General features: G+C 62.2%; 104 protein-coding genes and 10 pseudogenes (1 of these 114 cut by a window edge). 45 read left to right on the plus strand and 69 right to left on the minus strand.

Features of this window, described 5'->3' with window-relative positions:
* Positions 1-207, plus strand: a 207-nt coding sequence (locus tag AB3X95_RS34865) for a hypothetical protein (RefSeq protein WP_368623653.1), incomplete at its 5' end; no start/stop codon positions are given.
* A 134-nt stretch (positions 208-341) separates the two neighbouring features.
* Here the strand turns inward: AB3X95_RS34865 and AB3X95_RS34870 are convergent.
* The 4 genes from AB3X95_RS34870 to AB3X95_RS34885 are packed head-to-tail and all read right to left on the minus strand — an operon-like array spanning position 342 to position 3,899.
* Entirely contained in the window at positions 342-773 is a 432-nt protein-coding gene (locus AB3X95_RS34870) for a nuclear transport factor 2 family protein (protein ID WP_176125555.1), read from the minus strand.
* Between the two features lie 36 nt (positions 774-809).
* A complete protein-coding gene (locus AB3X95_RS34875; protein ID WP_176125554.1) occupies positions 810-1,205 on the minus strand; it encodes a cytochrome c family protein in 396 nt (131 codons plus the stop codon).
* A gap of 13 nt (positions 1,206-1,218) precedes the next feature.
* Positions 1,219-2,952, minus strand: a complete 1,734-nt coding sequence (locus AB3X95_RS34880; protein ID WP_184227215.1) for an FAD-dependent oxidoreductase — start codon at positions 2,950-2,952, stop codon at positions 1,219-1,221.
* 47 nt (positions 2,953-2,999) lie between these two features.
* Positions 3,000-3,899, minus strand: a complete 900-nt coding sequence (locus tag AB3X95_RS34885) for a transporter (protein ID WP_254906101.1) — start codon at positions 3,897-3,899, stop codon at positions 3,000-3,002.
* A 357-nt stretch (positions 3,900-4,256) separates the two neighbouring features.
* Between AB3X95_RS34885 and AB3X95_RS34890 the strand changes: the two genes are divergently transcribed.
* Both AB3X95_RS34890 and AB3X95_RS34895 read left to right on the plus strand, forming a co-directional pair.
* Positions 4,257-5,114 (plus strand): helix-turn-helix domain-containing protein, encoded by an 858-nt coding sequence (locus AB3X95_RS34890; protein ID WP_368623654.1) that lies wholly within the window; start codon positions 4,257-4,259, stop codon positions 5,112-5,114.
* A 649-nt stretch (positions 5,115-5,763) separates the two neighbouring features.
* Positions 5,764-6,390, plus strand: coding sequence for a tyrosine-type recombinase/integrase (locus AB3X95_RS34895; protein WP_368623655.1), 627 nt, complete (start codon positions 5,764-5,766; stop codon positions 6,388-6,390).
* A gap of 220 nt (positions 6,391-6,610) precedes the next feature.
* Here the strand turns inward: AB3X95_RS34895 and AB3X95_RS34900 are convergent, their stop codons facing one another.
* The 4 genes from AB3X95_RS34900 to AB3X95_RS34915 form a co-directional block, all read right to left on the minus strand.
* A complete protein-coding gene (locus AB3X95_RS34900; RefSeq protein ID WP_254906100.1) occupies positions 6,611-6,949 on the minus strand; it encodes a hypothetical protein in 339 nt (112 codons plus the stop codon).
* Between the two features lie 359 nt (positions 6,950-7,308).
* Positions 7,309-8,643, minus strand: coding sequence for an alpha/beta fold hydrolase (locus AB3X95_RS34905; RefSeq protein ID WP_368623656.1), 1,335 nt, complete (start codon positions 8,641-8,643; stop codon positions 7,309-7,311).
* 230 nt (positions 8,644-8,873) lie between these two features.
* Positions 8,874-9,221 (minus strand): hypothetical protein, encoded by a 348-nt coding sequence (locus AB3X95_RS34910; protein ID WP_176125547.1) that lies wholly within the window; start codon positions 9,219-9,221, stop codon positions 8,874-8,876.
* Between the two features lie 378 nt (positions 9,222-9,599).
* Positions 9,600-9,800 (minus strand): DUF3562 domain-containing protein, encoded by a 201-nt coding sequence (locus tag AB3X95_RS34915; protein WP_176125546.1) that lies wholly within the window; start codon positions 9,798-9,800, stop codon positions 9,600-9,602.
* A gap of 205 nt (positions 9,801-10,005) precedes the next feature.
* Between AB3X95_RS34915 and AB3X95_RS34920 the strand changes: the two genes are divergently transcribed.
* Positions 10,006-10,161 (plus strand): hypothetical protein, encoded by a 156-nt coding sequence (locus AB3X95_RS34920; protein ID WP_368623657.1) that lies wholly within the window; start codon positions 10,006-10,008, stop codon positions 10,159-10,161.
* A gap of 23 nt (positions 10,162-10,184) precedes the next feature.
* Here the strand turns inward: AB3X95_RS34920 and AB3X95_RS34925 are convergent, their stop codons facing one another.
* On the minus strand, positions 10,185-10,634 hold the full coding sequence (locus tag AB3X95_RS34925; protein WP_176125545.1) for a hypothetical protein: 450 nt from the start codon (positions 10,632-10,634) through the stop codon (positions 10,185-10,187).
* 444 nt (positions 10,635-11,078) lie between these two features.
* A pseudogene (locus AB3X95_RS34930) lies at positions 11,079-12,190 on the minus strand (IS30 family transposase).
* A gap of 266 nt (positions 12,191-12,456) precedes the next feature.
* Here AB3X95_RS34930 and AB3X95_RS34935 point away from each other — a divergent pair.
* Positions 12,457-12,720 carry a hypothetical protein gene (locus tag AB3X95_RS34935; protein WP_176126716.1) on the plus strand — a complete coding sequence of 88 codons (264 nt, stop codon included), beginning with the start codon at positions 12,457-12,459 and terminating at the stop codon, positions 12,718-12,720.
* A gap of 533 nt (positions 12,721-13,253) precedes the next feature.
* On the opposite strand, the pseudogene AB3X95_RS34940 reads toward AB3X95_RS34935, so the two are convergent.
* Positions 13,254-13,688 (minus strand): annotated as a pseudogene (locus AB3X95_RS34940) (sodium:calcium antiporter); the annotation flags it as partial.
* Here AB3X95_RS34940 and AB3X95_RS34945 point away from each other — a divergent pair.
* Positions 13,686-13,881: pseudogene (locus AB3X95_RS34945) on the plus strand (cation transporter); the annotation flags it as partial. The pseudogenes AB3X95_RS34940 and AB3X95_RS34945 sit on opposite strands and share 3 nt — an antisense overlap.
* Before the next feature lie 336 nt (positions 13,882-14,217).
* Here AB3X95_RS34945 and AB3X95_RS34950 read toward each other — a convergent pair.
* Positions 14,218-14,534 (minus strand): annotated as a pseudogene (locus tag AB3X95_RS34950) (YnfA family protein).
* A gap of 143 nt (positions 14,535-14,677) precedes the next feature.
* Here AB3X95_RS34950 and AB3X95_RS34955 point away from each other — a divergent pair.
* The 3 genes from AB3X95_RS34955 to AB3X95_RS34965 are packed head-to-tail and all read left to right on the plus strand — an operon-like array spanning position 14,678 to position 16,460.
* A complete protein-coding gene (locus tag AB3X95_RS34955; RefSeq protein WP_176368928.1) occupies positions 14,678-14,953 on the plus strand; it encodes a metal/formaldehyde-sensitive transcriptional repressor in 276 nt (91 codons plus the stop codon).
* Positions 14,954-14,960: 7 nt separating this feature from the next.
* Positions 14,961-16,256 carry a CDF family Co(II)/Ni(II) efflux transporter DmeF gene (gene dmeF, locus AB3X95_RS34960; RefSeq protein ID WP_176368929.1) on the plus strand — a complete coding sequence of 432 codons (1,296 nt, stop codon included), beginning with the start codon at positions 14,961-14,963 and terminating at the stop codon, positions 16,254-16,256.
* 3 nt (positions 16,257-16,259) lie between these two features.
* Positions 16,260-16,460, plus strand: a complete 201-nt coding sequence (locus tag AB3X95_RS34965) for a DUF1289 domain-containing protein (RefSeq protein WP_176368930.1) — start codon at positions 16,260-16,262, stop codon at positions 16,458-16,460.
* Between the two features lie 247 nt (positions 16,461-16,707).
* Here AB3X95_RS34965 and AB3X95_RS34970 read toward each other — a convergent pair whose 3' ends face one another.
* The 3 genes from AB3X95_RS34970 to AB3X95_RS34980 all read right to left on the minus strand — a co-directional run bounded on the left by AB3X95_RS34970 (position 16,708) and on the right by AB3X95_RS34980 (position 19,438).
* Positions 16,708-17,400, minus strand: coding sequence for a protein mobD (locus AB3X95_RS34970; protein ID WP_368623658.1), 693 nt, complete (start codon positions 17,398-17,400; stop codon positions 16,708-16,710).
* A gap of 9 nt (positions 17,401-17,409) precedes the next feature.
* Entirely contained in the window at positions 17,410-17,871 is a 462-nt protein-coding gene (locus AB3X95_RS34975) for a hypothetical protein (RefSeq protein WP_176126737.1), read from the minus strand.
* 1,072 nt (positions 17,872-18,943) lie between these two features.
* Positions 18,944-19,438, minus strand: coding sequence for a VOC family protein (locus tag AB3X95_RS34980; RefSeq protein ID WP_254906058.1), 495 nt, complete (start codon positions 19,436-19,438; stop codon positions 18,944-18,946).
* Positions 19,439-19,598: 160 nt separating this feature from the next.
* Here AB3X95_RS34980 and AB3X95_RS34985 point away from each other — a divergent pair, with 160 nt between their 5' ends.
* Both AB3X95_RS34985 and AB3X95_RS34990 read left to right on the plus strand, forming a co-directional pair.
* Positions 19,599-19,982 carry an alcohol dehydrogenase catalytic domain-containing protein gene (locus tag AB3X95_RS34985; protein WP_368623659.1) on the plus strand — a complete coding sequence of 128 codons (384 nt, stop codon included), beginning with the start codon at positions 19,599-19,601 and terminating at the stop codon, positions 19,980-19,982.
* A gap of 9 nt (positions 19,983-19,991) precedes the next feature.
* Positions 19,992-20,648, plus strand: a complete 657-nt coding sequence (locus tag AB3X95_RS34990; RefSeq protein WP_368623704.1) for a zinc-binding dehydrogenase — start codon at positions 19,992-19,994, stop codon at positions 20,646-20,648.
* A 93-nt stretch (positions 20,649-20,741) separates the two neighbouring features.
* Here AB3X95_RS34990 and AB3X95_RS34995 read toward each other — a convergent pair whose 3' ends face one another.
* Both AB3X95_RS34995 and AB3X95_RS35000 read right to left on the minus strand, forming a co-directional pair.
* Positions 20,742-21,332 carry an MBL fold metallo-hydrolase gene (locus AB3X95_RS34995; RefSeq protein ID WP_176125018.1) on the minus strand — a complete coding sequence of 197 codons (591 nt, stop codon included), beginning with the start codon at positions 21,330-21,332 and terminating at the stop codon, positions 20,742-20,744.
* Between the two features lie 304 nt (positions 21,333-21,636).
* Positions 21,637-22,737, minus strand: coding sequence for a YeiH family protein (locus AB3X95_RS35000; protein WP_368623660.1), 1,101 nt, complete (start codon positions 22,735-22,737; stop codon positions 21,637-21,639).
* Between the two features lie 288 nt (positions 22,738-23,025).
* Here AB3X95_RS35000 and AB3X95_RS35005 point away from each other — a divergent pair, with 288 nt between their 5' ends.
* Positions 23,026-23,958 carry a LysR substrate-binding domain-containing protein gene (locus AB3X95_RS35005; RefSeq protein ID WP_368623705.1) on the plus strand — a complete coding sequence of 311 codons (933 nt, stop codon included), beginning with the start codon at positions 23,026-23,028 and terminating at the stop codon, positions 23,956-23,958.
* Positions 23,959-24,096: 138 nt separating this feature from the next.
* Here the strand turns inward: AB3X95_RS35005 and AB3X95_RS35010 are convergent, their stop codons facing one another.
* On the minus strand, positions 24,097-25,047 hold the full coding sequence (locus tag AB3X95_RS35010; protein WP_368623661.1) for a LysR family transcriptional regulator: 951 nt from the start codon (positions 25,045-25,047) through the stop codon (positions 24,097-24,099).
* Positions 25,048-25,102: 55 nt separating this feature from the next.
* Here AB3X95_RS35010 and AB3X95_RS35015 point away from each other — a divergent pair, with 55 nt between their 5' ends.
* From AB3X95_RS35015 to AB3X95_RS35060, 10 genes are all read left to right on the plus strand, one after another.
* Positions 25,103-25,897: an SDR family oxidoreductase gene (locus AB3X95_RS35015; RefSeq protein ID WP_221314138.1), complete on the plus strand. Its 795-nt coding sequence runs from the start codon at positions 25,103-25,105 to the stop codon at positions 25,895-25,897.
* An 85-nt stretch (positions 25,898-25,982) separates the two neighbouring features.
* Positions 25,983-26,885 (plus strand): LysR substrate-binding domain-containing protein, encoded by a 903-nt coding sequence (locus AB3X95_RS35020; protein ID WP_176369446.1) that lies wholly within the window; start codon positions 25,983-25,985, stop codon positions 26,883-26,885.
* 160 nt (positions 26,886-27,045) lie between these two features.
* The gene (locus tag AB3X95_RS35025) at positions 27,046-28,281 is read left to right on the plus strand and encodes a PLP-dependent aminotransferase family protein (protein WP_368623662.1); all 1,236 of its coding nucleotides are present in this window, start codon (positions 27,046-27,048) and stop codon (positions 28,279-28,281) included.
* Positions 28,278-28,502 (plus strand): DUF3311 domain-containing protein, encoded by a 225-nt coding sequence (locus tag AB3X95_RS35030; protein WP_176369444.1) that lies wholly within the window; start codon positions 28,278-28,280, stop codon positions 28,500-28,502. The genes AB3X95_RS35025 and AB3X95_RS35030 overlap by 4 nt, the downstream gene beginning before the upstream one ends.
* Positions 28,499-30,025 carry a monocarboxylate uptake permease MctP gene (gene mctP, locus AB3X95_RS35035; protein ID WP_184228394.1) on the plus strand — a complete coding sequence of 509 codons (1,527 nt, stop codon included), beginning with the start codon at positions 28,499-28,501 and terminating at the stop codon, positions 30,023-30,025. Before AB3X95_RS35030 ends, mctP begins: the two co-directional genes overlap by 4 nt.
* Positions 30,006-30,698, plus strand: coding sequence for a class I SAM-dependent methyltransferase (locus tag AB3X95_RS35040; protein ID WP_368623663.1), 693 nt, complete (start codon positions 30,006-30,008; stop codon positions 30,696-30,698). Before mctP ends, AB3X95_RS35040 begins: the two co-directional genes overlap by 20 nt.
* A 19-nt stretch (positions 30,699-30,717) precedes the next feature.
* Positions 30,718-31,584 carry an MBL fold metallo-hydrolase gene (locus AB3X95_RS35045; protein WP_176125009.1) on the plus strand — a complete coding sequence of 289 codons (867 nt, stop codon included), beginning with the start codon at positions 30,718-30,720 and terminating at the stop codon, positions 31,582-31,584.
* Positions 31,581-31,790, plus strand: a complete 210-nt coding sequence (locus tag AB3X95_RS35050) for a hypothetical protein (protein ID WP_176125008.1) — start codon at positions 31,581-31,583, stop codon at positions 31,788-31,790. The genes AB3X95_RS35045 and AB3X95_RS35050 overlap by 4 nt, the downstream gene beginning before the upstream one ends.
* Positions 31,791-32,125: 335 nt before the next feature.
* Positions 32,126-33,370, plus strand: a complete 1,245-nt coding sequence (locus AB3X95_RS35055; RefSeq protein ID WP_368623664.1) for a condensation domain-containing protein — start codon at positions 32,126-32,128, stop codon at positions 33,368-33,370.
* A 758-nt stretch (positions 33,371-34,128) separates the two neighbouring features.
* Positions 34,129-34,464 carry a hypothetical protein gene (locus tag AB3X95_RS35060; protein WP_368623665.1) on the plus strand — a complete coding sequence of 112 codons (336 nt, stop codon included), beginning with the start codon at positions 34,129-34,131 and terminating at the stop codon, positions 34,462-34,464.
* 185 nt (positions 34,465-34,649) lie between these two features.
* On the opposite strand, the gene AB3X95_RS35065 is transcribed toward AB3X95_RS35060, so the two are convergent.
* The 5 genes and pseudogenes from AB3X95_RS35065 to AB3X95_RS35085 all read right to left on the minus strand — a co-directional run bounded on the left by AB3X95_RS35065 (position 34,650) and on the right by AB3X95_RS35085 (position 38,186).
* Complete coding sequence (locus AB3X95_RS35065) at positions 34,650-35,819, minus strand: zinc-dependent alcohol dehydrogenase (RefSeq protein ID WP_368623666.1); 1,170 nt, start codon at positions 35,817-35,819, stop codon at positions 34,650-34,652.
* Positions 35,773-36,339, minus strand: a pseudogene (locus AB3X95_RS35070) (DUF3597 family protein); the annotation flags it as partial. The gene AB3X95_RS35065 and the pseudogene AB3X95_RS35070, both read right to left, overlap by 47 nt.
* 202 nt (positions 36,340-36,541) lie before the next feature.
* The gene (locus AB3X95_RS35075; protein ID WP_368623667.1) at positions 36,542-36,988 is read right to left on the minus strand and encodes a hypothetical protein; all 447 of its coding nucleotides are present in this window, start codon (positions 36,986-36,988) and stop codon (positions 36,542-36,544) included.
* A gap of 136 nt (positions 36,989-37,124) precedes the next feature.
* Positions 37,125-37,394 (minus strand): hypothetical protein, encoded by a 270-nt coding sequence (locus AB3X95_RS35080; RefSeq protein ID WP_368623668.1) that lies wholly within the window; start codon positions 37,392-37,394, stop codon positions 37,125-37,127.
* Positions 37,395-37,610: 216 nt separating this feature from the next.
* Entirely contained in the window at positions 37,611-38,186 is a 576-nt protein-coding gene (locus tag AB3X95_RS35085; RefSeq protein ID WP_368623669.1) for a hypothetical protein, read from the minus strand.
* A 264-nt stretch (positions 38,187-38,450) separates the two neighbouring features.
* Here AB3X95_RS35085 and AB3X95_RS35090 point away from each other — a divergent pair, with 264 nt between their 5' ends.
* Positions 38,451-39,158 carry a hypothetical protein gene (locus AB3X95_RS35090; protein WP_368623670.1) on the plus strand — a complete coding sequence of 236 codons (708 nt, stop codon included), beginning with the start codon at positions 38,451-38,453 and terminating at the stop codon, positions 39,156-39,158.
* A gap of 202 nt (positions 39,159-39,360) precedes the next feature.
* Positions 39,361-39,487: pseudogene (locus AB3X95_RS35095) on the plus strand (hypothetical protein).
* 455 nt (positions 39,488-39,942) lie between these two features.
* Here AB3X95_RS35095 and AB3X95_RS35100 read toward each other — a convergent pair.
* Together AB3X95_RS35100 and AB3X95_RS35105 are read right to left on the minus strand one after the other, a co-directional pair.
* Positions 39,943-40,179: a hypothetical protein gene (locus AB3X95_RS35100; RefSeq protein ID WP_368623671.1), complete on the minus strand. Its 237-nt coding sequence runs from the start codon at positions 40,177-40,179 to the stop codon at positions 39,943-39,945.
* Between the two features lie 68 nt (positions 40,180-40,247).
* Positions 40,248-40,655 (minus strand): hypothetical protein, encoded by a 408-nt coding sequence (locus AB3X95_RS35105; protein WP_368623672.1) that lies wholly within the window; start codon positions 40,653-40,655, stop codon positions 40,248-40,250.
* Positions 40,656-41,251: 596 nt separating this feature from the next.
* Here AB3X95_RS35105 and AB3X95_RS35110 point away from each other — a divergent pair.
* Complete coding sequence (locus AB3X95_RS35110) at positions 41,252-41,818, plus strand: hypothetical protein (protein WP_176124999.1); 567 nt, start codon at positions 41,252-41,254, stop codon at positions 41,816-41,818.
* 53 nt (positions 41,819-41,871) lie between these two features.
* On the opposite strand, the pseudogene AB3X95_RS35115 reads toward AB3X95_RS35110, so the two are convergent.
* A pseudogene (locus AB3X95_RS35115) lies at positions 41,872-42,598 on the minus strand (DDE-type integrase/transposase/recombinase); the annotation flags it as partial.
* Between the two features lie 381 nt (positions 42,599-42,979).
* On the opposite strand from AB3X95_RS35115, the pseudogene AB3X95_RS35120 reads away from it, so the two are divergent.
* A pseudogene (locus AB3X95_RS35120) lies at positions 42,980-43,078 on the plus strand (IS5/IS1182 family transposase); the annotation flags it as partial.
* Positions 43,079-43,131: 53 nt separating this feature from the next.
* On the opposite strand, the pseudogene AB3X95_RS35125 reads toward AB3X95_RS35120, so the two are convergent.
* From AB3X95_RS35125 to AB3X95_RS35175, 11 genes and pseudogenes are all read right to left on the minus strand, one after another.
* Positions 43,132-43,491 (minus strand): annotated as a pseudogene (locus tag AB3X95_RS35125) (porin); the annotation flags it as partial.
* Between the two features lie 163 nt (positions 43,492-43,654).
* A complete protein-coding gene (gene pcaC / locus AB3X95_RS35130) occupies positions 43,655-44,047 on the minus strand; it encodes a 4-carboxymuconolactone decarboxylase (RefSeq protein WP_368623673.1) in 393 nt (130 codons plus the stop codon).
* A 113-nt stretch (positions 44,048-44,160) separates the two neighbouring features.
* On the minus strand, positions 44,161-45,183 hold the full coding sequence (proX, locus tag AB3X95_RS35135; protein WP_368623674.1) for a glycine betaine/L-proline ABC transporter substrate-binding protein ProX: 1,023 nt from the start codon (positions 45,181-45,183) through the stop codon (positions 44,161-44,163).
* An 85-nt stretch (positions 45,184-45,268) separates the two neighbouring features.
* A complete protein-coding gene (locus AB3X95_RS35140; RefSeq protein ID WP_368623675.1) occupies positions 45,269-46,204 on the minus strand; it encodes an ABC transporter permease in 936 nt (311 codons plus the stop codon).
* A complete protein-coding gene (locus AB3X95_RS35145; protein ID WP_176369430.1) occupies positions 46,197-47,381 on the minus strand; it encodes a glycine betaine/L-proline ABC transporter ATP-binding protein in 1,185 nt (394 codons plus the stop codon). The genes AB3X95_RS35140 and AB3X95_RS35145 overlap by 8 nt, the downstream gene beginning before the upstream one ends.
* Complete coding sequence (locus AB3X95_RS35150) at positions 47,378-47,734, minus strand: NIPSNAP family protein (protein WP_368623676.1); 357 nt, start codon at positions 47,732-47,734, stop codon at positions 47,378-47,380. Before AB3X95_RS35150 ends, AB3X95_RS35145 begins: the two co-directional genes overlap by 4 nt.
* Positions 47,735-47,736: 2 nt before the next feature.
* Positions 47,737-48,576, minus strand: coding sequence for an alpha/beta fold hydrolase (locus AB3X95_RS35155; RefSeq protein WP_176369428.1), 840 nt, complete (start codon positions 48,574-48,576; stop codon positions 47,737-47,739).
* 19 nt (positions 48,577-48,595) lie between these two features.
* On the minus strand, positions 48,596-49,663 hold the full coding sequence (locus AB3X95_RS35160) for an LLM class flavin-dependent oxidoreductase (RefSeq protein ID WP_176106350.1): 1,068 nt from the start codon (positions 49,661-49,663) through the stop codon (positions 48,596-48,598).
* A 37-nt stretch (positions 49,664-49,700) separates the two neighbouring features.
* A complete protein-coding gene (locus tag AB3X95_RS35165; RefSeq protein ID WP_368623677.1) occupies positions 49,701-51,212 on the minus strand; it encodes an aldehyde dehydrogenase in 1,512 nt (503 codons plus the stop codon).
* A 16-nt stretch (positions 51,213-51,228) separates the two neighbouring features.
* Positions 51,229-52,209, minus strand: coding sequence for a flavin reductase (locus tag AB3X95_RS35170; protein WP_368623678.1), 981 nt, complete (start codon positions 52,207-52,209; stop codon positions 51,229-51,231).
* A 145-nt stretch (positions 52,210-52,354) separates the two neighbouring features.
* The gene (locus tag AB3X95_RS35175; protein WP_176124991.1) at positions 52,355-54,136 is read right to left on the minus strand and encodes a helix-turn-helix domain-containing protein; all 1,782 of its coding nucleotides are present in this window, start codon (positions 54,134-54,136) and stop codon (positions 52,355-52,357) included.
* A gap of 159 nt (positions 54,137-54,295) precedes the next feature.
* Here AB3X95_RS35175 and AB3X95_RS35180 point away from each other — a divergent pair, with 159 nt between their 5' ends.
* The 3 genes from AB3X95_RS35180 (at position 54,296) to AB3X95_RS35190 (ending at position 56,428) form a co-directional block, all read left to right on the plus strand.
* Positions 54,296-54,886, plus strand: a complete 591-nt coding sequence (locus AB3X95_RS35180; RefSeq protein ID WP_176106354.1) for an amino acid synthesis family protein — start codon at positions 54,296-54,298, stop codon at positions 54,884-54,886.
* 41 nt (positions 54,887-54,927) lie between these two features.
* The gene (locus AB3X95_RS35185) at positions 54,928-55,872 is read left to right on the plus strand and encodes a 2-hydroxyacid dehydrogenase (protein WP_368623679.1); all 945 of its coding nucleotides are present in this window, start codon (positions 54,928-54,930) and stop codon (positions 55,870-55,872) included.
* 76 nt (positions 55,873-55,948) lie between these two features.
* Positions 55,949-56,428 (plus strand): Lrp/AsnC family transcriptional regulator, encoded by a 480-nt coding sequence (locus tag AB3X95_RS35190; protein WP_176124988.1) that lies wholly within the window; start codon positions 55,949-55,951, stop codon positions 56,426-56,428.
* 334 nt (positions 56,429-56,762) lie between these two features.
* On the opposite strand, the gene AB3X95_RS35195 is transcribed toward AB3X95_RS35190, so the two are convergent.
* On the minus strand, positions 56,763-57,041 hold the full coding sequence (locus AB3X95_RS35195) for an HU family DNA-binding protein (protein ID WP_176124987.1): 279 nt from the start codon (positions 57,039-57,041) through the stop codon (positions 56,763-56,765).
* A gap of 594 nt (positions 57,042-57,635) precedes the next feature.
* On the opposite strand from AB3X95_RS35195, the gene AB3X95_RS35200 reads away from it, so the two are divergent.
* Positions 57,636-58,055, plus strand: coding sequence for a hypothetical protein (locus AB3X95_RS35200; RefSeq protein ID WP_368623680.1), 420 nt, complete (start codon positions 57,636-57,638; stop codon positions 58,053-58,055).
* 427 nt (positions 58,056-58,482) lie between these two features.
* Positions 58,483-58,764 (plus strand): hypothetical protein, encoded by a 282-nt coding sequence (locus AB3X95_RS35205; RefSeq protein WP_311733536.1) that lies wholly within the window; start codon positions 58,483-58,485, stop codon positions 58,762-58,764.
* A gap of 347 nt (positions 58,765-59,111) precedes the next feature.
* Here the strand turns inward: AB3X95_RS35205 and AB3X95_RS35210 are convergent.
* From AB3X95_RS35210 to guaB, 4 genes and pseudogenes are all read right to left on the minus strand, one after another.
* A pseudogene (locus AB3X95_RS35210) lies at positions 59,112-60,394 on the minus strand (tyrosine-type recombinase/integrase).
* 221 nt (positions 60,395-60,615) lie between these two features.
* The gene (gene guaA / locus AB3X95_RS35215; protein ID WP_176124986.1) at positions 60,616-62,199 is read right to left on the minus strand and encodes a glutamine-hydrolyzing GMP synthase; all 1,584 of its coding nucleotides are present in this window, start codon (positions 62,197-62,199) and stop codon (positions 60,616-60,618) included.
* A gap of 215 nt (positions 62,200-62,414) precedes the next feature.
* The gene (locus AB3X95_RS35220) at positions 62,415-63,134 is read right to left on the minus strand and encodes a hypothetical protein (protein ID WP_368623681.1); all 720 of its coding nucleotides are present in this window, start codon (positions 63,132-63,134) and stop codon (positions 62,415-62,417) included.
* Between the two features lie 6 nt (positions 63,135-63,140).
* Positions 63,141-64,601, minus strand: coding sequence for an IMP dehydrogenase (gene guaB / locus AB3X95_RS35225; RefSeq protein WP_176108305.1), 1,461 nt, complete (start codon positions 64,599-64,601; stop codon positions 63,141-63,143).
* Positions 64,602-64,897: 296 nt separating this feature from the next.
* On the opposite strand from guaB, the gene AB3X95_RS35230 reads away from it, so the two are divergent.
* Complete coding sequence (locus AB3X95_RS35230) at positions 64,898-65,884, plus strand: DMT family transporter (RefSeq protein WP_176368961.1); 987 nt, start codon at positions 64,898-64,900, stop codon at positions 65,882-65,884.
* 70 nt (positions 65,885-65,954) lie between these two features.
* On the opposite strand, the gene AB3X95_RS35235 is transcribed toward AB3X95_RS35230, so the two are convergent.
* Together AB3X95_RS35235 and AB3X95_RS35240 are read right to left on the minus strand one after the other, a co-directional pair.
* Complete coding sequence (locus AB3X95_RS35235; protein WP_368623682.1) at positions 65,955-66,287, minus strand: RnfH family protein; 333 nt, start codon at positions 66,285-66,287, stop codon at positions 65,955-65,957.
* Positions 66,284-66,721 (minus strand): type II toxin-antitoxin system RatA family toxin, encoded by a 438-nt coding sequence (locus tag AB3X95_RS35240; RefSeq protein WP_013089685.1) that lies wholly within the window; start codon positions 66,719-66,721, stop codon positions 66,284-66,286. Before AB3X95_RS35240 ends, AB3X95_RS35235 begins: the two co-directional genes overlap by 4 nt.
* A gap of 100 nt (positions 66,722-66,821) precedes the next feature.
* Between AB3X95_RS35240 and smpB the strand changes: the two genes are divergently transcribed.
* Complete coding sequence (gene smpB, locus AB3X95_RS35245; RefSeq protein ID WP_013089686.1) at positions 66,822-67,268, plus strand: SsrA-binding protein SmpB; 447 nt, start codon at positions 66,822-66,824, stop codon at positions 67,266-67,268.
* 102 nt (positions 67,269-67,370) lie between these two features.
* Here smpB and AB3X95_RS35250 read toward each other — a convergent pair whose 3' ends face one another.
* The 3 genes from AB3X95_RS35250 to ppsA form a co-directional block, all read right to left on the minus strand.
* On the minus strand, positions 67,371-68,318 hold the full coding sequence (locus AB3X95_RS35250; RefSeq protein ID WP_368623683.1) for an SPFH domain-containing protein: 948 nt from the start codon (positions 68,316-68,318) through the stop codon (positions 67,371-67,373).
* A gap of 147 nt (positions 68,319-68,465) precedes the next feature.
* Positions 68,466-68,921 (minus strand): NfeD family protein, encoded by a 456-nt coding sequence (locus AB3X95_RS35255; protein ID WP_176124981.1) that lies wholly within the window; start codon positions 68,919-68,921, stop codon positions 68,466-68,468.
* A gap of 117 nt (positions 68,922-69,038) precedes the next feature.
* Positions 69,039-71,441, minus strand: coding sequence for a phosphoenolpyruvate synthase (gene ppsA / locus AB3X95_RS35260; protein WP_176108300.1), 2,403 nt, complete (start codon positions 71,439-71,441; stop codon positions 69,039-69,041).
* A gap of 496 nt (positions 71,442-71,937) precedes the next feature.
* Here ppsA and AB3X95_RS35265 point away from each other — a divergent pair, with 496 nt between their 5' ends.
* The gene (locus AB3X95_RS35265) at positions 71,938-72,753 is read left to right on the plus strand and encodes a pyruvate, water dikinase regulatory protein (RefSeq protein ID WP_013089690.1); all 816 of its coding nucleotides are present in this window, start codon (positions 71,938-71,940) and stop codon (positions 72,751-72,753) included.
* Between the two features lie 57 nt (positions 72,754-72,810).
* Here the strand turns inward: AB3X95_RS35265 and AB3X95_RS35270 are convergent, their stop codons facing one another.
* The 16 genes from AB3X95_RS35270 to rpsB all read right to left on the minus strand — a co-directional run bounded on the left by AB3X95_RS35270 (position 72,811) and on the right by rpsB (position 89,090).
* Positions 72,811-73,599 carry a TrmH family RNA methyltransferase gene (locus AB3X95_RS35270; RefSeq protein WP_368623684.1) on the minus strand — a complete coding sequence of 263 codons (789 nt, stop codon included), beginning with the start codon at positions 73,597-73,599 and terminating at the stop codon, positions 72,811-72,813.
* A 105-nt stretch (positions 73,600-73,704) separates the two neighbouring features.
* Positions 73,705-74,454 (minus strand): ribonuclease HII, encoded by a 750-nt coding sequence (rnhB, locus tag AB3X95_RS35275; RefSeq protein WP_368623685.1) that lies wholly within the window; start codon positions 74,452-74,454, stop codon positions 73,705-73,707.
* A complete protein-coding gene (lpxB, locus tag AB3X95_RS35280) occupies positions 74,451-75,620 on the minus strand; it encodes a lipid-A-disaccharide synthase (protein WP_176368957.1) in 1,170 nt (389 codons plus the stop codon). The genes rnhB and lpxB overlap by 4 nt, the downstream gene beginning before the upstream one ends.
* Positions 75,621-75,623: 3 nt before the next feature.
* Positions 75,624-76,412 (minus strand): acyl-ACP--UDP-N-acetylglucosamine O-acyltransferase, encoded by a 789-nt coding sequence (gene lpxA, locus AB3X95_RS35285; RefSeq protein ID WP_176108295.1) that lies wholly within the window; start codon positions 76,410-76,412, stop codon positions 75,624-75,626.
* Between the two features lie 97 nt (positions 76,413-76,509).
* Entirely contained in the window at positions 76,510-76,974 is a 465-nt protein-coding gene (fabZ, locus tag AB3X95_RS35290; RefSeq protein WP_176108294.1) for a 3-hydroxyacyl-ACP dehydratase FabZ, read from the minus strand.
* A 185-nt stretch (positions 76,975-77,159) separates the two neighbouring features.
* Positions 77,160-78,272: a UDP-3-O-(3-hydroxymyristoyl)glucosamine N-acyltransferase gene (gene lpxD, locus AB3X95_RS35295; protein WP_176124976.1), complete on the minus strand. Its 1,113-nt coding sequence runs from the start codon at positions 78,270-78,272 to the stop codon at positions 77,160-77,162.
* Positions 78,273-78,375: 103 nt separating this feature from the next.
* On the minus strand, positions 78,376-78,897 hold the full coding sequence (locus AB3X95_RS35300; RefSeq protein ID WP_026225318.1) for an OmpH family outer membrane protein: 522 nt from the start codon (positions 78,895-78,897) through the stop codon (positions 78,376-78,378).
* 89 nt (positions 78,898-78,986) lie between these two features.
* Positions 78,987-81,299, minus strand: a complete 2,313-nt coding sequence (bamA, locus tag AB3X95_RS35305) for an outer membrane protein assembly factor BamA (RefSeq protein WP_176124975.1) — start codon at positions 81,297-81,299, stop codon at positions 78,987-78,989.
* A 67-nt stretch (positions 81,300-81,366) separates the two neighbouring features.
* Complete coding sequence (gene rseP, locus AB3X95_RS35310; RefSeq protein ID WP_184228373.1) at positions 81,367-82,761, minus strand: RIP metalloprotease RseP; 1,395 nt, start codon at positions 82,759-82,761, stop codon at positions 81,367-81,369.
* A gap of 7 nt (positions 82,762-82,768) precedes the next feature.
* Positions 82,769-83,974: a 1-deoxy-D-xylulose-5-phosphate reductoisomerase gene (locus AB3X95_RS35315; RefSeq protein ID WP_368623686.1), complete on the minus strand. Its 1,206-nt coding sequence runs from the start codon at positions 83,972-83,974 to the stop codon at positions 82,769-82,771.
* An 11-nt stretch (positions 83,975-83,985) separates the two neighbouring features.
* Positions 83,986-84,807, minus strand: a complete 822-nt coding sequence (locus AB3X95_RS35320) for a phosphatidate cytidylyltransferase (RefSeq protein ID WP_368623687.1) — start codon at positions 84,805-84,807, stop codon at positions 83,986-83,988.
* Entirely contained in the window at positions 84,801-85,583 is a 783-nt protein-coding gene (uppS, locus tag AB3X95_RS35325) for a polyprenyl diphosphate synthase (protein WP_176108288.1), read from the minus strand. The genes AB3X95_RS35320 and uppS overlap by 7 nt, the downstream gene beginning before the upstream one ends.
* Positions 85,584-85,644: 61 nt before the next feature.
* On the minus strand, positions 85,645-86,205 hold the full coding sequence (gene frr / locus AB3X95_RS35330; protein WP_013089702.1) for a ribosome recycling factor: 561 nt from the start codon (positions 86,203-86,205) through the stop codon (positions 85,645-85,647).
* 97 nt (positions 86,206-86,302) lie between these two features.
* Entirely contained in the window at positions 86,303-87,016 is a 714-nt protein-coding gene (gene pyrH, locus AB3X95_RS35335; protein WP_013089703.1) for a UMP kinase, read from the minus strand.
* A 222-nt stretch (positions 87,017-87,238) separates the two neighbouring features.
* Complete coding sequence (gene tsf, locus AB3X95_RS35340) at positions 87,239-88,120, minus strand: translation elongation factor Ts (RefSeq protein WP_176124970.1); 882 nt, start codon at positions 88,118-88,120, stop codon at positions 87,239-87,241.
* Positions 88,121-88,337: 217 nt separating this feature from the next.
* Complete coding sequence (gene rpsB, locus AB3X95_RS35345) at positions 88,338-89,090, minus strand: 30S ribosomal protein S2 (RefSeq protein ID WP_013089705.1); 753 nt, start codon at positions 89,088-89,090, stop codon at positions 88,338-88,340.
* 482 nt (positions 89,091-89,572) lie between these two features.
* Here rpsB and map point away from each other — a divergent pair, with 482 nt between their 5' ends.
* The 3 genes from map to AB3X95_RS35360 are packed head-to-tail and all read left to right on the plus strand — an operon-like array spanning position 89,573 to position 95,115.
* On the plus strand, positions 89,573-90,457 hold the full coding sequence (gene map, locus AB3X95_RS35350) for a type I methionyl aminopeptidase (protein ID WP_309235153.1): 885 nt from the start codon (positions 89,573-89,575) through the stop codon (positions 90,455-90,457).
* A 29-nt stretch (positions 90,458-90,486) separates the two neighbouring features.
* Positions 90,487-93,066, plus strand: a complete 2,580-nt coding sequence (locus AB3X95_RS35355) for a [protein-PII] uridylyltransferase (protein ID WP_176124969.1) — start codon at positions 90,487-90,489, stop codon at positions 93,064-93,066.
* Between the two features lie 6 nt (positions 93,067-93,072).
* A complete protein-coding gene (locus tag AB3X95_RS35360; protein WP_368623688.1) occupies positions 93,073-95,115 on the plus strand; it encodes a pseudouridine synthase in 2,043 nt (680 codons plus the stop codon).
* A 96-nt stretch (positions 95,116-95,211) separates the two neighbouring features.
* Here the strand turns inward: AB3X95_RS35360 and def are convergent, their stop codons facing one another.
* The 5 genes from def to AB3X95_RS35385 all read right to left on the minus strand — a co-directional run bounded on the left by def (position 95,212) and on the right by AB3X95_RS35385 (position 104,155).
* Positions 95,212-95,745, minus strand: coding sequence for a peptide deformylase (gene def / locus AB3X95_RS35365; protein ID WP_176108283.1), 534 nt, complete (start codon positions 95,743-95,745; stop codon positions 95,212-95,214).
* A complete protein-coding gene (gene ligA, locus AB3X95_RS35370; protein ID WP_368623689.1) occupies positions 95,745-97,808 on the minus strand; it encodes an NAD-dependent DNA ligase LigA in 2,064 nt (687 codons plus the stop codon). The genes def and ligA overlap by 1 nt, the downstream gene beginning before the upstream one ends.
* A 168-nt stretch (positions 97,809-97,976) precedes the next feature.
* Positions 97,977-99,293 carry a cell division protein ZipA C-terminal FtsZ-binding domain-containing protein gene (locus AB3X95_RS35375; RefSeq protein WP_176368950.1) on the minus strand — a complete coding sequence of 439 codons (1,317 nt, stop codon included), beginning with the start codon at positions 99,291-99,293 and terminating at the stop codon, positions 97,977-97,979.
* Positions 99,294-99,406: 113 nt separating this feature from the next.
* Complete coding sequence (gene smc, locus AB3X95_RS35380) at positions 99,407-102,925, minus strand: chromosome segregation protein SMC (RefSeq protein ID WP_368623690.1); 3,519 nt, start codon at positions 102,923-102,925, stop codon at positions 99,407-99,409.
* A 180-nt stretch (positions 102,926-103,105) separates the two neighbouring features.
* On the minus strand, positions 103,106-104,155 hold the full coding sequence (locus AB3X95_RS35385; protein WP_368623691.1) for a DMT family transporter: 1,050 nt from the start codon (positions 104,153-104,155) through the stop codon (positions 103,106-103,108).
* 388 nt (positions 104,156-104,543) lie between these two features.
* Here AB3X95_RS35385 and dapC point away from each other — a divergent pair, with 388 nt between their 5' ends.
* The 6 genes from dapC to cls all read left to right on the plus strand — a co-directional run bounded on the left by dapC (position 104,544) and on the right by cls (position 110,952).
* A complete protein-coding gene (gene dapC / locus AB3X95_RS35390) occupies positions 104,544-105,764 on the plus strand; it encodes a succinyldiaminopimelate transaminase (protein WP_176108278.1) in 1,221 nt (406 codons plus the stop codon).
* 62 nt (positions 105,765-105,826) lie between these two features.
* Positions 105,827-106,654 (plus strand): 2,3,4,5-tetrahydropyridine-2,6-dicarboxylate N-succinyltransferase, encoded by an 828-nt coding sequence (gene dapD, locus AB3X95_RS35395; RefSeq protein ID WP_368623692.1) that lies wholly within the window; start codon positions 105,827-105,829, stop codon positions 106,652-106,654.
* Positions 106,654-107,019 carry an ArsC family reductase gene (locus AB3X95_RS35400; protein ID WP_184228367.1) on the plus strand — a complete coding sequence of 122 codons (366 nt, stop codon included), beginning with the start codon at positions 106,654-106,656 and terminating at the stop codon, positions 107,017-107,019. Before dapD ends, AB3X95_RS35400 begins: the two co-directional genes overlap by 1 nt.
* A gap of 128 nt (positions 107,020-107,147) precedes the next feature.
* A complete protein-coding gene (dapE, locus tag AB3X95_RS35405; RefSeq protein ID WP_368623693.1) occupies positions 107,148-108,287 on the plus strand; it encodes a succinyl-diaminopimelate desuccinylase in 1,140 nt (379 codons plus the stop codon).
* A 14-nt stretch (positions 108,288-108,301) separates the two neighbouring features.
* Positions 108,302-109,186: a 50S ribosomal protein L3 N(5)-glutamine methyltransferase gene (prmB, locus tag AB3X95_RS35410; protein WP_176124959.1), complete on the plus strand. Its 885-nt coding sequence runs from the start codon at positions 108,302-108,304 to the stop codon at positions 109,184-109,186.
* A gap of 278 nt (positions 109,187-109,464) precedes the next feature.
* Positions 109,465-110,952, plus strand: a complete 1,488-nt coding sequence (gene cls, locus AB3X95_RS35415) for a cardiolipin synthase (RefSeq protein WP_368623694.1) — start codon at positions 109,465-109,467, stop codon at positions 110,950-110,952.
* Between the two features lie 12 nt (positions 110,953-110,964).
* On the opposite strand, the gene AB3X95_RS35420 is transcribed toward cls, so the two are convergent.
* Complete coding sequence (locus tag AB3X95_RS35420; RefSeq protein ID WP_176368946.1) at positions 110,965-111,444, minus strand: glutathione peroxidase; 480 nt, start codon at positions 111,442-111,444, stop codon at positions 110,965-110,967.
* Between the two features lie 166 nt (positions 111,445-111,610).
* Between AB3X95_RS35420 and AB3X95_RS35425 the strand changes: the two genes are divergently transcribed.
* Positions 111,611-113,566, plus strand: coding sequence for an ATP-binding cassette domain-containing protein (locus AB3X95_RS35425; RefSeq protein WP_368623695.1), 1,956 nt, complete (start codon positions 111,611-111,613; stop codon positions 113,564-113,566).
* A 123-nt stretch (positions 113,567-113,689) separates the two neighbouring features.
* Positions 113,690-114,214, plus strand: the 5' portion of a protein-coding gene (locus tag AB3X95_RS35430; protein WP_176368944.1) for a CaiB/BaiF CoA-transferase family protein. Its footprint extends 531 nt past the window's final position; 525 of the gene's 1,056 nt are visible here — the first part of the coding sequence; its start codon is at positions 113,690-113,692; its stop codon lies beyond the right edge, outside the window.

Here is a 114,214-nt window from a genome sequence, read left to right on the forward strand (position 1 = left end):
CGCTTCACCGAAGGCTTCAACCGCTTCGTTACCTCCACGATTGCTCCGGTTGCTTCCGGCTGGAGCGGTTGCCGGGTGGGGCTTTCACCCACTGGAAAGCGCCGCCTTTTCACGGCGCACGCCATGAAGCGTCATTCGCCGTCGCGCCGCCCAGACGTTGAGACGTCGGCCCCACCCAGTAAGCGGCCGTCCGATCGCCGAAGATAAACGTTGCTTCATCGACCTTTGCGGTCATTCATAGAACCGCGGCCGAGGCCGCTGCGAGTGACCGCTCGCGAAAACACGCATGAATCAGGAGACTTGGTCCGAAGAGGCTCCGCCAACATGCGCGGCACGAGCCTTTACCGAGAAAGCCATGGATAGCGCTTTGTATCAGCGCCCTCGTAGTCGGGGTCAAGGTAAATGAAGCAACGCTGGATCTTGAAGTCCCGAATCTCGAACACATCGCACCAGCGTCCTGCGTGCGTCACGCCCGCGCGCCATTCGACGCCGCCCTTGCTCGTGCCGTAGCTGGTGCCCTCGACGACCACTGTGTCACCCCGCTGGATCACGTTGAGATAAGCGAGGTCGTGCTTGAACTTCAAGACGATCGATCCAAGATCAGCAAACAGCTGCTCGAACGACGCGCGGCCCGTCGCGATGCCCCATTTTGGGAAGAAAACTTCGGCGTTGTCGTCGAAGAGATCGAAGAACGGTGCGCCGCGGTCGAGCCGACGCAGATATTCGAGCGCTATCGTCTTGCGTTGCTCGTCGGTCATTGTGGTGGTGTCCATGTCTTGCCTCATGAGTGAATGGCGGAAAAGTGCTGTTCAGTGCAGCGTGCGCAGATAGGCGATGATCTTCTGGCGCCGAGCCTCGTCGCCCTCGAAGTACGTCATTGCATTGCCGGGAGCCACCGTCTGCGTATCGGTAAGCCAGGCGTCGAGCAATTTGCCATCCCACACCTTGCCCGGCGCGGCGGCCTTCATCCCCGCCGAATACTTGAAACCCGGCTCCGAGGCCAGCGGCCTGCCGAAGATGCCGAACAGATTCGGCCCCTGTCCGCTCGGTTCGTCCTTGCCGAACGTGTGGCACACGGCGCAATTGTTGGTCGTGAGCTTCTTGCCGAGCGCGACAGCGTCCTGCGCGTCTTGGGCGTGGCCCGTGCCGCTCGCCAGCGTCAGCACGGCAGCAAGCATCATCGATAGGTTGCGAATGCGATTCATGTTCTGGCTCCTGTCATGTGCGTGAAGCGGGCTCTGCATGCGCGGCGTTTGCTGCGCGATACGCGAATGCGAGGATGGGTCCGAGCGTGCCGCCGCCTGCCCAATATGCGCGCGCCGAGGCGGAGGCCACGCAATTGCCGACGCCAAACAGCCCCTTGATAGGCGCGTCGGCCGCGTCGAGCACCTGTCCATGCGAATTGGTCTTCGGTCCACCCTTGGTGTCGAGGTTGCCAGCGACGATCAGCGCAGCATAGTACGGACCCTTTGCGTTGATCGGGTACATCGTTTCGTTCTTCTGGTCGGCCTTCTTCTTGATTGGACCGTTGAACAGCTTTTCGACGATGCGCTCGCCGCGATGGAAATCGCCATCAATTCCGGTCTTGGCGAAGCCGTTGAAGCGCTTGATGGTCGCATCGAGGTCGTGCAGGAAGTTGTCGCTCAGATCGAGGCCACCGAGCGCGCTCCTGTACTTCGCGAGCCGTCCGCGAATCGCATCTGCAAGCTCCGGCAGCGTATTGCCGCGCATCACGTGGCGGTCGTTCGAGCCGGCCGGCACGATCAGGCTGCCGTAATCGTCGCTCGCGCAGTGGTCCTGCGCCTGCTGATCCCAGACCGAGATGAGTGCGAGATTCGGATACTCGCCCTTCGCGCCGTCCCATTGAGAGAACGTCGCGCAGACCTCGTTGTATGCGAGTTTCTCGTTGACGACCCGCCTGCCGTATTTGTTGACATACACCATTGAATCGCCGGTCGGCGTGAAAATGCCCGAGAGCGAACCGTCCTTTGCGAGCGCCTTGTCGAGCGAGATCGGCGCCATCCACGAATAGTTCATGTTGCGCAATTGCACGTCCAGAGCGCTCGAGATGCGCACGAAATCGCCTTCGTTTGTCGGCGCCGCGCAACCGCCGTAGACTGCGCCATGCAGGAAGTTCTTGCGCAGTTCCGGGTCATGCGTGAAGCCGCCGGTCGCGAACACCACGGCCTTTTTCGCCCGGGCGCGAAAAAGCGTGCCTTCCTCGGTCTGTGCCTCGACACCGATCACCGCACCGTTTGCATCGACCAGCACCTTCTGCACACGATAGCCCGTGCGGATATCTATGCCGTCGCGTCGGGCCGCCGCACTCATCGTGCGGATCGCGACGCGCCCGCCGTCCGACATGCTCGGCAGGCCGTCCTTCGGAAACAGCACGCGGCCGCGCGGCGCCTTGTCTTCGGGCAGTTCGGCCCAATAGTCGGGCACCGACGCCTCATGGCGGTACGGCAGTGCGCCCTTGCTCGCAAGCAGTTCGGCAGCGGGCGACGCGCTGTCGTAGATCGCCTCGCACATCTCGTACTCCCAGTCCGAGAGGCCGAGCTTCGGCAGCAACGGATCGTATTGCTCTGGCCGTGACAAGCGCGCGACGTAGCGCAGATAGTCCGCCTTCGGATCGGCAATGCCGGCCCGCCGCATCGGCTCGTTGTTCGGCACCCAGTACCAGAACGCGGCTTTCGCGGCTGTGCCGCCGACGCTGCCGGCCTTCTCCAGGATCGCGACACGGTTGCCGAGCCAGCGCGAGAAGAGTGCGCACGGCAGGCCGCCGCCTCCGCCGCCGCACACGACGATGTCGTACTCGGCATCGAATTTCAGCTGGTCAGCGGCCTTCGCGGACAGCGTGACAGCGCCGAAAGCCGCGGCGGCGGAGCCAACGCCCGCTGCCTTGATAAAGTTGCGCCGCGATGCTGCGGGCGGTCTGTTCTCGTCAGTCATGTTCGTCTCCGGGGTTTTCGTTTTCGATCGTTGCGTCAGGCAGGCGCTCACCAGTAGTGCCACGCCTGAAGCAGAACTCCGTTGGTCAGCGTGGTGTTGCGGCCCGACACTGAGTGCTGGTATTGAATGGAAAGCTGGTCGTACATCTTCTGATGCACGAATGGCAGGCTGTTCGGCTTGAACTGGAACAGCACGCCCGCGCCCACCGTCGTCTCGCGGTTCGACGTATTGGGTGCCGCGATGCCCAGCGTCTGATTAAAGGTGCCACCGGTCGTCTGATAGTCAAACCCGATGAACGGGATTGCAAACGGGTTGTCGGGCGGTGCGATGCTGTAGCCGACACGCAGGTTCAGATGAAACGTATCGCCGGGGCTCAGATCGTCCTGACCCGACCGCAGCGAGCGTCCGCGCAGAATGCCGCCGACCAGCAGATCCACGTTCACGTGCCCGTACCAGTCGTCATAAAAGACCGAAGGCCAGAACGACCATGTATTGGTCGAAACGCTGTTCTGTCCGATCGGTACCTGCGCGTAGGCCTGAAAGCCAAGCGTCGTAGCGGGCGCGGGGTTGTACCAGACGAGTCCGCCGATCAGCGGATCGCCGATACCGCTCGCAGAAAACTGCGATCCCTGGGTGCGGATCGCGGGCACGGTGATGCTCGCGTTGAAGCCGACATGCGGCAACGACGGTAGCTTCCAGTAATGGATGAACGTTGAGAGCCCAACGAAGGTGTTCGTGCCCGGACCGGCTGTCTGGTTGCCCTGCGAATCGAACGCTCGGTTGTCGCGATTCCATTCGATGTTCTGCCCGAACGAATTGTATGTACCTTCGAAATCCGAGCTGAATTGCCAAGTCTGAGGGCGGTCGGTGGCGAACGGAATGCCTGAGGCGTGCGCCAAGGCCGCCGGCAGCAGGGTGCAGGTTGTGCCGAGCAAGGCGAGCATCATCGCTTCGCGCCGCCGGCGTAATCGATGCCGCAAGGGCCGGATGCTGCTCCGCGTCTGCTGTATTCCCATCGTCGTCTCCGTGTTTTGGTGTCGTGTGCCGCTTGGGCATTGAGCGCACAGTACGGTGACGCAATAGGCGGGTCTTTCACGTTTCGCGGTTTACAGATTCCTGCCCCGCGGCAGACATCAGGGTGAATACCAGTGCGAATTCCGCGAATTCCGCGAACGCCGCATTCGCGAACTGCGACCAATCGAAGCGTCATGGCCGCGGTTCGTGCGTTTATACTTGCGACAAAAGTGGCATCTGAACGACATCGAAGCGCGGAAAACGCGCCATCGAGGCAATGGGAGACGACGATGAACGGAACTGCCCCGCTATCCGCCAACGCGCGGATCGAGCGATTCAGCGTGGTAGCCGGCGCGCCCGGACTCGAATACTGCATTTCCGGTGCGCAGCCCTATACGCTCGAATTGCATAACCCGTCCGATATGATCTGCCTCCTGCTCGGCACGATCGTTGCGCAGACGCGTTACGAAGACGGTCCGATACTCCCGCTCACGTTCCGGGCGGAGACGGCCGCATTCCATCCGCGCGGCGGCAGCATGCACATCGACACGCAGCGGGTTGACCGCGGCTTCATAGCGTTTCGTTATCCTGATGCGTTCCAGCGCCGCATCAGCGAACGGGATGCGGGCGCACTGCGTCGCACGGGTAACCGCAGCAACCTCGGTGCCGATGCGATCCGGCATCTGGTGCGCTACGCGCGCCTGAAGATGCCTCCGGAACGCTCTCTGCCGGTCGATCCCTGGGAGATCCAGTGCCTCGCAACGCTCGCATGGATCGAGACGACGCGGCATCTGGAAAACACTACCGACAAGCGCAAGCCAGGACTATCCGACGCCGAGTTTTCCCACCTCGAACACTTCGTGGCGGACAATATCGAGCACAGTCTGAGTTGCGCGGATATCGCGGCGGTGCTCGATTTGCCGGTTCGCGTGGTGTTCGACGGCGTGAAGGCCCGTACCGGGTATTCACTGTATCGATTCGTACTGGAAAAGCGCATCAGCGCTGCCGCCCAGATGCTGCGCGCAACTGACGCGCCGCTTTGTGAGGTCGCCGCGGTTTGCGGATTTTCTTCGCAACAGCACATGACAGCCCTCTTCTCCGAGCGGATCGGTACAACACCGTTGCGTTTCAGAAAGAATGCGCCGTAGCCGTGTGTCGTTCCATAGACGCTCGGCGCAGCACGTTGATACACCCGAATCCTTGCCGGCGCTGAAACCAAGAAAAGCGATGTTTGTATCGTCAATTCCATAATCGTCGATATCGACTGACGACAGGGTGGACTCCGTGTTTCTTTGGTCCAGACTTGCGCCCACAACCTCATGCAGATCGGCGCAGATCCGCGCCGCTTCCGGTGTCCACGCAGCGAGGCTTGTTTGGCGTGCGCTGGTTGTCTGTCCTTGATTCTCGAATGGACAGTCGGACATGCGCGCCGGAGGCCTGAAGATGGCCGACCCTCTCCGATGCCGCACTTCCGTAGGTGTCAGGGTTGTTCTGACGCCTGTCCTTGTCTGTTGCTCAGTGAGCTTGCGCCGGCATATGCGGGCGGGTGTCGGACAAGCCTTACCAGTGCTGAGTATTCGACTCTCCATAAAGCCGCCGTTCGTGGCTGAATGGATATGCCCTTGTCCGAACGTCGGCTTTGTCCGACAAGCGGCAGCCGACCCCGAAGGAGCGAATGGCCGTTGGACTTTGGGAACGGCCGCTGCCTTCGCGATGCCCCGAATGGCGGCAAGGGGGTCGAACAGCGTCCGCCAGAAAGCACACAATCGACCTCCCTTCGTTGAAGAGGAGGTTGATATGGAAACGCTTAATTCTTCAAGCGGCCGGCGGCCGCCGTGGAACAAAGGCAGGCTTACCGGTCAGAAGCCACCATTGAAGCTTCGTGAAATCTGGGCGATTCGCACGAGACTTCAGATGTCGAGCAATGTTCGCGAGCTGGCGTTGTTCAACCTGGCGATCGATAGCAAACTGCGAGGGTGCGATCTGACGAGGCTGCAAGTGCAGGACATTTGCGCGGGAACCCACATGGTCTCGCGGGCAACGCTCATGCAACAAAAGACGCAACGACCCGTGCAGTTTGAGATCACGGAGCAAACGCGGCAGAGCGTGGCAACTTGGATCGCTGCGCAACGACTGAAGCCGGCTGACTATCTTTTTCCAAGTCGCCTGCATGCGTCGCCGCACTTGTCGACGCGTCAGTACGCCCGCATCGTTCATCGCTGGGTCGCATCAATTGGACTCGATGACGCAGCGTACGGGACACATACGATGCGCCGCACAAAGGCTTCGCTGATCTATCGACGCACCAAAAATCTCCGTGCAGTTCAGCTGTTGTTGGGCCATACGAAGCTCGAGAGTACCGTGCGGTACCTCGGGATTGAAGTCGACGATGCGCTTGAGATGGCAGAGCAAACTGAAGTCTGATTGCCTTGAGGCCGGTGAGCGGGCGCTTGCCGGCCACTTTCTGCCTTTCGTCGAAGGCGGGCGGTCGTCACTCGAACGGCTGGCGTACTCTGAAACTCGCCAGATGCGCGACGCGCGCTCGTCGGTCACGGCTGACATATGTGCATTGACGCTGGCATGCCTGCTTACGGCTTGACCGTCCTATCAGGACCAGCCTGCGCCATGACGATGCGTGATGTATTCACCGCAAACTGCCAATATTTTTTTGACGTCGGCTTTGCGAGTCAAGACGGTTCAGGGCCAAGATCATTTGAATTAAACTCGCTTCATCGTCGAACGGCGGCAAGCCGACAAACTGTTCAGCCGCGGCGACCGAAAGCCGCGACAAGTCAGAGCGTTCCCGGGCACCGCAATTGCCACCATTAGCGGAGAGCCAAAGCAGTACAGATTCGCAGACATGCGCTGCTTCAAGCCATTGCCCCGTGGTTGCTCGCGCGATGAGTTGAGCAACCACTAGATACGCTAGCAGTTCAGTTCGCGCTTCATCGTCCAGATTGTAGTGCTGAATCCGCATTTCCATTGCGCCGTTTTCTGTCGCGTCACCTCGATGAAGCCTTCGACAGCCGGGCGGAGTTATCAAACTGATAATTTACCCGCCTTTTCCCTGAACAACGGGAGACCTGCGACCGTCCCTAACCAGTACCCAACCGAACGACTGCCTCCCTTTGCGTGCAGCCATTGCCGCCGCGAGGCATCAGAAGTCCGCTCAGGGCCGGGTACGGCCGACCGCACGGGCGGCGGTCGGGCCATAAAGAGACAATGGAGCGTCGCTGGCGAAAGGCAAGTTCTCGCCCAACACCGGTCGGACCCGGTGACACGCGGCAACGGACGTTCGTGATTCAAATTTGTGCATTTGCAACTGAAGCTTCTCTCGTACGTTCAATTCTGTGACTTGAGGTAGCAAGTGTTTGACGCTGATTTTCCGCTGAATCGCCCTGCTATCCATTCGAGCTGGTATTTCAGGGAGCCGTAGACGACCGCATCATGCCCAAGACCGGGATACACCTTCCGCTGCACCTGACCGCCGTTGGCGCAAATACGTTCTTCAATCTTGCGCCCGGCAGCTTCGGTGAACAGAACGTCGTCCCCGCCCCCTACCAGGAGCAACGGTCCGTAGGTCGGATTCGCTCCCGGCCGGTTGCGCACGATGAATTGTTTGATGTACTTATTTTCACGCCAGCCGGGTGATAACATTTCATCTGTCGGAAGTGTTGCAAACGCTCCGCTCGCAGCGCTGCAGCCGTCCTCCACCGAAGCTTCATATATCGAGAGCGCCTTATCGGTCAGCACGTCTCTCGGCTGGAATTCCGGGTAGACAGTCTTGACGCCGTAAATCCAGAACGCGACGAGTCCGTTCAATACCGGCAGCCTGACTTTCAGGACGCTGTCGATGGCATCCTGAATATCGCTCGCGCCAGCCAGGGCGACTGTGCCAAGAAAGTCCGGGTCCTTGATGCGCGCTTCCAGCTCGGCTACCCCCAGACTCGACAAACCGCCTTGGGAATGTCCGACGACGAGCCAGCGCTTGCCGAGGCCAGGCACAGCGGCGTGAGCGGCGGGAACGGAATTGATAACGTCCGTGCCATTGCTGAGAAGGTCGAGGTACGCATGCCGTCCGGGTGTGCCGAGGCCTGCATAGTCGGTGGCCACCACCGCGTAGCCCAGGGCCACGTACTCGTAGAGTCCTTCCCAGTCGTAAAAAAGCGACCTCATGAGCGAGGGCGCGCAACGCATGCCCACGCCGCTCGTGCCGTGGGACCAGGCAAGCAGCGGCCATCCTCCCTTGGGCGGCTGGCCGTAAGGAGCTAGCACGACACCCGATGCAAGTGTGTCCGAGCCATCAGCGGCTTGAGTGTGGTAGAGGATGCGCGTTGCAGTCACGCCAGGTGGCAAGATAAAGTCCGTTGCCGGTTCGGCGCGCACCAGCGTGCCAGATTTCGCGTGAGGGGCCGGCGTGGGTGCCTTGTAGAACGGAGTGAGCGGCAATGCGCGGCCGGCGTCGACCGCGCGTCCCGCCTGCAGCGACGCCGCGAAGAGGCTGGCACCCCATGTCGGCGGCTCCTGAGCCGGCGCCTCGTTGGACCACGCCGAGATCCCTGCGGTCGCGGTCAGGGCAATCATCGCCTGGGCATAGGCGTGACATTTGCTGGCGAGCATCCCGTTTGTAGTTGGCATAGACTGCCGCGACTTCTCCCTCCATTTCCGTCGATTCATTTTTTCTCTCGCAGAAGTCCGGTACCTCGGCATCGCGGTCGATGACGCGCTTGAAATGGCTGAACAGACAGAGGTGTAGAGCCTCATGCTGGTCAGCAAGTCGTCGCTGACCGGCCAACTTCAGTCAATCAACCGCGACCTGCGAGGACCGTCCTCTAACGAATTCGGAGGCGACCCTCCCATTGCGTTGACTCGTCGAACCGACAGTGCTGCGATCGACGGAAGCCTGATCAGCTCTCCTTGGATCGTTCCTTCGATTTTTTACTATTGGATGCCTCGTCAGTTTCTCGCAGCGTCGCGTTGGCCGTGACTAGCAACTCTGCCTCATGGTCACGTAACGCTGCGTCGACTGCGTCGAAAGCCGTCTTCAGTTCCTTCTGTCCCGGCTTCGTCGCGTTGCCTGCCTCCACAAGTGCGGCCGCTTCCTTCTTCAATCGTCTCACAAGTTTCGTACCGAACCGGCTATCCAGTGACTTGGCCTGGACGAGTTCCTTGACCTGCATTGACAGAGCGACTAAAGCCTGTTCGGTTGTTTCATTCGCGCTGGTGGCAGCGTTGGAAGACGATTTTCTCCCCATCAGAACTCTCCAGAGTGGACCTGCTCCGGGTCAGCAGGCGCGATCCGAAAACACAATGCTGCGGCTCGGATGTCCGAGATTTGCATCCGCTGCGATTTCGGGTAATTGCCGCCAGAGCGGATGGCTTCGACGGCCTTCAGCGAACCGATTGCTCCCGCCCACGCATTTACCCAGCGCGTTGCGATAGTCTTCTCGACGTCTGAGTCGGCTCGCATTAGACGGGCGGTTGCGACACGCAGGCGACAACAGGCGTATTGCTTGCGCCTGAAGTCGCTGCGGACGCACGAGATGTCGCTATGCATCGCTGAAGAGTGAAGCCGCTAGAAGTTAGTGAAGTGCCACCCAATCCGAACGCATAGTGCCCCGATGAACGGCCCGTTAATGCACCTCTTGCTTCCATCTCAGGAGATTGTCCCGCACACGGCGCGCCACGAGAACCGACAGATAGTCCATGATCTTTGCACCTTCGCTGTACTCCGCCCACGTCTCGGCGAACATTCTTGAGACTGTTTCCGCGGGAGTGTCTGTGTCAGCGGCGATCATCTTCACAATCTCACTGTCGATATTGGGCGTGGCCATGACAGACTCCGGGCTAGCGTGAACAATCTCGCGGCGACGGATTCAATTACACAGGTCGCACTGCCTCCGGGCCAATTAAATCCATCTATCGGGATTCTAGGTTGAAAAGGGGGCACACTGGCGTCGCACCGCGCTGGAACGCCCTGGTCTGGATCACCTGCATGACGACTCGAGAGCGGAGACAGCCTCGAAGCACACTATCAGCGTGGACTCACCAGCCGCCTGGCGGCACTCGACGCGCGCGGAACAGGTTGCCTTGCTCACGCTCAACGGTCAGGCGCTCAGTCAGGAGATTGCGTTGGCGAAAGCGCTCGGCGGCGGGTATCGCGCCGATCCACCCGTCGAACTCAAGCCGCGCTAACGTGGGCAGGGCGTGGGCGGGTTTCAGAACTGTTGTGCGCGTAGAGACTCGAATTCCGCGCGGCACACTTCGCCAAACCTGCCGAGAATGTCGATTGTGCCGTTCGCGAGCATCTGGCGAATCTCGATAAATGTCTTGTCCGGCGCGAGGTAAGTGTCGACGATCTTGCGTCCGATCAGGTCGGCTTCATCCGCGACTTCACGCGATGACTGAACCCGCATGCGGCTGATCTTCGCATAGAGGTTGACGAGCGAATGCAGGTCCGGCTCGCCGTGTTGCAGCGCGTCAACGTAGCACTTCGTCGCTTCTTCGATGAACTCCTTGTAGAGCTCCTGCCGACGGACGCGGTCATGCGCCAGCCATTCCGCGCGAACCTGGGTGCGTTGGGTCAGCCATGAAGCAAGAACCGAAGTCAGGCCGCCAATCGCAGCGCCGACAAGTGCAGCCAGAGCCGAGATAACCGATGCGTTCATGGAGCATCCTCGCTTATTACTATTCACCGTCATACATATTAGTGCCCGTACGTGCTCTTAGGTTGGCATGTGGATGCGTGAGCAAAAGATGGGTGAAGCCGAAGGAAACGTATTTCGTCGCTATCTGGAAAGCACGAAGTAGCCGGACCTTTTGCGCATAGAGACAGAGCCGGCCCGCGCCACGGCACCCTCACAGGTCTGAGCACAACGGCAGGCAACGATCAACCCTCAACGCTTGCTGCCCACCCGCGGTAAAGGAGCCCTTCAAACTAACCGGCAGTCCCACTTGTCAGTTGCGCAGCCTGTAGTCGACATTGGCCGATGGTCATGTCAATGATCGCAAGGGCCGACGACCCGTCTGTGAAACTTCCAACGCACGACTGCTCTACTTCGGGGACAGCCATTGATGTCTCGGCATGCGACTGTCCACAATGGGTGGCGGATTCAACGGGTCGATGCAATAGTTCGATGGAATCGTTCAGCCGGTGTTTCATAGTCCAGCGTCTTCCTCGGGCGCTCGTTCAGCCTTCGTGCCACGGCGTTAAGCTTGGCCTGTGAGTAGACCGACAGGTCGATGCCTTTCGGGAAGTACTGTCTCAACAGGCCGTTGGTATTTTCGTTCGAGCCGCGTTGCCAGGGGTGTTTCGGATCGCAGAAATACACGGCAATGTCGATGGCGATGGTGAACCGTTTATGGTCGGCCATCTCTGTTCCCCGATCCCAGGTCAGTGATTTATAGAGTTCCTGCGGCAGCTTGCCAGCGTGTTTGATGAGCGCGTTGGCAACCGACTAGCTGTCCTTGCTGGCGATCTTCACCAGCATGACATAGCGTGTCTGGCGCTCGACCAATGTTGCGATCTGGCTGCCGGCACTGCCACACAGGAGATCTCCCTCCCAGTGTCCCGGCACCGCACGGTCTTCCACTGTGGCGAAACGTTCACTGATAGATACCGCGTCGCGGATCCGGCCATGATCGTCCGTTTTCTGCGTGTGATGACGCGACCGACGCATGGCACGGGTGCGCCGTAAATGCTCCAGCAACTCTTTCTTCAGGGCGCCCCGTGCCTGAATGAATAGACTGCGGTAGATGGTCTCATGCGACACGTGATAGTCGTCGTTGCCCGGCCAGGCGCGTTTGAGCCATCCAGCGATCTGCTGAGGCGACCACTGCAACTGGAGCTTGTTGGCCACGATATGAGCCAGCATCCGATGCTCGACCAGTTTGCAGGCCTTGGGGGCAGCGACCGATCCCATGCAAGCTGATCGGCCTGGCTGGCCCGATAGCCGGCCTGCCCACTATTACGCTTGATCTCGCGACAGATCGTCGACGGTGATCGCGACAGTCGCCGGGCGATTGACTGAATCGAATCACCCGCGACGAGGCCTCGGGAAATCTCCTCGCGCTCGGCAAGCGTCAGCGCCAACTTCGATCGCCGGCGTGGTGCAGGCTGGATTCCTCCAGTTTGCGTCAGAATTCTCTGTACCGACGAATGATTGCGGTTAAATAGCTTGGCGATGTGCTGCAGCGACTCGCCTTTACGCCAGCGTTCCCACATCAACGCCTTCTGGCTTTCGCTGTAATGGATCCGGGCGCCTCTGTTTCATTTGCAACACTCCCGCCGCTAATGCGACGTTCATTGTGTTGCATCGACCGGTTGAATCCGCCGTCGTTCACGGCCTCTCGTTGTCACGCGAAAAGGACGCCGCTCGCTCAACATACGCAATCACCGATCCAGGCACGACGCCGATAGCCACGTCGGTCCCGCGATGCCAGGCCTTTCTGGCCTAAGATATTTCAAAGGAGCATGCGTGCGGGGGCATCATGAAAGCACTTATCGTTGCTGCGACATTGGCGGCTGGCTGTCCCATCACCTACGCGCAGACTTACCCGCAGGGAGCGCTAGCTGACCAAAGCATGGGGGCCTATAGAGCGCAATTGGAAGCGCAGAAGCAACAGATCGAACTCCAGAACGACCAACTCCAATTACTGAAACAACAGCGCGACCTGGATTTGCTGAGGCAGCAGCGCGAACTGAATTCGCTGAGACAACAGCGCCAATTTGACTTGCTGAGACAGCGGCGCTAGATCGCTGTGAGGCGCGGCACATGCCTCAAGATCCGGCTGAGGCGATTCCCGGGCCAAAAGCGGTCAGTCGTTGTCAGGGTTGACTCAGCCATTTGAGTGGCCGCTCCGCGTTGAACGGCGGACCCAGACTCGTAAGGTTGGCGCTGGGCGCGTTGTGGCGCTGAAGATGAAATGTGCTACGCCGCGGGCTTGGTTCCAGCCTATTTCGTACGGCCAGCCGAACAGCGCAAGTTACTGGAGACTAAGCCCGATGCGTTGCCCGAGGCTTTTCGAGTCTATTGTGCTGCGCTGCGTCAAGGCAACCGCTCAACGCCTCGGGACACCCGAGGCTTGCGTGCGCTCGCGGTAGTTTCGAGCGAGAAGCGTGTTGCGGGAGTCCTCACTGTCGAAATCGCCCTTGCCGAGGGCGACACGTTTTCGTTCAATGGCGCGCGATGCGATCGTGTCGTGAGCAGGGTCCTTGCGAGGATCGATCGCGGTAGCGCACACCGACTCGACAACTATCTCGATAGCGTCAGGACCAGATAGGCCAATTACCCCGCACCATTGAGCAGCAGCGCCCAGATCGCAACGCCGCGCGTCCGTGCCTGAATGCGCAGCCACGCGGCGGCGATCAACGTCACCACGACACCCGTGAATACTTCCGACCGCGGCTCCCAAGGCGTCAGCATGATTCCGATCGCTGGCAGCAATGTGCCCTGAAACACCATGGCGCCCGTAATGTTGCCGAACGCCAGCGTATCTTTACCGCGTCGAATCCACAGGACACTGTTCACCTTTTCGGGGAGTTCCGTCGCAATCGGAATGATGATTAGCGACAGCAGGAGCGCAGACACGCCGAGCACATGTGAGACGCCTTCTACACCATGGATAAACCCTTTGGCTCCGCCAACAAGGAGCGCGAGACCAATCGCCAGTTGGAGCGCGATAGTAGCGAGATTGGTCGGCAGCCCCGTTCGGGAAAGGATCTGCTTGCAGGAGTGATCGGCGTGCTGGTGATCGCCAACTGGTCGTGGGGCTTGATGCGCGATACGCGCAGCATTCTGCTCGACATGAATCTGGACAAGCGGCTCGCCGAGAACGTCCGGCATATCATCGAAGACAACGGCGATTCCGTGCTCGATCTCCATGGGGCATATGAGCGCGATCGTATCGGTGGCCAGGCGTGAAGCGCAACGCAAAGCGGGCTTCTACCGCGCGGCACTCAAGCGCTCAAGGGACTGTCGCATGTACGGTCATAGTGAATTCTCCGCCTGCGTCCGCCTGACCCTAAATGTGTTGTTCGACATCTCTCGGGATGACCGATATACGCCAATTTCAGCCGTTTCCGTTTGGAGCGTGTCAACAACAGAAACCGGTCGCGCCCGGCCAACCGCCGGGGGGCAACGCTCAGGCTTCATATGCCGATCATACAAGACCGTGACCATTCGGACGGCCAGTCTCCATCAGTGCACGGCCGCATGAACGCGTGTGATGCCCTTCGCGCGAGCACCAAGATCAGCGCGGTTGAAATGCAATGATCGCCACTCCAAGAAGTGAGAATGCCACACCGGCCCAGTCCCAACCCGTGGGCTGAATCCCCTCGACAAGCCAAAGCCAGACCAGCGCGACAGAGATATAAACTCCGCCATAGGCCGCATAGACGCGGCCCGCAGCACTTTGATGCAGCGTCAGAAGCCACGCAAAGATGGCAAGCGACAGCGCGGCCGGTAGCAACAGCGCGACGCTTTTCCCCTCCTTGAGCCACAGGTAAGGGAATAGCAGCCAACGATTTCAGCGATCGCTGTCGCGACATACAGGCTAAAGGTTCTCATTGCTTGATGACGAGGCGAAAACTTGGGGATGCTACCCCAGAACGCCAAGCGTCATGCGATGCGATAGCTAACCCAGCAAAAACGTATACCCCCGTACCCTATCTTTGGTAAGATGGCCCCCTACCGTATTCAGGGGGCTAGCCGTGAGCCACACGATTCGCGAAAAACAGAAGCTGCTCAACCGGGTCCGCCGCATCAAGGGACAGGTCGAGGCCATCGAGCGTGCGCTGGAGGACGAGCGCGGCTGCATGGATGTATTGCAGCTCATCACGAGCAGCCGTGGCGCGATGAACGGGCTGCTCGCGGTCGTTCTCGAAGACCACATCCGGACGCACCTTGTCGACGCAGAGCCGCACGACGACGGGCACGGCAGCGGCACCGAACAATTGATCGAAGTGGTGCACAGCTACTTCAAGTGAGAGAAATATGAGCCAATTCAAGAACGCCGCTTTCGGGGCGGGACACGACCACATCTTTCTGGGCGCAGCCCATGAAGAGAACGAGCGCAGAACCTGGATGGTGATCGCGCTGTGCAGTGCGATGATGGTGACCGAGATCGTCGGCGGGAGTCTTTTTGGCTCACTCGCACTCGTCGCCGATGGCCTGCACATGTCGACGCACGCCGGCGCGATGCTGATCGCTGCTTTGGCGTACACCTACGCACGCAGGCACGCGGCCGACCCGCGCTTCGTATTCGGTACCGGCAAGCTCGGAGACCTCGCGGGCTTTACCAGCGCCATCGTGCTCGCGATGATTGCGCTGCTGATCGGATACGAGGCCGTTTCGCGCTTTCTCTCGCCTGTGCCCATTCACTTCGGTCAGGCGATCCCTATCGCGGTGCTTGGCCTGCTGGTCAATCTGGCGAGCGTCTGGCTGCTGAGCGGCAACCACCACGGGCACAGCCATGGACATAGCCACGGGCACGATCATGGCCATGCACATGGGCATGAAGACGACCACGGCCACGAAGAGGAGGTGCAACGCATCTTCGGTAGCGCTGGAGTCTTTGCCGTGTCGATCTTCGAAGATGGCGTGCCGCCCGTCTTCCGTATCAATCCGGAAACGGCTGCTTCGAACCTGAGCGCCGATGCTGTTTCAGTGACGACAATCCGCCCCGATGGCACGCACCAGACCTTCGCGTTTGCCGATCGCGGTGGTTATCTGGAGTCGAAGAACGACATTCCTGAGCCGCACGCGTTCAAGGCCGTTGTCCGCCTGCCCGACGGTGAATACGAGGTCGAGTTCGAGGAGCACGAGCACGGCCACGACGACGCGCAGGCTGCCGCGAACCGCGACCACAACATCCGCTCAGCCTACATTCACGTGATTGCAGACGCGGCAGTTTCCGTGCTGGCCATCATCGGCCTGTTGCTGGCCCGCGCGTTTGACTGGGTTTGGATGGACCCGCTTGCAGGCGTAATTGGCGCGCTCGTCATTGCAAACTGGTCGTGGGGCCTCATGCGCGATACGGGTGGCATCCTGCTCGACATGAACACGGACCGCCGCATGGCCGAGAACGTCCGCCACGTCATCGAAGACAACGGCGACACCGTGCTTGACCTGCATGTGTGGCGCGTAGGCCCAGGGCACATGAGCGCGGTCGTTTCGGTCGCCACAGGTGAAGCACAGCGCAACCCGGGTTTCTATCACGCGGCGCTCAAGCGGTTCAAGGGACTGTCGCATGTGACGGTCGAAGTGAATTCCAACCGGGCCGTTGCCTGAGCCATGGCAGTCAAATCGCCCTGCATCGACGTATGCGCGTTCGATGGCAAGACCGGGCTCTGCACTGGCTGCCACCGGACGCGTGAGGAAGCCGGCGGCTGGAAAAAGATGACGGACCACCGGCGTCATCAGGTCCTCAATGAAAAATCCCGACGACAGGCGAAGCTGACGCGTGAAGCGCCGCAAACGTCGAAACAGGACTGAAAAGGCGTGCCCCTAACGCGGCCGCGCGAATGGCCGGAATCTCCCGGGGACCAGCCGTCCGGGCCGCGCGGTACCGAACGACTGCAGTGGGTCGGAAGTACGCGTTGGCGACGGCGAGACGCGTCACTCACGACCGCTGAGGTGCGAATGGCCGGAGAGTGTTCCGAAGCTGACCGACCAATGCCAACCTCTGAGCGTCTGCTATGGCCGATGACTGAGGTTTGATCTTTGGCAATTGCGTGGCCGGTTACCCACCGGCCGTCACCCTGGCAAACATCGTTCCGCATAGCGCGCACCAGCGCAGCAGTTCTGCCCGTTCACCGATATGCATTGTCTCCGCTGCCCTGCGGATCGACAGGCGTTGGCTACGCAACTCGTCAGCGACGCGATCCGCAAGGTCCGGAAAATCCAGCGACTGGCCCTGCTTCTCGACAGCCGTCCTCAGTTGTGAATCCCGGTACAGCGTGAATTTCTCCGGTGAACCGAAATAGCCGTTACGCACCACATGCGTCACCGCATCCGGAAACGTCGCCCCGAACTTGAACAGCAATTCGAGGCTGTCCCGCTGCCGGTTGATCACCCACAGCACAACAAGTCGTCGCGCCAGTTCATCGAGAGTACTGGCTAGCGTTCCTCCATATTGCGCGACGCCGGTCTGGCTCCGCGCTGCCGTGTTGACGACAACGGTCGCGTTCCGGTGCCGGTCGCAGAAATTGACGAAATCGATCCAGCCGCTCGCGTCATCCAGATCGCATGCCCCGCATTCGATCTCACCGTGAACCGCTTTCATGACATCCGGGTTGGACGTATCCGTCTCGACTAGCACGACGTCGACGTCCGTGCGTCGCAGGTACTCGATCAGTGCCAGCGTCACGACGCTCTTTCCGACACCACCCTTGCTGCCGCCGACCATATAGATGGGGGGATTTGCTGTTGCCATGCCACACCTCTACAGATTTTCGGTGTCCGGGCTGATCGAAAATCCGAGGAAGCCCCTCACCGGTTGCCCCGGCCTGGTTACGCCCCCATCCCCTTTTTGCTGTGTCCCGCTGCGTGGCGGTTTATCGTGTGTTGCATCTGCCTGTGAGGGTTTCCTGCCTCGTACGGCGACCGATGCATTCGCGCGCGCCGGCTCATTCCCGCCCCGCCGGATTCGTCCTTTTCCGTCCGCACGGCGCATCGCGTATCTCAGGGAATTGACCGATACCGCGATGCCTTCCTGTGCAGCCTCCTCGATCAGTTCACTGAGCGTGTATCCCTTCTCCCGCGCTGTGCCGATCTGTTTCTGGATGGATTTGACGCCGTCGCTTACCTTGAGCGGCTGATCGCTTGTCGCTTTTTCAGGCAGCGCATCGAGCCTGCGTCCGAGCGCCTCCCACTGCCCTCGCGTGAAACTCCTGACAACCGGCATGACTGGCTCCGACGCACGACCTTGATCGCATCTTGAACAGGCGTTAATACGTCGTCAACACCCACCGCTGGTGCTTTCCGGCGTGGCTGGAATACAGCGGAATCCGGAGGAACAGGACGGAACAAAAAATATTTTTCTGCTGTTATTCGACGTCCCGTCCACACACACGGAGTTACGCGCATGCATCACGCATGCACGCGGACTTCAACGGCGGCGAGCACCGTACACACGTGGATTCACGCTGCAAGACAACCGCGGCGCATTTGAAGCCACTGGTAGACACACTCGGCACGCCTCTGCCTCACTTCGCAGTCGCCACGCCTGCACACTCGACTTGTACGGATAGTTACTGTCGTGCGAGAGGCATCCGAACGTTTAACACCACCTGCCTTGCATCACGTGACACGTCGCACACATTCGACGTCACCCCGTTGTCGACATTCTTTTTCCGTGCATTACATCTCGAGCGCGCAGCACTCGCAGATCACACGCATGCCGCGCGCTTCGTTGCATCACGACCGCGAAGTCGCAACGCACGGCAGTTACACGGACGCGCATTCCGGTTGTACACGGCTTGCATCTCGTGCACACCGAAGTCACGCTCGACACCAACAACAACTTGAAAATCGGTGACGGCAGGATAGGCTGTCGCCGGCTTTAGGCGCCCACGGGAGCCAACGCTTGATTGCAGAAGTTAGTCCGCACTGCGTCCACTTTTTCATTACGCTCGCCCCGGTCACCTTTGTCGCTGGTTGCATATGGTCGAATGCCCAACAGTAAACTTAGGCAGCGGACATTACCGTATAGCCACTACAAACAGAAAAATCGACAAAAACAATTATGTTAAATGCGATACGTGCTTCTTAGAAGCGAGTGTGGCGTCGGACGAAAACGGCGCGTACATCAGCATGGGCTGGTGAAAACGCGCCTCATATTTCTTCTCGAACACTGCGCCGCCGGAAGGCGCGCGACGGGTATGGCGCAGTCCGTGAACAAGCCGAAAGGAGGCTACAGCGGCATTAACGCGCAACTCGAATTCGGACGTATCTGAACGTCGGTCGTCACGCTCGCTCTAGCTCTCCGCCATGCCTTTTTCCGCCAGCTCCTTTTTCGCGCTTTCGTTCTTCGTCAGATGCGTCAGGCCCATGCCCCGCAGAACGTTCGGAGCCTTCGTGAACTGGATATTGTTATAGCCCACGATCTCGATGCGATTGCCCCATGGGTCGCGGAAATCCAGAAACGGACCGTCGATCGGCTCGACCCCCGCCGCCTTGAGAGCGGCGAGCGCCGCCTGCTTGTCATCCACAACGAGGCCGACATGCCGGCCGTCATCGGCGGGCTGTTTGCGTCCTGCCTGCAACGCGATGAATTGGTCGCCAAGATCGATGAAGGCCATTGTCTTGCTCTTGCCACGTAGCTGAAAGTCGAAGATGCGGCCATAGAACGCCAGCGCTTCCTCGATATCGTCGACTTCCAGCGCCACGTGGTTGAAGCCGATGGCGCGAGGCTTTTTGAAGTCAACCATTTGACCCTCCTCTTGCGATAAAGTGGACAGTGCTCGAAGCATCCCGGTTTCGAATCCTGATCGATCTGGAACGATTCCAAAACGTGGTGGAGCAAATCCGATCATAATCCGACCTGCGTCCCGCGATCTTTTATACCGACGCAGGAATGCCGAATTTGAGCGTGGGTATCAGTTAAACGGGGTACGTTTGAATTAACAGCCCATGAAACAAATCGTGATCACGGGTCATGGCGGACCGGAGAAGCTCCAGGTTCGTGAAGCGCCAGACCCGAATCCGCGTCCAGACGAAGTCCGCATTCGCGTCAAGGCTTGCCGCATCAACTTCGCCGATATCCTTGCCCGGCGCGGCCTGTATCCAGATGCACCGCGCCCACCGATGGTCGTGGGTTATGAAATTTCAGGAATCGTCGACCAACTCGGCAGCGAGGTCGACAAGCAATGGCTTGGCCGGGATGTGTTCGCGCTCGTCCACTTCGGCGGCTATGCCGACACCGTAACGGTTCCAGCATCGCAAGTGTTCGCCATGCCGGCCGCGTTGGATTACGAGCATTCCGTCGCGCTGCCCGTCCAGTACCTCACCGCATAGCAGTTGCTGGTGGTGATGGGCGCGGTGACAGCCGGCGACTCAGTACTGGTCCACAACGCAGGTGGTGGCGTCGGATTGGCTGCGATCGACATCGCACGCCACCTGGGCGCGACGATCTACGGGACAGCAAGTCCCACCAAACATGCATTCTTGCGCGAACGCGGCCTGAACCACGCTATTGACTACACTCGTGGCGACTGGAGGGAAGAATTCATGAGGCTTACCTCGGGCGCTGGGGCTGAATTGATCATTGACCCTCTCGGCGGCTCCCATTGGAAGAAGAGTTATTCGGCCCTGCGCTCGACAGGCCGTCTCGGCATTTTTGGCATTTCCAGCGCCACCACCACGCAGTTGCCCGGCCCTCTACGCTTGCTCGCACTCGCCGCCGCCACTCCGTGGTTTCATCCGCTCAGTTTGATGAGTCGCAATCGCGGAGTCTTTGGCGTCAACCTGGGGCATCTGTGGCACGAGGTCCCAAAACTGCAAGCGTGGATGAGGGCTCTGCTTGGCGGAGTCGAAGCCGGTTGGATTCGGCCTCATGTCGACCGCACGTTCCCATTCGAACGCGCTGGCGACGCACATGCCTGGATAGAAGATCGCAAGAATATTGGAAAGGTCGTGTTGAGCGTCGAAAAGCAAATTCCGCCGACGAGCAGGCGCGCGTAGCAGGAGCAATTTGGGCTTCGCTTCAGGCTTCCCACGTGACGCCTGTTTAAAGTGCCATTCTCTGGAGCGCCGCCTCCGGCATGCATTTTCATGCTAACGATCCTGGCGACCAAGACACGTACGCGTGCCGTTCGATGGAAATCGGCATGCATGCCCGGCCAGACTTGCAGGTCCACGAACGCAAACCCGGCGCCACGCTCCCACTTCCGGCATGAACAGCGTATCGACGACGAACAGCGCGTCCTCGATCATGAACGCGGCATCGAACGGGGTAGGTTCGGGCATGGCAAGCACTTGGGCCTGCAGCGTGCCGATAAAGAAGACCTCATCTGGGGCGAACAGATGATCGAAACCGGGCTCGCTCGACAGATCGAGCGTCGCAGAAAGCATCGATCGTACGTCGACGATGCTGCGGCCAATGCCGGTCTTTCCGCCGACGCGGCCATTGAGCACCGACGCCCCCGAAAGATGACCGGCATACGCGTGCGTCTGAAGTATCCACTCAACCTCCAGACGCTTTTTCTCGACGAAAGCGACGAGGCGCTCGATCGAATGGGTCGACGGGGCGGCGTCAAAATCGAGAACCGGGTCGATGACGGCGCACGGCGAGCCGTAACCGGCGTAGACAATGTGGCTGACCGTGCCCGCCGAAGGATCGTAAAACGTCTCGACATACGGAAACATCAACGACACTCCTCTGACATGCGCGACGTTCGAACAAGGAAGACTTCGCGGCGCCCCTCGCGATCGCCAGCGTGACCTGTCCACACTCGCAGGGCATCCGGCATCCGTCGACGCGCTTCCAGGCAAGCGACAGCGTAGGCAAGATCGAGCGCATGAAAAATCAGGCCGCGGGAAAAAACCGTTTCCGCATGGAAACAATGGAGCACGAGGCGTGCGAACGCCTGTCGCGCGTCCGTGCGCGAACCCCGCCAGTCTTGCGCCCTTGCAGGAGTCGGCTCGTCGATATATCGGCCGAACGGCAACGTCATGCAATCCGCAATATGTTGATCAACACCAGACTCATCGCCGCCAACGCGAGTATCGAAAGAATCACCGCAAATGTGACGCGCGGCCCCGCCTTTGAGATGGTTCGCAGATCGGTAGATAAACCCAACGCAGCCATTGAAACGACAGTGAGCGCGCTGCCTGACTGGCTTGCCGGCTGCAACAGCGTCATCGGAATCAGCCCCGTCGCGCGTGCCGCGCCCATGACAACGAAGCCGACGATAAACCATGGCGCCAGCTTCGTCAGACGAACCATACCGGGCCGGGTCGTCGGGTCGTTGCCCCGCTCTGGCGTTCCTGTGTTCGCATCACGCCTACGGGCGAGCGCCGACAGGAGCAGCATCACCGGTCCGAGCATAAGCACACGCACCAGTTTGACCAGCGTGCCAATATGGACACTGACGGTTGAGACCGGCACGGTCGCGGCAAACACCTGTGGCACCGCATAGACGGTCATACCTGCCAATGTCCCATACTGCACCGCGTTAAGACGAAGAACCGGGGACAGCAGCGGCAATCCAAGCACTACCGCAACACCAAGCACCGCCGTGAAGGCGATCGACGCAGCAACATCATCACGGCTTGCGCCGATCACGGGCGCAACAGCCGCGATGGCCGAATTTCCGCAGATTGAATTCCCGCACGCGATCAGCAGCGCCATGCGCCGCGGCAACTTGAGTGCGCGTCCGATTCCGTAGCTGACAAGGATGGCCGCGACGACCATCACGACAATGCCCGACAGCAACTTGATGCCGGTCGCTTGCAACGCGGCGGCACTAAACGATGCACCGAGCAGCACGACAGAGGTTTCCAGCAAGGTTTTAGCGCTGAACGTAATTCCGCGCGTCCAACGCTCGCCTGGCGTCCATATGACGCGGACCTGCGCGCCAACGAGAATTGCGAGCACGAGCGATTCAAGCCACACGTGACCGAATAGATGCGCTTGCAGCGCTTGCAGCAGCCACGCGATCAAGCACACGCCGATACATAGCGCGATGCCGGGAAGCACTCCAATAAGGTAACGAGGCTGAGTCGGATTCTTGCTGCGCAATGCTGGGCGGTTCGGGAAAAGGGACGACATGTCGACACCGGTGTGTTAAACGGAGCGACTAGGCTATTCATCGTTAGGCGTTCTGAAAAATACAAAATAGGCACCCCCTACTCTGACCTGGAGTTATACCTGGCTCGTTTTCAGAGTCTGGCAGCCTCTTTTAAGTCGATCGTTTCCCAGAGGAAACAGTATTGCTCGCACAAGATCCTTCAATGGCAAACGAATCGCCGCTACCATTGTGGCCATCGCGTCGGAAGCCATTGATCATCGGATCTCGGACCGGGAGTCGGCCACGGCGATATTCGCGGGCTGTTGGCAATGAATTTCACTCATCTGTTTGCGTTCTACGAAGTTGCCCGTGCCGGCAGCTTGAGCGGCGGCGCTCGGCGCCTGCGGGTGAGCCAGCCCGCCGTTAGCCGCGAGGTCAAGGAACTGGAGGGGCGTCTCGGTGTTCTGCTGTTCGACAGGCTGCCCCGGGGCGTGTCCCTTACCTATGCAGGAAAACTGTTGTTCGGTTACGCCGACCGGATCTTCACCCTCGCCGAAGCGGCGCGATCCGAATTGAAGGAAGTCGCTGGCCTGAGCCCAGAACACCTGAAAATAGGTGCGAGCGCAACGCTCGGTGTGTATCTCGTGCCGCAGATGATCGCCGAATTCACGACGCTTTATCCGAAGGTCGGCATCGAACTGACTGTGACCAATACACAGGAGGTCATAAGCGGCCTCGGTAACGGCGAGTTCACGCTTGGTTTCATCGAGGGTCCATATGACGAAGCACGCCTGCATGCGCAATATATTGGCTCCGACGAAATCGTACTCGCAGCAGCGCCGGCATATCGGCAAGGCAACGGGCCACTGCTTGCACGCAATGTTGCAGCGCAGACGGTAATCCTGCGCGAACCGGGGTCGGGTACGCGAGCGGTAGTCGAATGCGCGTATCAGCGCGCCGGGCTCGAGATGATACCTTCGATGTCGGTGAGCGACACCGAGGCCATCAAGCGCATGCTTGTCGCGCAACAGACCATGGCCTACGTATCCTCACTCAGTATCCGTGAGGAAATCGCTCGTGGCGAACTGCGCACACTGGAAGTGGCCGACATGCGAATAGAGCGTGCGCTGAATCTCGTCTGGCTCAAGGGGCGCTCGCTCTCGCCGTGCAGTCAGGCTTTCTTCGAACTCGCCCGCGAGCATACGGCGAATGCCAAAGGCCGATTCCCCGTCACGCTGAACGTCGCGCCTCTGCATTCCTGACGCGGATGTGCATACCGCTCGCTCCCTTGTCATTGCAAGGCTTCCTCCTGTTCATGTGGCAAGTGAAGTATCGATCCTCACGTGGGACGCACGCCGTATTTTGCAGCGCTGCCTTCGGATTGGCGGTCATCCACCCCGCTAACGAACCAGCTTGCCGCCCTGAAACTGTTGAACGATCATATCGACGACGGCACGTACCCGCGCCGTTCGATGAAAATCGGCATGCGTGCCGAGCCAGACATCGTAGCCACTCTCTACATCGGGGAGCACGCGTACGAGATCAGCGATGGCATCACCTATATAGGCCGGCAATTCCCCGATGCCCACCGCACCTTGTAAGGAGGCGACGAGCGCGAGAATCGAGTTCACCTGCACGCCCGGCACCCGAAGTCTGGGGCGCAGCGCGTGCAGCGGCGGAAACCAGCGTATCCCGTCGCCCGCGACGAGCGCTACGAACTCGTGCGCAATGAGATCGCCGATGTCACGCGGCGTCTCGAAGTTCGCCAGGTACGCTGGACTCGCATACAGGGCAGTCGTCAGTCCGGGCAAACGACGCACGATTGCAGACGCCTGCTCCGGCCGTACGTTGCGCACGACGATATCGTTCTCGCGTTGCGCGAGCCGGGAAAATGCCGAGGCGATATCCACTTCGATGCGAATCTCCGGGTACGCGCGACGCACTGATGCAATGGCCGGTATCACATACCCCGTGCCCAGCACATCCGACGTGCCAACACGGACCACACCGCTCAACGACGTATCTGCACCGCCCGCGCGCCGCTCGAGTTCCAGCGCACTGCTCTCCATCTGCATCGCGACGTCGATCAGTGCATCGGCTGCGTCTGTCGGCAAATAGCCGCGGGGCGTGCGCAGAAATAGCCTCGATTTCAGTTCATGCTCCAGCGCCGCGAGTTGACGGCTGACCGTGGGCGGATTGCTGTTCAGTTCGCGGGAAGCCCCCGCAAGCGTGCGATGCCGATAGACGGCAACAAAAAACCGCAATCTGTTCCAGTCCATAAGTTCAATCCCCAGACGAACGCGTCGACCAGTCGTTTCAATAATGGAATCCAGCATTACCAAACCGACCATTTATGCAAGTATCGCCGGAAACTAGACTGCCCGTGTTCTTGTAAACAAGAGGTAGATGATGGATCTGAAACTGTCTGGAAAAACGGCGCTCGTGCTAGGCGCATCGCGCGGAATCGGGCTGGCGAGCGCAATCGAACTGGGACGCGAAGGGGCGAACGTGATGATCGCGTCGTCGAACGGCGGCCGTCATGCGCACGCGCTTGCGCAACTACGCGATGCGGGCGTGACGAACGCGGACGCGATCACCGTGGATGTACGGCGTCCCGACGACGCGTCGCATGCGATCGCCGATACCATCGCCCGCTTTGGCTCGCTCGATGTTCTCGTCAACAACGCCGGAGGTCCGCCCTTCGGCTCGTTCGACACGTTCGACGATGCCGCGTGGCAGCAGGCGTTCGATCTCAGCTTCATGAGCATTGCGCGCTTCACACGCCTGGCGCTGCCACATCTGCGCCGTTCCGGCGAGGGCCGCGTGATCAATATCGTCAGTTTTTCGGTGCGGCACGCGGTGCAAGGATCGATACTGTCTACGAGCATGCGCATGGGTGTAGTCGGTCTCGCCAAGCTGCTGTCACGTGAGGCGAACGGAAATGGCATCACCGTCAACAACGTGGCGCCGGGACTGATACTAACCGACCGTATCCGCGAGTCGTCGCTCAAGCAGAAACTCGCTGATGGCAAGAGCGAACAGCAGGGGCTGGCGGAATTGGCCGAAGACGTACCCTTGCGGCGCCTCGGCCGCCCTGAGGAACTCAGCGCGCTGGTCGCGTTTCTGGCGTCTCCCCGCGCAAGTTATATCAACGGCGCTACGATCCAGGTCGACGGTGGCCTCGGCAACGGCATCCTGTGATCCGCGCGGGCGGCGCGCTACGGCGCGCTGCTGCCCTCAGGGCGGTCTAGAATGGATTCATTGTCTCATCACGGAAACGATCGCCATGATCGACCTCAATGATCTGTATTATTTTTCGGTCGTGGTCGAGAAACGCGGTTTTTCCGCCGCGGCCGATGCGATCGGGATTCCCAAGGGGACCCTTAGCAAACGCTTGCAGGCGTTGGAGCGGGCGCTGGGACTGCGCCTCGCGAACCGCACGACGCGCAAGTTCTCGCTCACCGAGGCAGGCGTGGACTTCCACGCGCACTGCCTGCGCGTGATGAACGAAGTACGCAATGCCGAGCAGGCCGCGCAAGCGCGTCTGACGGAGCCGGTCGGACGCGTGCGCATCACGTGCGCGGCTGGCATCGTCCGCATGGCGCTCGATCAAGTGTTGCCGCCGTTTCTCGTCATGCATCCGAAAATCGACATCGATCTGCTGACCTCCAGCCGCTATGTCGACATCGTTGAAGAAGGGTATGACATCGCGCTACGCAGCCATACGGAGCCGTTGCAAAGTTCCTCGCTGATTGCACGCCCCGTCGCGCAAACGCGCGTTGTGCTCGTCGCGAGCGCCACGCTCTTCGCGAACGGACCGCCCACCGAACCGCATGAGCTGAATGGCGTGTCCGGCATGCAGCTGGCGCGTCGCGATACCGGCAGCACGTGGTTGCTGCATGGGTCGAACGGCCGCACCGCGACCGTTTCATATCACCCGAGGATTCGCTGCAACGACGCGCCGCTCGCGAAGTTCGCCGCCCAGGCGGGGCTAGGCGTCGTCGCCCTGCCTGCGCCGATGTGCAAGGCAGAACTCGCGGACGGCCGGCTCGTGCGTGTCCTGCCAGACTGGCACATTCCACGCGGCACGCTCAGTATCGTCTTTTCGTCGCAACGCGGCATGACGCAAGCAATGCGCGTGACCGTCGACTATCTCGCGGAAGCATTGCCCGCCTTGATGAACGACTGAGTCCCTTCGCAAGCAATCCTTCATTCGAGCGCATGAAAGTCGCGCGGGCCCGATTGCATCGTTTCCCTGTCGTTTCCCTACGGAAACAGTTTTACTCCTCGATCCATCTTTTTTATCGTTTCCCTGCTGTCTACGATGACGCTCTTCAAGGAGCAATCAGATGGCAAATACGTTGTCCCATGCCGAGAGGCGTATCGCTCAACGTGCGCGGTCGCTGAACAGTTCGGCGATTCGTGAAATTCTCAAGCTTACCGAACGACCCGAGATGATCTCGTTTGCGGGCGGCATTCCGTCGCCCGCCTCCTTTCCGCTCGCAGCGCTACGTGATGCATCCGCTCGGGCGACACATGCCTCCAGCGCCGACGCCTTTCAGTACAGCGCGACCGAAGGCTATGCACCGTTGCGCGAATGGATCGCGCGCGAGCACTCGAGCAGGCAGCATCCCGTCGCACCATCGAACCTGCTGATCACGAGCGGCTCGCAGCAGGCATTCGACCTCATCGGCAAGGTGCTCGTCGATCCGCAAAGCGCGGTGCTCGTGGAGCGTCCATCGTATCCCGGCGCGCTGCAGTCGCTCTCGCTGTACGAACCCGAATTCGTGAGCGTGCAGACGGACGAACACGGCATGGTGTCGAAAGCGCTCGAATACGTCGAACCCGAGCGCGCGGCGCTGTTGTATCTGCAGCCGAACTTCCAGAACCCCACGGGTGCACGCCTGCCGATCCAGCGTCGCAGGAAGATTGCGGAGATTGCGCAGCGCACGAGGCTCATCGTCGTCGAGGACGATCCCTATGCCGCGCTCGCGTTCGATGGCGGACAGTCGTTGCCGACCATCCATTCGATGGCGCCCGACAACGTTATCTACCTGGGCTCGTTTTCAAAGGTTCTCGCGCCTGGACTGCGGGTCGGCTACATGATCGTGCCGGGTGCGCTCCAGAAAAAGTTCGTGCAGGTCAAACAGGCGGCGGATCTGCACAGCTCGACGCTTTCGCAACGCATCGTCTACGAGTCCGTGCGCGGCGGCCTTCTCGCAACCCATGTGCCGCGACTTGCCAGCTTCTATCGCGAGCAATGCGCAGCGATGCTATCCGCACTCGATGCGCATATGCCCGAAGGTGGGCACTGGAACGTGCCCGAAGGCGGCATGTTCATCTGGCTCGCGTTGCCGCCCGACATCGACAGCGCGGCGCTGCTCGAAGACGCGCTCGCCCTCAACGTTGCATTCGTCCCCGGGGCGCCATTTTTTGCGCGCGATCCGCTCCACCACTTCCTACGCTTGTCCTTCGCGACCGTATCGCCGCAGCAGATCGATTGCGGCATCGAAAGACTGGCTGCGCTCATCAATGCGTACTCACGTGCGTTCACCCCAGTTTTTGACCTGGATCTCGACCGATGACAACCCGGCTGACCCTACTGTTGCTTGCCACACCTATCGTTGCCGTGCTCTGCGTGCCCTTCTACAACCGCGTGACACCAACGCTCGATGGCTGGCCATTCTTCTACTGGTGGCAAACGGGCTGCGTCCTCGCGGGCGCGCTGCTGACGGGCGCTGCCTACCTGCTCGATGCGCGCGCCGTGCGCAAGGCCGCAGCACGATCGCAAGAAGGTGGCGCATGAACGTGATGTCCATAGGTATCTTCGTCGCACTCTTTGCCCTCGTGAGCGCGCTCGGCATAGTGGCATCGCGATGGCGGCGCGGCGATCTCAGCGCCATTGACGAATGGGGACTCGCGGGTCGGCGCTTCGGCACTGTCATGAGCTGGTTCCTGATCGGCGGCGACCTTTACACCGCCTATACCTTCGTCGCCGTGCCGGCGCTTGTATTTGCGGCGGGAGCGACGGGCTTCTTTGCGGTGCCTTACACCATCATCACGTTTGCCCTCGGCTTTCTCGTCTTGCCGCGCCTGTGGCGCGTTGCGCGCCAGCATGGCCACGTGACCGTCGCCGACTACATCGAACACCGCTTTGGCAGTCGCGCCCTCGCGCTCGCGATTGCGTTGACGGGCTTGCTCGCGACCATGCCGTACATCGCGCTGCAATTGGTGGGCATTCAGGTCACGCTCGGCGCGCTCGGTTTTCCGACGCATGGGTGGCTCGGCGAACTGCCGCTTTTTGTCGCGTTCGGCGTGCTCGCGGTCTATACGTGGTCGAGCGGATTGCGCGCGCCCGCATTGATCGCTGTCGTCAAGGACTTGCTGATTTACGCGACGATCATCGCGGCACTGATCGTGATCCCGACGCAGCTTGGCGGCTTCGGCCACATGTTCGCGGCGTTGCCGGCAGCGAAGCTGCTGCTGAAAGCGCCGGACGCCACGAGCCTCAACGGCTACTCGTCATATGCAACACTCGCGCTCGGCTCGGCGCTTGCGTTGCTGCTTTATCCGCATTCGATGACGGCAACACTCTCCGCCTCATCGGATCGCGTGATCCGGCGCAACATGGTCTTGCTTCCCGCGTATTCGCTGCTGCTCGCCTTCGTAGCACTGCTTGGTGTGATGGCGCTCGCAGCGGGTGTCGGCGCTATGCCCGAGTACGCCGATCAGTTCCGGCAGTACGGTCCGAACTTCGCGGTGTTCGCACTTTTCCTGCACTACTTCCCTTCGTGGTTCGTCGGCGTCGCGTTCGCGGCGATCGGCATCGGCGCGCTGGTGCCCGCCGCGATCATGTCGATTGCCGCGGCCAACCTGTTCACGCGCAACGTGTGGCGGCCGTATTTCGCGCCGCATTGCAGCGCGGCGCGCGAGACCCGGGTGGCGAAGCGGGTCTCGCTGTTCGTCAAATTCGGGGCGCTGGGTTTCGTCCTGTTCGTGCCCGTGCAGTTCGCGATTCAGTTGCAGTTACTCGGGGGGGTGTGGATTACGCAGACTTTGCCTGCTGTCGTGCTCGGTCTCTTCGTGCCGGCCATGCGCGCACGCAGTCTGATGGCAGGCTGGATAGCCGGGCTGGGCACCGGCACGTGGATGATTGCCGGGAACGGCTTCAAGACCGCTACTTACACGATTCACGTCGGCGCGCTCGCGATGCCTGTCTATGCCGCTGTGATCGCGTTGCTTGTCAACTTTGTCGTCGTCCTCGCGTCGTCGTTGCTTTTCGTGAAGCCGCACGAAGAAGGAGTCGAAGGTGACCTCCAGAACCGATAGCAGCAGCGACGCGCTCGCGGGCATCGACATCGATACCCTGATGTTGCACCTCGCGTGTCCTGCGGGCGAGACCGGCCTCGCGGTTGGCGACATGATGGAGCGCGTCAACGCGGCGTTGATCGACGCGGCCTTCACCAGACTCGATCCGCAAGCGGACGAACGCATCGTCGAGATCGGGCCGGGCAACGGCGGCCATATCGAATCCGTGCTGACGCGTGCGCCACGGCTCACACTCGTCGGCCTTGACATATCGCCGACGATGACAACCGCGGCTCGCGAACGCAACGCCATGTTGCTCGCGCGCGGACGCGTCGCGCTGACGACGGCGGATGCCGCCAGCATTCCCTACGAGAACGCCTCATTCGACAAGGCCATCGCGATCAACAGCGTCTACTTCTGGCCGGACCTGCTGGCAGGCCTACGGGAAATCCGCCGGGTGCTGCGCGACGAAGGGCAACTGGTGATCGCGGCGATGACACCCGAAGCGGCGCTGTCGATGCCGTTCAGCCGCCACGGTTTTCGCGTCTACGGACCGACTACTTTTCGCGAAGCCTGCTTCGAAGCGGGTTTCGATCACGTGCAGATCGAACGCTATGTCGATCACGGGGCAGCGGCGCCCGCGCCCGCCGCGCTACGCACGTTCTTTCTCGTGCGCGCTTCGTGCATGCAGTGAATCACATTTCAGGAGTGCTATGTTCCCTCACGTTCAATCTTTTCATGATGCAGCAACGGGCACCGTCAGTCACATCGTTCATGCAGGCGCCGGTTCGACTTGCGCGGTGATCGACCCCGTACTGGACTATGACGCGGCGTCGGGGCGCGCATCGACTGCGTCGCTCGATCGCATCCTCGCGTTTATCGGCGAGCAGCAACTCGTCGTCGGATGGATTCTCGAAACGCATGCGCATGCGGATCATCTGTCGGGTGCAGTCGAACTGAAGCGCCGCATGGGCGGCACCATCGCAACGAGCGAGCGCATCGTCAACGTGCGCTCGCTGTTCTCGATGACATTCGATCTCGCCGATGAGCACGGCTTTGATCATCTATTCGGCCCCGAGGAAGCATTCACGATCGGCACAATGACGGCGCGTGCGATTCCAACTCCTGGACACACGCCCGCCGACACGGCCTATCTGGTTGGCGATGCGCTGTTCGTCGGCGATACGCTGTTCATGCCCGACCTCGGCACGGCACGCTGCGATTTCCCGGGTGGCGATGCGCAAACGCTCTACGCGTCGATCCGGCGGCTTTTGGCACTACCCGAATCGACTCGCGTATTCGTCTGTCACGACTACCCGCCGGCGGGGCGTAACGTACGCTTCTCGACGACGATCCGCGAGCAGCGGCAACACAATATTCATGTGCGCGACGGCATCAGCGAGAGCGAATTCGTTGCGCTGCGAACTGCGCGCGATCTCACGCTGAAGGTGCCCGCACTGCTGTTCCCCGCGATGCAGGTGAATCTGCGCGGCGGACGTCTGCCCGCTTCCGACCACAATGGCCGCCGCTATATGCGGATACCGATCGACGAAACGCATCTCGTCGAGGATCCCTCGTGATCGACGCGCTGAGCCGATTGCTTCGGCGCGGCGGTCCGGGCGGTGGCAATGCGTCTTGCGCCACCCCGGAAGCGCCGACTGCTGCATGTCCCGACGGAGATACGCCGCCGCCGTCGACGGACGACAACGCCGCGCCGAACGCGCCGCTCGATGAAGAAATCGAACTCATGCGCTATCTGCTGCTGTCGATGGCTGCTGCCTACTGAACACGGCAACGCTGTTCGTTGCCGGGAACCTTCAACGCTGTGCCGTGAGACCACGCGCGCCTCGCTGCGGGGTGTGCATCATCGTTGCGCGCGCCGCTTCGAGAGTCCTTCGAAATGAGAAAACGAGCAAGGTTCAATGCGACGCCCGTTTCGCACAAGCGCGATGCCGGATCAGTCGCCATACGCTATCTGCCTGCGATCCTGTTTCTATTGCTTTTGGCCGTGAATGCGTTCGTTCTTGGCATCGTGGGATAGCTGTGCCCTTTTTCCAGCACAACTGCCTCAGCAGCCGAGGTCGAAGTAATTGAAGAATTCACCAGTGTCATTCAATCGATATGTCAAACACCGAGCAAAAAACCACGATGCAGGACGGGTCGACTCATGTCCTGACGCGTGAACTGGACGCCTTCGAACAGATCCTTTGGGCGACCGATCGAATCGAGCCGCGTCATTTTCTTCTGGTGACAGAGATCGACAATCTTCCGTCAGGCCGAGATTTTTGGCCGACCGCGTTGGCCGCGGTTCAGCAAAGACATCCTCCATTGCGCGTCCGCATTGTCTGCGACCCTGGGGCACGGCCGAGATTCGTCGCGACTGGCGAGCCCATCCAGTTTCGACTGGATCATGGAACAGGCGAGGCTGCATGGATGGATGCCGCGACCCGCGAACTCCATACGCGTTTTGACGCGGAGAAAGGCCCCTTGATACGCGTACGCCTTGTTCAGGGCGAATCGACTTCGCATTTGCTACTGGCCGTTCATCACGCCATTGGCGACGGTATCTCCGCCGTTTATCTCACAAGGGATATTCTCGCAGCGGTGCAGGGTGAACTTCGCGCCCCACTGCCAGCGCGCATGAGCCGCGAACAACTGATCACCCCCGGCTCGACCGCTTCACGGTATGACGCTGTCTCGATGAAAGTGGGTCACATACCCTCGCGACAGCCTGTCATCGCGAGGTTTTCACTCTCGCCCGATGTCGTCGACGAACTGGGTTTGCGCTGCCGTTACGAACGTACGACGCTTCACAGCGCCCTGACGGCCGTCGCGCTCCTTGCCAGTGAAGGGCCATCGCGGCGCAGTCTGTCACCCATCAATGCACGTCACCATTTGCCTTCCATCGAAGACGATGTCGGGTTGTATATTACATCCGGTATCACCTCGATCACCGAAGGTAAGACCGACTGTTTCTGGGAGGCGGCGCGGACCGTGCGGACTCAGCTGGATCAGGCGCGCACATTGCCGCCCTTACTCGACAACATCAAGGCAATGCGGTCGATGCTAGCGAACATCCGAAGCGAGGAGGACATGCAGGCATTGTGGGGGGCGATACGTTGCGAGCTCGGGTACCAGACCGTACTTTCGAACCTCGGAATGCTCCCCTTCAGCAATTCGAAGTCGGGTGTCCGTGTCAGAGCAGCCTACCTGTTGCTGAACGCGGAACCGATACCTGTTGTGGGGATCGCAACGGTGGGTGGGCGTTTATCGGTCACTATGAGTACGGCGGACGGCGATAAACACATGCCGTGGTTTCGGCGATTCGAGCAACTGCTGTCCAGGGCGACTAGCTTTCTCCGCTGAAGATGCACTCCGCCGGGCGGCCTCCGCTGCCGCGATTCTTGCCGTTTTGAGGCGCGAAATCCGAGGCCCACAGCGCGTAATGGCAAGAAGGACAAGCAATTCCTGTCGCTTTGATACATGCCCGCTTAAAAAACCGTTGTTCCAGCCCTTTATTCCCCGAACTCACGGCCACTGCTTATTACATTATGTCAATTTCAAATGAATGCTTTGAAAGCGGAATGACGTTTCGTTCGCGATCTGTGCCTTTTATTGTGGATGGGCGTCGCAATGAATCTGGCGCATCCGAACGAGCGCGGCAGCTTCAACCAGTTTATGGCATCGCTTCTTCGCGATCCGGATAACCCCGCGCCGATTGGGTCCGCGCACCATTTTGGCGAAGCCTTGCACATTTCAGGTGCTATCGGCCGTTGTTCTGGTACAAGAATGAACCGTTGCCTGTGTTCGACCAGGAGACCGGCGAGCAGCTAGTCCCGGATGGCCGGACTATCGATCTGCTGCATTATGTTTTTGTCTTTTGAGGCAGGCGCGGCCGGATGATCCTCAAAGCCTAGTCCCGGGTCGCGGCGCGCTGGCAGCACGTGCCGAAGTGGGGAGTCGCCTCCATCCTTTCTGACCCATCTGACGGCTGCTCTCTGAAGCCTTCAGCGACAAGGCTCTCGGTGTGACCTTGATCATTGCCCATCGGCGGAAAGCCGTCTGGCGGCTGCACTCGATGGCTGCCTGCATACGATGGCCGTCAGCACCAGGGGAATGACCGGATGAACGACTGCAGTGCTCCCAGCGTCTCCGAGAAGACGTTTAACGGAATCCGCCGAACCCAGCACAACCGCACCGTAAACCGCACCTGGCGAAGCGTTGCTGCCGCCAGCTTTGAAAAGTGGATCGCCCGGCTGGTATCCAAAAACGGCATGAACGCGGAGGCCGAATGCAGTCAACCCGGCGTCGCTCCTGGGGCGAAACGCGTTCACCGAATTCGGCTCAACCCGCATGGCTGGGATTTGGATCGAATGCGCGTCGACGAGATGCGCAACGAAGTCATGCGCTGTCTGAGTGCACGCCAACTGATCGTCCAGGGCGAAGCTGAACGCGGATGAGGGAAACACGGCGATGACTGCAAGCAGTCCGGAGATGAATCGCATACCAATTGCCTTGACGTCGGTCGAGGAGATGACTTCTAGGTCACCACCAGCGTGGCGGCCGCATACGAATGGTGCCAGCGAGCTGAAGCATTTGCCGTGCCGTCTGCTCAAGCTGGCGCCGCTGCCGATGTAATCCGGCCTTACGGCTTCATCACGACCTTCACGCAGCCGTCTTCCTTATCGCGGAAGACCTTATACATGTCCGGACCTTTTTCGAGCGGTACCGTGTGCGTGATCACAAACGACGGATCGATCTGTCCGTCCTGGATCCGCTGCAACAGGTCGTCGGTCCAGCGGTTCACATGGGTCTGCCCCATGCGGAACGTGAGACCCTTGTTCATGGCGGCGCCGAACGGGATCTTGTCGATCAGCCCGCCGTAGACGCCGGGGATCGACAGAATGCCAACCGGCCGGCATACGTACATCATCTCGCGCAGAACGTGCGGGCGGTCAGTCTCCAGCATTACCGCCTGCTTCGCGCGGTCGTACAGTGAGTCGAACGAACGCGTCGCATGTGATTCCATGCCGACCGCGTCGATGCACTTCTCAGGTCCTTTCCCGTTGGTCAGTTCCTTCAAACCTTCGAGCACGCTTTCTTCGTCGAAGTTGATCGTGACCGCCCCGACAGCGCGCGCCATCGCGAGACGCTCGGGCACGCGATCGATAACGACAACCTGCTTCGCGCCGAGCAGTATCGCGCTGCGAATCGCGAATTGCCCGACTGGGCCGGCGCCCCAGATCGCTACCGTGTCGGTCGGCTCGATCTCGCATTGGACCGCCGCCTGCCAGCCGGTCGGCAGGATGTCGCCGAGAAACAGCACCTGCTCGTCGGTCAGTCCGTCGGGTATCTTGACCGGCGTGACGTCCGCGAACGGGACGCGCACATACTCCGCCTGGCCGCCCGGATAGCCGCCCGTCAGGTGCGAATAGCCGAACAGTCCCGCGGTCGTGTGGCCGAACACCTTGTCGGCCATCTCCTTGTTACGGTTGGAACGCTCGCAAACTGAAAAGAACCCGCGCCGGCATTGATCACATTCGCCGCATGCGATGGTGAACGGCACGACCACGCGCTCACCCACTTTCAGCCGCGAATTGCCGGACCCGACCTCGACCACCTCGCCCATGAATTCATGGCCGAGAATGTCGCCCGATTTCATCGATGGCATGAAGCCATCGAACAGATGCAGGTCGGAGCCGCAGATCGCGCAACTCGACACCTTCACGATCGCATCGCGGGGATGCTCGATGATCGGATCCGGGACGTTATCGACGCGCACATCTTTCTTGCCGTGCCAGCAAAGGGCTCTCATGTGAAGCTCCACAGTAGATGGCCCATTGCACAGGCCACAAGGGACGATGTTTGGCTATGCGCGTACCGCCCGAATCAAGCTGACGACCGTGAGCGGCAAACAACCCGCGCAGCCGCCATCGCACGAGCAACGCACGTGCCGCATCGACCGCCCGTCCGTGCTCGCCGTCGTGGCGGCAGGCGGAGCCGATTGCAGCTGTCGTCCGCCCTTTGCAGCAGAACGGCCGTGAATGTCGCAGATGGGCTAGCGCGCCGTGGAACGCGCCTGGCAGCGAGGCCGTCGTAGCCGGTCGCAATCCGCGTTGACCGACCCGCGGCGATTTCCGTCGAGTCTGAGACGACGTGACCGCTCTTGCCTCAAGACTGCTGTCGAATCCGAGCAATTTCAGCAGGTCGACGATCGATGATCGCCAGTTCAATTGGTGCCCGCCAGCTTCCTGCATCTTCGTCAAAACAGCTTCAACGTCGACCGGGGGCATTGGGGTGACGGAGGGTCGGAAAGCCTGCGCCGCAGCCGTGGATGGAGTTGACGGAGCACCGGGCGGCTCCGTTGCGCTGCCCGGCGCGGACGCAGTCGCGGCCGCGGGAGGCGTCGTGGACGCGGAAGCTGTATTGGCCGGATGTCGTGCGGAGAGATCTTGTCAAGAACAGTCGAAAAGATGCTCATTTGGCGCTCCTCCGTATGAGGGTGGATTGCTCGCCCGGGCTCCGCCTGTCGCAACGCTACCTGGTTTCATCGAATGACAAAGCGCCGGCGATCGCGGGAATGGACGTTGCGTCGGCGTGTGCACCAAACCAACTGATGGATGCCGTCGTGAAAAATCCGTGGACAAAAAAGAACCCTTTTCTGAGCATGTGGCTCAGTGGTGCAAACACGCTCGCCAACTCCGCGCGAGTGCGCACGACCGCTGCCGTGAAGAGCGGAGTCTCGGCTTTTTGGAGTGCCGCGCTCGCGCCTCCGAAGCCTCGAAGAAAGAGAAAGAATCGCCGCTGATGTGGGCTCGGGAAGAGTCGGCCGCATTGCGCAAGCCGTTCAGCAACGTGCAATGACTGCCCGTCGGCGGAGCGATCCGCCCCATTCGAGTGGAAATTCGCCTTTGCAAAAGCGCTGACACCCCCTTCCGGCAAGGCTGGAAAAACAGCACGGCCGTCGTACGACGTGATGACCACCTTTCGAATGTCTGTAACGCAGTAATGCCCGCCGTTTTCGGCGCCACAGCGTGTTGCCTGATTGTTTTATCTTCCGACCTCGGTCATCAGATCGCATGCCGAGGTGCGTGGCCGCCACGATTGCATCGAGGCAGGTTCAGCCTTGCGGATCGCGTTTGGGACGCGGACGTGCCGGGTCTTTCGCGGGCTCCAGGTCGGATCGACGTGGTCGTGTTTGGGGCGCATAAGGGCCCTGTTCGGGATGATCCTTGCCCTTCGCGAGCAGCGTTTCGTCGATGTTGCCGTGCGGGTTCTGATGCACGCTGCCGTCGGATTCCACGGCTACGTCGCCGTCCTTCACGGCGTGCTTGCGTTGCTCGGCCATTTCAACGGGATCGTTCGCGGGATCGTTCGGAAGCACTGGCATGGTCAGCTCCTCTGGCTTGGATGCAGTGGACCCGCATCGTGCGTTCCCGCCATTCGCGCGACGAGCCGCGTGAGCCGACCCGGGCCGCTTCGACGCTTCCTCTCGCTTGTGCGCGCGCACGCGGAGCACACCGGATGCGCGCACCGCGCGTGAACCTCTCTCGGATGGTCGAGCATAACTTCGTTCAACGCCAGGTCCGACTCCCGGCCTGGCGCATCAGCCGACGCTCCCCGCCCGAACGCGTTCGGGCTTCGGCGTATCGTCTTCGGCGCACGTGTAGGGCTGCAACGCTTTCGGCGCGCGCAGGTCGCGCGGTATCTGGAAGCCGGCGAGCGCAGCCCCGCGCATCTGCGCAGCACTGCTCGGAAAACCGGTGCGCCCGCTGTAATCGTGACATGCCGCGCGACGAGTGCGTTCTCGCGTCCGAGCGTCGCGATACACGCGTGTCGCGAACAGATCGAGCGCCGCAATGCCCACGATGTTGACGGCCGCGCCGAGCGCACTGCGCTTGGCGCGCGGGCTCAGTGTGAACGATGCAGCGGCAAGGCTGCCCATATCGGCGATATCGCCGGCAACGCGCGCCGCGAGGAAAGGCCGCAGGTCACGCGCAGCAAGGAGGCCGACGCCGCAAGCGATCTCCCGCAGCCCGTAAGCACGAACGAGTGCAGTGCGTGCCGAGACGCCTGCCGTTCTCGACATTGCACGCGGCGCGACGAGTTGGGCCACTCCGAGCGCGATGCTGAACCACCCGAGTCCGCGTGCGAGCGTAGCTCCGCCCGATGGCTTCTGCATATCCCTGTCCATTGCGTTACCTTTTTTCGTGTGAGCCGATGATCAATTGCCCGGGACCGTGCGTCGAACGCAGCAAGACAGATGCCGCGCGGATGCGATGCGACGCACGCCCGGATAGCGGCAGCCCGGAGCAGATCGATGCTGGGTCCATGGGTAATGAAGGAGGCAGTCGCGCCGTTTCGGTGGCCGTTCGACCAGCAAGGGCACAACAGTTGCTCGTCAGCAGCGCCGGCACCGACGCGGTGTCATTAATGGGAGAGCATCATGAGACTTTTGACGACGAGCGACGGTCTGCCACGGCTGTCGTGGGGGGCCATCATCGCGGGGGTGATCCTTTCGATGATTGTTTATGTGGTGATGACCGTACTCGGCACCGCCATCGGCGCGACCCTGATCTCGCCGATGGCGAAGCCCGACACGCTGCACGGCTTCGGATTTGGCTCCGGTGTGTGGGTAATCGTCACGACGGTGCTCGGCGTGTTCGTCGGTTCCTACTACGCTGGGCGTTGTGCTTCCGTGCTCGGATGGCTGCACGGCCTGCTCGCGTGGGCCGTCATGACCCTCCTGGTCGTCTACGGGATGACCTCGCTGATCACAGGCGCAGTGAGCACCGCGGGAAGCATTGCGGCGACAGGCGCACAAGTGGGCGCGGTCGCCACCAACCAGACCGCGGGAGGCAATCAGGCAATCGACAATGCCAGGCAGCAGCTTCAGGCCGCGGTGGCATCCGCGGCTTCGGCTGCATCGGGTCCCGACGCAGACCAGCACGTCCGCCAGGCAGCGGACACCGCCGCGCGCGGCGTAGCGCGCGCCAGCTGGTTCTCGTTTGCCGCATTGATCGTTGGCGCAATCATCTCGATCGTTTCGGGCGCTGCGGGCTTCCGTCATCAGCCGCCGTACGAGGAAGGCAGCGGATCAGCGTCGGAGCGCGCCGCGCGTCGCGCCGCGGCGGCGCATTCCCGGGGCGCCTGAACGACACGGCTCTCGCGAGGGTTGATCGTTGTGATCGGTTGGAGGTGCGCGCGGTCGCGCCACGCGCACACGAGCGTTTGCGGAGCCCCGGGAACCGGAAATCGGCGACCTCCATGAAGCGTGCCGCCACCGTCCCTGCGATGACGGCGTGCTCGTTGCTGCGTACATTATTATTCGATTTACATCTCCATCGCCGAAGTCCATGGAAACCAGAAGTGCCCGACTGACTCTCCTGATCGATCCGGCCAAGAAGAAGGCGTTCGAGCGGTTGTGCGCGGGCGCAGGACCTGACGCCTTCGCAGGTTGTGTGGCAGTTGATCCGCGAGTAGCCCGATTAGCACGGCGTCGGCGACAGGACACGCAGTACCGTCACGACGCCGGCACGCCGGAACCCGACGTGATGCGTGCGAATCATCCAGATCCGACATGCCGCATCGGGTCCACGGCGCACTGCGATTCATGCCTCGCGCTGTGCGAGGCGGAAAAGGCAGCAGTCCCCCTTGCGACCTTTAATCGGGGTGATCGTCCTATTCGTGCTGGAAATGGCGGTTAGCTCTGGAAATTGGCGCAGGATCAAGGGCTTCCGATTGCATGCGACACCCAAAATTCCCGATAGCGTGAAAGCCTTACTGTAGGCGTCTCATCACGCTCAAAGCGCCATTCTTCGCACAGAAGGTACGTATATCCCTGCTCTGACACCTCAAGGTTTTTTAACGCCCCCACTCAAAGGCTTACGCCCTACCCTCGTCAGCATGGCGCGGTGACGACATTGCTTCGCTTTACGTCATCGATCGTCCCAAGGCAACTGGTCTCGCGCGAGTTTCGCTGGCAAGGCCTCAAAGAATCCTCGCACCGCGTTCACAGCGGCCTCGAAATGTTCAGGAGCAAGCATCAGGTCGACTGAGCCGGGGTCCAGAACGGGACAGTTTTCATTCGAATCGAAAAGCTCTGGTGCAAGTACCTTCAGTTCCGTCGCGGCCGGTCCACGACCGTGCTTCACGACATTGGCGATCAGACGCAACAGCTTCAGCCCTGGGTAAAACGGCTGACTTTCGAACGGCGTGCCGTCTCTATTCCAGGTGAAACGGTTCAGCCACTTGTCCAGTGTCTTGAAATCGGCCCTGGATAACTTGCATGAGAGAGATTCGTGATCGGTTGCGGCGCCCTCAAGGCCCAATACAAGATTTGTTTGGCCAGTTGTTCCCAGAGGTGAAATAGCCCGGCCATCGCCAACCCCAGCATCTGCCGAGGTATTGCATCGAAATAAAGGAACTGCCGCGTGCTGTGATAATCCTCTGCTTCATTGAGGCAGCGGAAGGTCATATCATCGTTGATATCGAATTCGGCCCACTCCCCTTGCAGCCATTCCCGAAAGCTTTTGTCTTTTTCCCCTTGCGTCTTCAGGTCGTCGAACAAGAGAAGGACATTTTTGGTTACCGCCTCTGCATAGGCATCGACTGCGTCCAAACAGGATCGCCGATCAGGAATATCGGACACATTGCGTGACCTCCTTGCAGAAAGGTTCGGCGACGTTGCGATGATGACGCCGGGTGGAAGCCTCATCGCCATGAGCGGCGCAGACGAACCCAGTGGCGGTGAACAAAAAACGTTTCTTTCCGGCACACGCCAGATCCGCGCTTCGACTGCTGTTATTCGGCTAGTCTTTCAGCTTCGGGGCATTTGTCATCGAACGTTCACGCGACAAGTCATATGAGCTTGTCGTCATTTGCTTATTAAAGTTGGCGTTGTCGCAAGCACTAGTGGGCGGCGGTGGTTGACACGGTGACGAAAGGCCTCCGGGCTAAGAGACTCTGCAGAAAGCAGACCGGCCTGTAACCTTGAAAAGCGTCTCGTGGTTGCCTAAGATAAGGGCTAAAGTGAACCTTCGCGAAAGTCGCGCGCCTGCAAAACCGGCTCTAACAGTTTTTTGGCGAAGGACAGTGCCGGAGTTCAGGCGCGTAACCGGCCTCGGTGTAATTCGACGCGACCAGGTCTTTATGAATTTCAATAATGGCTCCATCAAACCCGGAAACCCGTTGTCTTGTTAAAAGACAACGGGTCCAGTTGCATACTTCGGAGACGCGGAGGTTAAAATGAAAAAGCTGTCAGTCGTAATTGGACTGTTGATGACATTAGTTTATGGAGGATTGGCAACAGCAGCAGACTCGGGCCCTTATCTGGTAGGGCATTGGAAGCTCAATGACAGCTTTACGGACTTCAATAGCCCGCCACCTCCGATAGTGACTGATAACACAGAGTTCGTTTTCCTTAATCCCACGCCATTAACGCTCACGCTCGAATACGCTTTTTTTGATTCGCAGGGTACTTTTTGTGGTTGCGACCGCGATACCCTCAAGCCAAATGGACGTACTCGGTACACCATGTTGGGGGAATTGCTAGGTGGTCAGTTTAGTCGAAGACTTTGCCCCGGCACGAACACGGCAAACCCCCAGACCGACGGTGTAATGAAAACCATAGTCTTTACAAGGGCGGAGGGCGATGTAGTTGATTTTGGCGATGCAGTAGAGGCAGGGTACCAAATTGATTTGTTCGGAAGCGGACGAGCGGAGTCCGACTTGAAGGCAGTCCTTCTGAATCCGCACACACAGTCTGAAATCACCTCGATTCACCGGCAGTGCAACAAGTTCATTTCAAAGTAACTGACATCCAATACAAAAGCTACTCGTTAAATGTGCGATTCACAGACATCATTTCACTTTCCTGCGCGCCGTTTTCTTTGCGCGCTTGAGTTCGTGACTCCGTTAGGAGGCGCGAGTTCAAGCGCGCGCCGATGATGTTCGGCAAGGATCTTGTCGACTCGCCATTCGCGATGCCGGATTCTCTCTTTCAACCCGTCGTAGCCTGTTTCTATCTGCTCCGCGAGGGGTGTGATTTTGCTCACTTCTGCGATGCGATCAACGGGAGTCTTGCCGCCGAGTGAGCCGTGTGGGCGGCGCCAGTTGTAGTCGAACTGCCACTCCTCAATTCGTCGGTCAATCTCAACTTCGGTCGGGACATCTCGTCAGACGCCGCTGCACTGATTCGGCGAAGAACTCGCTGCCCCTGTCGGTCTGGATACGCTGGATCGGAAACGGCATCTCTTCGATGACGCGATCAAGAAAAAGCAGCGTATTGCGGGCATTTCTGCGAGGGTACACAGCGAGTACGCGGAAGCGCGAGCAGTCGTCGATGGCGGTGTACTGATACACGCCTCGCGCAATCTTCATTGTGTCCATCTGGACCCGATCTCCCGGAACCGGGCGACTGTAACGTGTGGGATATGCCGGCCGCCTGGAGCGCAGTAGTGGCCTCACGGACGCCTCGGTCAGAACTTTATGAATGGTCGCGAGGGACAGCTCTCTTTGTTCGTGAAGCCGCAACTCGTTCTGGATCCGCCGTGCGCCCTTACGCGCAGCGCGCAGCCGGAGAATCGCCGCCTTCAGGTGGTTCGATGACATAGCCAGGTCGTCAGAGTCGCACTCGTCTAGCATTCCGCCATGCTTTGCATCCGGCGTGCCAGCGCTAGCGTTCAATGTGACGAGCGAAGATGAAATCCGCCTCCCGCCAGACGGCGCACATGCGACTCGTCTACCGTCACACCCAATCCTGCCCCCTCTCCGGGAGATGAACGATCCCGTTGCGGACAAAGGAAGAAAAATCGGTTGGGTCCTCCGCGGGCCGCAACGTTGACATAAACGCGTGGCCAGCCTCGACGAGGTTTCCTATGGTTACGGCGTGCTGCAGCGATGCGACCTGCGTGACACCGGACTAATCTACGAATTCATTTAGCAGCGAATCCCGAATACCTGCGCCAAGGCGGCCTGCGTACGCGCTTCGACTGTCCCGCGGATCTTCACGAAGCATTCTTGAAACTGGGCTGCTCACTCGTCTGCCGGAACATGTTCAGACGAGCTGAGCAGGTCCCTCCACCAAGTGAACGCAGTCCAACCGTCGAGAGGATGACGTCAGTTCGTTTAGATAGGAAATAATCCAAGGAGACTGAAGCCATATGCCAGCGCGGGTCACCTGGAGCGTTATGCAACTGGCCGTCCGTATAGACATAACCAGCATTGAAAAGCAGCGACGGGCTTAGAGCATAGTTGATGTTCACGTCGTAATCACTTATCCGCAATGAAGTACCGTCGCGGTATTCGTATTTGACGTTAGTGAACATACCATTAACAGTTATATTGCTAAACGCGTACGACGCACCTATCCCGGCAATTCGTTGCCGATCAACACCGACAGTCGAGCTCAGAGGACTGTGCTGAAATGGGAAGAACGGAGCGCCGCCGTAATCATTAGTCACCGCACCGTTCGGATTAGGTGTCACTCCGGGCGATCGAAGTTCTACGTAAGCGACGCCGACGCGTCGCTTCGAGGATTATGTGGCCGCCCGCAAGTCATACATATGTGAAGCGATCGGGTATATTACAAGCCTCGATAGCTTCGACAGCTCCAATCTGCAATTGATCTTCGAATCGTCGGAAAACGTATCAAGAAGCCTGAGAATTCTCAAAGTCGTCTTTGAATACTTCTCGCGCAACCCGAAAGCTGTCGATCGCCGCGGGGATCCCCGCGTAGATTCCCGTTTGTAGAAAGACTTCACGGATCTCTTCCTTTGTTACCCCGTTGTTGAGAGCCCCCCGAATATGAAGCCTCAGCTCATGCGGACGGTTAAGGGCTGTCAACATTGCCAGATTGAGCAGGCTGCGTGTCCGCCTATCCAGCCCTGGCCTACTCCACACTGCCCCCCAGCAATACTGGGTGACGAGTGTCTGCATCGACATGTTGAAGTCATCCGCATTCGCAATGGCCGAGTCGACATACGCGTCACCCAGCACCTCTCGCCGGATCTTCATACCGGTTTCAAATAATTCCTGAATCATGCGAATCTCCTGTTCGGATATGGGGCGTGGCAGTCTCACGACTTCTAATGCCCTGCCCCGTTATCGAAATCTGCGCCAAACCTCTCGAATCGTTGATGAGGAGATGCGTAAAATCAATGAGTCTTGCTTGCTGTGGCGACCCATTGATCGAATTGAGACTGGTTGCTCGCGATCCACGCATCCGAAAGCTTCTTCACAACGCTCACGGACCCGCCATCCTTACTGATCACGCCTTCCCATTCAGACCACGTCGCGAGTGGAAACCGGATTTGCTCGATCAGGGATTTGACCGCGGGATTCGCCGCCAGAAATGCCTTGTTTGCCACCGTGTCATAGTTCCACGAGCCCATGGCCATTCGGCACGGATTGGCTCCGCCAGCGCAGCCGACCACTCCATTGACCAATGCCGTACCGCGGTTCGGGATATTGGGCGGAAGCGCGTCCTGTGGAGTGGGCAACCATACGACATCGGTGCCGGGCTTCAAAGCATTGGTCATCCACGATGGACTCCATGCGTAGTAAAACGCAGGCTTCCCGTTTTGCACCTTCGTAATGACGTCTGCCATGAGGGCTTCGTACTTGCCTCGCACGGGACTGACTGTCTGCTTCAGGCCGAATTTGTCGAGCTGATAGTCCACGACGACGCCGCAACTCCAGGCAGGATCGCAACTGATCATTTCCGCCTTGCCATCGCGGCCGAACAGCCCAGCGATTTTCGGATCCTTCATCTGCTCCAGATTCGTAATGTTGTGAGCAAGCGCGGTTTTCCTGTCGACGAGATAGCCGTTGATTCCTCCACCGATGATCATGCCGTCACCGACCACCGCCGCCTGCTGCGCGATCGCGCGAAACCCCGGCTCGCGCTGAGGCAACGTCACGTCTGTTGCCAGGTCCATGTCACCTTGCGCGACCGCTTGAAAAAACAACGTCGTATCCATGGTGCTCAGCCGGACGTCGTAGCCGAGTTTCTTGAGGGCCTGCGACGTTATCTGAGCGACTACGTAGTTCCCGCCAAGACTGTCATCTTGCGCGTAGCGTATGGTCTTTCCACTTCCCGGAAGTGTCTGCGCGTCCACCGTACCTGCGAACAAAAAACCGGTCGCAACCGCAGCGATCACTTTTACCAATGCGTTCATTGATACTCCTCCATCGTTCAAATGTTCATTCATCGAATGACACAACATGCTCCCGGGAAACCCGTTGCTGCACTGATGCACGCCCTTACAGCGCTTCACGCGCATCGCCGGGCGTATGTGCCTCCTCGTGACCACCCCGGAAAAAGCGCTTGAGGACAGTGCGAAAATGACGCTGTTTGTCAGGCTGTTTTTTGGCGATCTTCTGCGAAAAGCGATCGAGCATCATCGCGAGCAGGACGATTGCGATCCCTCCTACCGCCGCACGTCCTACGTCCAGCCGCCCCAGACCTTGCAACACCACGAGTCCCAATCCGTCCGCGCCGATCATCGATACAACGACCGACATCACCATGGCTGTCAGTACGGTCTGGTTGAGTCCCCCCAGAATCGTCGGCATCGCGAGCGGCAATTGCACTTCCCATAGGAGCTGCCACTTGTCCGCACCAAAGGCCTTACCCGCCTCGACGATTTCAGTTTCAACCATCTTGATTCCAAGATGTGTGAAACGGATCAGTGGTGGCATGGCCGCTGTCACGACGGCAACTTCTCCCGGCACAGTGCCGACACCAAAGAGCATCACGACTGGCACGAGATAAACAAAGGTTGGCGTGGTTTGCATGATGTCCAGTACAGGCTGCACCACCATCCACACGCGTGGACTGCGCGCACATAAAACTCCGATCGGAATGCCAAGTAACGCGCAGAAAAGAATGGCCGTCGCGATAAGGGACAGTGTTGTCATCGCCTCGGTCCACACACCGAGCATGGCGATGACAACAAGGACCACACAACCAAATAACGCCACGCGCAAACCCGCCGAACGCCAGAACACGGCAAAGGTGAGCGCTACGAGCACAGGAAAAGGCACGGCATGGAGAATGCTGTCATTGAAGTTCAGCAATTGCTCGACTGGCCATCGAATCGTCAGAAACAAAGGCCGCAAGTGAGTGGCCATCCAGTGGACGCATTCCTGAATCCACTGATCCACCGGGAAAATTGCAAGCTGGTCAGCACTAAGCATGATGTACCTCTGCGCCACTGCCGGCGCCAATTCTTGCGAGAACTTGGCTCGCGTCCAGAAGTCCGATGAGTTTGCCGTCTGTGTCGGTCACCCCGACCGGACTCCCCTGACCGCACTGGTGTGCCACGTCCACCAAGCGCATCGATGCGGAAACACATGCAAACCGCCTGTCTGGTTCAGGGATGGCTCGACCGTCACGCGCCTGCGCCATTTCGGAGCCTGTCAGGACCCCAAGCACGCGCTCTTCGGCGTCGAGCACGAACCCTGGCCCTTGCCCAAGCGGGCTCGCTGCCATGAGAATCCGGCCCGAATCTCGCCACACGGGCGATAGCGCCGTCATGACGGAGCGCGCGTCGAACAGTCGCGCACGGTCCACCTCACGTGTAAATGCGGCGACGTAATCACTACCCGGATCGAGCACGATCGACTGCGGTGAACCTTCACGCACCACGTGTCCCTCTGACATGATGGCGATGCGTGTACCGAGCTTGAGCGCCTCCTGGAAGTCGTGCGTAATGAAGAGAATCGTTTTGTTGAGGGTGCGCTGCAGGCGAAGCAGTTCCTCCTGCATTTCGGTGCGAATCAGTGGATCGAGCGCGCTGAACGCTTCATCCATGATCAGGATGTCGGCTTCCGTCGCGAGCGCGCGGGCAAGACCCACACGCTGGCGCATACCGCCACTTAGCTCATGCGGCATGTGGTACGCCCACTTCGACAGCCCCACCACAGCGAGTACCTCCTCAGCACGTCTTCGACGTTGTGCCGCTGGCATCCGCCGAAGCTTGAGACCAAACTCGACGTTCTCAATCACGCGCCTGTTCGGAAGCAACGCGAAATGCTGAAAAACCATCGAAATCCGGTTTCGCCGTACTTCACGCAACTCCTTGTCTCCCAGCGCGCAGAGATCCTCGCCATCGAGCAGGATCCTGCCCGCGCTCGGTTCGTGAAGCCGATTGATGCAACGGGCAAGCGTCGACTTTCCTGAACCCGACAGACCCATGATCATGTAGATCGCTCCGGAAGGAACGCTTAGCGAGACGTCATCGAGACCGACGACGTGCCGCAGCTTCTCCAGCACATCGGCGCGACATTTTCCGGCGCGCAACATGGCGAGTGCAGGTTCGGGCCTGTCGCTGAAAATCTTGTAGAGATGTTCGATTACCAGGCGCTCGGTCATGACTGCGTCTCCTCGAGTGTCGTCGCATGATCTGCGAATCCGGGCCGCGGGGAAAAATCGGTCGGCACCAGAATGCGGTTCTCCGCACGCTCGATGTATTGCGCGAGTCGCGGCACAAACGCCTGCCACTGAGAGTCTTCGGCCAACTCGCTGCGTCGGCGGGTTCTGTCCTCGAGGCTCGCATAGGCCCACATGTGTGTAACCTGGCTCAGCGTGCCGATTTCTGTCGTGAAGTATCCGAACAGTCGGCCCAGTATCCGCTGCTGGATTGCAATCCCCTCGTTGCGCACAAGATCTAGGTAGCGCAGCATTGCGCCGCTTCGGATGCTGTAAATGCGCTCTTCCACTACCATGGTCAACTCCTCGACATAGCTTCTGCAAAGAAACGACCCAGCAAGGTTCCAACAACCTCTGGCGCTTCAATCAGGATCGAATGACGTAAGCCCGGCAAGATCTCCAGTTGTGAGTCTTCTATGCATTCGTGCATGTACCGCGCCATCCTTGGGTTCGAGCCCTGGTCGTCCTCACCCGTGGCAATCAAAGTCGGAACGCGAATCTGGTCGATGAGGCCACCGAAGTCCGTCTCAGCCAGAACACGGTATGCGGCCGCATAGCAATGCGGATCGTTCTCTGCATTGCGCTTGCGCAGATAGGCGACCATCTCCGGATTTCTCGCCTGAAAATCTTCCGTCAGCCAGCGTGATAGCGATGCGTCGTAGTGCGCGCCACGCTCACCATTCTGCAAAGCGGCAAGCCGCTCCAGCACCCGGCTGCGCTCTTCTCGCGTACGGCCCGACACCGTCGCGAGCAAAGCGAGCCCACGCAGACGTTGCGGATGCGAGAGCGCCATGCGTTGCGCGATCAGTCCTCCGAGAGAGAATCCCGCGAGGTTGAACGTCTCGAACCCCACGTGATCGGCGAGTGCCAGCGTGTCGTCGACAAACTCATCGATCTCGTAGCGGCCCAGGATGTGCGACGACTCACCATGGCCACGCAGGTCGAAGGTCAGGATGCGGAAGTCATCGCACAGATGCGTGGCAACGCCCTCCCATGCCTCCAGATAGGAGCCGACACCATGAATACAGATCAGTTGCCGTGCGCCACGTCCCTGCAGCCGGTAGTTGAGTTCGACACTGCCGGCTTTCAGGCGACCTTGCGTGACGACGTCGTCATTGACAGGTTTGCGAGTCAGCATGTTGGTCCGCCTGCGAGTGTCAGGTTGCGTACTGCGCCTCGCGTGTGCGCGCGGCGAAATGGGGCATCACTTCATCGATGAACAGTCGCAACGTCTTGACCTGGAGTTCAAACGGAAGGTTGAACGTGAGTCCGAGGCAAAACTGGTCGACGCCCTGCGCTTCGTAGATCTCGAGTTTGCGGATGACCTCATCCGGGGTGCCGAACATCAGGTTTTCGCGGATGGCCGCGGGATCGTAATTGGCGCGATTGACCACGCTCTCGTATGGAACGGCTTCCGGAAAGCCGTTGGTGACGGTGCCGATGTTCTGCATGAGATTCTCAAACGTTCGTCCGTAATCGACGCTGTGCCGCACGGCTACCTCCCAGTCTTGCGGCCGGTCGTAGAGGCAGGTTCGGCGCTGCATCATGAACCGCGGACGCGCGCGCTCCGGATGATCCGCGACCGCCTTGCGAAATTTCTCACCGAGAACGGCGACCTCTGAAGCCGGTGCCGAGAGCGGCGTCGACAGGATATTTGCGCCCACCCCCACCGCCCAGTCGAAACTTCCAGGATCACGGGTTGCCACCCAGATGCGCGGATGCGGTCTTTGCAACGGCTTCGGCACCGAGGTCGCGAGCGGAAATTTCCAGTACTGGCCATCGTGTGCGTAGTCGCCCTGCCATAGCTTCATGACGGCAGGAACCAGCTCCTTCATATAACCCACGCCTTCCTGTTGCGGGATGCCGTCCGCCATGCGGTCGAACTCGTACTGGTATGCGCCACGTGCGATGCCGAATTCAAGTCGGCCGCCGGTCAGGTGGTCGCACAATGCGGCTTCGCCAGCGAGCCGAATCGGTGACCAATAGGGCGCCACCAATGTAGCGGTACCCAGCCGGATATTTTCCGTGTGCTGCGCAAGCCAGGTCAGGGTCACGAACGGATTGGGCGAAATCGTGCACTCGATCGTGTGGTGCTCTGCCGTCCAGAGTGTTTCGAAGCCGCCTTCATCGGCGATTCGCGCGAGTGCCAGCATATGGGTCACTGCGTCATTCATCGTATCGTTCGGCGAAAAGCGCTCCATGCTGAGCGAAACCGCGAATTTCATATCAAGCTCCTGAGAACATGTGTTGAACGCGTCACGCTTAGCGCAGGCGAATGACGAAGGGGTCCTGCATCGCGCCGGAGTAATCGATGACGATATTCTTGAGACGCGAGAATTCGCGCATCACTTCGAATCCCCCGCGCCTTCCATAGCCGCTATGCTTCATGCCGCCGTTTGCGGACATGTAGGCGGCCGACCGATACGTGTTGATCCAGACGGTGCCTGCATCGACGTCACGCGCAAATCTCATGGCGCGGCTGATGTCCTGAGTCCAGATGCCGGCAGCCAATCCATATTCGGTCGCGTTGGCGAGCGCAATCAGTTCTTCTTCGCTCGAGAACGGCATCACGCCGACTACGGGGCCGAAGATCTCTTCCTGCATGAAGCGCATGTCGTTTCGTGCGTGCGTCATGACCGTGGGTTCGAAGTACCAGCCGCCGGTCAGCGCGTCATCATTGGGGCGTTGTCCGCCCACGGCGACTTTTGCGCCTTCGTGTACACCCGAGCCCACGTACTTTTGAACCTTGTCGAGTTGTGACGACAGCGCGAGCGGTCCGATATCGGTTCCTTCGCTGACCGGGTGGCCGATCGTGATCCGACGCGTGCGTTCCACCAGCGCTTCGACGAAATCGTCGTACGCCTGTGCTTCGACGAAGCAACGCGAACCCGCTACACACGTCTGTCCCGCTGCAGCGAATACACCGGAGACGACACCGTTCACAGCACGCTCGATGTCGACGTCACCGAATACTACGTGTGGAGATTTGCCTCCCAGCTCCATCTGACACGGCACGAGGTTTTGCGCGGCATTCCCGGCGATCCTCCGCCCCGTGGCGGTGCTGCCCGTAAAGACATATTTCGCAATGCCCGGATGACGGGTCAACGCATCACCCGTGGTCTGCCCGTCGCCCGTGACGACGTTGAATACGCCCGGTGGAATACCTGCCTCGATCGCCAGTTCGGCCAGTGCGAGGGTCGACGCCGTCGTGTGCTCGGACGGCTTGACGACGACCGTGTTGCCGATGGCAAGGCAGGGCGCGAGCGTGCCCGTGAGCAACATCAGCGGCGAGTTCCAAGGCGTGATCATGCCGACGACGCCGATCGGCTCGCGGACGTTGTAGTTGAGCGTATCGAGCTTGTTGACAGGGATCGTCTCGCCCTGCAGCTTGTCGGCCATGCCGGCGAAATAGAAATACGAGTCGGGCATCGCGCGCATTTGCGCCCGCATCTCCTTGAGGAGCTTGCCGTTGTCGCGGCACTCGATCATCGCAAGCTCGTCCGCGTGGGAGAGCACCAGTTCTCCGAGGCGCCGCACCAGTTTGCCGCGCTCCGTTTGCGTCATGCGCCGCCAGGCCGGATTGACGAATGCAGCCTGCGCCGAGCGAACCGCCTTATCGACATCGGCCGAATCCGCCTGCGAGAACTCGTACCACGGCTTGCCTGTCGATGGGTCGTAGCTGGCGATGAATTCCCCGCTGTGCGCCGCGGTGAATCCCCCGTCAATGAACAGTCCCAGGCGGGACCCTTGCAGACGTTGGATGGTCGTTTGCATCGGTTGACTCCACGTATCAAGAATGAGCAGATTGAAGCCACGGCTGCGTGTCGCCGACCATGGCGACGCGACCACCGTCGAGTGAATCCATGTAGATGCCGAATCTCCCGCGTTCGGTCTCATGGACGTAGCGTCGCAACATCGCGCGGATCTCTTGCGACGCGATGTCCTCGAAGGGAAGCTGGTTCATCGGGAAGAAGCAGAACTGCTCCGGCAGTCCGCAACTTCCATAGGGACGGGCAATCCTCGCGCGATAGATCAGGTATCCGGGATCGTTATCGGCAACGTCGAACACCGAGTACAGGAACGTGTCATAGGGCTCGAGCGCGAGTTCTCCGCCGCCGGCGAGAGGAAGCCGCCCCTCCCTGATGCGGCTCGTCGCGCTTGGCAATACCCAGCCTCCCTTGCCATCTCGTGCAAGCAACAGACTGCCGTCGGCCTCGATGAGGTATCCGACGATCATGTCGTGCGAAGACAACCAACCCGGCGGCAGCGGATCCTTGACCTGCGCGTATCGACCGCGACAGAAACCGAGCGGGTCCGCGGGGCTCGTGCCGAATGCCTGAATGCGACCTACCAGGATGGCGTGATCACCGGCATCGACGAGGCTATGAACCGTGCAGTCGAACCACGTCAGGCAATCGGTGAGTACGGGCGCGCCTGTGTGCACGGCGTCGTGGACAACCGATGCGAACTTGTCGGCAGATTTGGAAGCGAAAAGATTCGAGACATCGACCTGCCCGTCGTGCAGAAGGTTGACTGCAAAATGCCCGCTCTGCTGGAACGCGGGGTAGCTCGATGCACCCTTGCCGATACACACCAGCAGCAACGGCGGGTCGAGAGAGACAGACGTGAAGGAATTGGCCGTCATGCCGCGCGGACGGCCTTGCGCATCACGCGTCGTGATGACCGTCACCCCTGTGACGAAGGTGCCGAAAGCACGACGCAACGCCACGGGATCGATTGGTTTGACCTGTTCTCCGGCGTCCTTTTGCATTCCCGTCACCTCAAAACGTGTTTGTCTTGAGGTGAACGATATGTGATGAAAATCCGGGCTTCTTCCTCTGTCCCGGAGGAAAACCGCAATTAATTAGTATCGTTTTGTAGGTAGGGTTTTCACGGACGCATAGGGCACGATCGACTCAGTGGGTTCCCGTCAGTTGATGAAGGTGAATCGCCAGCTCGACGGCGAACCGTCGTTCAGGTGACTCGACGTCGATGTGAAAAAGCTCGTTGATACGTGACAGGCGGTAACGCAGCGTCGTGACGTGCAAGCCCATCTCGTTGGCGCAGAGTTGACTGCGACATCCCGAGCGCAGATAAGCCGAGAGTGTTTGCAGATAATCCGACCGGGTGCGTTTGTCGTATTCGATCAGCTTGCCGATCGCACCGTCGACGAAAATCCGAACGTCTGCAGAATCCGCCGCACCCATCAGGATGGGAACAGGGCCGAGATCGGGCATCCGCAGGAAGCCGGTTTTTCCATAGTTGCGGGCAACCCGGATCATCCGCCAGCAGCGCTCCCATTCCTGCGCCAGAGGTTCCATTCCCTCGAAGCGTTCGCCAAGTACGACGATCGGCGCACATCCAAAGGTCCCGAAGACCGCATCCGAGATTTGCTGCCCGAGCCTCGTCAAAGCGGTAGCGTCGGAATCTTCTTCGTCGGGGAGCAGGCAGACAAGTCCACTACCAACCATCACGACGTGCATCGTGATGTTCTGCTGCCTTGCGAGCATGGTGACCGTTCTATGGCCCTCGACGGTAAGATTGGTGCCTTGACCAGCCGGGCCCGGAAAGTCGATCACGATCATCCGAAGCGGCGCGGTGAGGGCGAGACCAAGATGCCGTGCTCGCCCCAATACGTCGTCCTCACTGCGCCAGCGACGCTCCACGATTTCGAAGAACAGTTCGGTGAGCGTGCGCGTCTCTATGCGGAAGCGGATCACGCTGCGCATCAGTTGAACGCTCAGGGCGAAGCTGACGCTCTCGAGCATCAGCTTCTGCAGGTCCGAGGGTTTGCCCTCGCCGAACGTCAGCAGGGCTCCCACCAGTTCATCGTCGATGGTGAGCGGCTGGATCGTGGCTTCGACAGAGCTTCCCTGTCCGATCGGCAGCACCACGGATGACTTGCGCTGAAACTCGATCGCATCACGCACGATCGGAACGAATTCCCGGCCTCCGGCACCCGTCAGCCATTTGGCCCATGCTGCGTCGTCGTAGATGGAGGGAAGAGGCGATCCCGATCCGAGGAGGTAGTTCGAGAAGAAATCCACGACCAGCACAGGCCCGTCAAGCAGGTCGCCGAGCGACACGGTCAAGGTCGCCAATGACTCACCCGCCAGAACCTCTCTGAGCAACGTGCGTTGCGATTCGATGATGCGCTGAAGCTGCTCATTGGCCTGCGTTTGCGCCCGATGACGATGCGCCCGCTCGACCGCGATCGCGCCGAGTTGCACAACCGCCGACATGAACGCGAGGTCCTCCTCGCCTACTTCGCGTACGGCGCGCGACGCAACCGTCAGTACCATTGGCCGACCTGCCGTATCGCTGCTGGTCATCGGCAGGACCAGAACGGTGCGGTAACCGCGTACCTTGGCTTCGCGTCGATAACCCGGGAATTGTGTCGTTTCGAGTGCGTCGCGAATATAGACGGGCTCGCGCGTCTGCAATGCGATCAGACAAGGACTCGTCGCCAGCTCCCAGCGATCCTCGGTCTGCTGCGGCAGCATGCTCGACTCATACCGGGTCAGAACAAGCGCGTAGCCGTGAGCGAGGTCGACGGACATGATCGAGCCAAGATGCCATGCGCCCTGCTCGCAGGCCGACCGAATCAAACCGGCCAATAGCTCGTCGATGTTCTCGTCCGCACTGATCTGGCTGGCAACCCGGCTCAGCGCCATGACCTGTTTCTGCTGATCGGACATCGTCCCCTCCCGTGTTTCCGAGGAAATTACACGAAACCGTAGGAAAGAAAAAAAGAATCTTCCTGCGAAGCGAGGAAGACAGGTCGCGCCACGATGCATAGCATTGATGCGTGCTCGTTCCCGAGCCGATCTCAAGCCCAATGCACCAGGAGACTTCCAGTGAGCGCCGAACTTCGAAAAATCGCGACCTTCATCGAGACAACCTACGTCGAAGGGGGTAAGGCAGCGGGAAAGCCCGTCACGACGGTCATCGTGGCGGCAGTGATTCGCAACCCGTGGGCAGGACAGGGTTTCGTTGAAGACCTGCGGGCCGAAATTCTCGCGTCGGCACCCTCTCTCGGGGAAACCCTGACGCGACAACTGACAGACCTCATGCCCGCCGAACGGGTACAGGCGTATGGGAAAGCGGCCGTGGTCGGCGTGAACGGCGAAATCGAGCACGCCTCCGCGTTGATCCATACACTGCGCTTCGGCAACGTGTTTCGCCACGCCGTCGAAGGCACCGCCTTTCTGAGCTTCACCAATACGCGTGTCGGACCAGGCGCCCTGATTTCAGTGCCGATGATCCACAAATCGGAAACCGGTAAGCGCTCCCACTTCATTACGAGCACCTTCCAGATTGCAGATGCGCCCGGTCCAGACGAAATCGTGATCGCGATCGGCGCCTCCGACGGCGGACGGGTCCATCCCCGAATCGCAGACCGCTTCCAGGATATGGAAGAGATGGCCAACGAACAGGCGTCCACCTGAGCTTACGTCGCATCGCAACGCCCACGCGAAAGAGATCAACCATGACAGGCCCGATTGCGTTTATTAGCAGCATGCCGTCCGAGGTACAGGACAGCTACCTCGCATCGCTCCGCGCGGCCATGCCGGGTGAGAACATCGTTCCCATTGATCTGCTCACGGACGCGCAGCGTCAACGGGTCGACATCGCGGTGGTCGCGAGACCCGATCCTGTCAAAGTCGCCGCCCTGCCCAAGCTCGCATGGATCCAGAGCATGTGGGCAGGCGTCGACCAACTCCTGCCCGCGCTTGGGAGCAAAGCGCCGCCAGTCGTGAGATTGATCGACCCGGAAATGTCGCGAACGATGTCCGAAGCCGTACTCGCATGGACGTACTTCCTTCAACGGGACATGTCTGCGTACGCCCGCCAGCAAGCGAGATTGCTCTGGAGGCAGTTGCCATACCGCAAACCATCTCAAGTCAGCGTCGGTCTACTGGGTATGGGTGAACTTGGAACCGCTGCGGCAGTCCGGCTGGCGGACGCTGGGTTTAAGGTGCGCGGCTGGAGTCGCTCGACAAAGCGCCTGCCTGGCATCGAGACCTGTTCCGGCGAGAGCGGGCTCGATCTCATACTGCGCGAGAGCGACATCGTCGTGTGCCTGTTACCTCTCACACCGCAGACGCAGGGCTTGCTAAATATCGAGCGACTGACTCAAATGAAGCGAGGCGCTGCGCTTATCAACTTCTCGCGCGGGCCAATTCTTGTCGAGAATGATCTGCTCACGATGCTCGAGCGTGAACATATCTCGCACGCAGTGCTGGACGTCTTCAGTGTCGAACCGTTGCCGCAAGAATCCGGATTGTGGCGCCATTCATCGGTCACTGTGCTGCCGCACATTTCAGCGCCGACGGACAACGAAACAGCCGCCACCGTGTTCGCCGACAATGTTCGCGCGTATCGGAGTAGCGGGCGCATCCCCGCCAATGTCGACTTGACTCGCGGCTACTGACCTGGCATGCAGCGTCTCCACCTCCGCTCCTTGCCATGACATCGCGTATTTCCGTTTTGTCGACCAAAGGCCGCACATGCTGAAGCTTGACCGCTACGATATCGCAATCTTGCAGATCCTCGCCCGCGAAGGGCGCATAACCAAATCGCGATTGGCCGAAGCGATCCATCTCTCTATTTCGCCTGCCTGGGAACGCGTCCGTCGGCTCGAAGAAGGTGGAATCATCCGCGGCTACCGGGCAGAGTTCGATTGGGTTGGCGCAGTTGATATCAGCCATATCATCGTCGAGGTGACACTCTCGCGGCATACCGCTTACGACCTGCATCGCTTCGAGACACGCATGTGTTCCGCGCCGGAAGTTGTGCAGTGCTATGCGACGGGGGGTGGCATCGACTACATCGTGCACACGGTCACACGAAACGTAGATGATTATCAGCGCTTCATCGACGCAATGCTTTTGGATGATCTCGGCATTGAGCGCTACTTTACCTACGTCGTGACGAAGATGGTCAAACAGGTCACCTGCAACGTGCCTGAGTGGATCGCATTGGATTGATCTCGTGTGGGCGAGGGGTATCGGACTCGGCATGCCGTTCGTGCACGTCAACATCGTTTTCACGGTTGCATTCGCGGCAGCAAGTAGGCCGCTCACGAAAACAGGGGGCAAGATCGCGGACGCGTTGGACAGACGCTGAGACACAGAATCTTGGAACTGCTCGCCAACACTACATTGGTAAGAAAACGCGGCTTAACTCATTTTCAGAGCATCGTTGATTATCGGGACATGTCCAGTGCACACATCAACTGTGCCCGCATACCTCGGACTTGCGCGCCAACGTCCCCCGGCAAGCGTACCGCCGCACGGGAGCCGGGCGACGCGACGCGCCAATTCACGCACCGTTCACTGCCTCCTTGAACGCCTTGCCCGCAGTGAACTTGACCGTCTTCGCCGCAGCGATCTGGATCTCGGCGCCGGTCGCCGGATTGCGGCCGACCCGCGTAGCACGCGCGCCCGTCGAAAACGACCCGAAGCCGGCCAGCTGCACGGTGTCGCCCTGCGTGACCGCCGCGGTGATGGTGCCGATCAGCGCATCGAGGGTTTCGCCGGCCAGCGCCTTGGTGGTGCCGGTCTTCGCGGCGACCGCATCGACGAGATGCTGCTTGTTCATGGTTGCTCCCGCAGAGGTGGTGAAGATACCGCCGCCCTACCCGATCCACCGGTGTCCGCGTAATCGGCGCGCCCCTAGACGCCAGTCGCACTGTTTTCCTGCCGCTCGCACCTAAGCCGTCGCTGGACGCGGGCGAAAGCTTCCGGGTTCTGCGCCCCGGGCTCATCGACGATGCGGCAAGAGGGTCGATCGGTCAGTCAACCTTAATCCCGGAGACTGGCCCGAGCTGGTGAACCTGGAAGTCGCGGCCCCGTCGCCCGTACGCCCGTCGGATGACTCGCGCACGCCACGACGCCGGAAAACCCGCTTCAAATAAGAAACTGGCGAACATGGTGTCCCGAAATGAAGGCCCGGATCGCCCCAATTATCCGGGCCTTCATTTGCAGTAGGGTTATGGGCTTGATCTCGAGGGAGTCGCCGAAGCGCGGCGTGGTGTCCAGGCCCTGTTAGTTTTTCCCTGAGCGTCCGAAACACGGACGAGCGCCTTTGTTTTCCCGTTGCGTCGCAGGCCACAAATGACCCCAGCGGCCTGCTTAAGGACGTCCATCGCAACCATGGCGCTACAGGTTTCTGACGCTCCGCCGAAGCGTTACCATGACTGACGCCACTCACGAAGCGCTGTACGGCGCCTTGCGCCAGTACCCGGTCATTCTCAAGAAGCTGAAGATCGATGCGCTCGCTTCCCGGTCGCTGTCATGCATAACGCCCAACATGCTAGGATGGTTTCCGCTCGTTGCGCTGGGAGGTCGTATGGCAGTCCATGACTTTACCGAGTTTTCATGGGACGAACAGGAAGACGTCAAAGCCGTGCTGGCCAGCCGGGGACTCGATCTACGTGACTTCAGGATCACGGACAATGACCGTCATCCGGCGAGCACCAGGAAGGCGGTGAGCCGGCGGGTCTCCGTAACACGGATCGCCAACGGGAAGACGGCAACCTACGACACCGATCACTTCGCTCCCTGGCTCACGGATTTCGCTGAAGCACTCGAGGCGGGTGAGTTCGACGACTGAGACCGCGGCGCTCACAGGGTTGTCCGACGACTGCTTGCAAAGGTTGGCCGCCCGTCATGGTGTCTCGCATTCGAATGCTGACGGTTACGGTTTGAAACAGGCACAGCACAGATACATTTGACATGCTGACGGTGCGCATTTTGTCGCAGGAATTCATGATGTCAGCGCTGCTCGGTGTCAGCGAGCCATCTGCCGTCCGTTCGCCCCGGTCCACTTATTTTCCGTCGCAATTCGTCGCACATCCATGGCAACGACCAGCGGTTCTCCTGATACAACGCCCGGACGCTCGACGACGGCCCTATCTTGAGCGTTGTGGACTCACCAACATAGGCTCTGTAGCGCAACCGCACTGATTCGCTAGCGCAGTTGAATACCTGAGCCTAGACTCTCAGAAGAATTGGCAACCGCGACTAATAAGGAGACCGTCGTGGAGCGCACCAGATTCCTCGCAACCTCCCGACAACTGGCAGCCGCCGCCGAAATTCTGGCCAAGGTTGGTCCCCAAGACGGGCGGCTTGATGCGTTCGAAATGCTCGCGTTCTTTCGCCAACTCGACCAGCCTGGCCCCGGTTTGAATGCGGTCGAGACGTCCGACGACGAGCTCTTCGCGCGCACCAGTGACGCCGCTCTAACCATGGCTGGACGTAACGAGTTTGCCGCATCGCATGCACTTCTCAATCAGGCACGGTCACTCCTGCCCGTTACATGAAAAGGCATGTGTGAATTGCGAGTTTCTGCTAAAAATCGCTCGTCAACAACGCTATCAAGATAATCCTTCCTATCACAAGCAACGTGGCAGAGATTCAGATCGCACTACCTCCAGGCCGAAAGCCGCGGCCTAACTTCATAAGGCTATTCGCTAGCTCAGTGATTCAATCTTCGGAAAACTGAGGAAGCGATGGTCATACCGCGCGACGGACTGACTACGTAGCCAATCAGCACACAAGAAACGCGCCGTATGCGCTTACCGAGGTAAGGACTGAGGCAATCCGCGTGCACGCTAACTCAAGTTATGAGCGTAGTAATCCTATATATCACCCTGAGAGATCCGGCAAACTAAGCCATACCCTCGGCCCTCAGCGCAGTAAAGGTCGCGCACGACCCATCTTTGATCCAACGATCCAGCATATCGGCCCAGGCTGTAGCATCACCCTTCTCTGGTCTGCATATTCGGCTTTGTTGTAAATTGCGCGAACGCCACGTTGCTCATGAGCTAGGCACTTCTCAATCCAGTCGGAGTTGAAACCGGCTTCGTGCAGATGTGTACTTGCTGTGCGGCGCAGATCATGCACAGTGAGCGGCTCAAATTCCTCACCCCTGGCACAGATCAGCTTCACCGTACTGTCAATGACCCGGTTCAGCGTAGCCGCACTGATCGGCGACGCAGTTTCATACCGCCCCGGATGCAGGTACAAGCTCGAGCCAAAACATGTCTTGAACGCAACCAGAATGTCCAGCGCTTGTTCGCTAAGGTAGACGTGGTGAGGACACCTCGCCTTCATGCGCTCCTTGGGAATGGTCCAGGTAGCCGTCTTGAAGTCCACCTCATCCCATGTCGCGTCGATGAACTCTGATTTTCGCACAAGGGTCAACAGCATGAATTTGATGGCGAGCCGCAACGTCGGCGTCGTAGGAGTCTGATCCAGCGCATTGAAGAAGATGTGTATCTCCTCCGGACTCAGTGCCCTGTCACGCGCCTTAAACGTCGCAATAGCGCTTGGACGAATTGCGACCGCAGGATTGTCGACCTTAATTCCCCGGGCCTCAAGGAACCGAAAAACCTGCAGTACGATTTCCCTCGCGTGAACCGCTTGTGCAGCCGCTCCGCGCTCCTTGATTTTTTCGCAGCGCGCCATCAGTCGTGTGGGTGTGATCTCTTCCAACTTCAGTCGCCCAAACTCAGACGCGAGATTGCGGTCGTACACTGATTTGCGCATCGCCCTTGTGGAATCCGCAAGGGCGGTCTTCGCAAAGTATTTCTCCGCCCATTTCCCAAACGTCAGCGCCTCGGCCGCCTCAACCCGCCGCTCGACTTTCGCACGTGACGGACTTTGTCCGTGCTGGATGGCTCCATAAGCATGGTCGCGCAATATCCTGGCTTCCGGAAGGCTGACCGCCATTCCAAATCCGAGCTCGCTTGGCTTGCGTGCTTTTCGTGCAGAAAGTGAAGGATCGTATCGGCCGATAACCAAGGTTTCCCGGCGACCATTTACCCGGTAGTCGTACCGGAAGCTCACCGCGCCTGACGACATGACCGCCGCATATAGCCCCCGTTGATCGGCGACCTTGTAGATTTTTTCGGCAGGCTTTAATGCTCGCAACTGCAGGTCGGTGAGCATAAGAACTCCTCGAACGTATACCGTCAGCCGATACCGTCACGCTGTCGTGACGGTATCGGACAAGGTCGTCCGAGGAGGAAATGTCGATACCGTCAACGGTACCGACATTTCCTTCGGGCACTGCCCGGATCACAGCGGATCACGTCGGACAGTAACCAGCTGTTTTTAAAGGAAAAACAGGCAAAACCGGAACTCCCGAAACGACTTGGGAGCAGTCTAAATCATTCCCACTCGATCGTCGCAGGCGGCTTGCCCGAGATGTCATAGACAACCCGGTTGATCCCGCGCACTTCGTTGATGATCCGGTTCGACACATGCCCAAGCAGTTCATGCGGCAGATGCGCCCAATGCGCGGTCATGAAGTCGAGCGTTTGCACCGCGCGCAGCGCGACGACGTACTCGTAGGTGCGCCCGTCGCCCATCACGCCGACGCTCTTCACCGGCAGGAACACCGCGAATGCCTGGCTCGTCAGGTCGTACCACGACTTGCCGGTTTCCTTGTCGATCGTGTTGCGCAGCGTCTCGATGAAAATCGCGTCCGCGCGGCGCAGCAGGTCCGCGAAATCGCGCTTCACTTCGCCGAGAATCCGCACGCCCAGACCCGGGCCCGGGAACGGATGGCGATACACCATCGAGTGCGGCAGACCGAGCTTCACGCCAAGCTCGCGCACTTCGTCCTTGAACAGCTCGCGCAGCGGCTCGAGCAGCTTCAGGTTCAGCGTCTCCGGCAGACCACCGACGTTATGGTGGCTCTTGATGGTTTGCGCGGCCTTCTTGCCCTTGCCCGCCGATTCGATCACGTCCGGATAGATCGTGCCTTGCGCCAGCCATTTCGCATCGGTCAGTTTGCCGGCTTCGGCCTGAAACACTTCGACGAACTCCGCGCCGATGATCTTGCGCTTCGCTTCCGGATCGGTCACGCCCGCGAGCTTGCCGAGGAATGCTTCGCTCGCGTCGACGTGAATCACCTTCACGCCGAGGTGATCGGCAAACAGCGCCATCACCTGCTCGGCTTCGTTCAGGCGCAAGAGGCCGTGATCGACGAACACGCAGGTCAGCTGATCGCCGATCGCGCGATGCAGCAGCGCCGCCGCCACCGACGAATCCACGCCGCCCGACAAGCCCAGAATGACGTGCTCGTTACCGACCTGCTCGCGAATCTTCGCGACGGCTTCGTCGATGTAGTGGCCCATTTCCCAATCGGCCTTCGCGCCGCAGATCTGCAGCACGAAGCGCTCGAGCATCGCGCGGCCCTGCACCGTGTGCGTGACTTCCGGATGCCATTGCAGGCCGTAGAAGCGGCGCTGTTCGTCGGCCATCGCGGCGATCGGGCACGATTCCGTCGATGCCATCAGCGCGAAGCCCGACGGCATTTCCAGCACCTTGTCGCCATGGCTCATCCACACCTTGAGCATGCCGTGGCCTTCGGCCGTGGTGAAGTCGCTGATGCCTTCGAGCAGGCTCGTATGGTTGCGCGCGCGCACTTCGGCGTAGCCGAATTCGCGCAGATGGCCGATGTCGACCTTGCCGCCGAGCTGCTGCGCCATCGCCTGCATGCCGTAGCAGATGCCGAGCACCGGCACGCCGAGTTCGAATACGGCTTGCGGCACGCGCGGCGTGTCTTCCTCGGTGACCGAGCTCGGGCCGCCAGACAGAATCACGCCCTTCGGCGCGAAGTCGCGGATGAACGACGCGTCGACGTCGTACGGATGGATTTCCGAATACACGTTGGCTTCGCGAACGCGACGTGCAATCAGTTGGGTGACTTGCGAACCGAAGTCGAGAATCAGGATCTTGTCATGCATGGCAGCGGACGGAATCAGAAGTGAGCGGATACGGAATGCCGCGCACGAGGCGCGGCGATGAATTCAAAGCGGTCCACGCGGCGACGGTCTCGGCGCGGCGCGGACAGCAAACATTACGATGAAGCACAAAGGCGCGACCAATGGCGGAACTTGCCGCCTGCGATGCGCGCGAACGAAACCCGGTAGCTTCGGCAAACGGCCTGGCGCGCGGCGCTTCAGCCATGAAACGGCGGGCGCGGTGCGCCGGGCACGTCGTTGCTGGTGTCGCGCGCGGCGCGTTCGGATTCGCTCAGGCCAGGCTCGCTTGCAGCCGGACCAAGCGGCGCGGCAGTGGCAACGGGAGCTGCGCCAGCCGGATTGACGGGTCGCGTGACCGGCACGACGGGCTCTGGCACCGGCTCCGCCTGATAGATCGGAAAGCCAGCTGAGGCACGTGGCTCGCGCTTCTGTACGGCATCCTTTTCGGCTTCTTTCACGGCACGCTTATCAGCCCGGCTGTCGGCCTTGCTCGACGACGACTTGACCACGCCCCCCTTCTCGCGCCGCCGCACCACACCCGACAGTCGCACGCCGCCAAGCCCGATCACCACCAGCGCGACACCGGCCAGCACCGCCACCATCTGCCCGAAGCCAGTCAGCGACGGCGTATGCAGCCCCAGCAGCCAGACCAGCATTAGCACGCCGATCAGCCAGTGCACATGACCGACGACCTTCGCGACCGTCGAAGTCAGCGCCCCGTCGAACGACGCATGCAGCGCGAGCCATGCGAGCCCGATCAGCGCGACGCCGAACTCCTGGCCGACCAGCATCGGCTCCGTTGGCACCAGTTGCAGCGCGTCGTACAGCGAGGTCCACGGCGTCAGCACGAACAGCAGGCCGAACGCCAGCAGCACCAACGCATCGAGGATCAGTACAACGCGCAGCAGTGGCTTCATGGGCGTTTAGTCCACGTGGTAGTTGGGCGCTTCCTTGGTGATTTGCACGTCATGCACATGCGACTCGCGCAGGCCCGCGCCGGTGATTTGCACGAACTCGGCCTTCTCGTTCATTTCGGCGATGGTGCGGCAACCGCAGTAGCCCATGCTCGCGCGCACGCCGCCGATCAGCTGGAACAGGATCGCGTTGACCGAACCCTTGTACGCGACGCGGCCTTCGATGCCTTCCGGCACCAGCTTGTCGATGTTCGCTGAGTTGTCCTGGAAGTAGCGGTCCGCGGCGCCGTCCTTCATCGCGCCGACCGAGCCCATGCCGCGGTACGACTTGTACTGGCGGCCCTGGAACAGGAACACTTCGCCCGGCGACTCTTCGGTGCCGGCGAACATGCTGCCCATCATGACCGCGCTCGCGCCCGCCGCGAGCGCCTTGCTGACGTCGCCCGAGAAGCGCACGCCGCCGTCGGCGATGACCGGCACGCCGGTGCCGTTCAGCGCTTCGGACACGTTGGAGATCGCGGTGACCTGCGGCACGCCGACGCCGGCGACGATTCGCGTCGTGCAGATCGAGCCCGGGCCGATACCGACCTTGACGCCGTCCGCGCCGTATTCGACGAGCGCCTTGGCAGCCGCGGCGGTCGCGATGTTGCCGCCGATCACCTCGACGTGCGGGAAGTTCTGCTTGACCCACTTGACGCGCTCGAGCACGCCCTTGCTGTGGCCATGCGCGGTATCGACGACGATCACGTCGACACCGGCCTGCACGAGCAGTTCGACGCGCTCTTCGTTGTCCGCGCCGACGCCGACCGCTGCGCCCGCGCGCAGCTTGCCGTGCTCGTCCTTGCACGCGTCCGGATGTTCGGTCTGCTTGGTGATGTCCTTGACGGTCATCAGGCCGCGCAGCTCGAACGAGTCGTTGATGACCAGCACGCGCTCGAGGCGGTGGCTGTGCATCAGCGCCTTCGCTTCGGCGAGCGGCGTGCCTTCCTTGACGGTGACGAGGCGTTCGCGCGGCGTCATGATGTTGCGCACCGGCTCGTCCAGACGCTCTTCGAAGCGCAGGTCGCGGTTCGTCACGATACCGACGAGCTGCGCGCCCTCGACGACCGGGAAGCCCGAAATGCCATGCTGGCGCGACAGCGCGATCACGTCGCGCACTTTCATTTGCGGCGGCACGGTGATCGGGTCGCGCACGACGCCCGACTCGAAACGCTTGACCTTGGCCACTTCACGCGCCTGCTCGGCCGGCGTGAGGTTCTTGTGGATGATGCCGACGCCGCCCATTTGCGCCATGGCGATTGCCAGACGTGCTTCGGTGACCGTGTCCATCGCGGCGGACACGAGCGGCATGTTCAGGGAGATGTTGCGGGTCAGCCGGGTCTTGAGGCTGGTGTCGCGCGGCAGAACATCGGAGAAGGCCGGGACGAGGAGCACGTCATCGAACGTGAGTGCTGTTTGGATCAGACGCATGGCAAATCCTATAGGCGCAAAAGCGAATTATACGCGATACCACCCCGGTTTTCACTGCGCGAACAGCAGCTTAGCGAATTTCAGACGATTTTTTACCGCTCCGGCACGCGCCGATTTCGCTTCGCTTTTCGCGTCGGGTTCGATCGGGTTTCGTTTGCGCGTTCGCAGGCAAACGCTGGACCCTTGGCCGGCGGCCATCGGCGATCGAGCGACGCGAATGCAGGATCGAACAAGACGCCCCGTCCGCGAACCCGCTATTCTGCCGCCCATTCCAGTTTATCCAGCAGGGGCAGTCGATGCAGCGCGGTGTCATATATGGTGTCATGGCCGGAGCCTTGTGGGGCATGGTGTTTCTGGTGCCGCGGGTGCTGCCCGACTTCTCCCCTCTGCTGCTCGTCGCCGGCCGCTATTCGATGTACGGCGTCGTGTCGCTCGCCGCGGCCCTGCCGATCGCGTGCTCGCTCGCCAAACGGCTGAGCCGCGAGGACCTGATCGCGCTCGTCAAGCTCGCGCTGGCCGGCAACATCGTCTATTACCTGCTGCTGACGGCCGCCGTGCACCTGATCGGGATCGCGCCGGCCTCGCTGATCGTCGGCGTGCTGCCGGTCACCGTCACGCTGATGGGCCGGCGCGATCACGGCGCCGTGCCGCTCGCGCGCCTCGCATGGCCGCTCGCGACCGTGATGGCGGGCATCGTGTGCATCAATATCGACGTGTTTACGGTGGCCGGTGCGGCGCCGCTGAGCATCGCGACGCGCTTGCTCGGCGTCGCCTGCGCGGTGGGCGCGCTCCTTTGCTGGACCTGGTTCGCGGTTGAAAACGCCCGCTACCTGCAGCGTCAGACGCATTTCAGCGGCAACGAGTGGTCGGTGCTGTGGGGCGTCGTGACGGGCGCGCTCGGCGGCGCGTTGTGGCTGGTGGTCGCGGTGCTGCCGGCCGGCGGCCCGCAGGGCGAACTGGCCGACGCCCGCTGGCACACGTTCTGGCTGCTCAACCTGGTGCTCGCGATCGGCGCGTCGTGGCTCGGCAACGGCCTGTGGAATGCCGCGGCAAAACGGCTGCCGCTGACGCTGTCCGGCCAGATGATCGTATTCGAGACGCTATTCGCGCTGCTTTACGCGTTCATTTACGACGAGCGCCTGCCGCGCCCGCTCGAACTCGCGGCGATCCTGCTGCTGGTGGCGGGGGTCTGGTGGTCGGTGCGCCGGCATTCGGACGACGATTCGTCGGGTACGGCGCGCATCGAGGGCATGGACGAGAAGGCGCAAACGGCGGCGCCTTGAGGTGATGTGACGTGATGATGTGACACGGGCGGCGGGCGAAAAAATTCACCACCCCGCCGACTCGCGCCGCCTAGCGCGAATCCTTGTTCAACCAGCGCCGCCCCTCGATCGACCCAGCCTTGCGCGTCTTTTCGACGCGCCGTTGGCGCGACACCTTCGGATCGACCAATAAAGGCCGGTAAATCTCGACGCGATCATTGTCGGCCAGCACCGTATCGAGCGGCTTGAGCTTGCCGAACACGCCCACCTTCTGCGTGTTCAGATCGATCGACGGAAAACGCCGCAGAATCCCGCTTGCGTCGATCGCCTGCTTCAGCGTCGCGCCCGCGGGCAACTCGACCGCAATCAACGCCTGCTCGCCGGCGAGCGCATAGCAGACCTCAACCGTTAGCCGCGCGCTCATGCCTGACCATAGCGCTGATTGGCGCGCTTCACGAAAGATTCGACGAAGGTATTGGCGATGTGATTGAACACCGGCCCGATGATCTTCTCAAGCAGGATGCTGGTGAACTCGTAGTGCAGCGCGAATTCGATCTTGCACGCGTCCGCCCGCAGCGGCGTGAAGCGCCAGAAACCGGTGAACTTGCGAAACGGACCGTCGGCGAATTCCATGTCGATGCGCGTGGGGCGCTCCATCGAGTTGCGCGTGGCGAAATGCTGCTTGATGCCCTTGAAGTTGATATCGATCCGCGCCTCCATGCTGGTGTCGTCCCGGTGACGAATTTCGATGCCGCCGCACCATGGCAGGAAGTTGGGGTAATCATCGACGTCGGTGACGAGGTCGAACATCTGTTCCGCCGAATGGCGAATCAACACGGTTTTCTGGACATCTGCCATAAATTGAACAGCGCGTGGCAAGGGTGGATGAGCGCGGCGGGCTTTCCTTGTCCCGCTTTGCTAAAATCGTAATTTTAAACGAGTTGGGCACTTTCCATTCATGAGCATCATCGACAACAGAAAAGCCTTCTACGACTATTCGGTCGAGGAACGCTATGAGGCCGGCCTCGTGCTCGAAGGATGGGAGGTCAAGGCGTTGCGCGCGGGGCGCGGCCAGATCAAGGAAGGCTACGTGGTGATCCGCAACGGCGAGTTGTTTCTGATCGGCACGCACATCAGCCCGCTGCCCGAAGCGTCGACGCACATCCATCCCGATCCGGTGCGCACGCGCAAGCTGCTGCTGCATAGCGAGGAAATCAGCAAGCTGATCGGCAAGGTCGAGCAGCGCGGCTACACGCTCGTGCCGCTGAATTTTCACTACAAGAACGGTCGCGTCAAATGCGAGATCGGTCTCGCGAAGGGCAAGAAGATGCACGACAAGCGCGAGACCGAGAAGAAGCGCGACTGGGAGCGCGAGAAGGCGCGTTTGATGCGCTCGCCGACGTAAGCGCCATTCGTTTGCGGCTCACGCAGAAAAATGGCCCGCACATCGATGTGCGGGCCATTTGCTTTTTGTCACGCGCTCATTGCGCGCCGATTGCTCAGTTCGTCAGCGCAGGTCGCTTCGCGGCGGCTCCGCTGCCGCCCTGCCCTTGTTCACGATCGTCAGCGCAGACGCGATCATCGAACTCATGTTGGACATGTCGCCCGGCACGATCAGTGTCGTGCCCTGCTTCGCGAGGTTCGAAAACGCGTTCACGTACTGTTCGGCCACCTTCAGATTGACCGCGTCCATGCCGCCGTTCAGTTGGATCGCCGCGGCGATCTTCTGGATCGCCTGCGCGTTCGCCTCGGCCACCGCCAGAATCGCCGCGGCCTGGCCCTGCGCCTGGTTGATCGCCGCCTGCCGCTCGCCTTCGGACCTCTGGATCGCCGCCTCGCGGCCGCCCGACGCGATATTGATCTGCTCCTGCTTGCGCCCTTCCGAGGCCGCGATCAGCGCGCGCTTCTCGCGCTCGGCGGTGATCTGCGCCTGCATCGCGTGAAGGATTTCCTTCGGCGGCGTCAAATCCTTGATCTCGTAGCGCAGCACTTTTACGCCCCAGTTCGAGGCCGCCTCGTCGAGCGCGGACACGATGCTGTGATTGATGAAATCGCGCTCTTCGAAAGTCCGGTCGAGCTCCAGCTTGCCGATGACCGAGCGCAGCGTGGTCTGCGACAACTGCGTGATCGCGAACACGAAGTTGCTCGATCCGTACGATGCCTTCATCGGATCGGTGACCTGGAAATACAGCACACCGTCGACCTGCAGTTGCGTGTTGTCGCGCGTGATACAGACCTGACTCGGCACTTCGAGCGGAATTTCCTTCAGCACGTGCTTGTACGCGACCCGATCGACGAACGGAAACGCGAGGCTCAGACCCGGCGTCAGCGTCGCGTGATAGCGACCGAGGCGCTCGAGCACCCACGCATGCTGCTGGGGCACGATCTTGATGGTCTGCGACGCGAGCACGATCACGACGATCAGCAGCACTGCCCCGACGATGGTTGAATCCATATCGCTACCCTCCGCTTCTGCTTCGAATTGTTGTGCGCAGGTTGGTCGGGCCTGCGTGTTCAGATTAGGCTCTGGTGCTTCACTTTGTGAAGGGACATCGATGAGCGCGTGTGGCGAACACCGCACCCAACACTCGGGTTCAGACCGTCAGGTCGCGCTCGCGCGCGCCTTCGGCTGCCGGCTCGCGACGACGACCAGACAACTACCGCGCAACTCCCTGATCTCGTAGACCTGTGCGTCTTCAGGCTCGCCCGCGGCCAGCTCGACGTCCCATGCGGCGCCACGATAGGTCGCGCGTGCTTTGCGGCCCTGCCAGGCCGGCACGTTCAACGTCTGCCCGATGTCCAGATTGACATCGGGATTGCGCGACGCCTGCTCGCGCCTGCGACGGGCAAAGCGCGAGCGTCTGAGCGCCACGACCGCCGCAAGCGCGACCAGCGCCGCAACCACGAACTGCAGATCGGGACCGGCGCCGGCAATGCGCGCAAGTGCGGCCGCGACGAAGCCGAACGCGATCATCAACAGATAGAAGGTGCCGCTCATCAGCTCCAGCACGACAAGCACACCCGCCCCGATCCACCAGAACAGTCCACCAGGCGCCACGTCGACCTCCACAAAGCAAAACACCCCGGATCTACCGGGGTGTTTATAGCACGAAGCGGACGTGCCTTTAACGCGTGCCAAATGCCGCCTGCGAAGCGGCATTCGATACCTCGCGAGTTACGCCTTTGCCTTTGCCAGCTGCTGCCACGTATCGATGATCGTGTCGGGGTTCAGCGAGATCGACTTGATGCCTTCGTCCGTCAGCCACTGCGCGAAGTCCGGGTGATCCGACGGACCCTGACCGCAGATACCGACGTACTTGTCCAGACGCAGACAGGTTTCGATTGCGCGCTTCAACATGAACTTGACCGCCGGATCGCGCTCGTCGAAATCGACGGCGAGCAGTTCCATGCCCGAGTCGCGGTCGAGGCCGAGCGTGAGTTGCGTCAGGTCGTTCGAGCCGATCGAGAAACCGTCGAAGTACTGCAGGAACTCTTCGGCGAGGATAGCGTTCGACGGCACTTCGCACATCATGATCAGGCGCAGGCCCTTCTCGCCGCGCTTCAGGCCGAACTTTGCGAGCAGCCCGACAACGCGCTCCGCCTGCTTCAGCGTACGCACGAACGGCACCATGATCTCGACGTTGTCGAGGCCCATCTCTTCACGCACCTTCTTGAGCGCGACGCATTCCATCTGGAACGCCTCGGCGAAGTCTTCGGCGATATAGCGCGATGCGCCGCGGAAGCCCAGCATCGGGTTTTCCTCGTCCGGCTCGTAGCGCGAACCGCCGATCAGCTTCTTGTACTCGTTCGACTTGAAGTCCGACATACGCACGATGACGGGCTTCGGATAGAACGCCGCCGCGATCGTCGCGATGCCTTCGGTCAGCTTGTCGACGTAGAACGCGCGCGGCGACGCGTGACCGCGAGCGACGCTTTCGACCGCCTTCTTCAGGTCCTGATCGACGTTCGGGTATTCGAGGATCGCCTTCGGGTGCACGCCGATGTTGTTGTTGATGATGAATTCGAGTCGCGCGAGACCCACGCCTGCGTTCGGCAGTTGCGAGAAGTCGAACGCGAGCTGCGGATTGCCGACGTTCATCATGATCTTCACCGGAATCGGCGGCAGTTCACCGCGCTGCACTTCGGTGACTTCCGTTTCGAGCAGGCCGTCGTAGATCTTGCCTTCGTCGCCTTCCGCGCACGACACGGTGACGAGCGCGCCGTCCTTCAGCACGTCGGTCGCGTCGCCGCAGCCGACCACCGCCGGCACGCCCAGCTCACGCGCGATGATCGCCGCGTGGCAGGTGCGGCCACCACGGTTCGTGACGATCGCCGACGCACGCTTCATGACCGGCTCCCAGTTCGGGTCGGTCATGTCGGCGACGAGCACGTCGCCCGGCTGCACGCGGTCCATCTCCGACGGATCGTGGATCACGCGCACCGGGCCCGCGCCGATCTTCTGACCGATCGCACGGCCCGTTGCCAGCACGTTCGACTGGCCCTTCAGCTTGAAGCGCTGCTCGGCCTTGCCGCCGCCCTGGCTCTTCACCGTTTCCGGACGCGCCTGCAGGATGAAGATCTTGCCGTCGCGGCCGTCCTTGCCCCACTCGATGTCCATCGGACGTTGGTAGTGCTTTTCGATGATGACCGCGTACTTCGCGAGTTCGATCACGTCTTCGTCGGTGATCGAGAAACGGTTGCGCTGCTCGTGCGCCACGTCGACGGTCTTCACGCGGCCCGGCTCGCCCGGCTTCGTGAACTCCATCTTGATCAGCTTCGAGCCGATCGAGCGGCGGATGATCGGGTACTTGCCCTGCGCGAGCGTGGTCTTGAAGACGTAGAACTCGTCCGGATTCACCGCGCCCTGCACGACGGTTTCGCCGAGGCCATAGCTCGACGTAATGAAGACGGCGTCCTTGAAGCCCGATTCGGTGTCCAGCGTGAACATCACGCCGGCGGCGCCGACGTCCGAGCGCACCATGCGCTGCACGCCCGCCGACAACGCGACCTCAGCATGCGTAAAGCCCTTGTGGACGCGATAGGAGATAGCGCGGTCGTTGTACAGCGACGCGAATACGTGCTTCATGCGATCGAGCACGTCGTCGATGCCGACCACGTTCAGATAGCTTTCCTGCTGACCGGCGAACGATGCGTCGGGCAGGTCTTCCGCGGTCGCGGACGAACGCACGGCAAACGACAGCTCTTCGGGCGAGCTCTTTTGCAGCGTGTCGAACCCCGCGCGAATGTCAGCCTCGAGCTGCGGCTGCAGCGGCGCGTCGACGATCCATTGACGGATCTCCTTGCCCGCTTCGGCGAGCGCCTTCACGTCGTCGACGTCGAGCGTCTCGAGACGTTTGGCGATGCGTTCGGTCAGATTGTTGTGCTGCAGGAAGTCACGGAACGCGAGCGCGGTGGTCGCGAAACCGGTCGGCACGCGCACACCGGCTTCCGCGAGCTGGCTGATCATCTCGCCCAGCGACGCGTTCTTGCCGCCGACGATTTCCACGTCGGTCATCCGCAACTGCTCGAACGGAACTACATACGCCTTGTCCTTTGCGCCGGTAACTGCGTTAGTCATACAAGCCCCTAAGTGTGAAAGAAATTCACGACTGTGCAAGTGGGCTTGAACACGGGCAGCCCATTGGAAGCTCGACCCCGTGTCTTGCACAACCTGTTAGATAAGCAATCGCCGTTAAGGCAGAGATGCGTTGCATGGAGACGCCGGCCGCGAGCGTGACCGAGACGGCGGCGGCGAAGAACGCCAATCAACGCACTTACCGCCCGATCTCTTACGTTCAACGCATATCTACGCCAGATGACGTGAGGTTGAACGACCGTTCGCGGTAATTTAGCGACCAATCGCCTGCAATTGCTTATCCAACAGGTTGCCGCTATTCTACCGTGCCGACTCCCCAAATGTGGCAGTCGGTCGAGAATTGCGTCTCGAATCGCGCCCCGGCCCAGCCAGCCGGCGTTTGCGAGGCCGGCCGCGCGCCGCTGCGCGGTTTGATCCAAGCGCGTTCCAGCGCCGCGCTTTGCTGGCTCATTTGTCTTTCACGTTCACAGCCCCACTGATGCCGCCCACCGTATTCATCGTCTCAGACGGTACCGGGATCACTGCCGAAACCTTCGCGCATTCGATCCTCTCCCAGTTCGACCAGAAATTTCGCCTGGTCCGCGTGCCATTCGTCGACTCGACCGAGAAGGCCTACGCAACGCTCGAAAAAATCAACGAAGCGGTCGTGCAGGACGGCCGTCGTCCGATCGTGTTCACCACGCTCGTCGACAGCTCGTCGAATCAGATCGTGAAGGATTCGAACGCACTCGTGCTCGACATGTTCCAGACCTTCGTCGAGCCGCTCGAGCAGGAGCTGGAGCTGAAGTCGAGTCACGCGATGGGCCGCGGCCACCAGAACGCGGACACCGAGGAGTACAAGAACCGGATCGAGGCCATCAATTTCTCGCTCGCGCACGACGACGGTCAATCGAACCGCAATCTCGCGGACGCGGACGTGATCCTCGTCGGCGTGTCGCGCAGCGGCAAGACGCCGACGAGCCTCTATCTGGCGATGCAGTACGGCGTGAAAGCGGCGAACTATCCGCTGATTCCAGAAGATTTCGAACGCGGCAAGCTGCCCACGCCGCTGCTCGAGCATCGGCAGAAGATGTTCGGGTTGTCGATCGATCCGCAGCGCCTGTCGGAGATCCGCAACGAGCGGCGGCCGGGCAGCAAGTACGCGGCGCTGGAAAACTGCCGCTATGAGATCAACGAAGCGGAAGCGATGATGCGGCGCGAGGGGATCAAGTGGCTGTCGTCGACGCACAAGTCGATCGAGGAGATCGCGACGACGATCCTGCAGGAGATCAAGCTGGATCGGCCGTCGTATTGAGCGACCGCCGAGCAGGCGTAGCGTTGCCCGCCAGCGCCCGCGCAACGCCACTGACGTCTACTTTTTACGGCCGCGCTGCTGCCGGCACTGCTCGAACACGCAGACGGCCGCCGCGGCCGCCACGTTCAGCGATTCCATGCCGCCAGGCTGCGGAATCGTCACCCGAAACGACACGGCATCGCGCCACACCTGCGACACGCCCGCCCCTTCGTTGCCGAACACCCACGCAAGCGGCCTGCTCAGGTCGCAGTCATAAATCGCTTCGGCGCCGTGCGAATCGGTGATGACGATCGGGACCGCGAGACGTTCGATCAGCGCGCTCGCGTCGACATCCTCATGAATCTGCAACAGGAAGTGCGCGCCCATGCCGGAGCGCAGCACCTTCGACGACCACGCGTACGCGGTGCCCGGCGCGCAGAACACGTGTTCGATACCGGCGGCGGCCGCACTGCGCAGAATCGAGCCGACATTGCCCGCGTCCTGCACACCGTCGAGCACCAGACAGTTTTGCTCGACGCGCTCGGGCAGCGGCGCATCCAGCTTCTCGACGAGCAGCAGAATTCCGACGCCATGCACGACATTCGACAACTGTCCGAATAACGCATCCGGCAGTGTCACTAGCCGATGCTCGTCGATGCGCGAAACGATCGCCTGCGCTTCGTCGTGACGCAGCGCGCCGTCGGTGACGACGCACAGCTCCGGCTGACCGGCGACGTCGAGATACGCGCTCGCGAGATGGAAGCCCTCGAGCAGCGCGTGGCCGCTGCGGCGCTGTTGATGCGTCGAGCCGGCCAGGGCCTTCAGGCGCTTGTAGAGCGGATTGTCCCGCGAGGTGATGGCTTTCACAGGCAGCGAAGGCGGTGAGAAATGGAAATGGGAGCAGCGACGAATCAGTGGCAAATCAGCGGCGCTCGAGCGCGGACCGCGTTCGAGCCGTGCGGATGCGGTCAGTCACGCGAGGCCGGCGTCGCCGAATGCATCGTCGTCGAGCAGCAGCGCGTCGGCCACGATGACGGCGTCCGCCGATGGCAACGGCACGCCGGTGCCGAACCGCAGATGCGCTTCGCGCACCGGCGCGAACGAGCGCCGATGATGCTCGCACGGCCCATGGTCGCGCAGCGCCGCGAGATGCTGCGGCGTGCTGTAACCGGCATGCGCGTCGAAGCCGTACATCGGATAGGCCTGATGCAATTCGAGCAGCATGCGGTCGCGCGCGACCTTCGCGAGAATCGACGCCGCCGAAATGCTCTTCACGAGCGCGTCGCCGCCAATCACCGCCTCGCTACGGATGCTGAGCGTCGGGCAACGGTTGCCGTCGACCTTCACGAGCGTCGGCACGACCGACAGGCCCTCGACCGCGCGCTTCATCGCGAGCATGGTGGCGTGCAGGATGTTCAGCGAATCGATTTCCTCGACCGTCGCCGATGCGATGCAATACGCGAGCGCGCGATCGACGATCTTGTCGTACAGCGCTTCACGCTTGAGTGCGGTGAGCGCCTTCGAATCGTCGAGGCCGCGGATCATCGGTTTGGTGGGATCGAAAATCACCGCCGCCGCGACGACCGGTCCGGCCAGCGGTCCGCGCCCTGCTTCGTCGACGCCGCAGACGATGTCGTCGGCGCTCTCGAAGTTCAGGCCGGCTTGCGCGACCACCCGAACGGCGGCCGCGGTCTTGCGGCGAGGCGCGCGGGGGGGGGTCATGGCCGCCCCGCCCGTTGCTCGACGACGCTCGCCACGACTTCGGCCGCGCGCTGCGCGGTGTTCTGCTTGAGCACGTGGTGCATCTCCGTGAAGATTTCCTTCAGCGTGCGCCGGTTCGCTTCGTCGCGCAACTGTTTCAGCGTCGCCTCGGCGAGCGCCTGCGGCGTCGCGAAGTGCTGCAGGATCTCCGGCACCACGAAACGCCCGGCCAGGATGTTCGGCAGGCCGACGTACGGCAGATAGCCCTGGCGGCGCATGATCTGCCCGGTCAGCCAGGGCACCTTGTACGAAATCACCATCGGCTTTTTCAACAGCGCGGCTTCCAGCGTGACGGTGCCGCTCTTCACGAGAATCGCGTCGGCGGCGGTCATCGCGAGTTGCGACTGGCCGTCGATGATGGTCAGCGCGAGGCCCGGGTGTGCATCGACGAGCGGCTGCAGGAGCGCGCGCAACGCGGGCGTCGCCGCCGGCATCACGAAGCGCACGCTGGGCTCCTGGTGCTGCATCATCTCCATCGCCGCGAAGAACGTCGGGCCGATCAGGTCGATCTCGGAGCGCCGGCTGCCCGGCAGCACCGCGATCACCGGCCCGCCTTCCGCCAGACCGAGCGCGCGGCGCGCGCCGAGAGTGTCGGGTTCGAACGGGATCTGATCGGCCAGCGGATGCCCGACGTACGACGCCGCGACGCCCGCCTTTTCGAGCAGCGCGGTTTCGAACGGGAACACGCACAGCATGTGGTCGACCGCCTTGGCGATCTTTTTGATGCGCCCGCCACGCCACGCCCAGATGGACGGGCAAACGAAGTGCACGGTCGGAATGCCGGCGTCGCGCAGCGCATGCTCGAGCCCGAAGTTGAAGTCGGGCGCGTCGACGCCGACGAACACGGACGGCGGCTCGGCAAGCAGCTGACGCTTGAGCTCGTTGCGGATACCGAGGATTTCGGGGATGTGCCGCAGTGCTTCGACATAGCCGCGCACCGTCAGCTTTTCCATCGGCCAGTGGGCGTCGAAGCCGGTGGCGATCATGCGCGGACCGCCGATGCCATAGTACTGCGTGGCGGCCGGCAGCCGGCTGGCGAGACCGTCGAGCAGCGACGCGGCGAGCAGGTCGCCGGACGGCTCGCCGGCCACCATCGCGATGCGCGGCGGACTGGGTTGCAACGTCATCGGTTAGCGGATGATGCCGCGCTGCGACGCTTCGACGAACGCGAGCAGCGTCTGCACTGGGGCGTCGCCGTCACCGCCGGCAGAACCGAGTTCCTTCAATTGCACCTTCGCTTCTTCGAGCGACAGGCCGTTCTTGTACAGCACGCGATATGCGGAGCGCAGCACCGAGATCGCGTCAGCCGAGAAACCGCGGCGGCGCAGCCCTTCGACGTTGATGCCGTGCGGCTCGGCCTTGTTGCCCGCGGCGATCACATAGGGCGGCACGTCCTGCACGAGCGCCGACGCCCCGCCGAGCATCGCATGCGCGCCGATGCGCACGAACTGATGCACGCCGGACATGCCGCCGATGATCGCGTGGTCGCCGATCGTCACATGGCCGGCCATTTGCGCGTTGCTCGACAGGATCACGTTGCTGCCGACGTGGCAGTCGTGACCGATGTGCACGTAGGCCATGATCCAGTTGTCGTCGCCAAGCGTGGTGACGCCCGCATCCTGCACCGTGCCGGTGTGGATCGTCGTGAATTCGCGGATCGTGTTGCGGTTGCCGATCACGAGCCTGGTCGGCTCGTCCCGGTACTTCATGTCTTGCGGACGGCCGCCGACCGATGCGTAATGGCCGATGCGGTTGTCTTCGCCAATCGTGGTATAGCCTTCGATCACGCTGTGCGAGCCGACCGTGCTGCGCGCACCGATCGTCACGTGTGCGCCGATCACCGCATAGGGCCCGACTTCGACGGATTCGTCGAGCTGCGCTCCCGCTTCGATGATCGCGGTGGGATGGATCCTGCTCATGCGTCCTCGCTTCTGATTCTGTTGCGTTGTGTGGATGGCCTTGCCGCCGGGGCCGCGCACCTGCCGTGCCACGCCGCGACCTGCCCGGACGCCAGCTTTACGCGTCTTTGTCCGTGTGGCGCACCGCGCACATCAGATCGGCTTCCGCCGCGACGACGCCATCCACTTCGGCGCGCGCCTTGAACTTCCAGATGCCGCGCATGTGACGCTCGAACGTGCAGTTCAGGATCAGCTGATCGCCCGGTTCCACCACGCGCTTGAAGCGCGCGTTGTCGATGCCGACGAACAGGTACAGCGTGTTCGACGGATCGCTCGGCTCTTCCGAGAACGTCAGCAGCGCCGCGGTCTGCGCGAGCGCTTCGAGGATCAGCACGCCTGGCATCACCGGCCGCGTCGGGAAATGTCCCTGGAAATACGGCTCATTGATCGACACGTTCTTCAACGCTTTGATGCTCTTGTGCGGTTCGAGTTCGAGCACCCGGTCGACCAGCAGGAACGGATAACGATGCGGCAGCAGCGTGAGAATCTTATGAATGTCGAGATTGATTTTTTCGGTGCTCATGGTGTTTCTGCTCACGCATTGACTGCGCGATGATGACTGCGGATGCTGGTGCAGGTGGGTTGAAAACGCGCGCGACCGCCGCCTTGATTGACCGGTGGCCGTGCCACCCGGTCACGGCCACCGGCTTTGCTTCATGATGCTCGACCACTATTTTACGCGGTGCCGGTGGGTCGCCGGGATAACTGTCAGATCTTGTTGCCTGCGGGTTGACCTGCGGCGCCGTCAGTGGCACTGCCGGCCTTGTCGGCGGCGGCGCTCTCCAGCGCCTTGATGCGATCGCGAAGCTTGTCGATATTGCGCAGCAGCGCGGCGCTCTTGTTCCAGTCCGCGTGGTTCACGGCCGGGAACGCACTCGTATACATGCCGGGCTTCAGCAGCGATTTCGACACGCCCGACTTCGCGGTGACGATCACGTTATCGGCCAGCGTCACGTGTCCGGCAATGCCGACCGCGCCGCCGATCATGCAGTGACGCCCGATGGTCGTGCTGCCCGCGATGCCCGCACAGCCCGCGATCACCGTGTAGGCGCCGACCTTGCAGTTGTGGCCGATCTGCACGAGGTTGTCGATCTTCACGCACTCCTCGATGATCGTGTCGGCCATCGCGCCGCGGTCGATCGTCGTGTTCGCGCCGATCTCGACGTCGTTCGCGATCGACACGCCGCCGACCTGCGGAATCTTCACCCAGCTGCCGGTGCGCGCGTCGCCCTCGCCGACGAAGTCGGGCGCGAAGCCGAAGCCGTCCGAGCCGATCACCGCGCCCGCGTGCACGATCACGCGCTCGCCGAGCTTGCAGCCGTGGTACACGGTCACGTTCGGATACAGATGCGCGTTCGCGCCGACACACGTGCCGCGGCCGATCACGACATTGGCGTCGAGCCGCGCATGCTCGCCGATCACCGCACCCGCTTCCACGCTGACACGCGGACCGATCACCGCGCTCGCGGCGACCTGCGCGGAAGGATCGATGGTTGCGCTCGGATGCACGCCGGGAACGGGCTTCGGCGCGGCGAGGTCGATGAAGGTTTGCGCGATGCGCGCGAAATAAGCGTAGGGATTCGGCGTGACGATGAAGTTTCGACCTTCGCGTGAAGCGAGCTTCTCGAGGTCGCCGGCATTGATCAGCACCGCTCCGGCGCGGGTCGTTTCGACTTGCGACAGATATTTCGGATTGGCGAGGAACGCCAACTGGTCCGGGCCTGCCTGGTCGAGCGGCGCAAGACTGCTCACGCGCTGCGACCCGTTACCGACAACCTCACCGCCGAACCGCTGGACGATGTCCTCGAGCTTAAATGCCATGCCTATCCTGTCTCCAACCTGTTCAATCATTGCGAGGGCGCGCCAACGCGCGCGGGGCGACCGTGCGCCGCCCTCGGTTGCCCTCGGTTGCCCTTAGTTGCCCTTAGTTGCCCGATGCTGCCAGTGCCTTCAGCACCTGGTCGGTGATATCGATGCGCGGGCTCACATACACCGCTTCCTGCACGATCAGATCATAGTGCTGCGTTTCGGCGATCTGCTTGATGACCTTGTTCGCGCGATCGAGAACCGCCGCGAGTTCCTCGTTGCGGCGCTGGTTCAGGTCTTCGCGGAACTCACGCTGCTTGCGCTGGAAGTCCGAGTCGAGCTGCGACAGGTCGCGCTGCTTCTGCGCGCGATCGGTCGCCGACATTGTCGCGCCATTCTTGTCGAGTGCATCGGACATCGACTTGAGCTTTTGCGCCATGTCGGCGAGATCCTTGTCCCGCTTCGCGAATTCGGCCTCGAGCTTCAGCTGCGCGGCTTTCGCCGCAGCCGATTCGCGCAGGATGCGGTCGGAATTCACCGCGGCGATTCTCGCCTCCTGCGCGTGCGCCATGCCGACCCCGAGGGTCATTGCCAGCGCCAATGCGCACGCTACACGTTTCGAAAACATACCGGTTAGCAAAGTCATCCTCTCGATACTGTAGTTTGGCCGGGCTCGCCGCCGGGAGCGCCCGCCGCCGCAGCCGGCCGCCGGGAGCGCCCGCCGCCCAATCAGAACGCGGTCCCGATCTGGAACTGGAACTTCTGATACTGGTCGCCCGTGTGCTTCGTGAGCGGGAAGCCAAGGCTCAACTTGAGCGGACCGATCGGCGAGATCCACGCGAGACCCACACCGTAGCCGTAACGCAGACCGTTCGCGCCGGTCGACGTCGCTGCCGTGCTCGCGTCCGCCCAGACGTTACCAGCGTCCAGGAAGGTGAACACACGCAGCGTGCGGTCATAACCGGTCCCGGGCAGCGGGAACGTCAACTCGATATTGCCGACCAGCAGCTTCGAGCCGCCGATCGGGTCGCCGGTCGTTTTGTCACGCGGACCCAGTGAGCTCGGCTCGTAACCACGCACCGAACCGATACCGCCCGCGTAATAGTTCTTGAAGATAGGGTAAGGCTTGCCGGAAAGGCCGTTACCATAGCCGCCCTGGAAGTTGAAGCCCAGCACAAAGCCGCGCGCAAACGAGTAATAGTACTGCGCGTTGATGTCGGCCTTGTAGTACTGGGTGCCGCCGATCGGCGTGCCGTATTCTGCGTTCGCCTGCGTGAAGTAGCCGCGGCTTGGCACGAGCGCGCTGTCGCGCGCATCGCGCGACCATCCAATCGTAAGCGGCACGTTGTTCGAGACCCGGCCGAAGTCAGTCACGTATTGCTTATATGAAGCCGGGGTATTTGCATCGACGTCCAGCTGGTTCTGTTCGAAGCCCGCGCCGAAGTACACGGTATCGACTTCGGAAAACGGAATGCCGAACTTCAGGTCGCCGCCCATCGTGACGATCTTGAAGCTCGAATCGGTCGAGTAGTACAGCGGCTGGTACGTACGGTAGTAGACGTCGGTGATCCGCTTGATGCCGTCAACCGTGAAGTACGGGTCGACCTGCGTGACCGTCAGCGTACGGTACGTCTTCGCGGTATTGATGTTCACCGCGAGGCTCGTGCCGGAGCCGAACACGTTGTCCTGCGAGATACCCGCCGACAGCACCACCTTGTCCGTCGACGAGAAACCTGCGCCGAGCGTAATCGCGCCGGTCGGCTTTTCGGCGACCTTCACGTCGATGTCGACCTGGTCGGGCGTGCCTTCGACCGGCACCGTGGTCACGTCGACGTCGGTGAAGTAACCGAGACGATTGATGCGGTCTTTCGACAGCGAGAGGCGGTTCGAATCGAACCACGAACTTTCGAGCTGGCGCATTTCGCGGCGCACCACTTCGTCGCGCGTGCGCGTGTTGCCGACCACGTTGATGCGGCGCACATACACGCGACGGCTCGGGTCGACCTGCAGGGTCAGGTCCACCGTGTGGTTGTTCTGGTCGATCTGAGGCTGGGCATTGACGGTCGCGAACGCGTAACCGTATTCGCCGAGCTTGTCGACGATCGCCTTCGTGGTGGCCTGCAGCTTTTCGGCCGAAAAGCGGTCGCCCGGCTTGATCTTGATGAGCTTCTTCAGCTCCGCTTCGCGGTCGAGCAGATTGCCGGCGAGGCGGATGTTCGAAATCGTGTACGGCTGGCCTTCATGCAGCGTGATGGTCAGGTACATGTCCTTCTTGTCCGGCGAGATCGACACCTGGGTCGATTCGATGCTGAACTCGAGGAAGCCGCGATTCAGGTAGAACGAGCGAAGGTTCTCGAGGTCGCCGGTGAGCTTGTCTTTCGCGTACAGGTCGTTCTTGGTGTACCACGAGAACCAGTTCGGCGTGGACAACTGCATTTCGTCGCGCAGCGTGCCGGTGCTGAATGTCTTGTTGCCGATGAAGTTGATCTGGCGGATCTTCGCGCTCGGACCTTCGGCCACCGAGAACAGGATGCCGACGCGGTTGCGGTCGATCGGCGTGATCGTCGTGGTGACTTCGGCCGCGTAGAAACCGCGTGTCAGGTACTGGCGCTTCAATTCCTGCTCGGCCTTGTCGACCAGCGCCTTGTCGAAGTAGCGGCCTTGCGACAGCCCGACCGCGCGCAGCGCCTTGATCAGGTTGTCCTTTTCGAACTCGTGGATGCCGGCGAAGTCGATCGTGCCGATGGCCGGGCGCTCCTGCACCTGCACCACCACCACGTTGCCTTCGGTTGCGATCTTGACGTCGTTGAAGAAGCCCGTCGCGTACAGCGCGCGAATCGCTTCAGAGGCCTTGTCGTCGGAAAAGGTATCGCCTTGTTTGATGGGCAGGTACGCGAACACCGTACCTGGTTCGACGCGTTGCAATCCCTCAATGCGAATGTCTTGCACCACGAAGGGCGTCGTTGCATGAGCAACCAGCCCATGCGCGGCGAACGCCGCGGCTATAACCGTCTTTGGACCAAAGCGATGAGGTTTGAACAACGTGCTTCCCCAGTGTGTATAGCTGCATCAGGCCTGGCGGCCGCCCTCGAGAACGCCGCCGGACACTTTAAAAATGGATTAAACGAGCCAGATCGTTGAACAGCGCAATCGCCGACAACGCGACGATGCAGGCAAGACCCGCCCTCTGAAAAACGAGTTGCCAGCGATCAGAGACAACTTTACCGGTCACAGCTTCAACCAAATAATATAACAGATGACCCCCGTCCAATACCGGAATTGGTAGCAGGTTCAGCACGCCAAGGCTAATGCTGACAAGGGCCAGGAACGACAAAAACGCGGAAGGACCCAGACGTGCGCTCTTTCCCGCGTAGTCGGCGATCGTCACCGGACCGGACAGGTTCTTCAGCGATGCCTCGCCGACGATCATCCGGCCAAACATCCGCACCGAGTACACCGCGAGATCCCACGTGCGGCGCGCGCCGAGGCGCAGGCTGTCGAGCGGGCCGTAGCGCACTTCGATCGACGGCACCTGGGTCGCCAGCTCCGCGCCGATGCGGCCGATCTGCTGCCCGCTCGCCGCATCGCGCTGCAGTTGCGGCACGATCGTGATCTCTTCGAGCGCGCCCGCCGTATGGCCGCCGCGGCCGCCGCGCTCCACCCGCAGCGTGACCGGCACGCCGGCGTGCGATTTTACAAAGGCGATGAAGGCCGCGGCATTATCGGTCGGCGTACCGTTGATCGCGCGCAGCCGGTCGCCCGCGACGAGCCCCGCCTTCTGCGCGGCGCTGCCCGCCTGTACGCCGGCCACCGTCAGCCTGCCGCCACCTGGCTCGAAGCCGAGGCGCGACATCAGATCGTCGTCGACGTCTTTCTCGCCGATGCCGCGCAGGTCCATCGGAAAATCGGAGGTGCCGTGCGCGTCTTTTGCACTGAGCACGATGCGCTGCTGATCGAACGCGGCACCGAGCAGCTTCCAGCGCAGATCCGACCACGAGCGCACTGGCTCGGTCTCGTCGCTATGGCCGGTGCGCACACCGACGATCGTCTCGCCGCCCTCGAAGCCCGCCAGCGCGGCGGGTGTATTCGGCGCGGGCGTGGCGATCACGGCCGCCGGTTCGGTCACGCCAGTGGCGAACACGAGTGCGAACAGCACGATCGCAAGCAGGAAATTCGCGACCGGACCGGCCACGACGATCGCGAAGCGCCGCCACACCGACTGGCGATTGAACGCATGCGGCAGATCCGCGTCGGCAACCGAGCCGGGGCCGGCCTCGCGCTCGTCGAGCATCTTCACGTAGCCGCCTAGCGGCAGCGCGGCAATCGTCCACTCGGTGCCCGTCTTCCGACTGACCCACTGAACCAGCGGCTTGCCGAAGCCAATCGAAAAACGCAGCACCTTCACACCGCACAGACGCGCGACGCTGTAGTGCCCGTACTCGTGGACCACCACGAGTACGCCAATCGCAACCGCGAAAGCGAGCAGTTCGATCAGCAGATTCATAAACGCCTCACTGGACGGCGCGTTCCGTGCGACGGACGCCGTCGGGCAGACGCGCGATGAATTCGGTAGCAACACGGCGCGCCGCGGCGTCCGCTTCGATGACGTCGTCGAGCGCGTGCGCGCTGCGGTTCGGTAATGCGTTCAGCACCGAGTCGACCACCTGCGCAATCGCCATGAAGCCGATGCGGCGCGCGAGGAACGCCTCCACCGCGATCTCGTTGGCGGCGTTCAACGCCGCGCTCGCGACACCGCCTGCGGCCAGCGCCTTCATCGCGAGCGCGAGGCACGGGAAGCGCGCGTAGTCGGGTTTTTCGAACGACAGCGACGCAATCTCCGCGAGATCGAGCTGCGCGACGCCGGAATCGACGCGATCCGGAAACGCGAGTGCGTGCGCGATCGGCGTGCGCATGTCGGGGTTGCCGAGCTGCGCGAGCACCGAGCCGTCCGCATACGACACCAGCGAATGGATCACGCTCTGCGGATGGATCAGCACGTCGATGCGCTCGCCGGGCAGATTGAACAGCCAATGAGCCTCGATCACTTCGAGGCCCTTGTTCATCATCGTCGCCGAGTCGACCGAGATCTTGCGGCCCATCACCCAGTTCGGATGCTTGCAGGCTTCGTCAGGCGTCACGTCGACGAGCGTGGCCGGTTCGCGGGTGCGAAAGGGGCCGCCCGACGCGGTCAGGATGATCTTCGAGACGCCGCCATGGAGCGATGCTTCGCGCGGCAGGCATTGAAAAATTGCGTTGTGTTCGCTGTCGACGGGCAGCAGGACCGCGCCGTTGTCGTGCACCGCGTCCATGAAGATCGCGCCGGACATCACCAGCGCTTCCTTGTTCGCGAGCAGAATGCGTTTGCCGGAGCGGGCCGCGGCGAGGCTGGGCGCGAGACCCGCTGCGCCGACGATCGCCGCGACCACCGTGTCGCAGCCCTCGCTCCTCGCGACGTCGACGAGCGCCTGCGGCCCGTACGTGACCTCCGTCTTGCTGCCCGCATCGCGCAGCTTCGCGGCGACCTTCGCGGCCGTGTCGGCGTCGCCGACCACCGCCACTTCGGGCGCGAAGCGCAGGCATTGCTCGACGAGCTTGTCGCCATTGCGATGCGCGCTCAGCGCGTAAATGGAAAAACGCTCGGGATGGCGCGCGACCACGTCGAGCGTGCTGTCTCCAATCGAGCCCGTGGAACCGAGCAATGTCAGACGTTTTTGCATATCTCTTTTCTCTAGCCGAGCAGCAGCATCGCGAGCGGCAGCACCGGCAACAATGCGTCGATGCGATCGAGCACGCCGCCGTGCCCCGGCAACAGGCCGCTCGAGTCTTTGACGCCGGCCTGGCGTTTCATCATCGATTCGAACAGATCACCGACCACGCTGAAAACCACCAGCAGGGTCAGCGCGAACACCGTGCGTAACGCGCCCAGTTGCGCCAGCAGCGCAGAATACAGGGTCGGCTCGAACGCGTGCAAAAAGATCGCCGCCGCCGCGACGATCATGACCAGCAACCAGCCGCCGATCGCGCCCTCCCAGGTTTTACCCGGACTGATGGCGGGTGCCAGCTTGTGCTTGCCAAACGCCTTCCCCGAGAAGTATGCGCCGATATCGGCGAGCCATACCAACAGCAGCAGCGACAGAACGAACGGCACACCGAGCATGCGCGCGGCGACGAGAGCATGCCAGCACGCGATGAAACCGACGATACCGGCAAGAAACAGAAAGGCGCGCCACGCGCCCTGCGCGAGCACCGGCTTGCGCAGCAGCACGAAAGGACCGCCGATCACCCAGAAAATCGCCGCCGCCTGGAAGAATGGCCGCGCATGCTCCGTGCCAATGCCCAGCCGCGTGCTGGTGACCAGCCCGAGCGCCGCGACGAGCGCGTACAGCACCGGACCCGCGCCGCCGAGTTTCAGCAGGCGCGCCCACTCCCACGCGGCGAACACGACCACGAACGCGATCAGCGCGCCGAACGCGCCGACCGGCGCGAACAGCGTGACAGGCAGGAACACCGCCAGCAGCACGATCGCCGTGATGACACGGGTTTTTAGCATGGAAGCGAATCGACGTTCTGCGATTGCGGCTCGAGCTGAGCACTGGTGCGGCCGAAGCGGCGTTCCCGCTCGGCGTACGAAGCGATGGCATGACCGAGCGCGTCGGCGTCGAAATCCGGCCAGAACGTGTCGGTGAAATAGAACTCGGTGTAGGCGAGCTGCCACAGCAGGAAGTTGCTGACGCGGCGCTCGCCGCCGGTGCGGATGAACAGGTCGGGCTCGGGCGCATAAGCCATCGACAGATGCTCGGCGAACGCGTCCTCGTTGACCTCGACCGGTTTGCCGGCCGCAGCCGCCTGCTCGACGAGCTTGCGGGTGGCCTGCATGATGTCCCAGCGACCGCCGTAGTTCGCGGCGATGGTCAGCGTAAGACGGGTATTGCGCGCGGTCTTGGTTTCCGCTCGCTTGATCAGATCACGGATCTTGTCGTCGAAACGCTCGAGATCGCCGACCACGCGCAAACGGATGCCGTTCGCGTGCAGCTTGCCGATCTCGCGCTCGAGCGCGGTGACGAACAGGCGCATCAGGAACGACACCTCCTCGTTCGGACGGCGCCAGTTCTCCGAACTGAACGCGAACAGCGTCAGATATTCGACGCCCCGCCGCGCGCACGCCTCGACGGCCGCCCGCACCGCGTCGACGCCGCGCGTATGGCCCGCCACGCGCGGCAGACGCCGCTGGGTGGCCCAACGGCCGTTGCCATCCATGATGATCGCGATATGTCGCGGCACCGCGGCGACTTCAGGCACGCGCACGGTCGAGCTGGTATAGGTCATGGCCGTCGGGACAGTAATGCCAGTAAAGAAGTGGAAATCAGAAAGACTGAGCCGAACGGCGTCAGACCGTCATGATCTCGGCTTCTTTCGTCGTGACGAGCTTGTCGATTTCAGCGACGAACTTGTCCGTCAGCTTCTGGACGTCGTCGCCGGCACGACGCTCATCGTCTTCCGAAATTTCCTTGTCCTTGACGAGCTTCTTCAGTTGCTCGTTGGCGTCGCGACGCAGGTTGCGCACGGCCACCTTGGCCGTTTCAGCTTCGCTGCGCACGACCTTGGTCAGCTCGCGGCGACGCTCTTCGGTCAGCGCGGGCATCGGAACGCGAATCACGTCGCCGTGCGTGGCCGGGTTCAGACCGAGGTCCGATTCGCGGATCGCCTTTTCGACGACCTGAACCATCTTCTTTTCCCACGGCTGCACGCCGATCGTGCGAGCGTCGATCAGCGTCAGGTTCGCGACCTGCGAAATCGGCACCGGCGAGCCGTAGTAGTCGCACTGGATATGATCGAGCAGGCCCGTGTGCGCACGGCCAGTGCGGATCTTCGACAGGTCGTTCTTGAACGCGTCGATGGAGCGCTGCATCTTCTGTTCAGCGCCCTTCCTGATATCAGCCACAGACATTTTTAAACCTCCGAACCTTCAAAACGGTGCGAGCCGCCCGGCACGCGCGATGCGGCGGCCCGGGCTCGCGTCAAAGCCCATGTAATGTAAACGAAGTTTACACGTGGACGAGGGTGCCCTCGTCCTCACCTAGCACGATGCGCTTCAGCGCACCGGGTTTGACGATCGAAAACACGCGGATCGGCAGCTTCTGGTCGCGGCACAGCGCAAAAGCCGTCGCGTCCATCACCTGCAGATTGCGGCCGATTGCCTCGTCGAAGCTGATCGTGGTGTAACGGGTCGCGCTCGAATCCTTCTTCGGGTCGGCCGAATAGACGCCGTCCACCTTGGTTGCCTTCAGCACCACTTCCGCGCCGATTTCCGAGCCGCGCAATGCAGCGGCCGTGTCGGTCGTGAAGAACGGGTTGCCGGTACCGGCCGCGAAAATCACGACCTTACCTTCCTCGAGCTGGCGGATCGCGCGGGGCCGGATATACGGCTCGACGACCTGGTCCATGCGCAGCGCGGACTGCACGCGCGCCTCGATGCCAGCATGGCGCATCGCGTCCTGCAGCGCCAGCGCGTTCATCATCGTGGCGAGCATACCCATGTAGTCGGCAGTCGCGCGGTCCATACCCGCCGCGCCGCCCGCGACGCCGCGAAAGATATTGCCGCCACCGATCACCACGGCCAGCTGCGTTCCGAGACGGACCACTTCGGCCACGTCCGCCACCATTCGTTCGATGGTCGCGCGATTGATGCCGAAGGCATCGTCGCCCATCAGAGCTTCACCGGAGAGTTTGAGCAGGACGCGTTTATAGGCAGTGGGCATAGAGGTATCCAGATCGCGCAGAACAGGGCAACAACAAGGGACTAATGTAGGGGTGAAATACTGATTCGGGCAAGCTCCGCCAAATTGGCGAACCCAAAGGTTCGCCAGCGGCGGCCGCGCGGCGAGGGTCAACCCGTGCGCGGCCTTGCGGTGCTGCCGACCGCGGCGAGGTCTTGCCTCGCCGCGGGTCCAAACGGTACGGCGGTGAAACTTAGCTAACGCTTATTGTTGCTTTGCAGCAGCGACCTGAGCGGCCACTTCCGCAGCGAAGTCGTCCTGCTTCTTCTCGATGCCTTCGCCGACCACGAACAGTGCGAACTTCTGCACGCTCGAGTTAGCCGCCTTCAGCATCTGCTCGATCGTCTGCTTGTCGTTCTTAACGAACGTCTGGTTCAGCAGCGACACTTCCTTCAGGTACTTCTGCACGCTGCCATCGACCATTTTGGCGACGATTTCAGCCGGCTTGCCCGATTCGGCAGCCTTCTGTTCAGCGATGCTGCGCTCCTTGGCGATCAGGTCCGCCGGAACGTCGTCCGACGACAGCGAAACCGGCTTCATCGCGGCGATGTGCATTGCCACGTCCTTGCCGACCTGCTCGTCCGCGCCGGTGTACTCGACCAGCACGCCGATGCGCGTGCCGTGCAGGTACGCGGCCAGCTTGTTGGCGGTTTCGAAGCGCTCGAAACGGCGGATCGACATGTTTTCGCCGATCTTGCCGACCAGCGCGAGACGGACTGCGTCGACGGTCGAGCCGTCGAGCGGGAGCGCCGACAGCGCGGCGACGTCAGCCGGGTTTTGCGTCGCGACGAGCTCGGCGACTTTCTTCGAAAACGCGAGGAAGTCGTCGTTCTTCGAGACGAAGTCGGTTTCGCAGTTCAGCTCGACGAGCGAACCAGCGTTGCCGCCGATGAACGATGCGACCACGCCTTCAGCCGTCACGCGCGATGCCGCCTTGCTCGCCTTGTTGCCGAGCTTCACACGCAGCAGCTCTTCAGCGCGCGCCAGATCGCCGTCGGCTTCCGTCAGCGCCTTCTTGCATTCCATCATCGGCGCGTCGGTCTTCGCGCGCAGTTCTGCAACCATGCTTGCGGTAATTGCCGCCATCATTTGCTCCTTGAGTTCTGTCTGTCACATGCCGCCCGCACTTCGATGCCGGCGGCAGGAATTCGTTTCAGCGTTTTCGCGTATTTTTGCGAGCGACGCGTGCCACGCCACCTCGAGCACTCTGCCAGATGTCCGTTACAACATCTGTTACAAGCGTCGCGGCTTAAAAAAAGGGGGCCTGTAGAAAGCCCCCTTTTATGTCGGACACTGGGCAGCCTTACGCTTCCGGGTTGACCTCGACGAACTCGTCGCCGTCGCCGCCACGTGCTGCCTGGACCACTTCGTTGACCGCATTGGCACGGCCTTCGAGGATCGCGTCGGCCACACCAGCCGCGTACAGGGCGACGGCCTTGCTGGCGTCGTCGTTACCCGGGATCACGTAGTCCACACCTTCCGGCGAGTGGTTCGTATCGACCACGGCGATGACCGGAATGCCGAGCTTGTTCGCCTCGGTCACGGCAATCTTGTGGTAGCCGACGTCAACCACGAAGATCGCGTCCGGAATGCCGCCCATGTCCTTCACGCCGCCGATCGACTTCTGCAGCTTGGCCATTTCGCGCTCGAACAGCAGCGCTTCCTTCTTGCTCATGCGCTCGGTTTCACCGGCTTCCAGCGCCGCTTCCATGTCCTTCAGGCGCTTGATCGATACCTTCAGCGTCTTGAAGTTGGTCAGCATACCGCCGAGCCAGCGTGCGTTCACGAACGGCATGCCAGCGCGCTGCGCTTCCTGGGCGATCGTGTCGCGCGATTGACGCTTCGTACCGACGAACAGGATCGTGCCGCGGTTCGATGCCAGCTGACGCGCGTACTTCAGCGCGTCGTTGTACATCGGCAGCGTCTTTTCGAGGTTGATGATGTGAATCTTGTTGCGATGACCGAAAATGAAGGGAGCCATCTTCGGGTTCCAGAAGCGGGTCTGGTGACCGAAGTGGACACCTGCTTCCAGCATTTGACGCATCGTAACTGCCATGAAATTCTCCACGAGGGTTGGGTCTTAAGCCGGCTGCCGTATCGGCCGCGCCCGCCTTTGTTTTGGCTGGAACGCGGCGACACCCTGGGTGCGCCGGTTTGCGAATTGGTTGCCTGACACTGCTTTCTCCAGCTCACGACGTCAGCAACCGGATTGCCGCGAGAAGCCGGTTCCGCCCAGTTTCCATGCGCGAATTTGCGGACTCGCGAATAAAAGCGGACTAGGACCGACTTAGCCAAAGAGTATAGCACGCGACTATCGACCGACTCAACCGACCCAACCACCGGCGGATAGCCAGGCGCACTGGAGCGCACAGCCGGGCTCCGAATCCGGGCTCGGCGCCCTATGGCCCACCAATTGGCCGATTTTGATCACTTTTAGCCCATTACCGCCTGATCCAGCGCAACGAGCCCGCCCCCACTGCTGTAAAATGGCTCGATTCCGCCACCCGCGGGGGATCGTCAAGGATCGACCGGCATTCCGTGTGCACCAGACGCCCTCCGCCAGGCCACCGCAACACCCAGCAAGCCTTATCCAGCAAGGCTTCCGAGGAAACCATGGCTATCACCATCAAAAACGAAGACGACATCGCGAAGATGCGCGTCGCCTGTCGGCTCGCGAGCGAAGTGCTCGACTACATCACGCCGTTCGTCAAGGCCGGCGTCACCACTGGCGAGCTCGACCGCCTGTGCCACGAATACATGCTGAAGGACCAGGGCACGGTCCCCGCGCCGCTGAATTACCAGCCGCCCGGCTACCCGCCGTACCCGAAAGCCACCTGCATTTCCGTCAACGACGTGATCTGCCACGGGATTCCCGGCGACAAGGCCCTGAAAAACGGCGACGCGCTGAACATCGACATCACGGTCATCAAGGACGGCTACTTCGGCGACACCAGCCGCATGTTCATCGTCGGCGAAGGGTCGATCATGGCGAGGCGCCTCGTGCAGGCTACCTTCGAGTGCATGTGGCTCGGCATCGACCAGGTGCGCCCCGGCGCGCATCTCGGCGACATCGGCTATGCGATCCAGAAGCACGCCGAAGGCCTCGGCTACAGCGTGGTGCGCGAATATTGCGGCCACGGCATCGGCACCGTGTTCCATGAAGATCCGCAGATCCTGCACTATGGCCGCCCCGGTACCGGCCTCGAATTGCAGGCCGGCATGATTTTCACGATCGAGCCGATGATCAACGCCGGCCGCCGCGACATCCGCACGATGCCCGACCAGTGGACCGTCAAGACCAAGGACCGCAGCCTGTCCGCGCAGTGGGAGCATACCGTCCTCGTCACGGAGACCGGCTACGACGTGCTGACCGTGTCGGCCGGTACGCCCGCGCGTCCGCCCGTGGTCGCGGCTACCGCCTGACCGATTCCGATCTCACCTTCCGTCTGCCAATGAGTAGCGTTCCAGCCGTCGCCCCCTCCCATGCCTCGTCGCTCAAGGCGGACTACAAAGTGGCCAAAGCCCAGTTGCTGGAACGCTTTCGAACGGCCACCAACGTCGACGCGTTGATGGCTGCGCTCGCGCGCGCCACGGACCATTCGCTGCGCGCCGCCTGGGACACCTGCGAACTGCCCGACGATCTCGCACTCGTCGCGGTCGGCGGCTACGGGCGCGGCGAACTCGCGCCGCACTCCGACATCGACATCCTGGTGCTGTTGCCCGACACGCGGCTCGAGCATCTGGAGGCGCGCATCGAGCGCTTCATCAGCCTCGCGTGGGATCTCGGGCTGGAACTCGGCAGCAGCGTGCGCAGCGTGTCGCAATGCCTCGAGGAAGCGGCCAACGACGTCACGGTGCGTACCTCGCTGCTGGAAGCCCGTCGCATCACCGGCAGCACCGCGCTGTTCGACGATTTCGCCCAACGCTACCGTGCAGCGCTCGACCCGAAGGCGTTCTTCCAGGCTAAGGTGCTCGAAATGCGCCAGCGTCACGCGAAGTTTCAGGACACGCCGTACGCGCTCGAGCCGAACATCAAGGAAAGCCCGGGCGGGCTGCGCGACCTGCAGCTGATCCTGTGGATCACGCAGGCGGCCGGGTTCGGCAGCAGTTGGCGCGAGCTCGAAGCGCGCGGACTGATCACCGAGCGCGAGGCGCGCGAGCTGCGCCGCAACGAGAGCTTCCTGAAGGCGCTGCGCGCGCGGCTGCATGTGATCGCCGGGCGCCGCCAGGACATCCTGGTGTTCGACCTGCAAACGCCGGTCGCCGAAAGCTTCGGCTTCAATCCGACCGCGACCAAGCGCGCGAGCGAGCAACTGATGCGCCGCTACTACTGGGCCGCGAAAGCGGTCACGCAGCTCGCGACGATCCTGATCCAGAACATCGAGGCGCAGCTGTTTCCGAGCACGAGCGGCATCACGCGCGTGCTGTCGGATCGCTTCGTCGAAAAGCAGGGCATGCTCGAAATCACGTCCGACGACGTGTTCCAGCGCGAGCCGAACGCGATCCTCGAAGCGTTCCTGCTTTACGAGCGCACCCCCGGCGTGAAGGGTCTGTCGGCGCGCACGCTGCGCGCGATCTACAACGCTCGTGACGTGATGGACCAGCATTGGCGGCGCGACCCGGAGAACCGCCGGCTTTTCATGGAAATCCTGAAACAGCCGGCCGGCATCACGCATGCGTTCCGGCTGATGAACCAGACCAGCGTGCTCGGGCGTTATCTGCTGAATTTCCGGCGCATCGTCGGGCAGATGCAGCACGACCTGTATCACGTGTACACCGTCGATCAGCACATCCTGATGGTGCTGCGCAATCTGCGCCGCTTCGCGATCGCCGAGCATGCCCACGAATACCCGTTCTGCAGCCAATTGATTGCCAACTTCGACCGGCCGTGGGTGCTGTACGTGGCCGCGCTGTTTCATGACATCGCCAAGGGCCGCGGCGGCGATCATTCCACGCTGGGCATGGCCGACGCGCGGCGCTTCTGCCGGCAGCACGGCATCGAAGGCGAGGATGGCGAGCTGGTCGTGTGGCTCGTGCAGCAGCATCTGACGATGAGCCAGGTCGCGCAGAAGCAGGACACCAGCGACCCCGAAGTGATCAAGCGCTTCGCCGAACTGGTCGGCACCGAGCGGCGTCTGACCGCGCTCTATCTGCTGACCGTTGCCGACATCCGCGGTACCAGCCCGAAGGTCTGGAACACGTGGAAAGGCAAGCTGCTCGAAGACCTCTACCGCACCAGCCTCGCCGTGCTGGGCGGCGCTCAACCGGACGAGCATTCGGAACTGAAGTCGCGCAAGGAAGAAGCGCTCGCGCTGCTGCGTCTGGAAACCGTGCCGGAAGGCGCGCAACGGGCGCTGTGGGACAAGCTCGACGTCGGCTACTTCCTGCGCCACGACGCGGCGGACATCGCGTGGCAGACCCGCGTGCTGTACCGCCACGTCGAAACGCCGACGCCGCTCGTGCGCGCGCGGCCGTCGCCGATCGGCGAGGCGCTGCAGGTGCTCGTCTACGTGAAGGACCAGCCCGATCTGTTCGCGGGCATCTGCGCGTATTTCGACCGCAACGGCCTGTCGGTGCTCGATGCGCGCGTCAGCACGACGCGCCACGGCTACGCGCTCGACAACTTCCTCGTCACGCACACCGAAGAGGACGTGCACTATCGCGACATCGCCAATCTGGTCGAGCAGGAACTGACCGCACGTCTCGCGGGCCACGGCACCTTGCTGCCGGGACCGTCGAAGGGCCGGCTGTCGCGGCTGTCGCGCACCTTCCCGATTACGCCGCGTGTCGACCTGCGGGCCGATGAGCGCGGCCAATACTACATCCTGTCCGTGTCGGCGAACGACCGGCCGGGCCTTCTTTATTCCATCGCGCGCGTGCTGGCCGAGCACCGGGTCGGCGTCGCCTCGGCGCGGATCAATACGCTCGGCGAACGCGTCGAGGACGTGTTCCTGCTCGAAGGACACAGCCTGTCGGACAACCGCCTGCAAATTCAGGTCGAGACCGAACTGCTGCGCGCGATCGCAGTGTGAGATTTCATGCGAATCAAATTAACAGCGAAGCATCCGCGGCCGGCGTCGTCCGAACGCGCCCCTGTCCGCCCCGGCAGCGCGTCGGCGCGTAAGCCGACCCGTCCAGCGCGGCCGAAGCCTTTCGAGGCCGAGGGTGGCGCGAAGCGGCCGGTCGGCGCGAAGCCGGCGGACGCCGGTGCACGCGCGCCGCGTGCCGAAGGGTCGGGTCCGCGCGAACGGGGTGCGGCTGCCGCGGGCGCACCGCGCCGCTTTGAAGGTGCGGCTGAGCGTGGCGAACGCGGAGAACGCCCACCGCGTCGTTTTGAGGGCAGCGCTGAGCGTGGCGAACGCGCCCCCCGGCGCGAATTCGGCGAGCGGAGTGAACGCGCGCCGCGTCGCTTCGAAGGCGGCGCTGAGCGTCGAGAACGCGCCCCCCGGCGCGAATCCGGCGAGCGGACTGAACGCGCGCCGCGTCGCTTCGAAGGCGGCGCCGAGCGTGGCGAACGCGCCCCACGGCGCGAATCCGGCGAGCGGAGCGAACGCGCGCCGCGTCGCTTCGAAGGCAGTGCTGAGCGTGGCGAACGCGCTCCACGGCGCGAATTCGGCGAGCGTGGCGAACCAGCACGGCGTCGCTTCGAAGGCGGCGCTGAGCGCGGCGAACGCGCGCCCCGTCGCGAATTCGGCGAGCGCACAGGACGCGCGCCGCGTCGTTTCGAGGGCAATGCGGAGCGCGGCGAGCGCTCACCGCGCCGCGACGACGGCGAACGCCGTCCGTTCAGCGGTCCGCGCGCAGGCGCAGGCAGACCGTCGGAAGGCAGCGGGCGTGACGACCGCCCGGTGCGCCGGGAGCGCGATGCCGCCGATCGTCCGCGCTTCGGTAGCGATCGCGGTGAGCCGCAGCAGCGTCGCGGTGGTGATCGAGGCGAGCGCAGCGAGCGCGCCCCGCGCCGCTTCGAAGGCGAGCGTGGCGAGCGCAGCTTCGGGAAACCCGCAAAAGGCGGCTACGGCGAGCGCACCGAGCGTCCGGCGCGCGCCCCGCGTGAGGACCGCGGCGAGCGCGGTGCACGCGGCGACTGGACGCCCTCGCGTCGCGAGTCCGGCGACCGCGCCGCACGCGGCGGTGAACGTACCGAGCGTCGCGAGCGCCCTGCGCGCAGCTTCGACGACACGCTGCCAGCCGCAAACCGCCGCTTCGGCGACGACCGGCCCGCCCGCGCCGCCAAGCCGCGAACGTCGGCATCGGCAACGGCCCAACCCGTCGACACCACCATCGACACCCCGCACCCGCCCCGCCGCGATCGCGAAGACGCGCCGGGCATGCTGCGTTTGTCGAAGCTGATGTCCAAGCTCGGCCTGTGCTCGCGCCGCGAGGCCGACGAGTGGATCGAGAAAGGCTGGGTCATGGTCGACGGCGAGCGCGTCGACACGCTCGGCACCAAGGTGTTCCCGGATCAGCGCATCGACATCGATCCAGCCGCCGAAGCCTTTCAGTCGAGCCAGGTGACCGTGATCGTCCACAAGCCGGTCGGCCTCGTATCGGGACAGGCGGAGGACGGCTATCAGCCGGCCATCACGCTCGTCACGCCGGAAAATCGCTGGGAAGGCGACCATTCGGGCATCCGCTTCTCGGTGTCGCATCTGCGCCAGCTCGCGCCGGCCGGACGTCTCGACATCGATTCGACGGGCCTGCTGGTGCTGACGCAAGATGGCCGCATCGCGAAGCAACTGATCGGCGGTCACTCGGACGTGGACAAGGAGTATCTGGTGCGTGTCGCCTACGGCGATCACACGGTCGACGTCGAAAGCCACTTCCCGCCCGAAAAACTCGCGCTGCTGCGCCACGGCCTGTCGCTAGACGACGTCGCGCTCAAGCCCGCGCAAGTCAGCTGGCAAAACGGCGAGCAGCTGCGTTTCGTGCTGCGCGAAGGCAAGAAGCGTCAGATTCGCCGCATGTGCGAACTGGTCGGTCTCGAAGTGGTGGGCCTGAAGCGCGTGCGCATGGGCAACGTGATGCTCGGCGCGCTGCCGCCGGGACAGTGGCGCTATCTGTCGGAAGACGAGTCGTTCTGAAGTCCGTCCAATGCGCCTCGTTGCTCAGAGCGGGCGCATCGGCATAACAAAAAACCCACGCACTTAGGCGTGGGTTTTTTGTTGGCGGCAGCCGTGTCAGTCGTCGCTATTCGGATCGAGATCGGGGAACAGGACCTCGGTAAAGCCGAATTTCGAGAAATCGGTAATCCGCATTGGATACAGCTTGCCGATCAGATGATCGCATTCGTGCTGCACGACCCGTGCATGAAAGCCCTCGGCGACCCGGTCGATCGGATTGCCGAACTGATCGAAGCCGTGATAGCGGATCATCGAAAACCGGCTCACCACGCCGCGCAGTCCCGGCACCGACAGGCAGCCTTCCCAGCTCTCTTCCATGTCCTGCGACACCGGCGTAATGGTCGGATTGATCAGCACCGTCTCCGGCACCGGAGGCGCGTCTGGATAGCGCTCGTTCGAACCGAAGCCGAAAATCACCACCTGCAGATCAACGCCGATCTGCGGTGCCGCAAGACCCGCGCCATTCGCCGCGTGCATGGTCTCGAACATGTCTTCCACGAGCCGGTGCAGCTCGGGCGTGTCGAAGTGATCGACCGGCTCGGCGATTCGCAGCAGGCGCGGGTCGCCCATCTTCAGAATGTCGTGAATCATCAGTGCCCCTCCAGGAGCTTGCGCATACCATCTTCGTCGAGTACGGGGATGCCGAGTTCCTCGGCCTTCGCGAGTTTGCTGCCCGCGTCGGCGCCCGCCACCACGTAACTGGTTTTCTTCGAAACGGACCCCGCCACCTTCGCGCCGGCCGCTTCGAGCATTTCCTTCGCGTCCTCGCGCGACAGGTTCGGCAGCGTGCCGGTCAACACGACCGTCTGGCCGGCCAGCACGCCCTGCGGCGCCTTCGGCGCGGGCGGCCCCTCGGGCCATGTGACTCTGCCCGGCGCGCGCAGCTGCTCGATCACCGTGCGGTTGTGGTCCTCGGCGAAGAACTGGTGGATCGATTCGGCGACGACCGGCCCCACATCGTTGACTTCGAGCAGCGCTTCCAGCGACGCATCCATGATCGGATCGAGCGAGCCGAAGTGCTTCGCAAGATCCTTCGCGGTCGATTCGCCGACATGGCGAATCCCCAGCGCGTAGATAAAGCGCGCGAGCGTCGTGTGCTTGGCTTTTTCGAGCGAGTCGAGCAGGTTCTGCGCCGATTTATCGGCGAAGCGGTCGAGCTCCGCGAGCGTCGCGAAGCCGAGATTGAACAGATCGGCCGGCGTGCGGACCAGGTTCTGCTCGACCAGCTGATCGATGATCTTCTCGCCGAGGCCGTCGATATCGAGCGCGCGACGCTGCGCGAAGTGCCACAGTGCCTGCTTGCGCTGCGCCGGACAGAAGAGCCCGCCCGTGCAGCGGGCAATCGCCTCGTCGGGCAGCCGCTCGATCGCCGAGCCGCACACCGGGCACTGCGTCGGCATCACGAACTCGCGAGCGTCGGCCGGACGACGCTCGAGCAGCGCGCTGACCACCTCCGGAATCACGTCGCCGGCGCGCCGCACGATCACCGTGTCGCCGATGCGGATGTCCTTGCGGCGCACCTCGTCTTCGTTGTGCAAGGTCGCGTTCGTGACCGTCGCGCCGCCGACGAACACCGGCTCCAGCCGCGCGACCGGCGTGATCGCGCCGGTGCGGCCGACCTGCACGTCGATCGCGACGAGCTTCGTCAGCGCTTCCTGTGCGGGGAATTTGTGCGCGAGCGCGAAGCGCGGCGCGCGCGACACGAAGCCGAGCCTGTCCTGCTCGTCGCGCCGGTTGACCTTGTAGACGACGCCGTCGATGTCGTACGGCAGCCTGTCGCGCTTCTCGCCGACCGCGTGGAAGAAGCCGAGCAGGCCTTCGGCGCCCTGCACGACCGCGCGCTCGCCATTGACCGGCAAGCCCATTTCCTTGTACCAGTCGAGCAGTTCGCTATGCGTGGCCGGCATCTCGATGCCGTCGAGCACGCCGATTCCATACGCGAAAAACGACAGCGGCCGCTGCGCGGTGATCTTCGAATCGAGCTGGCGCAAGCTGCCCGCCGCCGCGTTGCGCGGGTTCGCGAATTCGCGTTGCCCGGCGGCGCGCTGGCGTTCGTTCAGGCGCTCGAAGTCGCGCTTGAACATCAACACTTCGCCGCGCACGTCGAGCACGTGCGGCACGCGCTTGCCCTTCAGCTTCAGCGGAATCGAGCGGATCGTGCGGACGTTTTCGGTGACGTTCTCGCCAGTCGTGCCGTCGCCGCGCGTGGACGCCTGCACGAACACGCCGTCGACGTAGCGCAGCGAGATCGCGAGACCGTCGAATTTCAGCTCGGTCGCGTAGTCGACGGGGACCGGCGGCTCGCTCGCGTTGTTGCCGAGCGCGTCGCCGATGCGCTTGTCGAACGCGACGATGTCTTCGTCGGCGAAACCGTTGTTCAGCGACAGCATCGGCTGATCGTGCACGACCGGCTCGAAACCGCTCGCGGCCTCACCGCCGACGCGCTGCGTCGGCGAATCGGGCACGATCAGATCCGGATGCTCGGCCTCGATGCGCTCCAGCTCCTTGAACAGCTTGTCGTACTCGGCATCCGGCAGCTCCGGCTGATCGAGCACGTAGTACGCGTAGTTCGCGCGTTCGAGTTCCGCGCGCAACCACGCGGCCCGTTCGGCCGGAGTGCTGGTTGCGGAAGAAGGGACGGAGGATCGGGCCATGCTGTCGGAAGCTTCTCGATAATGAAAGTCGGACATCGGATTATCGCAGGAAGCGTGCCCCTTTACATCGGTGAATACCGCGCGAGCCATGCTGCAATGCAAGCCTGAAACGACGACGGCCGCACATCGTGCGGCCGTCGTCAAAACGCGTAGAACGCTGAAATGGACTTACTGGCTGAACAGGCGCCGCGTGGCCGGCGAACCCGCCGGAATGCCCGCCTGTTCGAGCTTCGCGTACAGCGTCATCAACTGTTTTTCGATCGCGAGCAGCGCGCTTTCGGGCAACGGCCGGCGGCCGTCGTCGACCACGCGTCCGCCGATACGCTCGGCCAGCGACTTCGCGTAATCGCACATCAGACGGAACGGCAGAATGTCTTCGTCGGCGACCGGGACGTCGAGCACCAGCGTGATCATCTCGCCGCCTTTATACGTAAGGTCGTCGCGCAGGAAGTTGGTGTCGCCGAACTGCAGCATGAATACCGGGTTTTGCCGCGAGTCGAGCTTGACGAAGCGCGTGCCATCACGCGACAGCAGCAGACCGTCCTGCGACGCGACCGCCTGCACGTAGTTGGCCGACCACGGTGCGCCGTCCGACAGCACGTTGATCGACAGCTGCGCGTCGCACTGGGCGGCAAAGCCATCGAGCTCGCGCGCCATCGCGACGGTTTCTAGCATGTCGGGGAATTCCGGCGCGGCGTCGAGCGCGTCGGCGAACTGCTGCACGCCGGTCACGAACTCGGAAAATTCCAGCTCGTTGAGCGCGCCGCTGCGATTTGCGAGCTGCGCGGCCGCGCGCAGTTCTTCGTAGCGCGTGCCGTTCTGCAGCAGCTCCCATGCGCCGCCGCCTTCGGGCTTGCCTTCGATATGCACGGGCTTGCTGCCCGCGCGACGCAAGCGCTGCGCGAGCGGCAGCACCTTGTCGCCGGCCACGGGTCCGTTCAGCCGGATCGGCACGATACAGTCGATGCGCCGGTCGACGATGGCCGGTGGCGCCGACGAGATCGTCGTGGCGGCCGGCAGGATCGGTTCGACCCGCTCGTGCTCGGCGGGCGCCGGCTGGGCCGCGGGCGCCTCGGCCGCGGGTCGCTCCACGTCGGCGTCCGAAGCCGCCGCATGCTCGCCTTCGCCGCCGGTATCGGAATCCGCCAACGGATAACCGTTCGGCGACGTCATCTCGGCCTGGATATCAGCCGGTGTATCGAGCGGCGCCGCGCCCGCGCCGAACGTCGGCTCGACGCGCGCGGCGCTCGGGTGCGCGGTCGCCTCGGCGCTCACGGTGGGCTCGCGCCGCGTGGTCGGCCGGGCCGGCTCGATGAACGGGCTCTGCTCCTCATGCTCGTCCCGCGCAAAGCTCTCGGCGGTGTCGGCCGGCATCGGCCGCGGCATCTTGCGACGCACCTTCGCGCCCTGCCACGCGTTGTACACGACCACGCCCCCCACCACCACGGCACCCGCGCCGATCAAACCGAGTGTCAACTCGTCCATGCATGCTCCATCAGCAATTCTTCTATCCACGCGGGCCTGTCGTCCGCTCCACGTACCGCGCGGCTCTCTTCGAGGCCGCTGCGCTGGATGCGGATGCCCGCGAAGGCGTTAACTCAAACGATATTCTGGGCGAAACCCGCCGCCGTTTCCATGTCGACCGCAACGATCCGCGAGACGCCCTGCTCCTGCATCGTCACGCCGATCAGCTGCTGCGCCATCTCCATCGCGATCTTGTTGTGCGAGATGAACAGGAACTGGGTTTTGTCCGACATCGCCCGGACCAGATTCGCGAAGCGTTCCGTGTTGGCGTCGTCGAGTGGCGCGTCCACCTCGTCGAGCAGACAGAATGGCGCCGGATTCAGCTGGAACATCGCGAACACGAGCGCGGTCGCCGTCAGCGCTTTCTCGCCGCCCGACAGCAGGTGAATCGTCGAATTCTTCTTGCCCGGCGGCTGCGCCATCACCTGCACGCCGGCGTCGAGGATTTCGTCGCCGGTCATGATCAGCTTCGCCTGGCCGCCACCGAAGAGACGCGGGAACAGTTCGCCGAAATGACGGTTCACTTCATCGAACGTGCTTTGCAGCAGCGTGCGCGTTTCGGCGTCGATCTTGCGGATCGCGTCTTCGAGCGTTTCGATCGCGCTCGTCAGGTCGGCCGACTGCGAATCGAGGAAGCTCTTGCGCTCGGTCGCGGCCTTCAGCTCGTCGAGCGCGGCCATGTTGACCGGCCCGAGCGCGATGATCGCGTTGTTGATGCGCGTGACTTCGCCCTGCAGGTACGACGGCTTCATGTCCGGCGTCAGCTTCGCTTGCAGCTCGGCTTCATCGACCCCGGCCGCGGTCAATTGCTCAACGAACTGCTCGCCGTTGATGCGCGCGGCCTGCTCCTTCAACTGCAATTCGTTAATGCGGTCGCGCAGCGGCTGCAGCGCGCGCTCGGCGGTGAGGCGCGTTTCGTCGGCCGAGCGCAGCTTCGCGGTCAGGTCGTCGAGCTCGACGCGCGCGGCGCGCAGCGCCTCTTCCTTGACGGCGCGGATATCGAGCGCGTCCTGCAGACCGGTGTGCGCGGTCTGCTCGTTGATCGTTTCGAGCTCGGCGCGCGCGTCTTCGAGCGAGCCCGCAACGCGCTCGCTCTGCTCGTGCGCGACCTGAATGCTGCGCTTCAATTCGTCGATGCGGTTCGCCATGTTGCGCGCGGCAAAGCGCGCGTCGGTGGCGGCGCGGTCGAGGTCGCGTGCTTCGCCGCGGGCGGTCGTCAGTTCTTCGTCGAGTGCTTCGAAGGCGAGCTGATGGTCTTCGAAGCGCGCCTGCAGTTCGGCAAGCTCGCCGTCGTGACGCTCGAAGTTCGCTTCCGATTCCGCGCGCAGCGCACGCTGCTCGTCGACCTGGGCGGCGATCTCTTCGAGTTCCTCGCGAATCTGCGTGCTGCGCTGTGTGTAGCGCTCGTGCGCCTGGGTGAGCTTCAGCACGTCCATCTGCAACGCGTGGACCCGCTGCGTCGCGCGTTCGGCTTGCTGACGCATTTCGGCGAGCGCCTGCGCGGCTTGCGTGTGCGCGGCTTCGGCGCGGATCGCGGCGGCCTTCGCCTCGTCGGCGAGCAGCGCCTGCGCACGCACCTGGCGGCCGAGATTTTCGATTTCCTGCTGACGGGCGAGCATGCCGGCCTGTTCGGAATCGGCCGCGTACAGTTGCACGCCGACGCGCGTGACCACGTGCCCCGCCTTCACCACGAATGCGCCGCCCTCGGGCAGCTGCGCGCGCATCGAAAGCGCCTGCTGCAGATCGTCGGCGACGAACGCAAGGCCGAGCCAGTCGGTCAGCACCGCGCGGATACCCGCGTCCTCGATGCGCACGAGCGACAAAAGCGAGCGCAGCGCGCCGGCGGACGGGGCCGGCTGAGCGGCCGCGGGCGGTGCGTAGAACGCGAGCTTGGCGGGGGGCGCGTCGGTTGCGAACGCCTTGACCCAGTCGAGATTCGACACTTCGAGCGCGGCGAGGCGCTCGCGCAGCACCGCTTCGAGCGCGGTTTCCCAACCGGCCTCGACATGCAGCTTCTTCCATAGACGCGGCAGGCTGCCCAATTCGTGCTTGTCGAGCCACGGCTGGATCTTGCCTTCGGTCTGCACGTTTTCCTGCAGCTGCTTGAGCGCGGCGAGGCGCGCATCGAGCTGATGAATCTGCGCGCTTTCGGCCTGCACGCGCTCCTGCGCGGCGCGCCGTTCGCCGTCGAGCCGCGGCAGTGTTTCCTGCGCGTCGGCGAGGCGTCCCTGCGCGTCGTGCAGGATTTCCTCGTGCTCGGCGAGCTGCATGCGCAACTCCTCGAGCTGCGCTTCGTCGGGCGCGTCGAGGCCGCCCTCTTCCGATTTCAGCCGCTCCTGGCGCTGCTGCAGTTGCTGCAATTGCTGATCGGCATTGCGCTGATGCGCGGCTTCGAGCTTCAGCGCCTGCTCGGTCTGCGCGATGCCGGCGCGCTCGGTGTTCAGCTCCGCCTGCGCGTCGCGCCAGCGCGCTTCGAGCGCGGGCAGCGCGTCGTGCTTGGCGGCGGCGTTCTCTTCGGCCAGCACGGCTTTTTCTTCGGCGACGGCCAGTTGTTCTTCGGCGTCGGCGATATCGTCCTGCGCCTTGTCAGCCTGCGATTGCCACTGTTCGCGCTGCGCGGTCAGCGCGGCGATCTGCGCCTGCACGCGGTTGCGCGATTCGACGATGAAGCGGATCTCGGCTTCCAGCCGGCTCACTTCCGCGTTCGCCTCGTACAGCGCGCCCTGAGCGCCCTGCATCGCGTCGCTCGCCGAGTAATGCGCGACGCGCAGCGTTTCGAGTTCCGCCTCGACTTCGCGCAGCTTCGCGGTTTGCGCCTCGAGGTCGATCTGCGCCTGTTCGATCGCGCGTTGCTGACGCTGCTGCTCGCCAGCCGCCTCGTTCTTGCGCAATAGCCACAAGAGACGCTGCTTTTCCTCGCCATCGCTTTGCAGCTCGCGATAACGCGTCGCGACAACCGCCTGCCCCTCCAGCTTCTCGAGGTTCGTGCCGAGCTCGCGGATGATGTCCTCGACGCGCGTCAGGTTCTCGCGCGTGTCGTGCAGACGGTTCTCGGTCTCGCGGCGGCGTTCCTTGTACTTCGACACGCCGGCGGCTTCTTCGAGGAACACGCGCAGCTCTTCGGGCTTCGCCTCGATCAGCCGCGCGATCATGCCCTGCCCGATGATCGCGTACGCGCGCGGACCCAGGCCGGTGCCGAGGAAGATGTCCTGGATGTCGCGGCGGCGCGCCGGCAGATTGTTGATGTAGTAGCTCGAGGTGCCGTCGCGCGTCAGCACGCGCTTCACGGCGATCTCCGCATATTGGCCCCACTGGCCGGCGGCGCGGCCGTCCGCGTTGTCGAACACGAGTTCGACGCTCGCGCGGCTGCCGGGCTTGCGGGCGGTCGAGCCGTTGAAGATCACGTCCTGCATCGACTCGCCGCGCAATTCAGAGGCGCGCGATTCGCCGAGCACCCAGCGCACGGCGTCGATGATGTTGGATTTGCCGCACCCGTTCGGACCAACCACGCCAACCAGCTGGCCTGGGACCTGGAAATGCGTGGGATCGACGAAGGATTTGAAGCCAGCGAGTTTGATCGAGGTGAGCCGCACGGCGATTTCGCTGTTTGAAAAGAGTGTGTGATAGGTGGCTCGCGAGGTTGCGCCAGTCGTTCACCGCCGCGGCGGGACGGCCCCACGCAACCTCGCGAGCCTTCGCAATTTGGTTGCCGGCTGCATGCGCCCATGCACATCGGAGGCACAGGTGCGCATGCGCCGGCTAATGAGGGGGAATCATACCATCGCGCGTGGACGATTCTTACCGCCCTTTCGGTGGTCGTCGCTGTCGCCGTCACGGCCGCGTTCGTCACCGCGTTGCTCACCGCACGGGCCACCGCGTCCATCGTCGCCGCTCGGCCCGTCCGTGTCGCCGATGGCCGGATCGGGGGGCGCCGTCCTCGTCCGATGCACCCAGCTCGATAACGCCGATGCGAGCACGATGCACGCGCCGCCGGCCCATTCGCGCGGCCCCGGTACTTCGCCGGCGAACAGCCACGCCGACAGCGCCGTCACGACCAGCTCGAACAGCATGATGATCGAAGCGCGATTGGCCGGCACGCGCGAGAGCCCGTACTGCACCAGCATATTGTTCGACGCGAGCAGCAGACCGAGACCGAGCACCAGCAGCGCCGCGGTATCCAGATGCGCGCCGGTGGGCGGCGCGGGCATCGGCTCGATGAGCGACGCGAGCGCGCCGAACAGCGCCGCGCCGCCGAAGACCACCGCGGTGCGCATTTCGGGCTTCATGTCCGGCAGCACGCGGCTCGTCTTCAGGATCAGCACATTGCTCATCGCGAAGCCCATGCCGCCGGCGAGCCCGGCCCATTCGGCGGGATTGCCGGGCACCGGAATGCCGAGCCGCGGCGACCACAGCATCGTCATCGCGCCCGCGAGCGACAGCGCGGCCAGCGCCGCGCCCGACCACGTGAGCCTCTCATGCAGGATGAAATGTGCGAACAGCGCGGTCCACGCGGGCGTCAGATAGAACAGCAGCAGCACGCGCATCACCTGGCCGTGGATCGCGCCCCACACGAAGCCGAGATTCGTGACGCCCGCGGCCAGCGCGAGCGCCGGCAGCAGCCAGTGCCATCGCACGGTCTTCAGCGCGCGATGCCGCACGAGCAGCACGAACAGGCAGCCGGTGCCGCTCGTCAGCGCGCTCGCTGCGGTGCCGGTCACGCCGAGCGCGGCGAGCATGCGCAGCGGGTACCAGACCATCCCCCACACCGACGCGCCCAGCATGATCGCGAGCGTCGGCCAGCCGTTGCGAAGCCAGTTGGTCATGGGGCCGGACTCCGACGGGCGCCGTGGGCGGGTCGGATGAGGGTCCAGCCGGGTGTCTGCTGCTCTGCTGCGTACATTGCTGCTCCTGCAAATTCTTTTACGCGAACCGTAGGGGATTCGCGCCGTTCCCGCCGCGGCGCGCCGGTGCGCCGCCTCGCGGATTGCTGCCGCGCCGCGCGGCAACCTCCCGCTTGGCCCGCGGGCGCGCCACGCTATAATCGTCCGTTCGCCGCCGCTGGTGGCTGGCTCGCCGCCGGCCAGTCCATCGCGCGCAGGGACGCCGATGCAGGGACGCCGATTCATGTTCGATGCACCGACGCCCGCCGGCGCGCGTGCCCGGTCGTCCCGACTTTCATCCGCGTCCATTCCGATCAGGCCAACTCGTTCCGTGAATCCGCTACTCGACTCCCTTCAGCCCTATCCGTTCGAAAAGCTGCGCCTGCTTTTCAAGGACGTCACGCCGCCGGCCGGCCTCGCGCATATCAGCTTCGGCATCGGCGAGCCGAAACATCCGACGCCGCCGCTGATCCGCGACGCCGTCATCGCTTCGCTCGGCGGCCTCGCCGCCTATCCGGCCACGCTCGGCTCGGCGCCGCTGCGTGAGTCGATCGCGAAGTGGGTCACGCAACGCTACAACCTGCCGCCGCTCGATCCGCTGACCGAGGTGCTGCCGGTGTCCGGTTCGCGCGAGGCGCTGTTCGCGCTCGCGCAGACGGTGCTGAACCCGCGCCGGGATGCCGACGGAGAGCCTGCGATCGTACTCTGTCCGAACCCGTTCTACCAAATCTACGAAGGCGCGGCGCTGCTCGGCGGCGCCCAGCCGTACTTCGTCAACAGCGACCCGGCGCGCAACTTCGCGTGCGACTACTCGGCGGTGCCCGCCGACGTCTGGGCGCGCACGCAACTGCTGTACGTCTGCTCGCCGGGCAACCCGACCGGCGCCGTGCTCACGCTCGACGACTGGCGCGAACTGTTCGCGCTGTCGGACCGCTACGGCTTCGTGATCGCGTCGGACGAGTGCTATTCGGAAATCTATTTCGACGAGTCGAAGCCGCCGCTCGGCGGTCTCGAAGCGGCCCACCAGCTCGGCCGCGGCTTCGAGCGCCTCGTGATGCTGTCGAGCCTGTCGAAGCGCTCGAACGTGCCGGGCATGCGCTCGGGCTTCGTCGCCGGCGACGCGTCGATTCTGAAGTCGTTCCTGCTGTATCGCACGTACCACGGCGCGGCGCTCTCCACCGTGTACCAGAGCGCGAGCGTGGTCGCGTGGAGCGACGAGACGCACGTGCGCGAGAACCGCGCGAAGTACCTGCAGAAGTTCACCACCGTCACGCCGATGCTCGCCGACGTGCTCGACGTGCGCCTGCCCGACGCCGCGTTCTACCTGTGGGCCAATGTCGAGCGCACCGGCCTCACGGACACCGAGTTCGCCCAGCGCCTCTACGCCGACTATAATGTGACGGTTCTGCCGGGCTCGTTCCTCGCGCGCACCGCGCACGGCGTGAACCCCGGCCGCAATTTCGTGCGCCTCGCGCTCGTCGCCGATGTCGACGAATGCACGGCAGGCGCGCAGCGGATCGTCGAATTCTGCCGGTCTCTCGCTGCGGCTTGAGCCGCACCCGAGCCGCACCGCATCCCCGTCTCCAGACTTCAACCCTTCAGAAAATCACGCATATGTCGCAACAACTTCAGAGCATCATCGATACCGCCTGGGACAACCGCGCCGAGCTGTCGCCGAAAGCCGCGCCGGCCGAAGTGCGCGAAGCCGTCGCCCACGCGATCGAGCAACTCGATAAGGGCGCGCTGCGCGTCGCCGAAAAGAAGGACGGCGACTGGGTCGTCAACCAGTGGCTGAAGAAGGCCGTGCTGCTGTCGTTCCGTCTGGAAGACAACGCGCCGATGCCGGCCGGCGGCTACAGCCAGTTCTACGACAAGGTGCCGTCGAAGTTCGCCAACTACACCGCTGAAGACTTCGCCGCCGGCGGCTTCCGCGTGGTGCCGCCCGCGATCGCGCGCCGCGGCTCGTTCATCGCGAAGAACGTCGTGCTGATGCCGTCGTACACCAACATCGGCGCATACGTCGACGAAGGCACGATGGTCGACACGTGGGCCACCGTCGGCTCGTGCGCGCAGATCGGCAAGAACGTGCACCTGTCGGGCGGCGTCGGCATCGGCGGCGTGCTCGAGCCGCTGCAGGCGAACCCAGTCATCATCGAAGACAACTGCTTCGTCGGCGCGCGCTCGGAAGTCGTCGAAGGCGTGATCGTCGAGGAAAACTCGGTAATCTCGATGGGCGTGTACCTCGGCCAGAGCACCAAGATTTACGACCGCGAAACCGGCGAAGTCACGTACGGCCGCATTCCGGCGGGCTCGGTCGTGGTAGCGGGCAACCTGCCGTCGAAGGACGGCACGCACAGCCTGTACTGCGCGGTCATCGTCAAGAAGGTCGACGCCAAAACGCGCGCGAAGGTCGGCCTGAACGAGTTGCTGCGAGGCGACTGATGGCGCGCGGCACCAAAACCGTCGTCTACGGCATTCCGAACTGCGACACCGTGAAGAAGGCCCGTGTGTGGCTCGAAGAGCACGGCGTGGAGTTCGAGTTTCACGACTTCAAGAAGGCCGGCGTAACCGAGCCGCTCGTGCAGGACTGGCTCAAGGACGTCAAGCTCGACGCGCTGCTGAACCGGCGCGGCACGACGTGGCGCGCGCTGTCCGACGACATGAAGGCGGCCGCGGATACGCAGCCGGGCGCGATCGCGCTGATGATCCACAAGCCGTCGGTGATCAAGCGGCCGGTGCTGGTCGTGAACGGGCGCGTGAAGTCGCTCGGTTTTTCCGCCGACGACTACGCGGCGCTGTTTGCCTGAGCGCCAGACTCAGGCACAAGGCAGTGAGACGCGCGGCCTCGCGCCGCGTCGTTCAAAGGCTGTTGCCGGCTGCGGTGGCTCACCGCGAGCCGGCATTTTTTCATTTCAAAGTGGCTTGTACTGAATCCATGTCCGGCACCCTCGCCCTTACCGAACAACTGATCGCGCGCGCGTCCGTGACGCCCGACGACCAGCATTGCCAGCGTCTCCTGATCGAGCGCCTGGCCGCGCTCGGCTTCGAGCACGAGACGATCCAATCCAACGGCGTGACCAACCTGTGGGCCGTCAAGCGCGGCATCGACGGCACCGCGGGCAAGCTGCTCGCGTTCGCCGGTCACACCGACGTGGTGCCGACCGGCCCGCTCGAACAATGGCACTCGGCGCCGTTCGAGCCGACCCAGCGCGACGGCAAGCTGTACGGCCGCGGCGCGGCGGACATGAAGGCATCGATCGCCGGCTTCGTCGTCGCGAGCGAGGAGTTCGTCGCGGCCAACCCTCGGCACCGCGGCTCGATCGCGTTCCTGATCACGAGCGACGAGGAAGGTCCCGCCACCGACGGCACCGTCAAGGTCGTCGAAGCATTGCAGGAGCGCGGTGAGCGCATGGACTACTGCATCGTGGGCGAGCCGACCTCGAGCGAGCGGTTCGGCGACATGGTCAAGAACGGCCGGCGCGGGTCGATGTCGGGCAAGCTGATCGTCAAAGGCGTGCAAGGCCATATCGCTTATCCGCATCTGGCGAAGAATCCGGTGCACCTGCTCGCGCCCGCGCTCGCCGAACTCGTTGCCGAGCGCTGGGACGAAGGCAACGAATATTTCCCGCCGACCACCTGGCAGGTGTCGAACATCCACAGCGGCGCCGGCGCGACCAACGTGATCCCCGGCCATGCGGACGTGATGTTCAACTTCCGCTTCTCGACCGCGAGCACCGTCGAAGGCCTGCAAAAATGCGTGCACGCGATTCTCGACAAACACGGCCTCGAATACGACCTGCAATGGACCGTGAGCGGCCTGCCGTTTCTCACCCCGCGCGGCGAGCTGTCGAGCGCGCTCGCGCAAGCGATCAAGGACGAGACCGGCGTGGACACTGAGCTGTCGACCACCGGCGGCACGTCGGACGGCCGCTTCATCGCGCGCATCTGCAAGCAGGTGATCGAGTTCGGTCCGCTTAACGCGAGCATCCACAAGATCGACGAACATATCGAAGTCGCCCATATCGAGCCGCTGAAGAACGTGTATCGTCGCGTGCTCGAACAACTGATCGCATAACCAGGAACCTTGCGATGACGCTTCCTTTTTGCACCGTCCGCGACCTGCTGCGTTATGCAGTGTCGCGTTTTAGCGAGGCCAAGCTGTCTTTCGGCCACGGCTCGGCCAATGCCTACGACGAAGCCGCCTATCTGATCCTGCACACGCTGCACCTGCCGCTCGACCTGCTCGAGCCGTTTCTCGATGCGCGCCTGACCACGGCCGAAATCGAGGCGGTGCTGAACGTCATCGAGCGACGCGCGGCCGAGCGCGTGCCGGCCGCGTACATCACGCAGGAAGCATGGATGCACGGCTATCGCTTTTACGTCGACGAGCGCGTGATCGTGCCGCGCTCGTTCATCGGCGAGCTGCTGCAGGACGGCCTGCAGCCGTACGTCGAGGACCCCGAGCAGGTCGGCGCGGTGCTCGAGCTGTGCACCGGCTCCGGTTGTCTCGCGATCCTCGCCGCCCACGCGTTCCCGAACGCCGACGTCGACGCGGTCGATCTGTCCGCGCCCGCGCTCGAAGTCGCGACGCGCAACGTGCTCGACTACCACCTCGACGACCGCATCGCGCTGTTCGAAGGCGATCTGTACGCGCCGCTCGCCGAGCGCCGCTACGACGTGATCATCAGCAACCCGCCGTACGTGAACGCGAAGTCGATGCAGGAGTTGCCGGCCGAATACAAGCACGAGCCGGAGATGGCACTCGCGGGTGGCGCGGACGGCATGGACATCGTGCGCCGGATCATTGCCGACGCGCGCAACTGGCTGACCGAAGACGGCGTGCTCGTCATCGAGATCGGCAACGAACGCGAGCACGTCGAGGCGGCGTTCGGCGGTCTGGACCTCGTGTGGCTGTCCACCAGCGCCGGCGACGACAACGTGTTCCTGATTCAGGCCAGCGACTTGCCGGTCTGAGTGCGGCGTGCTGTCCGTTTGATCGCGCGACGTGCGCGGCGCCGCTTGCAGCGGATTTCGCAAGTGACGCGCGCGCCGCGCGCCGCAGCACACGGTTTATTCGTACGAGTTTTTGCGCTATTTTTAGCGCGGGTTTTTAGCCCGTTTTTGGCGCTTTCCCAAGCGCCGCAGCCGCAGTCTGAATTCGTTGCCCGACGCGTTCGCCGCAGACCACGAAGCGAGCCTGTGCCCGCCTCCGTTTCCTGAACCACGGCGCTTCGCCAACTGTTCGCGAGCTTATGACATTCGACCTGCTTCACGTCGGCCCGCTGGTTCTCCTTGCCCACATTCTCGGCATCATCGCGGCCGGTCACGCGATTCTGCATACTCGCACCTCGCAAGGGGCGATCGCATGGGCCGTGTCGCTCGTCGCGATGCCTTATCTGACGCTGGTGCCCTACCTGTTCCTTGGCCGCAGCAAGTTCGCCGGCTACGCGGACGCGCGCCGCGTCGAGAACGAGCTGCTGCGCACACGCGCGCATCCGCAGGTGTGGGACACGCACGCGTCGTCGGCCGGGCTGCCGACGCAGCAGCTCGGCTCGCGGCTCGTGCAGTCGCTGACCCGCCTTGGCGGCATGCCGTTCCTGCCCGGCAATACCGTGCGCACACTGATCAACGGCACGGCGACTTTCGAGGCGATCTTCGACGCGATCCAGAACGCGCGCCGCTATGTAATCGTGCAGTTCTTCATCGTGCGCGCCGACGCGCTCGGCGACATGCTGAAAGACGCGCTGATCGCGAAAGCGCAACAAGGCGTGCGCGTGTACTTTCTGTATGACAGCATCGGCAGCTTCGATCTGCCGCACCGCTACGTCGCGTCACTGCGCGCGGCCGGCATCGAGATGCAGCCGTTCGCGACGAACCGCCGCTTCGTCAACCGTCTGCAACTGAACTTCCGCAATCACCGCAAGATCGTGGCGGTCGACGGCGAGCGCGCGTTTATTGGCGGTCACAACGTAGGCGTCGAATATCTGGGCGCGAAGCCGCCGCTGTCGCCGTGGCGCGATACGCACATCGAGGTGCGCGGCCCGGCGGTCGCCAGCATCCAGTTCGTTTTTATCGAGGACTGGTACTGGGCCACGCAGCAGTTGCCCGAGTTCGACCTGCCGCCCGCCGAATCAGCCGTCCCATCCGTCGAACAGCACGACGCCCACGACACCATCGAACGCCCCGCGAACAACATGCACTGCATCGTGCTGCCGAGCGGCCCGGCCGACAAACAGGAGACCTGCTCGCTGTTTTTCGTCGAAGCGATCAACGCGGCGCGCGAACGGATCTGGATCACGACGCCCTACCTCGTGCCCGACGAGGCGGTGTTCGCCGCGCTGCGGCTCGCGGCGCTGCGCGGCGTCGACGTGCGCATCCTGATTCCGAGCCGGCGCGATCACCGCGTAGTGTTCGCGGCGTCGAAGCTATACGCATACGACTCGCTGCGCGCGGGCATTCGCATCTTCCGCTATCAGCCGGGTTTCCTGCACCAGAAGGTTGTGCTGATCGACAGCAGCGCGGCCGCGATCGGCAGCGCCAATCTCGACAACCGTTCGTTCCGTCTGAACTTCGAGATCATGGTGCTGACCGTCGACCGCGGCTTCGCGCTCGAAGTCGAAACGATGCTGCTCGACGACTTCGCCGAGTCGCGTGAAATCGATCGCGACGAGTACCGCAAGGCGAACGCGCTGCGACGCATGCTGATGCACGTCGCGCGGCTCTTTTCGCCGATCCTGTAAAAGCGCTCCCGGCTACAGCAACGCTTCGATATCGTCGGTGATCGCCTCGGGCTTCGTCAGCGGCGCATAGCGCTTGACCACGTTGCCGTCGCGGCCGATCAGAAACTTCGTGAAATTCCACTTGATCGCCTCGAGGCCGAGCAGCCCCGGCGCCTCGATCGTCAGATAGCGGAACAGCGGGTGCGCGTTCGGGCCGTTCACGTCGATCTTGTCGAACATCGGGAACGTCACGCCGTAGTTCTTCTCGCAGAAGCTGCCGATCTGCGCGGCGTCGCCCGGCTCCTGCTTGCCGAACTGATTGCACGGAAAGCCGAGCACCGCGAGCCCGCGCGCCGCATAGGCGTCGTACAGCTTCTGCAAGCCCGCGTACTGCGGCGTGAACCCGCATTCGCTCGCGGTATTGACGATCAGCATCACCTTGCCTTGGTACTTCGCGAGACTCGCTTCCTCGCCGCCGAGCGTGCGTGCCGAAAACGAATAGATCGATGTCATGTGCCCTCCCGTGAAAGCCGTCAGTCTATGCCAAAAGCGCTGCCGATACAGTCAGCCGAATGGCCGATGGCGGCTGCGCTCGATGCAACAGCCGGGCGATCGGCGCCGCGCGCCCGGCAACCCGCCGGGCAGTCTAAAATAGCGGTTTTCTTCAGCCGGCCACGTCGTGATCCGCTTCAATCAGTTCAGCCTCGCGCGCGGCACCAAGCCGCTCTTCGACAACACCACGTTCACGTTGAACCCCGGTGAAAAAGCCGGCCTCGTCGGGGCGAACGGCGCGGGCAAGTCGACGCTGTTCGCCGTGCTGCGCGGCGAGCTGCATGCGGACGGCGGCGATTTTTCGATCCCGCCGACCTGGCGCATCGCCCACGTCGCGCAGGAAACCCCCGCGGTCGACAAAACCGCCCTCGCCTACACGCTCGACGGCGACGCCGCGCTGCGCGACATCGAGGCGCGCATCGCTTCGGCCTCCGCGGCGCACGACGGCGCGGCCGAAGCCGAAGCCCACGCCGCGTTCGCCGACGCCGACGGCTACACCGCGCCGGCTCGCGCCGAAGCGTTGCTGCTCGGCCTCGGCTTCACGCTCGACCAGACCCGTGAGCCGGTCACGAGCTTCTCGGGCGGCTGGCGCATGCGGCTGAATCTCGCGCAGGCGCTGATGTGCCGCTCCGACCTGCTGCTGCTCGACGAACCGACCAACCACCTCGACCTCGACGCGATCGTCTGGCTCGAAGACTGGCTCAATCGCTATGCCGGCACGCTGATCGTGATCTCGCACGACCGCGAGTTTCTCGATTCCGTCTGCAACGTCACGCTGCATCTCGAGAACCAGCAGATCAAGCGCTACGGCGGCAACTACTCGCAATTCGAAGTGCTGCGCGCGCAGCAGATCGCGCTGCAACAGAGCGCGTACGAAAAGCAGCAGCGCACGGTCGCGCATCTGCAGAGCTACATCAACCGCTTCAAGGCACAGGCCACCAAGGCGCGTCAGGCGCAAAGCCGGGTGAAGGCGCTCGAGAAGATGGAGCTGATCGCGCCCGCGCACGTTGCGTCGCCGTTCACGTTCGAGTTCCGTACGCCCGACTCCGCGCCGAATCCGATGATGGTGATGGAAGACGTGCGCTGTGGTTATCACGCCGAAGACGGCAGCGAGATTCCGATCGTCGAGCGCGTGATGCTGTCGATCCAGAACGGTCAGCGCATCGGCCTGCTCGGTGCGAACGGCCAGGGCAAGTCGACGCTGATCAAAACGCTCGCGGGCACGCTCGAACCGCTCTCCGGCCACGTGCGCGAAGGCAAGGGTTTGCGCATCGGCTACTTTGCGCAGCATCAGCTCGAAACGCTGCGCCCCGACGACACGCCGTTGCAGCACCTCGCGCGCCTCGCACCCGACACCCGCGAGCAGGAACTGCGCGACTTCCTCGGCAGCTTTAACTTTTCCGGCGACATGGCGACCGCGAAGATCGCGCCGTTCTCGGGCGGCGAGAAGGCACGCCTCGCGCTTGCGCTGATCATCTGGCAGAAGCCGAACCTGCTGCTGCTCGACGAGCCGACCAACCACCTCGATCTCGAAACGCGCCACGCGCTGACGATGGCGCTCGCGCAATTCGAAGGCACGCTGATTCTGGTGTCGCACGACCGCCATCTGCTGCGCGCGACGACCGATCAGTTCATGCTGGTCGCGAAGCATCGTCTGCAGGAATTCGACGGCGATCTCGACGACTATCGCGACTGGCTGCTGCAGCATGCGGCCGAGCAGCGCGCGGCGTTGAAGGCGAATGCTTCCGGTGCGTCGGACGCGGCGTCCAGCGGCGCGGCAAATGGCGACGGCAACGTCAATCGCAAGGAGCAGCGTCGCCTCGAAGCGGAAACGCGGCAGAAGCTCGCGCATCTGAAGAAGCCGCTGCAAAGCCGTATCGCGAAGATCGAAAAGGAAATGGACGCGCTCAACGCGGAGAAGACGACGCTCGATACATTCGTCGCCGATCCCGCGAGCTACGAGCCGGAGCAGAAGAGCAAACTGACGGAGGCGATCCGCCGTCAGGCAGACGTGAACGCGCGCCTCGATACGCTCGAAGCCGAATGGCTCGAGACGCACGAGGAACTCGAACAGATCGGCTAGCGGCACGCAACGGCGGGCCGCGCCGGCATCCACGGGAGCTTGGCTTTGTCATTTGCGAACTCGTCGTCCGCGTCATCGGTGTCTGGACCCGCGGCTGCAACCGCAACCGAGCTGCCGCCACCGTTGCAAGGACTCCGCGTGCTCGACCTCACGCGCCTCTTGCCGGGGCCGGCGGCCGCGCTGCGCCTCGCCGAGCTCGGCGCCGATGTGCTGAAGATCGAGGCGCCCGGCGCGGGCGACCCGACGCGCACGATGATGCAATCGTCGAGCGATCGTGTCGCGGGCCGGCCCGGTGCGTTCTACCGGATGGTCAATCGCGGCAAGCGCGAGACGCGCCTCGACCTCAAATCCGAAGCGGGACGCAACGTGCTGCGCGCGCTCGCGGCCGAAGCGGACGTGCTGATCGAGAGCTTCCGGCCCGGCGTGATGGAGCGACTCGGCCTGGGTTACGCGACGCTCAGCGCGGCCAATCCGCGGCTCGTCTATTGCGCGATCAGCGGATATGGCGCAAGCGGTCCATTCGCGGACCATGCCGGTCACGACCTGAACTACATCGGCTATGCGGGCGTGCTCGATCAACTGGCAAGCCGCGACGGTGCGCCGATCCTGCCGAACTTCCAGATCGCCGATCTGCTCGGTGGCGCCTTG

This window comes from Paraburkholderia sp. BR13444 (assembly GCF_040948755.1).
Classification (GTDB): domain Bacteria; phylum Pseudomonadota; class Gammaproteobacteria; order Burkholderiales; family Burkholderiaceae; genus Paraburkholderia; species Paraburkholderia youngii.

Excerpts from the sequence above, each read along its gene's own strand:
- AB3X95_RS34870 (WP_176125555.1), bottom strand. The coding sequence starts at position 773 with ATGGACACCACCACAATGACCGACGAGCAACGCAAGACGATAGCGCTC.
- AB3X95_RS34875 (WP_176125554.1), bottom strand. The coding sequence starts at position 1,205 with ATGAATCGCATTCGCAACCTATCGATGATGCTTGCTGCCGTGCTGACG.
- AB3X95_RS34880 (WP_184227215.1), bottom strand. The coding sequence starts at position 2,952 with ATGACTGACGAGAACAGACCGCCCGCAGCATCGCGGCGCAACTTTATC.
- AB3X95_RS34885 (WP_254906101.1), bottom strand. The coding sequence starts at position 3,899 with ATGATGCTCGCCTTGCTCGGCACAACCTGCACCCTGCTGCCGGCGGCC.
- AB3X95_RS34890 (WP_368623654.1), top strand. The coding sequence starts at position 4,257 with ATGAACGGAACTGCCCCGCTATCCGCCAACGCGCGGATCGAGCGATTC.
- AB3X95_RS34895 (WP_368623655.1), top strand. The coding sequence starts at position 5,764 with ATGGAAACGCTTAATTCTTCAAGCGGCCGGCGGCCGCCGTGGAACAAA.
- AB3X95_RS34900 (WP_254906100.1), bottom strand. The coding sequence starts at position 6,949 with ATGGAAATGCGGATTCAGCACTACAATCTGGACGATGAAGCGCGAACT.
- AB3X95_RS34905 (WP_368623656.1), bottom strand. The coding sequence starts at position 8,643 with ATGAATCGACGGAAATGGAGGGAGAAGTCGCGGCAGTCTATGCCAACT.
- AB3X95_RS34910 (WP_176125547.1), bottom strand. The coding sequence starts at position 9,221 with ATGGGGAGAAAATCGTCTTCCAACGCTGCCACCAGCGCGAATGAAACA.
- AB3X95_RS34915 (WP_176125546.1), bottom strand. The coding sequence starts at position 9,800 with ATGGCCACGCCCAATATCGACAGTGAGATTGTGAAGATGATCGCCGCT.
- AB3X95_RS34925 (WP_176125545.1), bottom strand. The coding sequence starts at position 10,634 with ATGAACGCATCGGTTATCTCGGCTCTGGCTGCACTTGTCGGCGCTGCG.
- AB3X95_RS34935 (WP_176126716.1), top strand. The coding sequence starts at position 12,457 with ATGAAAGCACTTATCGTTGCTGCGACATTGGCGGCTGGCTGTCCCATC.
- dmeF (WP_176368929.1), top strand. The coding sequence starts at position 14,961 with ATGAGCCAATTCAAGAACGCCGCTTTCGGGGCGGGACACGACCACATC.
- AB3X95_RS34965 (WP_176368930.1), top strand. The coding sequence starts at position 16,260 with ATGGCAGTCAAATCGCCCTGCATCGACGTATGCGCGTTCGATGGCAAG.
- AB3X95_RS34970 (WP_368623658.1), bottom strand. The coding sequence starts at position 17,400 with ATGGCAACAGCAAATCCCCCCATCTATATGGTCGGCGGCAGCAAGGGT.
- AB3X95_RS34975 (WP_176126737.1), bottom strand. The coding sequence starts at position 17,871 with ATGCCGGTTGTCAGGAGTTTCACGCGAGGGCAGTGGGAGGCGCTCGGA.
- AB3X95_RS34980 (WP_254906058.1), bottom strand. The coding sequence starts at position 19,438 with ATGCTTCGAGCACTGTCCACTTTATCGCAAGAGGAGGGTCAAATGGTT.
- AB3X95_RS34985 (WP_368623659.1), top strand. The coding sequence starts at position 19,599 with ATGAAACAAATCGTGATCACGGGTCATGGCGGACCGGAGAAGCTCCAG.
- AB3X95_RS34995 (WP_176125018.1), bottom strand. The coding sequence starts at position 21,332 with ATGTTTCCGTATGTCGAGACGTTTTACGATCCTTCGGCGGGCACGGTC.
- AB3X95_RS35000 (WP_368623660.1), bottom strand. The coding sequence starts at position 22,737 with ATGTCGTCCCTTTTCCCGAACCGCCCAGCATTGCGCAGCAAGAATCCG.
- AB3X95_RS35005 (WP_368623705.1), top strand. The coding sequence starts at position 23,026 with ATGAATTTCACTCATCTGTTTGCGTTCTACGAAGTTGCCCGTGCCGGC.
- AB3X95_RS35010 (WP_368623661.1), bottom strand. The coding sequence starts at position 25,047 with ATGGTCGGTTTGGTAATGCTGGATTCCATTATTGAAACGACTGGTCGA.
- AB3X95_RS35015 (WP_221314138.1), top strand. The coding sequence starts at position 25,103 with ATGATGGATCTGAAACTGTCTGGAAAAACGGCGCTCGTGCTAGGCGCA.
- AB3X95_RS35020 (WP_176369446.1), top strand. The coding sequence starts at position 25,983 with ATGATCGACCTCAATGATCTGTATTATTTTTCGGTCGTGGTCGAGAAA.
- AB3X95_RS35025 (WP_368623662.1), top strand. The coding sequence starts at position 27,046 with ATGGCAAATACGTTGTCCCATGCCGAGAGGCGTATCGCTCAACGTGCG.
- AB3X95_RS35030 (WP_176369444.1), top strand. The coding sequence starts at position 28,278 with ATGACAACCCGGCTGACCCTACTGTTGCTTGCCACACCTATCGTTGCC.
- mctP (WP_184228394.1), top strand. The coding sequence starts at position 28,499 with ATGAACGTGATGTCCATAGGTATCTTCGTCGCACTCTTTGCCCTCGTG.
- AB3X95_RS35045 (WP_176125009.1), top strand. The coding sequence starts at position 30,718 with ATGTTCCCTCACGTTCAATCTTTTCATGATGCAGCAACGGGCACCGTC.
- AB3X95_RS35055 (WP_368623664.1), top strand. The coding sequence starts at position 32,126 with ATGTCAAACACCGAGCAAAAAACCACGATGCAGGACGGGTCGACTCAT.
- AB3X95_RS35060 (WP_368623665.1), top strand. The coding sequence starts at position 34,129 with ATGAACGACTGCAGTGCTCCCAGCGTCTCCGAGAAGACGTTTAACGGA.
- AB3X95_RS35065 (WP_368623666.1), bottom strand. The coding sequence starts at position 35,819 with ATGAGAGCCCTTTGCTGGCACGGCAAGAAAGATGTGCGCGTCGATAAC.
- AB3X95_RS35080 (WP_368623668.1), bottom strand. The coding sequence starts at position 37,394 with ATGCCAGTGCTTCCGAACGATCCCGCGAACGATCCCGTTGAAATGGCC.
- AB3X95_RS35085 (WP_368623669.1), bottom strand. The coding sequence starts at position 38,186 with ATGCAGAAGCCATCGGGCGGAGCTACGCTCGCACGCGGACTCGGGTGG.
- AB3X95_RS35090 (WP_368623670.1), top strand. The coding sequence starts at position 38,451 with ATGAGACTTTTGACGACGAGCGACGGTCTGCCACGGCTGTCGTGGGGG.
- AB3X95_RS35110 (WP_176124999.1), top strand. The coding sequence starts at position 41,252 with ATGAAAAAGCTGTCAGTCGTAATTGGACTGTTGATGACATTAGTTTAT.
- pcaC (WP_368623673.1), bottom strand. The coding sequence starts at position 44,047 with ATGATTCAGGAATTATTTGAAACCGGTATGAAGATCCGGCGAGAGGTG.
- proX (WP_368623674.1), bottom strand. The coding sequence starts at position 45,183 with ATGAACGCATTGGTAAAAGTGATCGCTGCGGTTGCGACCGGTTTTTTG.
- AB3X95_RS35140 (WP_368623675.1), bottom strand. The coding sequence starts at position 46,204 with ATGCTTAGTGCTGACCAGCTTGCAATTTTCCCGGTGGATCAGTGGATT.
- AB3X95_RS35145 (WP_176369430.1), bottom strand. The coding sequence starts at position 47,381 with ATGACCGAGCGCCTGGTAATCGAACATCTCTACAAGATTTTCAGCGAC.
- AB3X95_RS35150 (WP_368623676.1), bottom strand. The coding sequence starts at position 47,734 with ATGGTAGTGGAAGAGCGCATTTACAGCATCCGAAGCGGCGCAATGCTG.
- AB3X95_RS35155 (WP_176369428.1), bottom strand. The coding sequence starts at position 48,576 with ATGCTGACTCGCAAACCTGTCAATGACGACGTCGTCACGCAAGGTCGC.
- AB3X95_RS35160 (WP_176106350.1), bottom strand. The coding sequence starts at position 49,663 with ATGAAATTCGCGGTTTCGCTCAGCATGGAGCGCTTTTCGCCGAACGAT.
- AB3X95_RS35165 (WP_368623677.1), bottom strand. The coding sequence starts at position 51,212 with ATGCAAACGACCATCCAACGTCTGCAAGGGTCCCGCCTGGGACTGTTC.
- AB3X95_RS35170 (WP_368623678.1), bottom strand. The coding sequence starts at position 52,209 with ATGCAAAAGGACGCCGGAGAACAGGTCAAACCAATCGATCCCGTGGCG.
- AB3X95_RS35175 (WP_176124991.1), bottom strand. The coding sequence starts at position 54,136 with ATGTCCGATCAGCAGAAACAGGTCATGGCGCTGAGCCGGGTTGCCAGC.
- AB3X95_RS35185 (WP_368623679.1), top strand. The coding sequence starts at position 54,928 with ATGACAGGCCCGATTGCGTTTATTAGCAGCATGCCGTCCGAGGTACAG.
- AB3X95_RS35190 (WP_176124988.1), top strand. The coding sequence starts at position 55,949 with ATGCTGAAGCTTGACCGCTACGATATCGCAATCTTGCAGATCCTCGCC.
- AB3X95_RS35195 (WP_176124987.1), bottom strand. The coding sequence starts at position 57,041 with ATGAACAAGCAGCATCTCGTCGATGCGGTCGCCGCGAAGACCGGCACC.
- AB3X95_RS35200 (WP_368623680.1), top strand. The coding sequence starts at position 57,636 with ATGACTGACGCCACTCACGAAGCGCTGTACGGCGCCTTGCGCCAGTAC.
- guaA (WP_176124986.1), bottom strand. The coding sequence starts at position 62,199 with ATGCATGACAAGATCCTGATTCTCGACTTCGGTTCGCAAGTCACCCAA.
- AB3X95_RS35220 (WP_368623681.1), bottom strand. The coding sequence starts at position 63,134 with ATGAAGCCACTGCTGCGCGTTGTACTGATCCTCGATGCGTTGGTGCTG.
- guaB (WP_176108305.1), bottom strand. The coding sequence starts at position 64,601 with ATGCGTCTGATCCAAACAGCACTCACGTTCGATGACGTGCTCCTCGTC.
- AB3X95_RS35230 (WP_176368961.1), top strand. The coding sequence starts at position 64,898 with ATGCAGCGCGGTGTCATATATGGTGTCATGGCCGGAGCCTTGTGGGGC.
- AB3X95_RS35235 (WP_368623682.1), bottom strand. The coding sequence starts at position 66,287 with ATGAGCGCGCGGCTAACGGTTGAGGTCTGCTATGCGCTCGCCGGCGAG.
- AB3X95_RS35240 (WP_013089685.1), bottom strand. The coding sequence starts at position 66,721 with ATGGCAGATGTCCAGAAAACCGTGTTGATTCGCCATTCGGCGGAACAG.
- smpB (WP_013089686.1), top strand. The coding sequence starts at position 66,822 with ATGAGCATCATCGACAACAGAAAAGCCTTCTACGACTATTCGGTCGAG.
- AB3X95_RS35250 (WP_368623683.1), bottom strand. The coding sequence starts at position 68,318 with ATGGATTCAACCATCGTCGGGGCAGTGCTGCTGATCGTCGTGATCGTG.
- ppsA (WP_176108300.1), bottom strand. The coding sequence starts at position 71,441 with ATGACTAACGCAGTTACCGGCGCAAAGGACAAGGCGTATGTAGTTCCG.
- AB3X95_RS35265 (WP_013089690.1), top strand. The coding sequence starts at position 71,938 with ATGCCGCCCACCGTATTCATCGTCTCAGACGGTACCGGGATCACTGCC.
- rnhB (WP_368623685.1), bottom strand. The coding sequence starts at position 74,454 with ATGACCCCCCCCCGCGCGCCTCGCCGCAAGACCGCGGCCGCCGTTCGG.
- lpxB (WP_176368957.1), bottom strand. The coding sequence starts at position 75,620 with ATGACGTTGCAACCCAGTCCGCCGCGCATCGCGATGGTGGCCGGCGAG.
- lpxA (WP_176108295.1), bottom strand. The coding sequence starts at position 76,412 with ATGAGCAGGATCCATCCCACCGCGATCATCGAAGCGGGAGCGCAGCTC.
- fabZ (WP_176108294.1), bottom strand. The coding sequence starts at position 76,974 with ATGAGCACCGAAAAAATCAATCTCGACATTCATAAGATTCTCACGCTG.
- lpxD (WP_176124976.1), bottom strand. The coding sequence starts at position 78,272 with ATGGCATTTAAGCTCGAGGACATCGTCCAGCGGTTCGGCGGTGAGGTT.
- rseP (WP_184228373.1), bottom strand. The coding sequence starts at position 82,761 with ATGAATCTGCTGATCGAACTGCTCGCTTTCGCGGTTGCGATTGGCGTA.
- AB3X95_RS35315 (WP_368623686.1), bottom strand. The coding sequence starts at position 83,974 with ATGCAAAAACGTCTGACATTGCTCGGTTCCACGGGCTCGATTGGAGAC.
- AB3X95_RS35320 (WP_368623687.1), bottom strand. The coding sequence starts at position 84,807 with ATGCTAAAAACCCGTGTCATCACGGCGATCGTGCTGCTGGCGGTGTTC.
- uppS (WP_176108288.1), bottom strand. The coding sequence starts at position 85,583 with ATGACCTATACCAGCTCGACCGTGCGCGTGCCTGAAGTCGCCGCGGTG.
- frr (WP_013089702.1), bottom strand. The coding sequence starts at position 86,205 with ATGTCTGTGGCTGATATCAGGAAGGGCGCTGAACAGAAGATGCAGCGC.
- pyrH (WP_013089703.1), bottom strand. The coding sequence starts at position 87,016 with ATGCCCACTGCCTATAAACGCGTCCTGCTCAAACTCTCCGGTGAAGCT.
- tsf (WP_176124970.1), bottom strand. The coding sequence starts at position 88,120 with ATGGCGGCAATTACCGCAAGCATGGTTGCAGAACTGCGCGCGAAGACC.
- rpsB (WP_013089705.1), bottom strand. The coding sequence starts at position 89,090 with ATGGCAGTTACGATGCGTCAAATGCTGGAAGCAGGTGTCCACTTCGGT.
- AB3X95_RS35355 (WP_176124969.1), top strand. The coding sequence starts at position 90,487 with ATGAGTAGCGTTCCAGCCGTCGCCCCCTCCCATGCCTCGTCGCTCAAG.
- AB3X95_RS35360 (WP_368623688.1), top strand. The coding sequence starts at position 93,073 with ATGCGAATCAAATTAACAGCGAAGCATCCGCGGCCGGCGTCGTCCGAA.
- def (WP_176108283.1), bottom strand. The coding sequence starts at position 95,745 with ATGATTCACGACATTCTGAAGATGGGCGACCCGCGCCTGCTGCGAATC.
- ligA (WP_368623689.1), bottom strand. The coding sequence starts at position 97,808 with ATGGCCCGATCCTCCGTCCCTTCTTCCGCAACCAGCACTCCGGCCGAA.
- AB3X95_RS35375 (WP_176368950.1), bottom strand. The coding sequence starts at position 99,293 with ATGGACGAGTTGACACTCGGTTTGATCGGCGCGGGTGCCGTGGTGGTG.
- AB3X95_RS35385 (WP_368623691.1), bottom strand. The coding sequence starts at position 104,155 with ATGACCAACTGGCTTCGCAACGGCTGGCCGACGCTCGCGATCATGCTG.
- dapD (WP_368623692.1), top strand. The coding sequence starts at position 105,827 with ATGTCGCAACAACTTCAGAGCATCATCGATACCGCCTGGGACAACCGC.
- AB3X95_RS35400 (WP_184228367.1), top strand. The coding sequence starts at position 106,654 with ATGGCGCGCGGCACCAAAACCGTCGTCTACGGCATTCCGAACTGCGAC.
- dapE (WP_368623693.1), top strand. The coding sequence starts at position 107,148 with ATGTCCGGCACCCTCGCCCTTACCGAACAACTGATCGCGCGCGCGTCC.
- prmB (WP_176124959.1), top strand. The coding sequence starts at position 108,302 with ATGACGCTTCCTTTTTGCACCGTCCGCGACCTGCTGCGTTATGCAGTG.
- cls (WP_368623694.1), top strand. The coding sequence starts at position 109,465 with ATGACATTCGACCTGCTTCACGTCGGCCCGCTGGTTCTCCTTGCCCAC.
- AB3X95_RS35420 (WP_176368946.1), bottom strand. The coding sequence starts at position 111,444 with ATGACATCGATCTATTCGTTTTCGGCACGCACGCTCGGCGGCGAGGAA.